103 protein-coding genes and 5 pseudogenes (2 of these 108 only partly in view) are annotated in these 112743 nt (G+C 72.4%); 59 read left to right on the top strand and 49 right to left on the bottom strand.

The features are described 5' to 3' along the window. The 3 genes from AQJ58_RS23160 to AQJ58_RS23150 all read right to left on the bottom strand — a co-directional run. A protein-coding gene (locus tag AQJ58_RS23160; RefSeq protein WP_067252988.1) for a hypothetical protein crosses the window boundary here: on the bottom strand, positions 1–110 show its 5' portion. Its footprint begins 391 nt before the window's first position; the window shows 110 of its 501 coding nt (coding positions 1–110); the start codon lies at positions 108–110; its stop codon lies beyond the left edge, outside the window. Between the two features lie 73 nt (positions 111–183). After that, entirely contained in the window at positions 184–897 is a 714-nt protein-coding gene (locus AQJ58_RS23155) for a response regulator (RefSeq protein ID WP_067252986.1), read from the bottom strand. A 2-nt stretch (positions 898–899) separates the two neighbouring features. Continuing rightward, positions 900–1958 carry a HAMP domain-containing sensor histidine kinase gene (locus AQJ58_RS23150; RefSeq protein WP_079079127.1) on the bottom strand — a complete coding sequence of 353 codons (1059 nt, stop codon included), beginning with the start codon at positions 1956–1958 and terminating at the stop codon, positions 900–902. A gap of 415 nt (positions 1959–2373) precedes the next feature. On the opposite strand from AQJ58_RS23150, the gene AQJ58_RS23145 reads away from it, so the two are divergent. The 5 genes from AQJ58_RS23145 to AQJ58_RS23125 all read left to right on the top strand — a co-directional run bounded on the left by AQJ58_RS23145 (position 2374) and on the right by AQJ58_RS23125 (position 5571). Continuing rightward, entirely contained in the window at positions 2374–2715 is a 342-nt protein-coding gene (locus tag AQJ58_RS23145) for a TraR/DksA family transcriptional regulator (protein WP_067252984.1), read from the top strand. Between the two features lie 104 nt (positions 2716–2819). Beyond that, positions 2820–3188: a TraR/DksA family transcriptional regulator gene (locus AQJ58_RS23140; RefSeq protein ID WP_067252982.1), complete on the top strand. Its 369-nt coding sequence runs from the start codon at positions 2820–2822 to the stop codon at positions 3186–3188. Further along, positions 3185–4018 (top strand): rod shape-determining protein, encoded by an 834-nt coding sequence (locus AQJ58_RS23135; protein WP_067252980.1) that lies wholly within the window; start codon positions 3185–3187, stop codon positions 4016–4018. Before AQJ58_RS23140 ends, AQJ58_RS23135 begins: the two co-directional genes overlap by 4 nt. A gap of 482 nt (positions 4019–4500) precedes the next feature. Further along, the gene (locus tag AQJ58_RS23130; RefSeq protein WP_067253436.1) at positions 4501–4941 is read left to right on the top strand and encodes a glutaredoxin domain-containing protein; all 441 of its coding nucleotides are present in this window, start codon (positions 4501–4503) and stop codon (positions 4939–4941) included. A gap of 45 nt (positions 4942–4986) precedes the next feature. Beyond that, the gene (locus tag AQJ58_RS23125; protein ID WP_067253431.1) at positions 4987–5571 is read left to right on the top strand and encodes a GNAT family N-acetyltransferase; all 585 of its coding nucleotides are present in this window, start codon (positions 4987–4989) and stop codon (positions 5569–5571) included. A 28-nt stretch (positions 5572–5599) separates the two neighbouring features. Here AQJ58_RS23125 and AQJ58_RS23120 read toward each other — a convergent pair whose 3' ends face one another. Then, a complete protein-coding gene (locus tag AQJ58_RS23120) occupies positions 5600–6979 on the bottom strand; it encodes a cytochrome P450 (RefSeq protein WP_234360244.1) in 1380 nt (459 codons plus the stop codon). Positions 6980–7063: 84 nt separating this feature from the next. Beyond that, entirely contained in the window at positions 7064–7435 is a 372-nt protein-coding gene (locus AQJ58_RS23115; protein ID WP_067252978.1) for an antibiotic biosynthesis monooxygenase family protein, read from the bottom strand. A gap of 284 nt (positions 7436–7719) precedes the next feature. On the opposite strand from AQJ58_RS23115, the gene uppS reads away from it, so the two are divergent. Both uppS and AQJ58_RS23105 read left to right on the top strand, forming a co-directional pair. After that, the gene (gene uppS / locus AQJ58_RS23110) at positions 7720–8409 is read left to right on the top strand and encodes a polyprenyl diphosphate synthase (protein ID WP_067253425.1); all 690 of its coding nucleotides are present in this window, start codon (positions 7720–7722) and stop codon (positions 8407–8409) included. Beyond that, the gene (locus AQJ58_RS23105; protein WP_067252976.1) at positions 8406–9842 is read left to right on the top strand and encodes an oxygenase MpaB family protein; all 1437 of its coding nucleotides are present in this window, start codon (positions 8406–8408) and stop codon (positions 9840–9842) included. Before uppS ends, AQJ58_RS23105 begins: the two co-directional genes overlap by 4 nt. Positions 9843–9914: 72 nt before the next feature. Here the strand turns inward: AQJ58_RS23105 and AQJ58_RS23100 are convergent, their stop codons facing one another. The 3 genes from AQJ58_RS23100 to AQJ58_RS43910 form a co-directional block, all read right to left on the bottom strand. After that, positions 9915–10607, bottom strand: a complete 693-nt coding sequence (locus tag AQJ58_RS23100) for a class F sortase (protein ID WP_067252974.1) — start codon at positions 10605–10607, stop codon at positions 9915–9917. Between the two features lie 103 nt (positions 10608–10710). Continuing rightward, entirely contained in the window at positions 10711–11193 is a 483-nt protein-coding gene (locus AQJ58_RS23095) for a sortase (protein ID WP_067252972.1), read from the bottom strand. 377 nt (positions 11194–11570) lie between these two features. After that, complete coding sequence (locus tag AQJ58_RS43910; protein WP_067252971.1) at positions 11571–13619, bottom strand: PA14 domain-containing protein; 2049 nt, start codon at positions 13617–13619, stop codon at positions 11571–11573. Between the two features lie 287 nt (positions 13620–13906). On the opposite strand from AQJ58_RS43910, the gene AQJ58_RS23085 reads away from it, so the two are divergent. Beyond that, the gene (locus AQJ58_RS23085) at positions 13907–15256 is read left to right on the top strand and encodes a DEAD/DEAH box helicase (protein WP_079079126.1); all 1350 of its coding nucleotides are present in this window, start codon (positions 13907–13909) and stop codon (positions 15254–15256) included. 81 nt (positions 15257–15337) lie between these two features. Here the strand turns inward: AQJ58_RS23085 and AQJ58_RS23080 are convergent, their stop codons facing one another. The 3 genes from AQJ58_RS23080 to AQJ58_RS23070 form a co-directional block, all read right to left on the bottom strand. Continuing rightward, on the bottom strand, positions 15338–16897 hold the full coding sequence (locus tag AQJ58_RS23080; protein ID WP_067252969.1) for a mucoidy inhibitor MuiA family protein: 1560 nt from the start codon (positions 16895–16897) through the stop codon (positions 15338–15340). A gap of 8 nt (positions 16898–16905) precedes the next feature. Beyond that, positions 16906–19134, bottom strand: coding sequence for a DUF4139 domain-containing protein (locus tag AQJ58_RS23075; RefSeq protein WP_067252967.1), 2229 nt, complete (start codon positions 19132–19134; stop codon positions 16906–16908). A 73-nt stretch (positions 19135–19207) separates the two neighbouring features. Then, positions 19208–20452, bottom strand: coding sequence for an MFS transporter (locus AQJ58_RS23070; RefSeq protein ID WP_067252965.1), 1245 nt, complete (start codon positions 20450–20452; stop codon positions 19208–19210). A 127-nt stretch (positions 20453–20579) separates the two neighbouring features. Here AQJ58_RS23070 and AQJ58_RS23065 point away from each other — a divergent pair, with 127 nt between their 5' ends. Continuing rightward, positions 20580–21512, top strand: a complete 933-nt coding sequence (locus AQJ58_RS23065; protein ID WP_067252963.1) for a LysR family transcriptional regulator — start codon at positions 20580–20582, stop codon at positions 21510–21512. A gap of 215 nt (positions 21513–21727) precedes the next feature. Beyond that, positions 21728–22579, top strand: a complete 852-nt coding sequence (locus AQJ58_RS23060; protein ID WP_067252962.1) for an RCC1 domain-containing protein — start codon at positions 21728–21730, stop codon at positions 22577–22579. Between the two features lie 58 nt (positions 22580–22637). Here AQJ58_RS23060 and AQJ58_RS23055 read toward each other — a convergent pair whose 3' ends face one another. From AQJ58_RS23055 to AQJ58_RS23040, 4 genes are read right to left on the bottom strand one after another with little or no spacing between them, the layout of a single operon-like run. Further along, positions 22638–24170: an ABC transporter ATP-binding protein gene (locus tag AQJ58_RS23055; protein ID WP_067252960.1), complete on the bottom strand. Its 1533-nt coding sequence runs from the start codon at positions 24168–24170 to the stop codon at positions 22638–22640. After that, complete coding sequence (locus AQJ58_RS23050) at positions 24167–25021, bottom strand: ABC transporter permease (protein ID WP_067252959.1); 855 nt, start codon at positions 25019–25021, stop codon at positions 24167–24169. The genes AQJ58_RS23055 and AQJ58_RS23050 overlap by 4 nt, the downstream gene beginning before the upstream one ends. After that, positions 25018–26031: an ABC transporter permease gene (locus AQJ58_RS23045; protein ID WP_067252957.1), complete on the bottom strand. Its 1014-nt coding sequence runs from the start codon at positions 26029–26031 to the stop codon at positions 25018–25020. The genes AQJ58_RS23050 and AQJ58_RS23045 overlap by 4 nt, the downstream gene beginning before the upstream one ends. Further along, on the bottom strand, positions 26016–27569 hold the full coding sequence (locus tag AQJ58_RS23040) for an ABC transporter substrate-binding protein (RefSeq protein ID WP_067252955.1): 1554 nt from the start codon (positions 27567–27569) through the stop codon (positions 26016–26018). Before AQJ58_RS23040 ends, AQJ58_RS23045 begins: the two co-directional genes overlap by 16 nt. 322 nt (positions 27570–27891) lie before the next feature. On the opposite strand from AQJ58_RS23040, the gene AQJ58_RS23035 reads away from it, so the two are divergent. The 5 genes from AQJ58_RS23035 to AQJ58_RS23015 all read left to right on the top strand — a co-directional run bounded on the left by AQJ58_RS23035 (position 27892) and on the right by AQJ58_RS23015 (position 33793). Beyond that, positions 27892–28881 carry a TauD/TfdA family dioxygenase gene (locus AQJ58_RS23035; RefSeq protein WP_067252953.1) on the top strand — a complete coding sequence of 330 codons (990 nt, stop codon included), beginning with the start codon at positions 27892–27894 and terminating at the stop codon, positions 28879–28881. 65 nt (positions 28882–28946) lie between these two features. Further along, positions 28947–29978, top strand: coding sequence for an ornithine cyclodeaminase (locus AQJ58_RS23030; protein ID WP_067252951.1), 1032 nt, complete (start codon positions 28947–28949; stop codon positions 29976–29978). After that, positions 29969–31318: a Y4yA family PLP-dependent enzyme gene (locus AQJ58_RS23025; protein WP_067252949.1), complete on the top strand. Its 1350-nt coding sequence runs from the start codon at positions 29969–29971 to the stop codon at positions 31316–31318. Before AQJ58_RS23030 ends, AQJ58_RS23025 begins: the two co-directional genes overlap by 10 nt. Before the next feature lie 28 nt (positions 31319–31346). Then, complete coding sequence (locus AQJ58_RS23020) at positions 31347–32375, top strand: cysteine synthase family protein (protein WP_067252947.1); 1029 nt, start codon at positions 31347–31349, stop codon at positions 32373–32375. 5 nt (positions 32376–32380) lie between these two features. Then, entirely contained in the window at positions 32381–33793 is a 1413-nt protein-coding gene (locus AQJ58_RS23015) for an MATE family efflux transporter (RefSeq protein ID WP_067252945.1), read from the top strand. Here the strand turns inward: AQJ58_RS23015 and AQJ58_RS44650 are convergent. Then, positions 33772–33897, bottom strand: a pseudogene (locus AQJ58_RS44650) (IS5/IS1182 family transposase); the annotation flags it as partial. The gene AQJ58_RS23015 and the pseudogene AQJ58_RS44650 overlap by 22 nt on opposite strands. A gap of 65 nt (positions 33898–33962) precedes the next feature. Here AQJ58_RS44650 and AQJ58_RS23010 point away from each other — a divergent pair. Then, complete coding sequence (locus AQJ58_RS23010) at positions 33963–34802, top strand: class I SAM-dependent methyltransferase (protein WP_067252943.1); 840 nt, start codon at positions 33963–33965, stop codon at positions 34800–34802. A 72-nt stretch (positions 34803–34874) separates the two neighbouring features. Here the strand turns inward: AQJ58_RS23010 and AQJ58_RS23005 are convergent, their stop codons facing one another. Next, positions 34875–35801, bottom strand: a complete 927-nt coding sequence (locus tag AQJ58_RS23005) for a M48 family metalloprotease (protein WP_067252941.1) — start codon at positions 35799–35801, stop codon at positions 34875–34877. Then, positions 35801–36169: a BlaI/MecI/CopY family transcriptional regulator gene (locus AQJ58_RS23000; RefSeq protein WP_067252939.1), complete on the bottom strand. Its 369-nt coding sequence runs from the start codon at positions 36167–36169 to the stop codon at positions 35801–35803. Before AQJ58_RS23000 ends, AQJ58_RS23005 begins: the two co-directional genes overlap by 1 nt. Before the next feature lie 211 nt (positions 36170–36380). Here AQJ58_RS23000 and AQJ58_RS22995 point away from each other — a divergent pair, with 211 nt between their 5' ends. The 3 genes from AQJ58_RS22995 (at position 36381) to AQJ58_RS22985 (ending at position 38061) form a co-directional block, all read left to right on the top strand. Beyond that, positions 36381–36650 carry a hypothetical protein gene (locus AQJ58_RS22995; protein ID WP_067252938.1) on the top strand — a complete coding sequence of 90 codons (270 nt, stop codon included), beginning with the start codon at positions 36381–36383 and terminating at the stop codon, positions 36648–36650. Between the two features lie 77 nt (positions 36651–36727). Further along, a complete protein-coding gene (locus AQJ58_RS22990) occupies positions 36728–37312 on the top strand; it encodes a sigma-70 family RNA polymerase sigma factor (protein WP_067252936.1) in 585 nt (194 codons plus the stop codon). Further along, positions 37309–38061 (top strand): anti-sigma factor, encoded by a 753-nt coding sequence (locus tag AQJ58_RS22985; RefSeq protein ID WP_067252934.1) that lies wholly within the window; start codon positions 37309–37311, stop codon positions 38059–38061. The genes AQJ58_RS22990 and AQJ58_RS22985 overlap by 4 nt, the downstream gene beginning before the upstream one ends. Positions 38062–38090: 29 nt before the next feature. Here AQJ58_RS22985 and AQJ58_RS22980 read toward each other — a convergent pair whose 3' ends face one another. The 6 genes from AQJ58_RS22980 to AQJ58_RS22955 are packed head-to-tail and all read right to left on the bottom strand — an operon-like array spanning position 38091 to position 44256. Continuing rightward, entirely contained in the window at positions 38091–38822 is a 732-nt protein-coding gene (locus tag AQJ58_RS22980; RefSeq protein WP_107122120.1) for an alpha/beta hydrolase, read from the bottom strand. Further along, a complete protein-coding gene (locus tag AQJ58_RS22975) occupies positions 38819–39646 on the bottom strand; it encodes a DUF1295 domain-containing protein (RefSeq protein ID WP_067252933.1) in 828 nt (275 codons plus the stop codon). Before AQJ58_RS22975 ends, AQJ58_RS22980 begins: the two co-directional genes overlap by 4 nt. After that, positions 39643–40956 (bottom strand): SAM-dependent methyltransferase, encoded by a 1314-nt coding sequence (locus tag AQJ58_RS22970; RefSeq protein WP_067252931.1) that lies wholly within the window; start codon positions 40954–40956, stop codon positions 39643–39645. The genes AQJ58_RS22975 and AQJ58_RS22970 overlap by 4 nt, the downstream gene beginning before the upstream one ends. Continuing rightward, a complete protein-coding gene (locus AQJ58_RS22965; RefSeq protein ID WP_067252929.1) occupies positions 40953–42224 on the bottom strand; it encodes a class I SAM-dependent methyltransferase in 1272 nt (423 codons plus the stop codon). The genes AQJ58_RS22970 and AQJ58_RS22965 overlap by 4 nt, the downstream gene beginning before the upstream one ends. Continuing rightward, on the bottom strand, positions 42221–42955 hold the full coding sequence (locus AQJ58_RS22960) for a DUF1365 domain-containing protein (RefSeq protein WP_199844655.1): 735 nt from the start codon (positions 42953–42955) through the stop codon (positions 42221–42223). The genes AQJ58_RS22965 and AQJ58_RS22960 overlap by 4 nt, the downstream gene beginning before the upstream one ends. Continuing rightward, on the bottom strand, positions 42952–44256 hold the full coding sequence (locus tag AQJ58_RS22955) for an NAD(P)/FAD-dependent oxidoreductase (protein WP_067252927.1): 1305 nt from the start codon (positions 44254–44256) through the stop codon (positions 42952–42954). Before AQJ58_RS22955 ends, AQJ58_RS22960 begins: the two co-directional genes overlap by 4 nt. A 1493-nt stretch (positions 44257–45749) precedes the next feature. Between AQJ58_RS22955 and AQJ58_RS44645 the strand changes: the two genes are divergently transcribed. Then, positions 45750–47534, top strand: coding sequence for a SpoIIE family protein phosphatase (locus AQJ58_RS44645; RefSeq protein WP_420712181.1), 1785 nt, complete (start codon positions 45750–45752; stop codon positions 47532–47534). A gap of 28 nt (positions 47535–47562) precedes the next feature. On the opposite strand, the gene AQJ58_RS22945 is transcribed toward AQJ58_RS44645, so the two are convergent. Further along, positions 47563–48507 carry an LLM class flavin-dependent oxidoreductase gene (locus tag AQJ58_RS22945; protein WP_067252925.1) on the bottom strand — a complete coding sequence of 315 codons (945 nt, stop codon included), beginning with the start codon at positions 48505–48507 and terminating at the stop codon, positions 47563–47565. A gap of 223 nt (positions 48508–48730) precedes the next feature. Between AQJ58_RS22945 and AQJ58_RS22940 the strand changes: the two genes are divergently transcribed. Together AQJ58_RS22940 and AQJ58_RS42720 are read left to right on the top strand one after the other, a co-directional pair. Beyond that, positions 48731–49144: a cytidine/deoxycytidylate deaminase family protein gene (locus AQJ58_RS22940; RefSeq protein WP_067252924.1), complete on the top strand. Its 414-nt coding sequence runs from the start codon at positions 48731–48733 to the stop codon at positions 49142–49144. 53 nt (positions 49145–49197) lie between these two features. Then, complete coding sequence (locus tag AQJ58_RS42720; RefSeq protein ID WP_159056297.1) at positions 49198–50022, top strand: hypothetical protein; 825 nt, start codon at positions 49198–49200, stop codon at positions 50020–50022. Here AQJ58_RS42720 and AQJ58_RS22930 read toward each other — a convergent pair. Next, the gene (locus AQJ58_RS22930) at positions 50019–50396 is read right to left on the bottom strand and encodes a hypothetical protein (RefSeq protein ID WP_067252920.1); all 378 of its coding nucleotides are present in this window, start codon (positions 50394–50396) and stop codon (positions 50019–50021) included. The genes AQJ58_RS42720 and AQJ58_RS22930 overlap by 4 nt on opposite strands. A 238-nt stretch (positions 50397–50634) precedes the next feature. On the opposite strand from AQJ58_RS22930, the gene AQJ58_RS22925 reads away from it, so the two are divergent. Further along, positions 50635–50988, top strand: coding sequence for a TetR family transcriptional regulator (locus tag AQJ58_RS22925; protein WP_234360241.1), 354 nt, complete (start codon positions 50635–50637; stop codon positions 50986–50988). A 134-nt stretch (positions 50989–51122) separates the two neighbouring features. Here AQJ58_RS22925 and AQJ58_RS22920 read toward each other — a convergent pair whose 3' ends face one another. Beyond that, positions 51123–51608 carry a hypothetical protein gene (locus AQJ58_RS22920; RefSeq protein WP_067253416.1) on the bottom strand — a complete coding sequence of 162 codons (486 nt, stop codon included), beginning with the start codon at positions 51606–51608 and terminating at the stop codon, positions 51123–51125. A 242-nt stretch (positions 51609–51850) separates the two neighbouring features. Between AQJ58_RS22920 and AQJ58_RS22915 the strand changes: the two genes are divergently transcribed. Then, complete coding sequence (locus tag AQJ58_RS22915) at positions 51851–52468, top strand: TOPRIM nucleotidyl transferase/hydrolase domain-containing protein (protein WP_067252918.1); 618 nt, start codon at positions 51851–51853, stop codon at positions 52466–52468. Positions 52469–52721: 253 nt separating this feature from the next. On the opposite strand, the gene AQJ58_RS22910 is transcribed toward AQJ58_RS22915, so the two are convergent. The 4 genes from AQJ58_RS22910 to AQJ58_RS44640 form a co-directional block, all read right to left on the bottom strand. Beyond that, on the bottom strand, positions 52722–54239 hold the full coding sequence (locus AQJ58_RS22910) for an NCS1 family nucleobase:cation symporter-1 (protein WP_067253413.1): 1518 nt from the start codon (positions 54237–54239) through the stop codon (positions 52722–52724). Positions 54240–54380: 141 nt separating this feature from the next. Beyond that, on the bottom strand, positions 54381–54563 hold the full coding sequence (locus AQJ58_RS22905; RefSeq protein ID WP_067252916.1) for a hypothetical protein: 183 nt from the start codon (positions 54561–54563) through the stop codon (positions 54381–54383). A gap of 249 nt (positions 54564–54812) precedes the next feature. After that, positions 54813–55484 (bottom strand): hypothetical protein, encoded by a 672-nt coding sequence (locus tag AQJ58_RS22900; protein ID WP_067252914.1) that lies wholly within the window; start codon positions 55482–55484, stop codon positions 54813–54815. Positions 55485–55686: 202 nt separating this feature from the next. Beyond that, positions 55687–55872 (bottom strand): hypothetical protein, encoded by a 186-nt coding sequence (locus tag AQJ58_RS44640; protein ID WP_234360240.1) that lies wholly within the window; start codon positions 55870–55872, stop codon positions 55687–55689. A 234-nt stretch (positions 55873–56106) separates the two neighbouring features. Between AQJ58_RS44640 and AQJ58_RS22895 the strand changes: the two genes are divergently transcribed. Then, positions 56107–56856 (top strand): class I SAM-dependent methyltransferase, encoded by a 750-nt coding sequence (locus AQJ58_RS22895; RefSeq protein ID WP_067253408.1) that lies wholly within the window; start codon positions 56107–56109, stop codon positions 56854–56856. A 24-nt stretch (positions 56857–56880) separates the two neighbouring features. Further along, positions 56881–57366, top strand: a complete 486-nt coding sequence (locus AQJ58_RS22890) for an amidohydrolase family protein (protein ID WP_067252912.1) — start codon at positions 56881–56883, stop codon at positions 57364–57366. A 36-nt stretch (positions 57367–57402) separates the two neighbouring features. On the opposite strand, the gene AQJ58_RS22885 is transcribed toward AQJ58_RS22890, so the two are convergent. Then, entirely contained in the window at positions 57403–57747 is a 345-nt protein-coding gene (locus AQJ58_RS22885) for a TetR/AcrR family transcriptional regulator (RefSeq protein ID WP_234360239.1), read from the bottom strand. Between the two features lie 145 nt (positions 57748–57892). Between AQJ58_RS22885 and AQJ58_RS22880 the strand changes: the two genes are divergently transcribed. Beyond that, complete coding sequence (locus AQJ58_RS22880) at positions 57893–58756, top strand: PhzF family phenazine biosynthesis protein (RefSeq protein ID WP_067252910.1); 864 nt, start codon at positions 57893–57895, stop codon at positions 58754–58756. A gap of 7 nt (positions 58757–58763) precedes the next feature. Here AQJ58_RS22880 and AQJ58_RS44630 read toward each other — a convergent pair whose 3' ends face one another. Beyond that, the gene (locus AQJ58_RS44630) at positions 58764–59204 is read right to left on the bottom strand and encodes a hypothetical protein (protein WP_234360238.1); all 441 of its coding nucleotides are present in this window, start codon (positions 59202–59204) and stop codon (positions 58764–58766) included. Between the two features lie 491 nt (positions 59205–59695). Between AQJ58_RS44630 and AQJ58_RS22870 the strand changes: the two genes are divergently transcribed. Continuing rightward, positions 59696–62701 carry a non-ribosomal peptide synthetase gene (locus AQJ58_RS22870; RefSeq protein ID WP_067252908.1) on the top strand — a complete coding sequence of 1002 codons (3006 nt, stop codon included), beginning with the start codon at positions 59696–59698 and terminating at the stop codon, positions 62699–62701. 410 nt (positions 62702–63111) lie between these two features. Here the strand turns inward: AQJ58_RS22870 and AQJ58_RS22865 are convergent, their stop codons facing one another. The 5 genes and pseudogenes from AQJ58_RS22865 to AQJ58_RS22845 all read right to left on the bottom strand — a co-directional run bounded on the left by AQJ58_RS22865 (position 63112) and on the right by AQJ58_RS22845 (position 69816). Then, a complete protein-coding gene (locus tag AQJ58_RS22865; protein WP_199844654.1) occupies positions 63112–63780 on the bottom strand; it encodes a potassium-transporting ATPase subunit C in 669 nt (222 codons plus the stop codon). Between the two features lie 25 nt (positions 63781–63805). Continuing rightward, positions 63806–65901: pseudogene (gene kdpB / locus AQJ58_RS22860) on the bottom strand (potassium-transporting ATPase subunit KdpB). Between the two features lie 29 nt (positions 65902–65930). Beyond that, entirely contained in the window at positions 65931–67595 is a 1665-nt protein-coding gene (gene kdpA / locus AQJ58_RS22855) for a potassium-transporting ATPase subunit KdpA (protein ID WP_067252904.1), read from the bottom strand. Between the two features lies 1 nt (position 67596). Next, positions 67597–67686 carry a K(+)-transporting ATPase subunit F gene (gene kdpF, locus AQJ58_RS22850; RefSeq protein WP_067252903.1) on the bottom strand — a complete coding sequence of 30 codons (90 nt, stop codon included), beginning with the start codon at positions 67684–67686 and terminating at the stop codon, positions 67597–67599. A gap of 855 nt (positions 67687–68541) precedes the next feature. Further along, positions 68542–69816, bottom strand: coding sequence for an ArgE/DapE family deacylase (locus AQJ58_RS22845; RefSeq protein WP_067252901.1), 1275 nt, complete (start codon positions 69814–69816; stop codon positions 68542–68544). Between the two features lie 169 nt (positions 69817–69985). On the opposite strand from AQJ58_RS22845, the gene AQJ58_RS22840 reads away from it, so the two are divergent. Then, on the top strand, positions 69986–70423 hold the full coding sequence (locus AQJ58_RS22840; protein ID WP_067252899.1) for an Lrp/AsnC family transcriptional regulator: 438 nt from the start codon (positions 69986–69988) through the stop codon (positions 70421–70423). A 37-nt stretch (positions 70424–70460) separates the two neighbouring features. On the opposite strand, the gene AQJ58_RS22835 is transcribed toward AQJ58_RS22840, so the two are convergent. Continuing rightward, on the bottom strand, positions 70461–70946 hold the full coding sequence (locus AQJ58_RS22835; protein ID WP_067252897.1) for a WapI family immunity protein: 486 nt from the start codon (positions 70944–70946) through the stop codon (positions 70461–70463). 414 nt (positions 70947–71360) lie between these two features. On the opposite strand from AQJ58_RS22835, the gene AQJ58_RS22830 reads away from it, so the two are divergent. Both AQJ58_RS22830 and AQJ58_RS22825 read left to right on the top strand, forming a co-directional pair. Beyond that, positions 71361–72788, top strand: coding sequence for an FG-GAP-like repeat-containing protein (locus tag AQJ58_RS22830; RefSeq protein ID WP_067252895.1), 1428 nt, complete (start codon positions 71361–71363; stop codon positions 72786–72788). Positions 72789–72975: 187 nt separating this feature from the next. Next, the gene (locus tag AQJ58_RS22825) at positions 72976–73770 is read left to right on the top strand and encodes a YqjF family protein (RefSeq protein WP_067252893.1); all 795 of its coding nucleotides are present in this window, start codon (positions 72976–72978) and stop codon (positions 73768–73770) included. 40 nt (positions 73771–73810) lie between these two features. On the opposite strand, the gene AQJ58_RS44620 is transcribed toward AQJ58_RS22825, so the two are convergent. Further along, the gene (locus AQJ58_RS44620; protein WP_067252891.1) at positions 73811–74026 is read right to left on the bottom strand and encodes a hypothetical protein; all 216 of its coding nucleotides are present in this window, start codon (positions 74024–74026) and stop codon (positions 73811–73813) included. Positions 74027–74454: 428 nt separating this feature from the next. Here AQJ58_RS44620 and AQJ58_RS45965 point away from each other — a divergent pair. Beyond that, positions 74455–74787 (top strand): annotated as a pseudogene (locus AQJ58_RS45965) (glycosyltransferase); the annotation flags it as partial. A 168-nt stretch (positions 74788–74955) separates the two neighbouring features. On the opposite strand, the gene AQJ58_RS43900 reads toward AQJ58_RS45965, so the two are convergent. Next, complete coding sequence (locus tag AQJ58_RS43900) at positions 74956–75486, bottom strand: DUF427 domain-containing protein (RefSeq protein WP_420712180.1); 531 nt, start codon at positions 75484–75486, stop codon at positions 74956–74958. Then, positions 75484–75768, bottom strand: a pseudogene (locus AQJ58_RS43895) (UBP-type zinc finger domain-containing protein); the annotation flags it as partial. The gene AQJ58_RS43900 and the pseudogene AQJ58_RS43895, both read right to left, overlap by 3 nt. 214 nt (positions 75769–75982) lie before the next feature. Here AQJ58_RS43895 and AQJ58_RS22810 point away from each other — a divergent pair. Next, positions 75983–76972, top strand: coding sequence for an aldo/keto reductase (locus AQJ58_RS22810; protein WP_067252889.1), 990 nt, complete (start codon positions 75983–75985; stop codon positions 76970–76972). Positions 76973–77531: 559 nt separating this feature from the next. On the opposite strand, the gene AQJ58_RS22800 is transcribed toward AQJ58_RS22810, so the two are convergent. From AQJ58_RS22800 to AQJ58_RS22785, 5 genes are all read right to left on the bottom strand, one after another. Further along, entirely contained in the window at positions 77532–78191 is a 660-nt protein-coding gene (locus AQJ58_RS22800) for a DUF5825 family protein (protein WP_067252885.1), read from the bottom strand. A gap of 57 nt (positions 78192–78248) precedes the next feature. Beyond that, positions 78249–80201, bottom strand: a complete 1953-nt coding sequence (locus AQJ58_RS22795) for a RiPP maturation radical SAM C-methyltransferase (RefSeq protein WP_067252883.1) — start codon at positions 80199–80201, stop codon at positions 78249–78251. Positions 80202–80294: 93 nt separating this feature from the next. Continuing rightward, positions 80295–80417, bottom strand: a complete 123-nt coding sequence (locus tag AQJ58_RS45430) for a hypothetical protein (protein ID WP_266720057.1) — start codon at positions 80415–80417, stop codon at positions 80295–80297. Positions 80418–80526: 109 nt separating this feature from the next. Beyond that, positions 80527–82395 (bottom strand): S9 family peptidase, encoded by a 1869-nt coding sequence (locus AQJ58_RS22790; protein WP_067252881.1) that lies wholly within the window; start codon positions 82393–82395, stop codon positions 80527–80529. Then, positions 82388–83812 (bottom strand): MFS transporter, encoded by a 1425-nt coding sequence (locus tag AQJ58_RS22785; protein ID WP_234360236.1) that lies wholly within the window; start codon positions 83810–83812, stop codon positions 82388–82390. The genes AQJ58_RS22790 and AQJ58_RS22785 overlap by 8 nt, the downstream gene beginning before the upstream one ends. Before the next feature lie 665 nt (positions 83813–84477). On the opposite strand from AQJ58_RS22785, the gene AQJ58_RS22780 reads away from it, so the two are divergent. Next, positions 84478–85059, top strand: a complete 582-nt coding sequence (locus AQJ58_RS22780; RefSeq protein ID WP_067253403.1) for a DUF4383 domain-containing protein — start codon at positions 84478–84480, stop codon at positions 85057–85059. 5 nt (positions 85060–85064) lie between these two features. On the opposite strand, the gene AQJ58_RS22775 is transcribed toward AQJ58_RS22780, so the two are convergent. Further along, positions 85065–86165 (bottom strand): MerR family transcriptional regulator, encoded by a 1101-nt coding sequence (locus AQJ58_RS22775; protein ID WP_067252878.1) that lies wholly within the window; start codon positions 86163–86165, stop codon positions 85065–85067. Between the two features lie 239 nt (positions 86166–86404). On the opposite strand from AQJ58_RS22775, the gene AQJ58_RS22770 reads away from it, so the two are divergent. The 16 genes from AQJ58_RS22770 to AQJ58_RS22695 all read left to right on the top strand — a co-directional run bounded on the left by AQJ58_RS22770 (position 86405) and on the right by AQJ58_RS22695 (position 103545). After that, positions 86405–87058, top strand: coding sequence for an RNA polymerase sigma factor (locus AQJ58_RS22770; RefSeq protein ID WP_079079122.1), 654 nt, complete (start codon positions 86405–86407; stop codon positions 87056–87058). Positions 87059–87271: 213 nt separating this feature from the next. Further along, a complete protein-coding gene (locus AQJ58_RS22765; protein ID WP_067252874.1) occupies positions 87272–87706 on the top strand; it encodes a hypothetical protein in 435 nt (144 codons plus the stop codon). A 662-nt stretch (positions 87707–88368) separates the two neighbouring features. Then, positions 88369–89193 carry a 2-amino-3,7-dideoxy-D-threo-hept-6-ulosonate synthase gene (locus AQJ58_RS22760; protein WP_079079121.1) on the top strand — a complete coding sequence of 275 codons (825 nt, stop codon included), beginning with the start codon at positions 88369–88371 and terminating at the stop codon, positions 89191–89193. Beyond that, positions 89190–90380, top strand: coding sequence for a 3-dehydroquinate synthase II family protein (locus tag AQJ58_RS22755; RefSeq protein ID WP_067252872.1), 1191 nt, complete (start codon positions 89190–89192; stop codon positions 90378–90380). Before AQJ58_RS22760 ends, AQJ58_RS22755 begins: the two co-directional genes overlap by 4 nt. Before the next feature lie 6 nt (positions 90381–90386). After that, positions 90387–91817: a class I adenylate-forming enzyme family protein gene (locus AQJ58_RS22750; RefSeq protein ID WP_067252870.1), complete on the top strand. Its 1431-nt coding sequence runs from the start codon at positions 90387–90389 to the stop codon at positions 91815–91817. A gap of 55 nt (positions 91818–91872) precedes the next feature. Then, positions 91873–92148 carry an acyl carrier protein gene (locus tag AQJ58_RS22745; RefSeq protein WP_199844653.1) on the top strand — a complete coding sequence of 92 codons (276 nt, stop codon included), beginning with the start codon at positions 91873–91875 and terminating at the stop codon, positions 92146–92148. Then, positions 92145–92474, top strand: a complete 330-nt coding sequence (locus AQJ58_RS22740) for a hypothetical protein (RefSeq protein WP_067252867.1) — start codon at positions 92145–92147, stop codon at positions 92472–92474. The genes AQJ58_RS22745 and AQJ58_RS22740 overlap by 4 nt, the downstream gene beginning before the upstream one ends. Beyond that, positions 92464–93639, top strand: a complete 1176-nt coding sequence (locus AQJ58_RS22735; RefSeq protein ID WP_067252864.1) for a beta-ketoacyl-[acyl-carrier-protein] synthase family protein — start codon at positions 92464–92466, stop codon at positions 93637–93639. The genes AQJ58_RS22740 and AQJ58_RS22735 overlap by 11 nt, the downstream gene beginning before the upstream one ends. Then, positions 93636–94532 carry a hypothetical protein gene (locus tag AQJ58_RS22730; protein ID WP_067252863.1) on the top strand — a complete coding sequence of 299 codons (897 nt, stop codon included), beginning with the start codon at positions 93636–93638 and terminating at the stop codon, positions 94530–94532. Before AQJ58_RS22735 ends, AQJ58_RS22730 begins: the two co-directional genes overlap by 4 nt. Beyond that, a complete protein-coding gene (locus tag AQJ58_RS22725; protein ID WP_067252862.1) occupies positions 94519–96186 on the top strand; it encodes a class I adenylate-forming enzyme family protein in 1668 nt (555 codons plus the stop codon). The genes AQJ58_RS22730 and AQJ58_RS22725 overlap by 14 nt, the downstream gene beginning before the upstream one ends. Next, positions 96183–96737, top strand: coding sequence for a hypothetical protein (locus tag AQJ58_RS22720; RefSeq protein WP_067252860.1), 555 nt, complete (start codon positions 96183–96185; stop codon positions 96735–96737). The genes AQJ58_RS22725 and AQJ58_RS22720 overlap by 4 nt, the downstream gene beginning before the upstream one ends. 3 nt (positions 96738–96740) lie before the next feature. Next, the gene (locus tag AQJ58_RS22715) at positions 96741–97655 is read left to right on the top strand and encodes an NAD-dependent epimerase/dehydratase family protein (protein ID WP_067252859.1); all 915 of its coding nucleotides are present in this window, start codon (positions 96741–96743) and stop codon (positions 97653–97655) included. Then, entirely contained in the window at positions 97652–99592 is a 1941-nt protein-coding gene (locus AQJ58_RS22710) for an FAD/NAD(P)-binding protein (RefSeq protein ID WP_067252857.1), read from the top strand. Before AQJ58_RS22715 ends, AQJ58_RS22710 begins: the two co-directional genes overlap by 4 nt. Continuing rightward, complete coding sequence (locus AQJ58_RS22705; RefSeq protein WP_067252856.1) at positions 99589–101004, top strand: nitrosuccinate lyase; 1416 nt, start codon at positions 99589–99591, stop codon at positions 101002–101004. Before AQJ58_RS22710 ends, AQJ58_RS22705 begins: the two co-directional genes overlap by 4 nt. 78 nt (positions 101005–101082) lie before the next feature. Further along, positions 101083–101841 (top strand): SDR family oxidoreductase, encoded by a 759-nt coding sequence (locus AQJ58_RS22700; RefSeq protein ID WP_067252854.1) that lies wholly within the window; start codon positions 101083–101085, stop codon positions 101839–101841. Positions 101842–101898: 57 nt separating this feature from the next. Continuing rightward, positions 101899–103545, top strand: coding sequence for an AMP-binding protein (locus tag AQJ58_RS22695; RefSeq protein ID WP_079079120.1), 1647 nt, complete (start codon positions 101899–101901; stop codon positions 103543–103545). Positions 103546–103615: 70 nt separating this feature from the next. Here the strand turns inward: AQJ58_RS22695 and AQJ58_RS22690 are convergent, their stop codons facing one another. Continuing rightward, positions 103616–104428: a methyltransferase domain-containing protein gene (locus AQJ58_RS22690; protein ID WP_067252851.1), complete on the bottom strand. Its 813-nt coding sequence runs from the start codon at positions 104426–104428 to the stop codon at positions 103616–103618. Between the two features lie 105 nt (positions 104429–104533). Between AQJ58_RS22690 and AQJ58_RS44615 the strand changes: the two are divergent. The 9 genes and pseudogenes from AQJ58_RS44615 to AQJ58_RS22650 form a co-directional block, all read left to right on the top strand. Then, positions 104534–104783 (top strand): annotated as a pseudogene (locus tag AQJ58_RS44615) (Asp23/Gls24 family envelope stress response protein); the annotation flags it as partial. A 759-nt stretch (positions 104784–105542) separates the two neighbouring features. Continuing rightward, entirely contained in the window at positions 105543–106022 is a 480-nt protein-coding gene (locus tag AQJ58_RS22685; RefSeq protein ID WP_067252849.1) for an SRPBCC family protein, read from the top strand. Positions 106023–106077: 55 nt separating this feature from the next. Then, positions 106078–107334 (top strand): aspartate aminotransferase family protein, encoded by a 1257-nt coding sequence (locus AQJ58_RS22680; RefSeq protein ID WP_067252848.1) that lies wholly within the window; start codon positions 106078–106080, stop codon positions 107332–107334. Positions 107335–107372: 38 nt separating this feature from the next. Beyond that, on the top strand, positions 107373–108413 hold the full coding sequence (locus AQJ58_RS22675) for an SDR family oxidoreductase (protein WP_067252845.1): 1041 nt from the start codon (positions 107373–107375) through the stop codon (positions 108411–108413). 24 nt (positions 108414–108437) lie between these two features. Further along, positions 108438–108893, top strand: coding sequence for a hypothetical protein (locus AQJ58_RS22670; RefSeq protein ID WP_067252844.1), 456 nt, complete (start codon positions 108438–108440; stop codon positions 108891–108893). Further along, positions 108890–109867, top strand: coding sequence for a bifunctional lysylphosphatidylglycerol flippase/synthetase MprF (locus AQJ58_RS22665; protein ID WP_067252842.1), 978 nt, complete (start codon positions 108890–108892; stop codon positions 109865–109867). The genes AQJ58_RS22670 and AQJ58_RS22665 overlap by 4 nt, the downstream gene beginning before the upstream one ends. A gap of 24 nt (positions 109868–109891) precedes the next feature. Then, the gene (locus AQJ58_RS22660) at positions 109892–110842 is read left to right on the top strand and encodes a ferritin family protein (RefSeq protein ID WP_067252841.1); all 951 of its coding nucleotides are present in this window, start codon (positions 109892–109894) and stop codon (positions 110840–110842) included. Then, the gene (locus AQJ58_RS22655; protein ID WP_067252839.1) at positions 110839–111753 is read left to right on the top strand and encodes an alpha/beta hydrolase family protein; all 915 of its coding nucleotides are present in this window, start codon (positions 110839–110841) and stop codon (positions 111751–111753) included. The genes AQJ58_RS22660 and AQJ58_RS22655 overlap by 4 nt, the downstream gene beginning before the upstream one ends. Then, positions 111740–112743: the 5' portion of an acyl-CoA dehydrogenase family protein gene (locus AQJ58_RS22650; protein ID WP_067252837.1), read on the top strand. It continues 127 nt past the right edge of the window; 1004 of the gene's 1131 nt are visible here — the first part of the coding sequence; it begins with the start codon at positions 111740–111742; its stop codon lies off the right edge, out of view. The genes AQJ58_RS22655 and AQJ58_RS22650 overlap by 14 nt, the downstream gene beginning before the upstream one ends.

Below are 112743 nucleotides of genomic sequence, written 5' to 3'. Positions count from 1 at the left end.
AGGGCGAGGAGTGCAGTGAACGCGGTGCGCGCCACGAACGCGGTGCCCGCCGTGCCCTCGGTGAGCCGGTGACGGGCGGCGGTCGGGACGGCGCGGTATGCCGGGCGCATGCACCGTCCCTTTCTCGATGTGCCGGAGAGCGATTCCTGCTGTGCGGAGCGCTGCCGCTCCCGATGGCGTGCGTCAGGCCTCGATGAGACCGGCGCGGATGGCGTAGCGGGTCAGCTCCAGCCGGTCGTGCAGGCCGAGCTTGTGCAGGAGGTTGGCCCGGTGGCGGTGCACGGTCTTGACACTGATGAACAGGATCTCGGCGATCTCCCGGGAGGAGTGCCCCTCCGCGACGAGCTTGAGGACCTCCTCCTCGCGCGGCGTGAGCAGGTGATCGGCGTTCTCCTCGCCGTTGCGGACCCGGTCCAGATAGGTGCGGATCAGTGCGGTGACCGCGCCGGGGTAGAGGAACGGCTCGTTGCGCATCGCGGACCGGCAGGCGGCGACCAGATCGCGGTCGGCCACCGACTTCAGCACATAGCCGCAGGCCCCGGCCTTGAGCGCCTGGAACAGGTACTGCTCGTTGTCGTGCATGGTCAGCATCAGGATCCGCAGGCCCGGCTTGAGCGCCGCCAGTTCACGGGTGGCCTGAAGACCGGTCAGCCGCGGCATCGCGATGTCCAGGACCGCCAGGTCCGGCTCCGCCGTCCGGGCCTGCTCGATGGCCTCGGCCCCGTCCCCGGCCTCCGCGACGACCCGCAGGTCCGGCTCGCGGTCGAGGATCAGGCGGACACCGCGGCGTACGAGGGCGTGGTCGTCGGCCAGCAGGATCCGGATCGGCTTCGACGCCGCCGAAGGCCCCGACGCCGCCGAAGCCGCGGTGCGTTCGGGAGGGATGTCGTCGGTCATGGTCAGAGCTGCTTCCTGGGGACGGGGGTGATCAGACGGATACGGGTTCCGGTGCAGGTTCCCGTGCCGGTACCGGAGGTGCCCGTGGTGCAGGAGACGGCGGCCGGGACGGCGTCGACGGCAGCGATGGCGGTGACGGCGGTGGCTGTGGCGGGCGTAGAGGAGATCTCCAGGGTGGCCCCGGCGAGCAGGGCACGCTCCCGCATGCCGCGGATCCCGGCGCCCTCGCACGCGGCCTCGATGCCGCGGCCGTCGTCGGCGACCTCCAGCACCACCGCCCCGTCGGCCCTGCGCAGGCTCACCTCCACCCGGCGCGCGTCCGCGTGACGGGCCGTGTTGGTCAGGCTCTCCTGAGCCACCCGGTACAGCACCAGCTCGCTCTCCTCGCCGAGCGCGGGCAGATCGGCGTCGAAGCGGCGCACGACGTGCAGTCCGGCGTGGGTCGCGAAGTCCTGGGTGAGCGAGGTCAGGGCGCTGACCAGGCCCAGGTCCTCCAGGACGCCCGGGCGCAGACGGCGCACCAGACGCCGGACCTCGTCCAGGCTCTCCCGGGTGATCTCCTGGGCCTGCCGCAGGTCCTCGCGCAGCGGCCCGGAAGCGTCGTCCGCGGCCCGCTTCAGCACCAGCAGGATCGCCGTCATGCTCTGCCCGACCTCGTCGTGCAGTTCCTGGGCGATACGACGCCGTTCCGCCTCCTGGGCCAGCAACGCCCGGGCGCTGGAGGTGGCGCGCTCGTGCTCCAGGCGGTCGAGCATCGCGTTGAAGGTCCGGATCAGCTCGGAGACCTCGTTGCCGCCCCCGGCGCCGGGAACGGGCAGGCGCTGCCCGGGCCGCAGCAGGTCGACGGTGGTCATCAGCCGGGTGAGCCGGCCCAGCGGGGCCAGGCCCCAGCGCAGCAGGGTGGCGGTGGCGACCAGCATGACGGCGAGACCGCCGACCAGGATGACCGCCTCGGTCAGCAGCACCGGCACCGACACGGTGACCGGTGCCCACAGCAGGAGAGCCGTGGCGGCGCCCAGCACCAGGGCGTTGAGCGCGAAGATCCGCCAGAACAGCGACACGGGAGAACTCCTCCTTCAGGGACCCGGCCCCGACCGGCCGTTTCCGCAACCCCTGACCCGGGCGCGGGCCGCGGGGCACGGACGGGACCGATCCTGCTCCAGCCTCCCCCGTACCGGTGGCGTCGGTCGATGGGGTCCCCCACCCATTTCCGCGGTCGCGGACCACCCATGCGCCGCCCGGTGCGGCCGGCGCATGGGTACCGCCGCACCGGAGGAATGGGGTCCGCGCCCGATGGGTTTCCGCCGAGCGGCCCGGCAGAGTCGAACCCGTCCGAGCCGTCCGGTACGGCCGGTGCCCCACGTCGTACGGACCGCGGGCCCGGCACACCGGTCGGCCACATCCGCGCCCACCGCGCCCACCGCGCCGGCCGCCCGCCCGTGCGGCGCACCCGTGGCGCCCGAGAAAGGAGCCGTCGTGTCGCTCGACACCTCCCAGGTCACCTCCCAGGCCGATGCCCGCCCGCTGCCGCCCGCCGCGCTCGACGCCCGTCGGCGTCTCGAACACGCCCACAGCAGCCGGATGGCCCAGCTGCGGGCCCTCGACGAGGCCGGCCGGATCGCGAAGGACCACGTGATGTCCGCCCAGGCCGAAGCGATCCAGCAGGTGCTCAGGGAGATCGACGCGGCGTTCGCCCGTATCGACGACGGTTCCTACGGCACCTGCCAGGGATGTTCCAAGCCCGTCCCCGCCGAACGCCTGGAGATCCTGCCGTACGCCCGGTACTGCGTCGCCTGCCAGCGCCGCGCAGCCGCCTGAACCGCCGGCCCCACACCCCCAGGCCCCACACCCCCAGCACCGTCCCCACGTCTCCCGTCCCGACGTCTCCACGTCTCCGTCCTGCACACAAAGGGGTGAAGTGAGTGGTGAACCACCAGACCGTCGGCGACCGCGCCGCACACCTGTCGCCCGAGGACCTCGCCGCGTTGCAGGAGAACCTGCACGAACAGCGCCTGTTCCGCCGGGAGCAGCTGCGGCAGATCGCGGCGGCGCCCCGCGCCGGGACCTCGCCCGGGCACCGCTCGGCCGCGCAGACCGAGGTACAGGTCAAACTCGCCGCGTCCGCGCGCATGGTCCTCCACGACGTCGAAGCGGCGCTGCGGCGCATCGAGGAGGGCTGTTACGGCACCTGCCATCTGTGTCGGCGGCCCGTCGACCGCGAACGCCTGCTGATCGTGCCGCAGGCCCGCTACTGCGCGCGCTGCCAGCAGGTGCGGGAGGCCGGAGGATGACCGCCGTACGCCGCCCGCGCACCGGCTCCCGCGGCCGGCACCGGCCCTGGCCGCTGTGCCGGCGGTGCAGTGGCCTCGCGCTCGACATGGGCAGCGACCGGACCCGCGCCTGGATCGCCGGCCGCCCCACGATCCTCGACGTCCCCTCGGTCACCTTCCCGGGTACGGGGGCGCTGCACCCGATCCGGCGCGGCGCGATCGTCGACGTCCCCGGCACGGCCCGGATGCTCGACCGGCTCCTCGGCCACCGCCTGCCCCGGCAACCGCGCCCGCTGGTGGTGGTCACCACGCCGGTCCTGGGCGGGCCCACCTACCGGGACCGGGCCCGTGCGGCCGTCCAGGTGCTGCGGCCGCGCGCCGTGCTGACCGTGCCCACGGCCCGCGCCGTCGCCCTGGGGGCGGACGCCGACCTCACCCGACCGCTGCTCGTGGTGGACATCGGCGCGCACCTCACCGAAGTGGTCCTCCTCGTCGACGGCGCGGTCTTCGACGCGCGCCGCACCGCGTGGGGCACCACCGACCTGACCTGCGCCGACGCACGGGCGGACCTCTGCGAGGCCGTCACCGCCATGATCACCTCGATGCTCCGGCAGGACCACACCGCCCGCACGGCCGACGCCCTCGGCCGGGGCCCGCTCCTGGCGGGCGGTGGCGCCCTGCGCCCCGACCTCGTCGCCCGCCTCGGCGCCGGACTGCACGCACCCCTGCGGGCCGTCGCCGCACCCCACACCGCCGCCCTCCGCGGCGCCGCCAAGATCCTGCGGGCCGCGCACGCCCACCCGTCGACCCGGGGCACCGCACCACCCGGGCCCGCCCCCTGTCCCCACTGAGCCGCACACCCACCCGTCGGCGCCCCCTGTTCCCTGTCCCCGTCCCCCCTCCCGCCCCACGACCGGTGCCGCTCAACCGGCCGTGGGGCACCCCTGTTCCCTCCCCCAACCGACGTCAGACGTCGAGGATCCGCCACCGCTCCTCGTCCGGCCTGGGCGCGTCGTCCTCGGCGGTGCGGGGGACGGCCCCGAAGTCGTCGCCCGAGCCCTGGTAGGCGTCGGCGATGGCCCCCAAGCGGCACGGCACCCGCCCCGGCGGTCGCGGTGGTCCGGCCCACCCGTCGCCCGCGGCCCGCTCCGGACACCCCTCGGCCGGCCGCGACTCCCCGCCCCCTCGCGGCGCCGTACATCCGGAAGCCCCGGCACTTCCCGTCCCTGGCCGTCGCGGCGAAGTCCTGGAAGCCACCGCCCGCCCGCCGAACCGGCGCTCCGGGCGGCCTGCCCGGACCGGCCCGGCCGCCCCACCGGTAGTCTGCGTGGTCATGATGCGCGCCTGGATCCTGCCGGTCCTGATGGTGGTCTGCGGCTCAGCCGGTGCGGCCGGGCTGCTCCGCGGCGGAAGTCCCGTCCCCGCGGCGGTCTTCCTGTTGGTGTGCGCGCTCTTCGCAGGCCTGAACTCGCCGTTGGTCTTCCCCCGGTCGCTCACGGCGGCGGAGGCGCGACGGCGCAGCGCGGTCGACCACCGCCCCGTCGTCTACTGGCGGCCGGGCTGCCCGTACTGCCTGCGCCTGCGCCTTCGACTGGGCCGCAAGGCGCGCCGGTTGCACTGGGTCGACATCTGGCGCGATCCGGCCGGAGCGGCGGAAGTGAGGGCGGCGAACGACGGGAACGAGACCGTGCCGACCGTGGTCGTCGCGGGCCGCCCCCACACCAACCCCGATCCCGCATGGGTACGCGAACAGCTCACCTCCACCGCGCGCTGAGGGGTGTCGGCCACCCACGCGCCCCACATCAGTAGGTTGGTCACCATGATCGGACTCGGAGCCGTCCCCTGGCCACCTGCCCCCCTGCGGACCGAACGGCTCCTGCTCCGCGCGTCCGAGGCCCGGGACCGCGCGGCCTTCGTCGAGTTGTTCGCCTCGCCGGAGGTGGGCACCTACATCGGTGGCCCCCGGCCCCGCGAGGAGCTCGACCGGGCGATGCCCGAGGTGCCCGGGCGGCGCCCTGGCTGCTTCGTGGTCGAACTCGACGGGGCGATGGCCGGCCTGGTCACGCTCGACCGACGCGACGCGGAGCGTCCGGGCCACGTCCGTCCACAGGGCGGGGAGGCCGAACTCGGTTACCTGTTCCTGCCGGAGGCATGGGGACGCGGGTACGCCGGTGAGGCGTGCGCACGGGTCCTCGACTGGTTCGCCGGCGTCCTCCCCGGCGAGCCGGTGGTGCTGTGCACCCAGTCCGCCAACGACCGCGCGCTGCGCCTCGCGGGGCGGCTGGGCTTCAGGGAGGTCGAGCGGTTCGAGGAGTACGGCGCCGAGCAGTGGTTCGGTCAGTGGCAGAAGCCGAGACGGGGGCGGGTGGGAGGCACCGCACGGCCGCCGGGGAGCGGGCGCTGAGCGCTGTCCCGCCCGGCATCCCCTCGGTTCATCGACGGACGGTGACGCGCAGGGGGGCCCGGAAGGAGAGCAGGCCGAGCATCGGTGGCTCGTCCCCGCCCGCCTCCCCGCGCCCTCCGTGCTCTCCGCGCCCCTCGTTCCGCCCCGCCTCGGGCAGTCGGCCGGCCGCCGCGCGCAGGGCGATCGCGGCCTCCGTACGGGCCAGGGATGCTCCCGGGCAGCGATGGCGGCCGGCCCCGAACGCGAGATGGTGACGGATGTTCGGCCGGTGCGGGCACATCCGGGCGGGGTCGGCGAAGACCTCCGGGTCGGATCCGCTGCCCAGCAGCATCAGCAGAAGCTGTGCTCCCGCGGGGAGGCTCACTCCGCCCAGGTCGACCGGTCGCGCGGTGACCCGGCGCCAGGTGGTGACGGGCGGTTCACGGCGCAGCACCTCCTCCGTCCACGCCTCGGCCAGCCCCCTCTCGTGCGGCAGCTGCCGCCACAGGCCCGGCTCGCTGAGCCCGCGCCGCAGTACAGTGGCGATGAGCTGGCCGGTCGTGGACTGGCCCGCGATGAACACGAAGAAGCACGCGGCGACGGCGGTACGGGCGTCCAGCGGACCCCCGTCGGGCAGGCGGTGGCGGGCCAGCGCCCCGACGAGCGAGTCCGCCGGGTGGCCGCCGTCGCGCACCGTGGCCGTCAGCCAGCGGTGGAACTCACCCGCGAGCTCGGCCAGTTCGCTCTGCCGCTCGGGGGTGGGGCGGCCCCAGAAGAGTTCCAGCGAGGCGTCGCTCCAGCGGATCAGCGTCGCCGGGTCGATCCCCTGGATGCCGAGGAGCTCCATGAGCACCCGGCAGGGCAGCACCTGGGCGAAGGTGGCGAACAGGTCGCAGCCACCGGTGGCGTCGAGCTCGGACCGCGCGGAGTCCAGCAGTTCGTCGGCGATGCGCTCGATGGCAGGGACGGCCGCGGCGACGCGTTCCGCGTGGAAGAACCGGGTCACCAGGCGTCGTAGTCCCGCATGGCTCGGACCGCCGTTGTTGGCGAGCGCGGGCGGGAGCGCGAAGCCGGCCCGGGCGAGTGCGCGCAGCGCCCCGACCGGCAGCGGGGTGACCGCGTGCAGGGCGTTGTCCGGGTGGAACCCGGCCGGATCGAGCAGCACCCGGCGGATGTCGTCGTACCGGCTGACCAGCCACAGCCCGGTGGCCGGGTCGTGGTGCACGGGGGAGTCGGCGCGCAGGGCGTCCAGCCAGGGGTACGGGTCCCGGACGAAGCCGGCGCCGAACAGATCGAGCAGACCGAGCCGGCCGAGCGGGTCGCCGGGCGCCGGGGGTCCACCGGGGCCGGGCGTCCCGCGGCGGCACTGCGCGGCGGCCCCGGCGATCGCGCCGCCCGCCGCGCTGCTGTCGGGAGCCGTCGCATGCACGGCCCGGACGCTAACACGCCGCAGCGCGGGGGCCGGCACGGCTGTGCGCAGGGTCACTCGCGGGGGAGCGCTCGTCGACGTGGGTCACGGGTTCCGCGGCGCCGTGGCGCGGGTGAAGCCGTGACTGCGCTCCACCTTCGCCACATGCAGGGTGTAGCTCTCGTACCACTCGGCCCGTCCGCGCTGCTGTGCCGCGCGGTGCTCGGCGTTGCTCCGCCACTTCTCGAGGGCGTCGGCGTCGCGGAAGTACCCGACGGTGATGCCGAGCCCGCCGGGCGTCTGGGCGTGCTCCATCGCGAGGAACCCGGGGACGTCCTTCACCAGGTCCTCCATGCGGGCGTTGGTCTCGGCGTAGCCGCTCTGCTCCTGGGTGCGCACCGTCGTGAAGACGGCCATGTAGTACGGGGGTTCGAAGGCCTCGACGGGCGTGACAGGTGCTTCGGGGTGATCGCTCATGGCGTCACTGTAGGGGGCGCGCGGACCGGTGCCCCGAACGGCAGCAGACCTCGGGCACCAGTTCCCTGGGTGAATACGCGGCTCGGGCCCCCGCACCGGGGTGGTGACCTGGCACGCTTCACCACGGCGCGGCTGCTCGGCGGGGGGCGCCGCGGGGCGGGGCGAAGGGGTGGGGCGTGACGACCGGGCACAGCGTGGACGATCTCGCGGAGGAGCCGCATCCCGTCGTACGGCCCACCGGTGGAGCCCCGCCGCGCACGGTGCCCCGGCACGTCGCCTGCGTGATGGACGGCAACGGCCGATGGGCGGCCCAGCGGTCGCTGCCGCGCACATCGGGCCACCGTGCCGCCGAGACGACCGTCATCGACGTCATCGAGGCGGCCCGGGGCGCGGGCGTCGAATGGCTGAGCCTGTACGCCTTCTCCACGGAGAACTGGGGGCGGCCCCGCACCGAGGTCGACTACCTGATGCACCTGGTCCGCCGGGTCGTCCGCAAACACGCGGCGCTGCTCCACGCACGCGGCATCCGCTGCCGCTTCCTGGGCGCGAGCGACTCCCGGATCCCTCCGGCGCTGGCGCGCGACGTCGCCGACCTGATGACGCTGACCGGCGACAACGAAGGCATGACGCTGACGGTCGCGTTCGACCACGGCGGACGCAGGGACATCGTCGAGGCCGCACGGTCACTGATCCGCGCGGGCGTCCCCGCCGAGGCCGTCACCGAGGAGAGCTTCGCCGCGCATCTGCCCTTTCCCGACACGCCCGAAGTGGACCTGGTCATCCGGACCTCCGGTGAGCAGCGCATCTCCAACTTCATGCTCTGGCAGGTCGCCTACGCCGAGTGGACCTTCCCGCCGGTGCTCTGGCCCGACTTCCGCGCCCCGCACTTCCTCGCGTGCCTGCGCGCCTACCAGCACCGCGACCGCCGCTTCGGCGGCGTCGTGCCGCAGCAGAACGGAGCCCCTCGACCATGACCGTCAACGAAGACACGCCGCCCCTGTTCGGCACGGGATCACAGTTCCGGGAGTTCCTCGACGACCCCCGATGGGCGCTGGCCATGATCCGGGCGACCGTCCTGGAGGCCGCGCACCCCCAGGTGGGTGCCGCCCTGATCGAGAACTCCACCTTCGTGGCCCACCCCTGGCGGCGCCTGCGCAACACCCTCCGCAGCCTCCGGCGCATGTTCGGCGACGACGACGAGGCACGGCACCGGGAGGCCGCGCGCCTGAACCGTCTGCACGCCCGGCTGAGCGGCACCGACCCGCAGGGACGGCCGTACGACGCGATGGACCCGGCCGTGCGCGCCTGGGTGGTGGCGACCCTGTTCGAGAGCACCGTCACGATGTGCCGGCTGGGCGGACAGCCCCTGGAACAGGAGGTGATGGAGCGGCTCTACACCGAATTCCGGGGGTATCTTGCCCTGATGCAGTCCGACGGTGGCCAACTCCCGGCCACTGTGCCCGAGTTCTGGGTCTACTACGACCGGGTCGTGGCGGAGGAGCTGGAGAACACGGAGGCGATGCGGATCATCCTGTACAGGCTCTTCGACCATCTGCCCGCGCCTCCCGTCCTGGGCGGCCTGCCCACCCTGTGGGCCGCCGGCCGCGCCCTCACCGGACCGGTCGTCGGCGCCATCACCGTGGCGTCGCTCCCGGAGCCCTTCCGCAGGCGGGCCGGCCTGCCGGAGATGCCCGGGGCCCAGACCGTCATGCAGGGCGCCTACCTGGCCGTCGGCCTGGCCCGCTTCCTGCCCGACGGCTGGATCCGCGCGGACGCCGTCGCCGACCTGCTGGACCTGACGCCGGACAGCGACGACCCGCGGGCGCGCACCCTCGCCGCCCTGCACCGACGGATGCAACGGGCCGGCGCCCTGATCCGGCTCCTCACCCCGCTGCCCACCGTGCCCGAGCCGACCTCGCCGCAGACCACCCCCCGCGGTGCCGAGGAGTTCTTCCGCGAGGTCCTGGACCAGACCGGTGACGGCTACCTCGACTGGCCCGACCTCGCCGCCATGGCACGCGAACTGGCCACCCGTCTCGACCTGGACGAGCCCGAGGAGACCAGGCTCTACCAGGCCCACGCCGAGTGGTGGCGCGAACTCCAGCAGGCACTCGACACGGACGGCGACGGCCGGGTCAGCGCCCAGGAGTACGCCGACGCCGTTCCCACGCTGGCGGGCCCGGCGCTCATCAGGGTCGCCGAAGTACTGTTCGACGTCGCCGACAAGGACGGCGATCAGCGCATCGACGCGGGCGAGTACCGGGCCCTGTTCCGGACCGGCTTCCACCGCGACACCCACCGCACCGACGGCGCGTACACCCGGAGCGCGTTCGTCAAGGACTTCCTCTCCTTCATGTCCGGCCGACTGCGCTCGACCCCGTACGACCCGGTGATCGCCCAGGCATGAGAGTGGCGTCGGTACGCAGGGTGCGCAGGCACCGGTCGCCGCCGGCGGGAAGACGGCTCTGCCGTGCCGTTGTCACGCTCGGCTGTTCGTCAGTGTCGCGTACACGACGACGTTGCCCCGGTAGCCCGTCCGCTTGCTGTAGGCGCCGCCGCAGGTGATCACCCGCAGGTCGGCCCGCCCGGAGCTGCCGTACACCATGCGGCTCGGGAAGTGCTGCTTGTCGTAGACCTCGATGGCCTCGACGGTGAAGACGGCGGTGCGCCGGTCCGCCCGGTCGACCTCGATCACGCTGCCCCTGGGCAGGGCGCCGAGTCCGAAGAAGACACCCGGCTTCCCGGTGCGCACGTCCACGTGCCCCGCCGTGACGGCTGTCCCGACCGATCCCGGAGCCGTGCCCTCGCTGTACCAGCCGGCGAGGTGGGGATCGTCGGCGGGCGGCGGCTCGAGCGCCCCCGCCGGGTCGAGGTGGAGCCTGGTGAGGGGGGCGTTCACGTTGAGGGCGGGAATCCTGAGCCGGAGGGGTTCCGCGGGTGGCAGCGAGGGGGCTTCGGTGATCGAGGGTGCGGCCGGGGGGACGCTGCGGTGGGCGGCGGGGCCGGGCAGCGGTGCGAAGCCCTGGCTCGCCGAAGGCTGCGGCGGCTGCTCGTAGTGCAGTGCGCCCGTCACCAGCACGGCACCTGCCACCAGGGTCCAGACGAGAAGTCCGGCTGACGGGACGAACGAGGGCGAGGGGGAACGGGAGGTGTGCGGGTGCCTTGAGGCCATCGAGGTCGGGTCTCTGCCTGAAGTGGGGGAGAGGGGGATCGGATTCCCCGACGGGTCCCGGAAAGGGGAAGGCGCGATCCGGGAGCCGTCGGGAAGGCCGCGGTCAGGTGCGACGGGCGCCGGAGCGGTGACGCATCCTCACCAGCCCCCCGGCCGCCGCCGCGGCGACCAGCGCGGCGCCGAGGGCGAGCTGCGGGGCCGTGTTCCCCGCCGGACCGAAACCGGCCTCGACGGCACCGTCGGGGTCGCGTACGGCGAGTTCGTACGAGTCCGTGAGCTTGATCCGCGGCGGGCACTTGACGGTGACGGTGTCGGTGCCGGCCGACGTTCCCTCCGGCAGGGTGAACTCGCCGGTGAGCACGCCCTTGCGCGGGCCCGCGAAGAGATGGAACGCCCCGGCCAGCTCCGACTCGCCCTTGCCGTAGGTCTCCGCGCCACAGGCGGTGGTGCTGACGGTGACGGTGGAGCCGTGGGCGCTCTGCCGGATGTCGAGCCCGGAGTCACCGGCAGCGGCGGCGCCCGGAATCTGTAGAGCCAGGGCACCGGCCGTCAGGCCGATACCGATACCAACGCGTGTGATGCCCACGAGAAGCCTCCAACTGCTCCGGTCTGTCTGTGCGGCGTCTGTGTGGACGCCACTGACGAGGCAACCGACGGTCCGTCAGATCCGCAACCGGACGCATCCGCCCGGGCATCGCCCGTACAGGCGAAAAGCACGGCCGTCGTACGGTCATCCGCCCAGGTCAGCCGGGTGCACGGGGCGGTGGGGGAGGAATCGCGGGAGAGGGCGGCGAACAGGTTAACGGCCGCGCGAAGGTGGTGGGGGTGGACCGGGCCCCCCTCCCCCGTCCGCGACGACCGCGTCCCGCGCACCGGCCGATCGCGGGCGCCCGTTCTCACCGGCCGGTCCCGGAGCGGCACTTCGCGCCCCGGGACCGCACGTCACCGGCCAGGACCGCGTGGCTAGACGCGGTCCTGGAAGACGCAGCTCCACGCGTGGGTGCCCGCGACGCCGCCATCGGCACGCACCGCCTGGAGCGTGTAGAAATACGTGGCCCCCCGCGCGGCGGTGGTGTCCGTGTAGGTACGGGTCGCGGCCGGCAAAAGCCCCGAGTGCAGCGGCTCGTACGCCTTCGTGGCCGCGTTCCACCGGCTGACCCGGTAGCCCGCGACACTCTCGCACACGGCGGCCTTGTCACATCGCCAGGTGATCGACGGCCCGTCCTCTTCGGGGCCGCCGATCACCGTGCCGTATCCCGTACCGCCGAGATCCCAGTCCCGGGTGACCGTCACCTCGGGCCGGACGTCCAGCTCGGTGGCCTCGACGAGCGTGACCTTCGGGTCGCCGGGGAGCAGCGCGTTGCCCCAGCGGTCCCTGGCGACGACCGCGTACACGTACGTCTCGCCGTCCGGCAGGTCGCCGCACAGCACGGCGAGCGGATCGCTCGTGCCCTCGCGGCAGAAGGCGGAGCCGAGCCACTTGACCGTGCCGTCGGCCTGGCGGACACCGGTCCACGCCGTGTAGCGCTCGACGTCGTCCTCGGGCGAGGCCGCCCAGCTCACCAGCACGCCGTCGGCGCGCGGGGTGGCCTTCACGCCGGTGACGGGGCCGGGCGCGACGCGGTCACCGGTGCGGACGACGAGCGGGGCGGACAGCGCCGACTCGTTGCCGGCCGGGTCCACCGCCGCGACCGCGTACGTCACGTACGCGCCCTCGGGCATGTCCAGGTCGTGGCAGATGCCGCCCGTGCTGGTCTCGTCGCTCTGCTCGGCGCAGCTGACGCGGGTGAGTGCGGCCGCATCGAGGACCGTGCCGGACGAGCGGTAGACGTGGTACGTCCCGCCGTTGTCGAAGTCCTCGTAGAAGCCGTCGGGCTGCTTCCAGTACACCCGGGTGGCGCCGACGTCGGCGATGGAGCCGAGCGAGGTCGGGGACTTCGGTGGTGTCCGGTCGACGCCGTCGCCGGTGACGGTGGCGTACGCCGAGGGGTTGCCGAGCGCGTCGAGGGCGCGGACCCGGTAGTAACGGGTGGTGTTCTCGGGGGCGTCGGTGCGGTACGACGTCGTGCTCGTCGTACCCAGCAGCGCGAACGGCCCGGCGGGCGCGGCGGAGGCGTACACCTCGTACGTCGTGGCGTCGGCGACCCGCTGCCACGCCACGGTGGCCCACCAGGCGTCGCCGACGACCGTGAGACCCGTCGGTGCCGCTGGGCCCGTGCGGTCCACGGTCACCGCCGTGGCGTCGAGGCTGCCGGCGGACTCGCGGCCCGCCTTGTCGACGGCACGGACCTCGTACAGGAAGGTCTGGCCCGTGGCCGGTGTCGCGTCCACGAACGAGCGGGACGTGAGCGGCGACGCGCCGCCGACCCTCGCCCACGAGGTGCTGCCCAGCCGCCGGTACACGCGGTAACCGGCGAGGTCCATCTCCTGGTTCGCGGTCCAGCGCACGGTGGTCTTCGTGGTGCCCGGGTCGTACGTGGCGGTCACCCCGGTCGGGGCCAGCGGCTTGACCGTGTCGACGGCGGCCTCGGTGCGCGGGGCGTACGTGAAGGCGGCCCGCGCGGCGCCGGTCCAGGCGACGTAGTCCACGCGGAGCGTGTGCCGGCCGGCCGGGACGGTCAGGTCGACGGTCTTGCGGGCGGTCGTGGAGACGTTCTTCCACAGGTCGATCTTCCGCACCCCGTCGAGGTACACACGCATGCCGTCCTGCGTGGCGGCCGAGAGCCGGAAGGGACCGCCGGAGCCGAAGTCCCGCGTGAGGGACCAGCGCACGGAGAAGTTGTCCTTGGGCAGGGTGACGCCGGCCGGGTCGCCGTACCCGTAGTCCTCGGCGATGGCGGAGTCGCACGCGGTCAGCTTCGGGGTGCCGCTGAAGGTGGAGTTGCCGAAGTACTGCGCCTTCCAGAGGGGCGAGGCGCAGGTGACGGCGGCGGCCGGGGTGGCGGTGAGCAGGCCGCCGGTGGCGGCGAGGGCGGCCGTCGCGGCGAGTGCGGTCAGCCGATGACGAGTCATCACAGAACGTGCGGACCCTTCCGGAGCAGGGGAGACAGGTGACGCGTGTGTGACTCATGGGACGGGGAGAAGGTTGCCCGACTCTTTACCTTCCCGTGAGACGGCCGCACCGAGCCGGCACCGCGCGGCTCATCGCCGGCAGCAGCCGACGCAGCCCAGCGTCCATGAGCGCACGGCCGGCCCGGTGCCCCCTGGTAAAATGGGCGCACGCTTCGACACCGCCGGGGCCCGTACCGAGGGGTACGGGCCCCGGCGCGTTCCGGAGACCCGACCCAGAAAGGCTCCCCATGGACGCGAAGCAGCCGGACACGAAGATGTCCCCGGACGTGCCCCCTACCCCGTCCTTCGACACCTTCGGGCTGCCCCCGGCACTGGTGGAGACGATGAAGGGCCTCGGCGTGACCGAGCCCTTCCCCGTCCAGGCGGCGACGCTGCCCCACGCGCTGGCGGGCGACGACGTCCTCGGGCGGGCGCGGACCGGCTCCGGCAAGACGCTGGCCTTCGGCCTGGCACTGCTCGTACGGACATCGGGACTGCGCGCGGAGTCGAAGCGGCCGCTCGCCCTGGTGCTGGTGCCCACCCGGGAGCTGGCCCAGCAGGTGAGCGACGCGCTGGCGCCGTACGCCCAGGCGCTGAACGTGCGTCTCACGACCGCGGTGGGCGGACTGTCCATCAACCGGCAGCAGGCGGCGCTGCGCACCGGGGCGGACGTCGTCGTCGCCACCCCCGGACGACTGACCGACCTGGTGTCCCGCCGCGACTGCCGACTGGACCACGTACGCATCACCGTGCTGGACGAGGCCGACCAGATGTGCGACCTCGGGTTCCTGCCCCAGGTCACGGACCTCCTGGACCAGGTCCCCGCCGACGGGCAGCGGCTCCTGTTCTCGGCCACCCTCGACCGCAACGTCGACCAGCTCGTGCGGGACTACCTGCATGAGCCGGTCACCGTGTCCGTCGACCGGGCGACGGGCTCGGTCGCCACGATGGAGCACCACGTGCTGAACATCCACGGCGCCGACAAGTACGCCACCGCCACCGAGATAGCGGCGCGGGACGGCCGGGTGCTGATGTTCCTGGACACCAAGGCCGGTGTGGACCAGTTCACCCGTCACCTGCGGGCCAGTGGCGTAGCCGCCGCCGCGCTGCACAGCGGAAAGTCCCAGCCCCAGCGCACCCACACGCTCGCCCAGTTCAAGGAGGGCCGGATCACCGTCCTGGTGGCCACCAACGTCGCCGCGCGGGGCATCCACATCGACGCGCTCGACCTGGTCGTCAACGTCGACCCGCCGACCGACGCCAAGGACTACCTGCACCGTGGCGGGCGCACCGCGCGCGCCGGGGAGTCCGGCAGGGTGGTCACCCTGGTCACGCCCCAGCAGCGGCGCGACGTGAACCGGATGATGTCCGAGGCCGGGATCCGGCCCACGGTCACCCAGGTGCGCTCCGGTGAGGAGCGGCTGACCGCCATCACCGGGGCGAAGCGTCCGCCGGCCGCGACCGGGTCCGGCGGCGGCAACGCCCCCTTCCGCGGCCTCGGCACCCGGCCGGGCCGCGCCAAGGAGTCCCGCAGGGCCGCCGAGGCCCGCAAGACCGCGGAGGCCCGGGCGGCGGCACGGGTGCGCAAGGGCCGCTGACGCCCGCCCGGCGGCTTCGCGCCGCCGCGCAGGGCCCGCTCGGTGGCGCAGCGCCCGGTGCCGACGTGCCCCGGCCCGCCGTCAGATCCCTGCCACCCGGCCGCTCGCCGACACCTCGTAGACCAGCGTGACCGTGCGCCGGCCGCCCGGTGCCAGCGTCAGCTTCCAGTGGGCGACACCGTCGGCGTCCAGCAGGCCGGGCGCGGGGGAGCAGGCCTCCTCACGCAGGCGCACCTGCACCGCCGAGACCTCCGAGACCGGGATCCGCTCCCGCAGCACGAGCACCCTGCCGTCCCCCTCGCCCGGCGCGGAGAACCGGGACACATGGAGCCGCACGGTTCGGGTCACCACCGTCCGCTGGGTGAGCGAGGCCGTGTCACGGGACTCCTCGGCCTCCCGGACGACCCGCAGGTCGTCACGGCTGCCGTAGGAGAGTTCGACCGGCGCGCCGGGCGCCGTGAAGTCCAGTGTGCCGCGGCCGGTGAACCCGCCGCCCCGCAGCAGGTCGACGGGGCCGGCGAGCAGGGCGTGGCCGGCCGCGTTGTCGAACCGCACCACCTGGGTGACCAGCGGGGACAGCTCGGGTGCGCACGCGTACTCGCTGCTCGCGCGGGTGGTGAACGCGGAGAGCGGTATGCGGTGGGCGCGCCCGTCCGCGGGTACCGAGACCGGCGCGGGGGAGCGCAGCACCCGTACCTCGCCACCGTCGTCCACTCCCGGCAGACCGGCCACCGGAGCCGGACCGAGGTCCGCGATCTCCTCCTCCCGCAGCTCCACGTCGATGGTGCGCCGCTCGGCGGCCGGCCGGTCCTGGAGGACCAGCCGGTCCTCGCCGAGCCGCGGCGGATCGGTGGCGAGCGCCGAGCGCGCCGTCGACAGCGTCAGACGTACGCCGGCCCAGTCCTCGCCGGTGCGCTGCCAGACGATCGCCTCGGTCTCCAGCGTGACGGTGTCCTCGTCCAGCACGGCGCGGTAGGCGGGCCGCCACAGCGCACAGGGCGTGAGGTGGGTCAGCCGCAGTCCGGCCGGTCCGGCGGCCGTGGCCTCGACCGTGAGCTCGATGTGCCCGGTCAGCTCGGCCGGTTCCTCCTCGGCGAGGTCCAACGCCCGTAGCGCGGCGTCGAGTTCCGCGGTGAGGGCGGCCAGCCGGGCTTCCGTCGCCCGCAACAGCTCGCCGCAGGAGTCGCGTGCGTCGTCCACGCGGTCCAGTTCGCCGCTCCAGCGGGGTCCTTCGTCCTCTCCTGCGCCGGCGCCCTCGCCGATCTCCCGCAGCAGGTCGGCCGCGAGCCGGCCGAGGGTGTCGAGCCGGGTCCGCAGCCGGTCGCGCCGCTGCTCCAGGGCCAGGCGCTCGTCCTCGAGCCGGGCCGTGTGCCGGCGCAGGGCGGAGTCGTCGTCGGTGGGGCGGGGCCCGCGTGGCTGCCAGGCGCGGACGATCCGCACGTCGAGCACGGTCGCCGGGTGGTCGGCGGTCAGCTCCGCCTGGAGGGTGCGGTCGACGGCCAGCGCGCCGACGGGCCCGAGACGCAGCCGCTGGACGCCGGCGGCCAGGTCCAGGACGGCCGTGCGCTCGATGTGGGCGCGGTCCTCCAGGCAGGTGACGGCGGTGACGGGGAGGGGGATCGGCTGCGGTGCCGTGGGCATGGGGTGGGTCAGCTCCTGCGGTTGCCGCCGGCCAGGGACTTGCCGGAGGGGATGCGGATCTCGTAGCCGCCTTCGAGGGCGGTGGTGCCGCCGGCGGGCAGTTCCACCCGCCACAGCCGGGTGCCGGGCGCGTGGTGATCGGGTCCGGTGCCGTCGTCGGGGGCCGTCCAGTCGGCCCGCTCCTCGACCCGGACATCCGTGTCCGAGGTGACCGGGACCCGCTCACGGACCTCGACGGTGACCGGCCCGGCGAGCCGGTTGGCGAGTTCGACGTGGACGCGGTGGTCGAGCACCGTGGTCTGGTTGCGCAGTCCCGCGGTCGACTCACTCAGGTGCGTACGACGGGTGACCCGGACGCCCTCGGCCGGACCGAGCCCCACCCGGCAGACCCCGCCGGGGGCGAGCGTGGGCAGCGCGGCGGTCACCAGGAAGTCGTCCCCGACGGTGACCTCGACCGGACCGGCCAGCAGGGCCTGGTCGGTGGCGTTCGACACGAGGAGCGTCGCGTAGACGGTCTGCTCCACGGACGGCACGCAGAGGTGTTCGACGCGCAGGCCGACCGGTATCTCACCGACGGTGACGGTGTGCCAGGCGCCGTCCGAGGGGATGTCGGCGCGGGCCACCGCGTCGAAGCGGTGGTCGAAGGAACCGGCCGACTCTCGGGGCCGCACCCCGTGGCCCGGCAGCGGCAGCGCGGCCACCGCGTCGGCGCGGCGGCGGTACTCGGCGGCCACCGGGTCGAAGGGCGCGTCGGGGAACAGGAGTCCCCGGCGGCCGTCCTGCTCGTCCGGCCCGCACAGGACGAGCGCGGTGTAGTCGAGCTCGGCCCCGGTGGGCCGCGGCGGACCCGCGGCCGCGGACGGCGGCGCTGCGGCCCTGCCCAGGGGCGCGGCGGGCCCCGCGGGCGCGGAAGGCGCCGCACCGCCCGGCGCCGGGGCGGCCAGGGCACGGGAGACCGGGGCGGCGAAGGCGGGGGAGGGCGGAGCCAGGGCGGCGGGGGCCGCACCCGGCCTGCCACCGGCGCGCGGCCGGCTTCGCGGAGCCGCCGGCACGACCGGCGCACCGACGTCGTGCACGGCACCGGCCACGACCTCCGGGTAGGCGCCGCCGACCGGGGCGCCGGGAGCAGGGACAGCGCCCGGAACGGAACCGGGGACGGGCACCCCGTACCCGGGCGGTGGCGTGGGAACGGGCGCGCCGTAGCTCTGCGGAGGCGGAGGCGGAGACAGCGGTGGCGGTGGCGAGAGGGGACCGGCGGCCGCGACACTCAGGGGCGCGCCGGTCGGCTCGGGGCGGCGCCCCGCCGCGTCGTACCCGGCGAACAGGTCGGCCAGCCCCGCCGGGGGCTCGCGCCAGCCGGAGGGTGCGGGGCCGGGCTGCCGACGCCCGATCCGGAGCGAGCGGAGCCGGGGCAGATCGGTGCGGCGGCGCAGATCGGCCGTGGCCAGCGCGATCCGTACGCCGGTCCAGTCCTCGCCGGTGCGCTGGGCGACCGAGGCGCGCAGCACCATACGGCCGCCGTTCTCGTCCTGACGGTGGGTGAGCCGGTAGGCAGGCACCCATACGGCGCCCGGCACCCCGTACTCCACTTCCACCTCCACCTCCGCCTCGACCTCGGCCGCCGCCGTCCCGCCGCCGTCGAGCGTCAGGACCGCGGCGACGGTGGTCTCCACGTGTGCCGCCGGTGCGTCGGTGGAGGCGCGCGCGAGCCGGTCCTCGGCGAGGGAGAGCTCGTGCTCGACGTGGCGCAGCGACTCTTCCCGTTCGGCCAACCGGGCCTGGGACGCGGTCAGCCGCGCGTCGACGAAGTCCGCCAGCCGGAGCCAGGCGTCGACCGGGGTACGGCGGTGCGGATCGTCCTTCCTGCGAGCCGGCGGAACCGGGCGCAACGCCCCGATCTCGGCGATCAGCCCGAGCTGACGGTCGCGGCGCCCCCGGGCCGCCGCGCACTCCTCCCGCAGGCGCTCCACCTCGCGCCGCAGGCCTTCCGGCGCCTCGGGGCCGAGCGGTTCGGCGCCGACCTCCACCCGGGCCTCGACGACGCGCACCGGGGAACCGCCCAGGACACGAGCCCGCAGGGAGCCCGCGTCCAGCGAGCGTGGCAGCCCCGTCACCCGCACCCGGCCGTCCCGCGGTACGGCACCCCGGGCCAGCCGACGGCACACGGCGCCCTGCGCGTACACCACGACCGAGTCGAGGCGCGACTCCCACCCCTGTGCCGTCTCCGACGTCGTCATCCGCTCCCCCCGGGCCGTGACCGTGATGTGCGCAGCCTACGCCGACCGGCCCGCCGTCCCCCGCCGAGCCCCGTCAAGACCCGCCGCGGGCCGGTTCCGGCTCGTGCCGGGGAGCGGGGTCGTGCCGTGGAAGCAGGAGCGGGGTGGTGAGGATGAGCAGGCCCGCGGCCGTGAGGGCGGTGCGCGGGCTGGTGAGGTCCGCGAGCAGGCCGCCGAGCGCGGTGAGGACGGCGATGGACGCCTGCTGGCCGATCGACCAGGCCGACAGCGTGCGGGCGACGAGGTGCTTCGGGGTGTGTGCGAGCCGGTAGGTGGCGAGCACCGGGGTGTACAGGCTCATGTTGACGATGATCGCCAGTTCGACGGCCATCACGGTGACGAGGCCGACGGTGCCGGGCCCGACGAAGGCCAGGCCGATGAGCCAGACGGCGCGCAGGGTGCCGACGGTCCGGAAGACCGCGTGCCGGCCGTGACGCGCCACGACACGGGGCGCCAGCCGGGAGCCGACGAGCCCGCCGAGGCAGGGGGCGGCGAAGGCGAGGCCGTACTGCCAGGGCGTGAAGCCGAGTTGCCGTAGCAGGAGCACGGCCAGCAGCGGCTCGGTGGCCATGATGAGCCCGGCGACGAGCAGGTTGTTGAGGTAGAGCGCCCGCAAGCCGGGGTGGCCCAGGATGTGCCGCCAGCCGTCGAGCAACGCGCCCGCCCGGACCCGGTTCCTCCCGGTCGCCGGCGGAGCCTCCTCCCGGCCGCGGACGGCGGTGATGGCCAGCGCCGAGAGCAGGTAGCTCACCGCGTCGGCCACCACCGTGGTGACCGGTCCGAACAGGCCGATCGCCGCACCGCCCAGCGGAGGCCCGATCGCGATGGAACTCCAGTTCGTGGACTCGAACCGGGCGTTGGCGACCAGGAGATCGTCCGGCCGGACGAGGGACTTGAGGTAGGCGCCACTGGCGGCGTTGAAGGCGATCTTCGCTGCGGCGACCACGGCCGAGATCACGAGCAGCTGGACGAAACCGAGCCGGCCGAGGGCGTAGGCGACAGGGATCGTGGCCATGGCCGCGCACCGGGTCAGGTCCATCATGATCATGACCGGGCGCTTGCGCCGGAACTCCACCCACGGCGCCAGCGGCACCGCGATCAGCGCGCCCACCGCGGGACCCACCGCGGACAGCGCGGCCACCTCGGCGGGACTGGCGTGCAGGGCCAGCACGGCGATCAGCGGCAGCGCGCCGAACCCCAGGCCGGACCCGTACGCGCTCACCGCGTACGCCGCCCACAGCCACCCGAACCGCCGGCCCAGGCGTCTCCTGCCCACCATGCTCAGCACTCCCACCCGAACAATCCGACGTTGACCGGAAAGAGCTAATCGAGCGGCACAGCAGCAGGTCAAACAACCATCCTGCCGACGACCCACAACCATGCGTTGTTCATTAAGGTGGATCGCTGTGGATCTCGAAGCCGTGCGTACCTTCGTCGCCGTCGCGGAAGCGGGCCGGTTCCAGAAGGCCGCCGCCGACCTGTCGATCACCCAGCAGGCCGTCTCCAAGCGCATCGCCGCGCTCGAGCGCAGCCTCGGCGTACGGTTGTTCACCCGCGCCGCCCGCGGCACCGAGCTCACCATCGACGGGCAGGCGTTCCTGCCGCACGCGCGCGAGCTGCTGCGGGTCACCGAGCGTGCGGTCGCGTCCGTACGCCCCGGCCGGCGGCCGTTGCGCGTCGACGTGATCGCCTCGCGCGGCGCGGCGGCGGGCCTGATGCGCGACTTCCACCGCGTGCACCCCGAGATCGACCTCGACGTGGTGATGCTCTTCGACATGGACGCGGCCGTCGCGGCCATCCGCTCCGGGGCCATCGACGCGTCCTTCCGCGCCGTCGCCGTACCCGGCCGCCCCCTCCCCGAGGACATCGTCTCCGTCCGGGTGCTCGACGAGCCGCTCCAGCTCCTCACCGGCCCCGCCCACGCGCTGGCGGGCGCGCCGTCGGTGACGCTCGCCCAGCTCGTCGGCCACAGGATCTGGATGCCCGGTATCGTCCCCGGCACCGAGTGGGGTGCCTACTACGACGACCTCGTCGCCGAGTTCGGCCTCACCATCGAGGCGACCGGCCCCAACTTCGGCTCGGACGCGCTCCTCGACACCATCGCCGACACCCCGGCCCTGGCCACCTTCATGGGCGAGCACACCCGCCTCATCTGGCCCGCCGGCCACGGCCTGCGCCGCATCCCGGTGACCGACCCGAACCCCGTCTACCCGCACTCGCTCCTCTGGCACCGCGACAACCCCCACCCGGCGCTGACCACCCTCCGCACCCACCTCGCCACCACGGCTACGGACCGTGCCGCCGGGTCCTGGACACCAGGCTGGGTGCTGCCACGCTGACGTCAGCGGGTGAGGGCTTCGGAGGGGAGAGGTCCGCAGTGCTGTGCGCCTGCATGTGCCCCGGGTGCGGGAAGAGGTCGTCTCGCCCGGATCGTCTCGCCCGGACGGATGACCAACACATCCGCTGGGAGATCCGCCACGCCACTCACCGGTTCCGGGCCAACGTAAGGTGGCATCCAGTTGTCGCGGACCCGCGCCGAGCACAAGGAGGCGCCATGCTCGCCAACTCGTCGGCCCTGGCGGCCGGAAGGCGGCATTCGGTCGGACGGCGTCACGACGGAACCGTTGTCGCCGTGGGCAATTCCGCAGCCGCTGAATGCCGTGTCGAGCCATGGGAAGACGTCGTCGCGGTGGCAGCCGGCAACGTCCATGTCGCGACGAACACCGGCAGGTCTCATACGGTGGGACTCCGGTCGGACGGCACCGTGCTGGCCACGGGGTGGAACGGCGACGGGCAATGCGATGTCGCCGGGTGGCGCGGCGTCACGGCCGTGGCCGCGGGCTGGCGCCGCACGCTCGGACTACTCGCCCATGGCCGCGTGCTGGCAGTCGGCCGAAGTGCGGAAGGACAGTGCGCGGTGCGGTCCTGGCGCGAGATGGTCGTCCTCGCCTGCGGCGACTGGCACTCGGTCGGCGTCCGGTCGGACGGTTCCGCCCTGGCCGCGGGGAACAACCGACGGGGCCAGTGTGCCGTAGAGGCGTGGAGTGACCTGGCCGCCATTTCGGCCGGGTACCTCCATACCGTCGGCCTCAGAGCCGACGGGCGGGCAGTGGCCACCGGAGAGCGGGCGACCGGGGCGTGCGCGGTCGACGCGTGGGAAGACGTCGTGGCACTCGACGCGGGCAGCTACCACACCGTCGGGGTCACGGCGTCCGGCCGGGTCCTCGCAGTGGGAGACAACAGCCACGGACAGTGCCACGTCGGCGATTGGCGCGACATCGTCGCCGTGGCGGCCGGTGCGACGCACACCCTCGACCTGCGTACCGATGGCACGGTCCTGTCGGCCGGGAACAACGCCGACAGACAGTGCGACGTCGAAGCCTGGTCCGGAGTCTCGGGACGATAGAGGAGCAGTCGTTGCCTCATGACCCACGCCCGACATCCACCGCGATTCACACGCATGGTCAGCCGCCGAGCGGGGTTCCCGTGGCCAGTGCTGCGGTCACGGGGTGGGACGGTGAGGTGAGCAGCTGTGCGGTGGGTCCCGATTCGATGGCATGTCCCTCGGACACCACGAGCAGGGTGTCGGTGTGGTCGGCGACGAGGCGCAGGTCGTGGCTGACCAGGACGAGGGACAGGCCGCGCCGGGCGCGGAGGTCCGTCAGCAGGTCCATGATGGCGTCGGTGGTGCCGGCGTCGAGGGCCGAGGTGACCTCGTCGCAGATCAGTACGTCGGGGTCGGCCGCCAGGGCACGGGCTATCGCGACGCGTTGGCGCTGTCCGCCGGAGAGTTCGTGCGGGTAGCGGTCGGCGAAGGCGGCGGGCAGGCCGACCTGGCTCAGGAGTTCCAGGACGCGGTCGGGGACCTGGGCACGCCCGGCCCGGCGGTGCAGCAGGAGCGGGCGGCGCAGGGTGGCCTCGACGGTGCGGCTGGGGTTGAGAGTGCCGAGGGGGTTCTGCGGTACGAGTTGGAGGCGGCGGCGCTGGTCGCGGGAGCGGCGGTGTGCGGTGGGGGCGAGGTGGGTGCCGTCGAGGCTGACGGAGCCGGCGGTGGCACGGTGCAGGCCGACCAGGGTGCGCAGCAGGGTGGTCTTGCCGGAGCCGGAGGCGCCCACGATGCCGAGGCTGCTTCCGGCGGGGAGGGTGAGGTCGATGCCGTGCAGCACGGGGACGCGGCGGCCGCGGTGGAGGTGGGCGGCGTGCAGGCCGGACGCGGTGAGCGTGTGCGGGCCCTCGTGCGGCGCCTGCTCGCGCGGGGCGGGTGCGGTGCGTGCGGGTTCCGGCAGGCGTGGGCCGGTCAGGTCCATGACGTCGTCGGCGAGCCGGGTGACCAGGTCGGGGTCGTGGCAGGACAGGCCGATCGCTATGCGGTGGCTTTCCGCGAGGTGGCGCAGGAGGTCGGCGATCTCGTCGCGCAGGGCCGGGTCGAGTCCGGCCGTGGGTTCGTCGAGGAGGAGGACGGCGGGGCGGCGGGCCAGGGCGCGGGCGAGGGCGACCCGGCGCTGCTGGCCGCCCGACAGGCTGCCGATGCGGCGGTCGGGCAGGCCGTCGTCGGTGGGCAGCCGGACCTCGGCGAGCTGGGCGCGGATCGCCTCGGGGCTCTTGTCGACGGCGACTTCGGCGAGGAGCCGGCGCACCTTCATGCGCGGGTTGAGGGCGGAGCCGGGATCCTGGCCGACGTAGGCGAGGCGGTGCCGGCGCAGGGTGCGCAAGGCGCGTGCCGGGAGGGCCAGGGGGTCCTGGCCGAGGACGGTGACGGTGCCCGTGGTGCGTTCGGCGCCCGGGGGAAGGGTGCCCGTCACGGCTCGCAGCAGGGTGGTCTTGCCGCAGCCGGAGGGGCCGACGACGGCGGTGATGCGGCCGGGGGCCAGTTCGAGGTCGGCCCGGTCGAGCAGGAGGCGGTCGTCCGGGGCGGTGACGGTCAGGTCGCGGACCCTTACGGTGCTCTCCCCGTCGGCCGCTTGACTGTCGGAGTACCAGTGGGGCATGTGGTTCACAGTGCGGTGACCGCCTTCCGGCCGGTTGCGGGGACGAGGGCGGCGGCCGCGAGGTTCACGCTCATGGCGAGCAGGCCGATGGCGAGGCTGGGGACGAGAACGGCCCAGGGGTTGAGGACGATGCCGGCGGAGTTCTCGCGAATCATCAACGCCCAGTCGGCGGCCGGTGGTTGCGGCCCGACCTGAAGGAACCCGGCGGTGGCGACGAGGTAGACGGCGGCGACGAAGCGCAGCCCGAACAGGGCCAGCAGGGTGGCCCGCAGGTTGGGCAGCACCTCCCGGACCACGAGGTACCCCAGCCGCTCCCCGCCGACGGCCGCCGCCTCCACGTATCCGGAGGCCGCCACGGGCGCGGCGGCCCCGGCCACCAGGCGCACCGCGTAGGGGACGCCGAGGACGACGGACGCGGTGACGACGGCGAGGCGTCCGCCGTCCGGCCACGACAGGGTGACCAGCAGGATGCCGAGCACAGCGGGAAGCAGCATCAGCACGTCGGCGGCGCGTTCGACGATCCGTCCGACGGCCGGGCGCAGTGCGCTGACCGCCCCGAGCGCGGCGGCCACCGCGGTGACCAGGACGGCGACGAGGAGGGACGTGATGACGAGTTCGCGGCCTCCGGCGAGTACGCGGCTGAGGATGTCGCGGCCCAGCTGGTCGCCGCCGAGCGGGGCGTCGCCGCCGGGTTGCGCGTACGGCGCGGTGACCGGGGTGTCGACGGCGTGCGGCGCGAGCCAGGGCCCGGTCAGGGCGAGGGCGGCGAGCAGCAGGGCCGGGAGCACCCGGAGGACGACCCGGAGCCGGGCACGGCGCACGGGCCGGGTCGTCTTCGCGGCGGTGGTGGTCGCGGTCATGTGCGGTCTCCCGAGGCCCAGGCGCGGACGAGGTCGGCGAGCAGCAGTACGCCGGTGATGACGGCTCCGGTGACGGCGACGACCCCGGCGATGAGCGGGCTGTCGCGGTCGGCGACGGCTCCGGCGAGGACGGAGCCGATGCCGGGGTAGTTGAAGATGGTCTCCACGACGACCGCGCCGCCCAGCAGCATGCCGGTGGAGGTGGCGATGCCGGCCGTGATGGTGGGCAGTGCGCCGGGCAGCAGGTGGTGGGTGAGGATCCGGTGGCGGGGGAGTCCGTCGAGGACGGCGGTGTCGATGTGAGGGGCCTTGGCCTCGTCGGCGAGTGCGGCCCGCACGATGCGGGTGTTCCAGCCGAGCTGCGGGATGGCCAGGGCGAGGACGGGCAGGACGAGCATCCGCCAGGAGGCGGGGGAGCCGTCGGCGTCGGTGAGGGTGACGGCGGGCAGCCAGTCGGTCCACAGGGCGAAGACGAGGACGAGGGCGACCGCGATGACGAACTCGGGCAGCGCGAGCACACCGGTGGCGCTCGCGGACACGGCCCGGTCGGCCTCTCCGCCGGGCCGGACCGCAGCCCAGCAGCCGAGCGCGACGGAGGCGAGGAGGGTGACCAGCAGCGCGAGCCCGCCGAGCAGCAGGGTGTTGGGGAACGGGTGGGCGAGCAGGTCCGCGACCGATTCCCCGCGTGCGGAGGTTCCGAGGTCACCGGTGGGCAGGCCGGTCATCCACTCCCGGAAGCGTTCCAGGACCGGCCGGTCCAGGCCCAGCAGATGACGCCGTTCGGCGAGGTCTGCCGCGCTTTCCCCGCGCTCTGATGTGGCGGTGGCCGCGTCACCCGGCAGCAGTTCCACGGCCGTGAAGACGAACGCGAGCAGGACAGTCAGCAGTACGGCCCGGCGCGCGAACACCCCGGCCACGCGCAGCACAAGCCGTGTGACGGCCGGGGCCGGCCGGGGCTCAGCGCCCCTGACCGGCCGGCGTCGCACCGCCTGGATCAGCGAGCCAGCCATGCCGTCTCAAGCTGGACGCGCCCATAGCCGGGCAGGTTCGGCAGGTTGCGCACGGCCGAGCCGGCGAGGTCGATGCCGTCGGCCATGCCCCACAGCAGATAACCGGACTCGTCGTACTCGATCTGCTGGAGATCGTGCAGGACCTTGGCGCGGTCCGTCGCGTCCTTGGTCGCCATCGCCTTCTTGTACGCGGCGTCGAACTCCGTGTTCTTCCAGCCCGCCTCGTTCTGGCCGGAGTCGGACACCATGGTCTTGCTGGCGAAGAACACCACCGAGTCGTTGGTGCCCCAGTACGTGGTGTACAGGTCGCCCTTGAGCCAGGTCTTGTCCCAGAACGTGGCCGACTCCTGCTTGACCACCTCGACCCTGACCCCGGCCTCGCGGACCTGGGAGGCGAACAGGGTGGCGGACTCGGCGAGGCCCGCGATGTCCTCGGTGGTGACCAGTTCGTAGGTCTTCGACGTGTCGAAGCCGGCTTCCTTCAGCAGTTGCCTGGCCTTGGCCAGGTCGCGCCCCCGCTGCGGGATGTCCTTGGCGTAGGCGGGGTCGCCCGTGCCGAGGACGTCGTTGGCGACGGTGCCGTACCCGGACAGCACCTGCTTGACCATGGCCTCGCGGTCCACGGCCAGGCGCAGCGCCTCGCGCACCTTCGCGTCCGCGAAGGGTCCGCCGGCGGTGCGCATGACGATCGGCATCGCCATGTCGTTGGGGCGGCGCACGATCTGGATGTCGTCGCGCTTCTCGGCCGTACGGGCCGCGACCGCGCCGACGTTGGAGGCCACGTCGATCTGCCCGGCGAGCAGCGCGTTGGCCATCGCCTGCGGGCTTTCGAAGATCTTGACCTCTACGGCGTCGAGGTACACGTCGCCGCCGTACCAGTCGTCGTTGCGGACCAGGCGGGCGTTGCCGGAGCGGAACCAGTCCAGCTTGAAGGGGCCGGTGCCGGGCGCCTTGGCGAGGTCCTTGTCGGCGGTGTCCTTCTTCAGCACGAAGGTCGTCAGGCGCGTGAGCTGCGGCAGTTCCGCGTTGGCGTAGTCGGACACCAGGACGACGGTGTTCTCGCCCTCGGCCCTGATGTTCTCCGGCTTGATGCCGGGCAGACGGGAGGCGCCCGAGGGGGTGTTGCGCAGCCGCTTCAGCGACCACACGACGTCCTCGGCGGTGACGGGCGTGCCGTCGTGGAACTTCGCACCCTTGGCGAGAGTGAAGCGCCAGGTCTTCAGGTCGTCCGAGGCCTGCCAGGTCGCGGCGAGGCGGGGAACCGTGTTCGGCTTGGTGCCGGGAACGGTGAGGGTGTCGTAGACGAGCGAGATGATCAGGTAGTCGCTCTCGTTGGCCTGGGTGCCGTGCGGGTCACGGGTGATGGCCGACGCGCGGCCCAGCGCACCCACCCGGAGGGTGCCGCCCGGCCGGGGCTTCCCGCTCGCCTCGGCCGGTGACTTCGACGAGGTCTCGTCACCGCCGCCACAGGCGGCCAGGAGCGCGGCCGCGCCTATTCCGCTGCCGGCCCACAGCACCTGGCGTCTGTTCAGATTCACGTCGTACGACCTCGTTCCACTCACACAGGGCACATTGCTTAGGTGTGCCTACCCTAAGAAGACCCTGGGCTGCAAGCCTCACTGATGCCTTTACCGATCTCTGGCGGGGCGTCAAGTCGGCGCATGGAAGCACGCAACGGCGCACGTGAGGCGGGTAGTTCACCGCCAGGGCAGGGTGATCGGTAAGGCTTGCCTAACCTAAGGGCGGCTGATACGTTTCGCAGCGATCACCGAGCCGACCCACAGCACATCCACAGGTCGGACCCCTCCAAGCCCCACCGCCCCCCACCCCGCACCCACGCCCGAAAGGGATGTCTGCGCCATGCCCACGGGAGCCGCACCCGTACGACAGCTCGCCCCGCACGACATAGACGAGCTGACCGAAACCGCCCACAAGATCCTCGCCGACTTAGGCAGTTCGGCCGCCCGGCCGGAACTGCTCCGTCGGGTCGCGACCTCCGCCACCCGCCTTGGGGAAACGATGCGCCAGGCGTGTCGCCCGGTCGACACCGACGACGGCCTGTACGTCCTGCGCGGCCTGGCCGTCGACGACGGCGGAATCGGGCCCACGCCCAGCAGTTGGGCCACCGCCGGTGACCGCGCCGCCGCCTGGGACGTGATCCTGCTGCTGCTCGCCGCCGCCATGGGCCACCCGATCGCCTGGGACGGACAGCAGGAGGGCCGCTTCGTGCACAACATCGTGCCCGCGCCGGGCCACGAACAGGAGCAGACCGGCGCGAGCAGCGCAGTGCTGCTCAGCCCGCACACCGAGGACGCCTTCCACCCCGGCCGCGCCCACCTGCTGCTGCTCGCCTGCATGCGCAACCACGACGCCGTCGCCACCACCGCCGCCAGCATCCGCAAGGTCCGCCTCTCCGACGAGGATGTGGCGCGGCTGTCCCGCCCGGTGCTGCCGATCCTTCCCGACGACGCCTACGCCGAGGCACAGGGCTTCGCGGGCGAGCCGCCGAAGGTCCCCGTCCTGTGGCAGACCGAGGCCGGCCCGACCCTGCGCTACGACCCCGCTTACACCCCGCTCGACGAGGCGCCCGCCGACTACCGCGCCGCCTACGACCGGCTGACCGCCGAACTGGAACGCGTCTCGGTCGCCGTCGCCCTGGAGCCCGGCGACGTCCTCGTCGTCGACAACGACCAAGTCGTGCACGGCCGGGTGCCGTTCAAGGCCCGCTACGACGGCACCGACCGCTGGCTCAAGCGCGCCTCGGTACGTGTCCCCGGCCGCCGCAGCCGCCCGTTCGCCGAGGCGGACGAGCACGGCTACGGGCAGTCCGCGACCGTGGCCCTCGTCTGATCTCCCGCCAACGCCCCCAGCTCCGAACTCTCTGGTCCGAATCCCCTGGCATGAAGGGAACAGCCGTGACCGGCACCTCCGCACGCACGGACACCACCCCGGCCGACACCTCCGCGGACGACAAGAGCCTGCGCATCCTGAGCACCAGCGACCTCGCCGGCATCGACATCTCCCTGACCGACGTCGTCGACGTGGTCGAGCAGGCGTACCGCGCGCTCGCCGACGGCAAGTCCGCCAACCCGCGCAAGCTCACCGTCAAGCCCGAGGACGGCCACTCCGTCTCGTACGCCATGCTCGGCCGTGACGGTGTCCGTGAGGTCGTCGCGATCAAGACGTCGTACAAGCACGGTCTCGACACGTCCCGTGACCAGCAGCACTACTACACGACCCTCACCGTCTACGACGACATCACCGGCCTGCCCGTCGCGATGATGGACTGCGGCCGCATAGGCTCCCTGCGCACCCCCGCCGTCTCCGCGCTGCTCGCCCGCGAGTGCGCGCCGCCCGGCAGCCGCAGCGCCCTCGTCATCGGCACCGGCACCCAAGGCCGCCTCGCGCTGCCGTTCCTGCTCACCACGCTGCCGGACCTGGACCGGCTCATGGTCTACGGCACCCACCCCGACGGACTCGCCGCCGTCCGCGAACGGCTGCACCACTACTTCCCGGACCGGGAGGTGGAGGTCGTCGACGACGTACGGGTCGCCGCCGCGGACGCCGACGTCGTGGTCGCCACCGCGGGCCAGCACACCCCCGCCGCAGTGGAGTGCGACGACCTGAAGCCGGGCTCCCTGTCCATCCTGGTGGGCCACGGCATCGCGCCCTCCACGCTCCAGCGGGCGGACCGGGTCATAGCGACCAGCGAGGCGCAGATGAAGGTCACCGGCACGGACATGGCCGACGCGGACGGCGCCTTCCCCGCCGTGGACGCCGAGTTCCCCGAGGTCGTGGCGGGACGCGCGCGTGGCCGGCAGCGGCCGGACGAGCGGATCTTCGCCTACAACAGCGGCCTGGTCGTCACCGACATCGCACTCGGGCACCGCTTCGCGCAGCTGGCCATCGAGCAGGACCTGGGAACACGGGTGTCGCTGTGGCGGTGAGCGAGACGACGGCGGCCCCGCCCCTGCCGGCCCACCCGGACCCGCAGCTCGACGCGATCCTGACCGGCCCGCTTCCGCACGAGCTGTCGTACGCGATCGGAGGCCCGTTCCACCTGCTGCTGCCCGACCGGTTCGACGCCAACGCCGCCGCTTTCCCAGCGGTGCTCGACGAGTTCGGTGTCGAGGGGCGCGTGTACTACGCGAAGAAGGCGAACAAGGCCGCCGTATGGATCGAACAGTGCGCCCTCTCCGGTACGGGCGTGGACGTGGCCAGCGCCGGTGAGCTGCGTGACGCGCTCGGACACGGCGTGCGCGGCGAGAACGTCGTCATCACCGGGCCCGCCAAAGCCGAGAGTCTCCTGCGGGTCGCCGTCCTGCAGGACTGCCTCATCGCCGTCGACGCGCTCGACGAACTGGAGCGCGTCATCGCACAGGCGCAGACCGCCGCACGTGCGGCGCGCGTGCTGTTGCGGCGACTGCCACCGGCCCAGCCGCACAGCCGCTTCGGGCTCGACGAGAAGGAGCTGGCCTGCGCCCTCTCCCGGTGCGCCGAGGCCGGCGAAGCCGTCGTGATGGAGGGCTTCTCCTTCCACCTGTCCGGCTACGACACACAGGCGCGCGCCGAGCTGGCGGGCGAGCTGGTCGACCTCTGCCTCAAGGCACGGGCCCTCGGGCTGCGCGCGGACCGGATCAGCATCGGCGGCGGCTTCGCCGTCGACTACACCGCCGCGGAACACTGGGAACACTTCCTCGAAGAGCAGCGGCCCGACCACTACCATGCCGGCAAGTCCTTCACCGCGTCCGACTTCTACCCGTACCACTCACCGGTGGCAGGCCCCGACGCCCTGCGCGCGATCCTCACCACCAACGCCCTGGCCGGGCGACTGCGCGAGGCGGGCGTGATGCTGCTCCTCGAACCCGGCCGGGCGCTCCTCGACCGGGCCGGCTGCACGGTGTTCCGCGTGCAGGGCGTCAAGGACCGGCCCGGGTACGGCGTCGTCACCGTGAACGGCAGCAGTCTGAGCCTGTCCGAGCAGTGGTTCAACAGCGAGTACCTGCCGGATCCGGTCCTGCTGCCCGCCCACGAGCCGCAAGGTGAGCCGTACGCCGCCTGCGTCGGCGGTGCCACCTGCCTGGAGTCCGACATGGTCACCTGGCGCAAGGTGCGGTTCCCCACCCGCCCGGCCGCAGGGGACCTGCTCGTCTACCCCAACACCGCCGGCTACCAGATGGATTCCAACGAGTCCCCCTTCCACGAGCTTCCGCTCCCCCCGAAGGTCGTCCTCGACACCGCCGGCGGCACGACCCGCTGGCGGTTCGACCGCCATCCACTCGCCTGACTCTCTCCCCGAAAACTGGAGCCATCCGATGGACAAGGCGCTCTCGCGTCCCGCCGTGGTCAGCCGTGTCTCCGATCTCATAGGCCACACCCCGCTCTTCGAGGTGTGCCGCACCGACACCGGCAGCCGACTCCTGCTCAAACTCGAACAGTTCAACCCGACCGGCACCGCGAAGATCCGTATGGCCCGGCAGATGGTCCTCGACGCCGAGGACCGCGGACTGCTGCGCCCCGGCGGCCGGATCGTCGAGTCCACCTCCGGCAACACCGGCCTCGGCCTCGCCGTGATCGCGGCCGAGCGCGGCTACACCTTCACCGCGGTCGTCGACCATCACGCCGCCGCCGACAAGCTGCGCGGCATGAAGGCCCTCGGTGCCGAACTCGTCTATGTCGCCGACGAGGGCGACGAGGAGCTGGCCACGGCCGCCCGCGAGGAGTTCGCCGCGAAACTCGCGGCCGAGAGCGACAACGCCTACTTCACCGAGCAGCACAACAACATGGCCAACGGGGATGGTTACCGGCCGGTGGCCCATGAACTCGACGCCGCGCTGGACGGCCGTATCGACATCCTCATGGGCGCCGTCGGCACCGGCGGAGGACTCTTCGGAACCGGCGGCGAGCTGCGCAGGACCGTGCCCGGGGTGCGGATCGTCGGGGTCGAGCCGAAGGGGTCGATCGCCTTCGGGCCGCCCGCCCACGACTACTACCAGTCCGGCACGGGCACCCCCGAGGGCGCCACCATCGGTGCCATGGTCGACTACGGCCTGCTGGACGAGGGCGTCAAGGTCGGCGACGTCGAGGCGTTCGCCACCGCACGCGTGCTGGCCCGCCGGATCGGCCTTCTCATCGGCGGCTCCGCGGGCGGTGTCGTGTACGAGGCGCTGACCCGGATGTCCTCCCTCGAGCCGGGCACGACTATGGTCGCGCTGGTCAACGACGGAGGCGAGAAGTACATGGACACCGTCTTCAACGACGACTGGATGAACGCCCGCAATCTCATCGACCCGGCCGTCGAGCGCGACATCGACGAGCTGCTGACCGAACTCCGTGAGAACTGACACCGATGCCGACACCGCTCAGCACCCTGCTCCGTGACAGCCGCGCCCTGGCGACCCTGGCCGTCCCCCTCGCCCTGACCCAGCTCGCCCAGGTGGCCCTCACCACCACCGACACGGTGATGATGGGCCTGATGGGCGCCGAGGCACTGGCCGGCGGCGGCCTGGCGCTGGTCATCTTCAACCAGCTGCGCACCATGGGCGTCGGCCTGGTCACCGCGGTCGGCAACCAGGTGTCAGCCGCCTCCGCTCGCGCCGACGAGGACGAGGGTCTCACCGAGGAGGCGCAGGAGGGGGTCCGGGACGTGGTCCGTGCCGCGCTGGCGCTGGCGACCCTGGCCGGCATCGTCGGTGCCCTCGTCATCCTGCTGATCGGCCGTGCGGTGGCCTACCTGGGCCAGGACCCCGAGGTCGTGGACACCGCCTGGCCGGTGCTGCTGGCCCTGGCCCCCGGCCTGATCCCCTGCCTGTGGTTCCAGGCGATCCGCCAGTTCACCGTCGGCATGCGCCGCCCGCAGGCCCTGCTGCGGATCACCATCGCCTCCGTCGCCGTCAACGCGGGCCTCAACTGGGCTCTCATACACGGAACCTGGGTGTTCCCCCAGTGGGGCCTGCCCGGCATCGGCATCTCCACCTCGCTGGTCTACCTGCTCACCTGCATCGCCCTGTACGCCTCCGCCCGCCGCGACCCCCGGCTCGCCCCGCTGCTGGACGTCCGGATCTGGAAGGCCCGCCCGGCCACCCTGCGCCGGCTGACCGGCCTGGGCGTGCCCATCGCCGCCACCTACGGCTCCGAAGCGGGCTTCTTCTCCGTCGTCGCCCTGCTGATCGGCACCTTCGGCAGCGCCGCGCTGGCCGCGCACACCGCCGTCAATCAGCTGATCTACATCGTCTTCCAGATCGCCGTCGGCCTGTCCCACGCCGCGTCCCTCAACGTCAGCCGCGAACTCGCCCTGGACCGGACCGATGCCGCCCGGCGCATCAAGAACACGGCGCTGGCGTGCGCGGCGGCCGTGATGGCCGTGGTCGGCGTCGTCTACCTCACCGCCCCCGGCCTGGTGCTGCGCCCGTTCCTCGACCCGTCGTCCGCCGACGGCCACAGCGCGACCGACATCGCCACCCACCTGCTGCTGATCGCCGCCGTCCTGCAATTCTTCGACTGCGCCCAGAACATCGGCGTCGGCCTGCTGCGCGGCCTGGACGACACCAAGAGCGGCTTCCGCATCACCCTGGTCGGCTACTGGCTGATCGGCCTGCCCGTCGCCTGGCTCCTCGGAAGCCTCACCGGCCTGGAGACGGAAGGCGTCTGGCTCGGCCTGCTCACCGGCCTCGCCGCCACCGCCCTGCTCCTCCTGCGCCGCTACCACCAGGCTCTGTCCCTGCGCGCGACCGAACAGCAGCGAGGGCTCAGTCTGCGGTAGCCCGACAGCCACGACATCGTGCGCTCGGGCACCCACCTGCGGCGGCCCCAGCGCTCGCCGGACTCGATGCCTCTGCGCGCGATCCGCACCGCGATGCGCTCGCCACGTCACCCTGGCTCATTAGGCTGGCGCGGTGACTGAGGAGCCGGAGCGGGTGCAGCCGTCGGGAGTGTGGGCCACCGCGGTGGGGGTGGCCAGGGTGCGGGCGGTGGAGACCGCGCGGGAGAACCCCCTGTTCCGCGACCCGCTGGCCCGGGCCTTCGCCGCTGCCGGCGGTCTCGGGCCCTCCCCGGGGCCGCTGCCCGGTGACGAGGCCGCGCGACGCCGCCGGCAGGGCGTGGCGTTCTCCATCGTCATCAGGACGAGATTCCTCGACGACCTGTTGCGGCAGGCTTCCGCGTCCGGGGTCCGGCAGGTCGTGCTGCTCGGTGCCGGCATGGACAGCCGGGCCTTCCGGATGGACTGGCCCGAGGGCACCCGGCTGTTCGAGGTCGACACCGCCGCGCCGCTGGACTTCAAGGCTTCGGTGCTGCGCCAGGAGGGGGCCGTCGCCCGCTGTGAGCGGATCACCGTCGCGGTGGACCTGCGGGAGGACTGGCCGGGCGCGCTGGCCGCCGCCGGGCACGATCCGGCGGTGCCGACCGTGTGGATCGCCGAAGGACTGCTGATCTATCTGCCCGAGGACGCGGTGGACCTGCTGCTGGCCCGGATCGGCGCGCAGTCCGCGCAGGGCAGTCGGATGGGGCTGACCTGGGGCTCGCGCGGCGTGATCGAGCGCTTCGGTGCGGACGCCGTACCGGGATCGGCGGCGTCCCTGTGGGTCTCGGAGATGCCCGACGACCCGGTGGGCTGGCTGGCCGGGCACGGCTGGGAGGCCGAGAGCCACACCGTGCGCGAGCGCGCTGCCGCCTACGACCGCCCCGTCAGCACGCCACCGCGGCCCGAGGAACGGCCCGGCGGACTGATCTCGGCGATCCGCCGGCAGAGCGCCTCCCGGTCTTCCGGGTGATCGGTTGAGGGTGCGCCCTGCCGTGCTGGGCACCCTGTCGCGTCCCGCCCGCACCACCGACGCGCCGGTGGCTCACCCCGTCGTCTCGCCCTGGGCGATCTCGATGTCCTCGTGGACGCGGAACGCGCCGGTCGCCGCCGTGGCGCAGGACAGCACGGCGCACGTCGCGAGGAGCGCGGCGATGAGCGGCACGGCGCGCGCGTGCCGGGCGGGCGCCAGGAGTGCGGCCACGCGCCGGGGGACCGGGCCCGTCGTCGCCGCGGGGGTGACCGTCGGGCGTACGGTGTCCCGCCCGGTCGTCGCCAGCGCCGCCCGGGCGATGGCGCGCGCGGTCAGGTGCCTGTCGCCGACGGCGGTGGCCGCGGCTTCGTCGGCCGCCCGCTCGGCGGCGAGCCGGATGGCCTCCCGGACCGGACGCAGGGCCGGGTGGCAGTGCGCGGCGAGTTCGGCCGTGGCCAGGAAGTAGTGGTGGCCGCCGCTGTTGTGGGCGCGCTCATGCGCGAAGAGCGCCTCGCGCTCGGGCGGGTCGAGGCTGCGCAGCATGGCGGTGGTGACGACGATGCGGTGCGGGCGGCCGGGCAGGGCGTAGGCGTCCGGGCGGGGGGAGTCGACGACGCACAGGTCGCCCGCGGCCGGGCGGCGGGCGGCCTGGGCGCGGGCGGTGCGCAGCCCCGCCGCCTGCCGTACGAGGGACAGCCCGAGTGTGAGGGCGGCCAGGACGAGGAGGCCGGCCGCGAGCGCGGCGATCGGCAGGACCAGCCGCTCGGAGGGGGTGCGCAGCGGGTGGACCAGCTCACCCAGCGCGGCGAGGGCCGGGATCCTCAGCAGGCCGGTCAGCGCGAGCGTGCCCAGCGCGGCGACGCTGCCGCCCGCGAGGAGGAGCGCCGAGAAGGTGAGGGTCCACAGGGCGGCGACCGGAGGGCAGCGGTCGAGGACCCGGCGGGCCAGCGCGGGGGCCGCCCACGGCACGAGCAGCGGGATCAGGAGCAGCGCGATCATCACGGCCCCTCCTCCAGCAGGTGGCGCAGCACCTGCTCGTCGTCCGGGCTGAGCCGGTCGACGAAGCGGGCCAGCACGGTCGCCCGGTCGCTGTCGCGGTCGAGTTCACCGTGCATGCGCAGGGCGGTCAGGCCGTGCGGGTCCTCTATGGGGCGGTAGGCGAAGCCACGGCCCTGCCGCTCCCGCTCCAGTGTCCCCTTCTCGTGCAGCCGGGACAGGATCGTGGTCACGGTCGTGCGGGCGAGGTCGGAGGCGAGGTGGGTCTGTACCTGGGCGGGGGTGAGCGGTGTGCCCGCGGCCCACAGGGCGGCCAGCACGGCGGCCTCCAGCTCACCCGCCGGCCGGCGTTCGTCCTTCGCCTCGGGCATGGGAACCCTCCTCGCGCCTCGATCGTCCACAGTGTCGTAGACCGTCTACATAATTGTAGTCGGTCGGGTTGTCGCGCCGGAGCCCGGCGGGCCGCGGGCACCGTCCGGCCGGCCTCGGCGAAGGGCCCCGTCCGATGACTGCCACCGTAGCCCTCTCGACGCCCGTGACCACGCGCACCACCCGCCGACGGTCCCCGGCATCACGCACGTCGTGCCCGTGCCGCACCGCCCGACCGACGGCCTCGACGCACCCCACCCGGTGCCGGCGAGGCTCGACGCCGGGCACGCCGAACTGCCGGCGGCCGTCACCGCCACCCTCCTCGAACGGATCGTCAGCCCCCTGCCGGCCAACGCCGCCCGGTATGCCGGCCACGCGGCGACCGTAAGACCGTCGCGCGCCACCGGCCGCCCGCCTCCGCCCAGGGGAGCGGCATGGCCGCCGTGGACACCGACGCGCTCCCGCACCGCACAGCGGCAGTGACGCATCCGCCGCAACCGAACCGGGGTCCCGACCGGAACGGATTACGCCCGGACATGTCCCGACGGTGGAGGCCCTCGGTGAAGGAAGCAGTACACATCGGAAGAAACCCCTCGACGGAACCCGACCTGCAAGGCCTGCTCGGGCAGGTGGCGCTGGGGGACGAAGAGGCGTTCGCCGGCGTCTACGACGCCGTGGCGGGGTCGGTGCTGGGAGTCGTCCGCGCCGTGCTGCGCGATCACGCCCAGTCCGAGGAGGTGGCCCAGGAGGTCCTGGTCGAGGTGTGGCGGACCGCTCCCCGCTACCGCCCCGACCGCGGTACGGCGATCAACTGGATCCTCACCCTCGCCCACCGCCGCGCGGTCGACCGGGTGCGGTCGGTGGACGCGGCGGCCGCCCGCGACCACCGGGCCGCGCTGCTGGACCGGGTGCCCGAGTACGACGAGGTGGCCGAGCACGTCGAGGCGCGGCTGGAGCGCGAACAGGTGCGGCGCTGCCTGCGCACCCTGACCGAGGTCCAGCGCCAGGCCCTCACACTGGCGTACTACCGCGGGTTGACCTACCGCGAGGTGGCGGAGGCGCTGCACCTGCCGTTGGGGACCGTCAAGACCCGCCTGCGCGACGGGCTCATCCGGCTGCGCGACTGCCTGGGAGTGACCGCGTGAGCACCCTCGACCTGCACCGGCTGACGGGCGCCCACGCCCTGCACGCGCTGCCCGACGACGAGAACGTCACCTTCGAACGCCACCTCTCCCGGTGCGAACCGTGCCGGGAGGAGGCCGCCGAACTGCGCGCGACCGCGGCGCGCCTCGGCCTCGCCGCGGCCACCACGCCCTCCCCGGCCCTGCGCGAGCACGTCCTGCGCCGGATCACCACCGTCCGCCAGGAGGTGCCCGGGACGACGGACGGGGCCCTCCCCGTCCACGCCGGCCGCCGGGCCCGGCTGCTGTCCCGCTGGGTGCTCGCCGCCTGCCTCGCCGCCACCGCCGCGCTCGGCGGGACCGCGGTGTGGGAGCACCAGCGGGCCGAGGACGCCGGCGAACGGGCCCGCCGCGCGGCCGGCACGGCGGACGAGATCGCCGCCGTACTCGCCGCACCGGACGCCCGGACCCGGGCCGCGCGACTCGGCGGCGGCGCCACCGGTGCCGTCGTCGTCTCCCGCGAACTGGACCGGGCCGTGTTCGTCGTGTCGGGGATGACCCGCCCGCCCGGCGGCCGGGTCTACCAGCTCTGGTTCGACGACTTTGGACGCATGCGGCCGGCAGGGCTGATGGACCCCGGCCGCAACGACCAGGTCGTCCTGCTGCGCGGCGCCGTGGACGGTGCCTCGGGGATGGGCATCACGGTCGAACCCGAGGGCGGCTCGCGTGCCCCGACCACCGGCCCGGTCGCCCTGATGACACTGCCCGCCTGAGCGGCGCCGCCCCCGCGGGGGCGGCGCGGTCAGAGCTCCGGGAAGGCACCCGTGCCGTAGCACTCCTCGGGCAGGGGGTCCGGCACCCCGTCGGGGTCGAGCAGATGGGCCACGACGGCCGTGGTGGTGAGGTGCCAGAAGCGGTGGCGGCGCAGCAACGCGTGGTCGCCGCCGGCCACGAGGGCCATCCCGGCGCGTGCCGCCGTGCGCTGCGCGCGGTGCACGCAGTCGGCCGTCGCGGCGGGGGAGGTGATGCGGTCCCGCGCCCCGTGCAGGGCGACGATCCGCCGCCCCGCGACCTGCTCGACCGGCTCGCCCGCGGGCCACCACGGAGCGAGGGCGAGCACAGCGCGGACCTGCGGGTGATCCGCGGCGCGCAGGGCGGCCCGGGCGCCCATGGAGTGGCCCAGCAGAACCGTCGGGACGGGGCCTGCGAGACGGGCGAGATCCTCCAGCGCGCGCCGCGCGTCCCGCACCGGATCCGCCCGGGTGCCGTTCCAGCCGCGGACGCGGTAGCGGACCTGCCCCACCAGGACGTCCCGGTGGGGCAGCGCGGCGGTCACCGCCCGCACGATCGGTTCCATGCGCAGGGCGGCGAGCTGCCCACGCCGGCTGGGCCGCTCACTGTCCGCCTGCCCGCCGTGCAGCACCAGCACGGCTGCCCGCGGGCGCGGCGGGGACCCGCGCAGGACCAGCGCCGAGACCGACGGGGCGGCCGGCCCCGGCCCGTGCGGCCCCTGTCCGTCCGGCCTCCGCGTCATGGTTCGCTCCGCGCGCAGGACGGCTCCCGCCTCGGCGGGCGCGGGAAGAAGCCGCTGGTGCGGGCCGCGTAGGCGGCGAAACCCGGCCGGTCGGCCATGTGCCGCTCCAGGAGCCGCTTCCCGCTGCCCCGGATCAGCAGCAGACTCATCACCACCGGCGACACGACGGACACGGCGGCCGCCGCCGGGGAGTCGCAGGTGAGCAGGAACAGTCCCCACCACACACAGAAGTCCCCGAAGTAGTTGGGATGCCGGGTCCACGACCACAGGCCCCGGTCCATGATCCGGCCCCGGTTGGCGGGATCGGCCTTGAACCGGGCCAGCTGGGCGTCCCCGACCGCCTCGAAGCCGAGGCCCACCGCCCACAGCGCGCCACCGGCCCAGACCACGGGAGACGGCGTGTCCGGCACGTACTGCGCCGCCTGCACGGGCAGCGACACCAGCCACACCAGCGCTGCCTGGAGCAGGTACACCATCCGCAGCGCGTACGCGTTCCGGTTGCCGGGGGCCTTGGCCAGCATCGCCTCGTAGCGCGGGTCCTCGCCGTGGCCGCGGCCACGGCGGGCGATGTGCGCGGCGAGCCGCAGCCCCCACACCGCGGTCAGGACGGTGACGAGGACCCGCCGGCCGAGGTCCCCGTGCCCGGCGGAGGCCGCGAACGTGACGGCCGCGACCGCAGTGAAGCCGATACCCCAGGCGACGTCCACGATCCGGTGTACTCCCGCGCGCACCGCCACGGCGAAGGTGACCAGCATGACGGCCAGGGCCGCGGCGGCCGCCCAGGCGAGGTTGAGCGCGAACGCGCCCCACGGGAAACCGCTCACGGCCTCTCCAGCCCCTCGTACCAGTGACGCGCGACCGCCGGCATGCCGCTGCCGCCGCCCGCGACGGGCCGTACGCCCAGGATCTGGTCGACGCCCATGCGCCCCTCCTCGAAGGCCAGCGCCCCGCCCACCAGGTAGAGCCGCCACACCCGCGCGGTCTCCTCGCCCACCAGAGCGGTGAACGACCCCCAGCGCTCCTCCAGGGTGCGGTGCCAGGCGGTGACGGTGCGGACGTAGTGCTCGCGCAGGGACTCGCAGTGCCGCACCTCCAGGCCGGCCGCCTCCAGCAGGCCCACCGTCTCGCCGAGCGGCCGCATGTGCATGTCGGGCGCGATGTACGCCTCGATGAAGGGCCCGCCGCCGGGGGCACCGCGCCCACGCGACATCTGCTGCACCAGCACCCTGCCGCCGGGGCGCAGCAGCCGGTGCAGGGCGGCCGCGAACGCCGGGTACTCGGCGTCGCCGACGTGCTCGCCCATCTCGATCGTGGTGACGGCGTCGAAACCGCCGCCCCGGATGTCCCGGTAGTCCTGGCACACCACCTCCACCCGGTCGGCCAGGCCGCGTGCGGCCACCTGTTCCCGGACGTACGCCGCCTGCTCCCGGGCCAGCGTGACGGCGGTCACCCGGGCTCCGTGCCGCTCGGCGGCGTGCAGGGTGAGGGCACCCCAGCCGCAGCCGATGTCCAGCAGCCGGGCGCCCGGCGCCAGGGCGACCTTGCGGCAGATCAGCTCCAGCTTGGCCCGCTGCGCGTCCGCGGACGTGAATCCGGGGCCCTCGCCCGCCCAGTAGCCGCAGGAGTAGGCCATGGTCTCGTCGAGGAGCAGGCCGTAGAACGCGTTGGACAGGTCGTAGTGGTGGCTGATGGCGGCCCGGTCGCGGGCCCGGCTGTGCAGCCCGCCGCGCAGCCGGGCCTGGGAGACGGGGGCGGGCGGCGGAGGGCCCACGACGCCGAGCCGTACGGCGGTGGTGAGCGCCCTGGCCCGCTCGGCGGGGGTGAGCCGGGGCGGGCGCAGCCGGCGCTCCCGGGCGGCTGCCCAGACGGCCCTGAGTCCCTCGCCGAGATCGCCCTCGACGTCGAGTTCACCGGTGACGTACGCCTGTGCCAGACCGAGTTCGCCGGGCTGCCACAGCAGCCGGCGCAGAGCGCGGCGGGACCGCAGCACGACCACGGGCGCCCCGGCGGGGCCCGTCTCGCTGCCGTCCCAGGCCCGCAGCCGTAGGGGCGGCGGGCCGCCGAGCGCCTCCTCGGCGAGGGCGGCCAGGCGGTGGGCGGCGCCGGTCCGGGTGACGGGCTGGAGGCTGGTCATCGGGCGGTGCCCTCCTTGGTGAACAGGTACTGCTGGACGTCGAGGTAGCCGGCCCGGAAACCGGCCTCGGAATAGGCGAGGTAGAAGGTCCACAGACGGCGGAAGGTCTCGTCGAAGCCGAGCCTTTCGACGTCCTCGGCGCGCGCGGTGAAGCCCTCCCGCCACAGACGCAGGGTCTCGGCGTAGTGGGCGCCGAAGGCGTCCCGGCGCGCCGGCCGCAGCCGGGTGTGGTCGCGGACGGTCTCCTCGATCGCCCGCGTGGAGGGAATGAGGCCGCCGGGGAAGACGTACTTGTGGATCCAGGTGAAGGTGTCGCGGGCGGCGAGCATCCGCTCGTGCGGCATGGTGATCGCCTGGAGCGCCGCCCGGCCGCCGGGGGCCAGCCGCGCGTCGAGGGTGCGGAAGTACACCGGCCAGAACTCCGCGCCGACCGCCTCGATCATCTCCACGCTCACGACGGCGTCGTACTCCCCGCCCGCCTCGCGGTAGTCGCACAGCTCGATCGAGACCCGGTCCGCGAGGCCCGCCGCGCGCACCCGCTCCCGGGCCAGCGCCTGCTGCTCGCGCGAGAGGGTGAGCGAGGTGACCCGTGCGCCGCGGGCGGCGGCCCGCAGGGCGAGCTCCCCCCAGCCGGTGCCGATCTCCAGCATCCGGGTGCCCTCGCCCACCTCGGCCAGGTCCAGCAGCCGGTCGATCTTGCGGTGCTGGGCCGCCGTGAGCAGGTCCCGGCTCGCGGGGAAGCCCCGGTAGACGGCCGAGGAGTAGGTGAGGCTGTCGTCGAGGAAGAGGGCGAACAGGTCGTTGGACAGGTCGTAGTGCCGGCTGATGTTGGAGCGTGAGCCGTCCGGCGTGTTGCGCTCGTCGTGCGGGTGCCGCGGCGCCCACAGCCCGCGCAGCCGCTGCAACGGCGCCGGGACGAGATCGGCGACGTGTCCCGCCAGCACCGTCAGCAGGGCGACCAGGTCGGGGGCGTCCCACTCCCCGGCCATGTAGGACTCGCCGAAGCCGACCAGTCCGCCGGTGCCGACCCGGGCGTGGAAGGCACGCGGGTCGTGGACCTCCAGCAGCGGCCCGCCCGCGCCGAGGGTGCCGGAACCCGCGAACCGGGCCCGCAGGGGCAGCCCGCGCAGGGCCCGGCGCACCACGGCCCCGGTCACGGCGGCACGGGCACGCGAGGCGGGCGGTACGACGGCGACGTCCGGCCAGCGGACCGGATCGACGCCCGCGGCTCGGTTCTGGGGGCCGGTGAGGGGCTCTGCTGTCCTCATGTCACGTTCTCCGGGGTGGGGTGGGCGTCGGTGCGGGGCTGGACGGGCAGCCCCCGCAGGTACAGGCGTATGCCGTGGGTCCGGATCGCGGCCGACACGACGAGGGTGGACCAGGGGTGGCGCAGCGCCAGCCGCAGCAGGGCGGCGCCGCCCGCCTCCCGCCGGGTACCCCGCACCGTCGCGGTCAGGGCCCGGCCGCCCGCGCGGTCCAGGTGCACGGCGAGGTCGAGGCGCTGTCCCGGCACGGGCAGCCGCATGCGGTAGCGGCCGTCGACCGGGAAGAAGGGCGAGACGTAGAACTCCTTGCCGGTGGACGCGGTCCCGTCGGCGTCCGGACGCAGCAGGTAGCAGTGGCGCCCGCCGTAGGTGTTGTGCACCTCGGCGACCACACAGCGCAGGTCGCCGTCGGGGCCGTGGCACCAGTACAGGGTCAGCGGGTTGAAGACGTACCCGAGCACCCGGGCGTGCGTGAGCATCTCCACGCGCCCGCCGTCCAGCTGTACGCCGTGCGCGGCCAGGAAGGCGTCCAGACCGGCCCGGACCGAGGGCTGGTCGCCGGTGAAGTGGTCACGCGGGTCGAACCGGGCGAGGGGCCGCAGGGCGCGCGGCAGGCGTGGCGGGCGGTCGGGGTCGATGAGCCACAGGTAGGTGCGGTGGCGCAGGACGTACCGGCGGGGAGCGGTCCGCACATGCGTGATCGTGCACGGGTAGAGGGCGGGTACGGCGTTCACCAGCGCACTCCCAGCGCGGCCGCGGCCGCGACGCCGGAACGGCAGCCGTCCTCGTGGAACCCCCAGCCGTGGTACGCCCCCGCGAACGCGCAGACGGCGCTGTCGAGTTCGGGCAGACGCTGTTGCGCGGCCACCGACTCGGGCGTGTACACCGGGTGTTCGTACACCATGCGGGCCAGCACCCGGTCCGGGTCGACCCGGTCGTCCGCGCCCAGGGTGACCACGAAGTTCTCCGCGGAGTCCAGGCGTTGCAGCCGGTTCATGTCGTAGCTGACCCGCACCCGGTCGGCGCCGGCCGCGCAGGACGGCATCAGATAGTTCCACGAGGAACGGGCCGCGCGGGAGCGGGGGAGCAGCCGGGTGTCGGTGTGCAGGAGGGTGCTGTTGCGCGAGTACCGGAACGCGCCGAGCACCTGCCGTTCCCGCTCGGTGGGATCGGCGAGCAGCCGCAGCGCCTGGTCCGGGTGGACGGCTATCACCACCGCGTCGTACGACTCGGTGGAACCGTCCTCGGCCGTCACGTCGGCGCCGTCGGCACGGCGGCGCACCGCCCGCACCGGGGTGGAGGTGCGGACCTCGCCGATGTGCTTGGCGACCCGGTCGACGTACGCGCCGGACCCGCCGGTGACCGTGCGCCACACGGGTGAGCCGCCCACCGAGAGCATGCCGTGGTGCTCCAGGAAGCGGAACAGGTAGGCGGCCGGGTAGTGCTGGGCGGTGGCGGCGTCGCAGGACCAGACCGCGGACACCACCGGTGTCATGAAGTGGGAGCGGAAGTAGGCCGAAAAGCCCTCGCGGTCCAGGAACGCCCCCAGGGTGAGGTTCGGCGGGCCCCCTTGGGCGAGCAGCCGCCTCGCCGCCCGGTGAAAGGCGGGCACCTCGGCCAGCAGGCGCAGATAGGGCACGCGCAACAGGTTGCGGGGCAGCGCGAAGAGGCCCGCGGGGCCGCGGGCTCCGGCGTACTCCAGGCCGCATCCCTCGCACCGCACCGACATGCTCATCTCCGACTCCTGCGTCGCCACGCCGAGTTCGTCGAACAGCCGCAGCAGGGTCGGATAGGTGCGGCGGTTGTGCACGATGAACCCGGAGTCCACACGGTGCACCCGCCCGTCGTGGGCCGACGTCAGCTCATGCGTGTGCGCGTGTCCGCCGAGCCGTTCGTCGGCCTCGTACAGGGTGACGTGACCGTCGCGGGCCAGAACGTACGCGGCGGTCAGTCCCGCCACCCCGGATCCCACCACCGCCGTCCGCCGTCCGTACCGCACCGTCCGCTCCGGAACGTCCCGTGACGTCCGCTCCATCGCCTCTCCTCCCGCTCTCCGCGATCAGGTCTCCGAGTAATCCGGAGCAGCGCGGGCGACGGATTGGCCGCATCTTCGTCCGGTGCCGGACGGGGGCGGGCGTGAGCGCGGTGGCACGTGCGCGCGGGCCGGCCGCCCTGCCGCCCGGCACAGCCCGCCCGTGCCACCGCATTGAGATTCCCCTCACGGACGGTCTACCGTGAGACCACTTGGAGGGCTCCCCTTCCCCGGGGGCGAGCCGAGCAGCGGTGCGCGTCGAACCGTCTCCGGGTGAAGGAAGTGGTGCCGATGACCGTCGCCTGGGACCGGATCGGGGGTCTGGCCGAGGCCCACGAGCGTTTCCTGACCGGCGCCCGGGTCGACTCGGACGTACGCGGCTCGGTGCTCGACTCCTGGAAACGGTGCCGGTCCGCCGGGCTGGAGCCGCACCAGCTGCTGGTTCCCTACCGCTCCGACCTGGAGCTGGACGACCGGTTCCGGCGCGCGGCCGACCCGGTGCTCAAGGACCTGGCCGCGTCGCTCGCCGACGTGAGCATGACGATCGTGCTCTGTGACGGACACGCCCGCATGGTCCAGCGCTACGGCGGCGACCGGACGCTGCGCCGACGCCTGGACGAGATACGGTTCGCCCCCGGCTTCGACGCCTCCGAGCAGGTCGTGGGCACCAACGGCGTCGGCACCGCCCTGGCCGAGCGCTCCCCCTTCTACGTCGTCGGGCGCGAGCACTTCGCCGACTGCCTGCAGCCCTTCACCTGCGCGGGCGCGCCGATCCGCAATCCGCTGAGCGGACACGTCGAGGCGGTCCTCGACCTCACCTGCCTGCGCGCCGACGGCGACCCCGCCATGCTGCGGCTGGTCCGGGAGGCCGTCCACGGCATAGAGGAGCGGCTGCTGGAACAGGCCACGCAGCGCGAGCGGGCGCTGCTCGCCGCCTACCGGCAGGCCGGGCGGGACACCCACGGCACGCGAGCCCGGCCGCTCCGGCCCGAAACGGCCCTCCCCGGACACCGCACCACGCACGACGACGGCGCCCTCGGGCGGATCGACCTGGCGGTGCTGCGCGAGAAGGCCGAGGAACTCATCGCCTCACCGCACCGGACCTTCGACGAGGTGACCCTGTCCGACGGCCGGATCGCGACCCTGCTGCGCCGCCCGGTCATCGGCGCGGCGGGCGAGACGGGCGTGGTCATCGAGGCCCGCGTCCTCGGCGGCCCCCGCCTGCGTCACGTCGGACTCACCCTGCCGGGGGTGCCGACCGGCACCGCGGCGACACCCATGACCGTGTCCCCCGCCCGGACCGCCCCGGCACCGGGTCCCCCGGCGACGCCGGCCGCCGACACGTACACCGTCGTGCCTTCGCCGTCGTCTCCGCCGCCCGGCGCACCGGCGTGGCCCACGCTCCGCACGGCCCCGCCCGTGACCGGGACCGAAGCGCGGGGGACGGGGCCGGGTCCGCCGGGGAGAGCGCCGGGTCCGAGGACGACGGCTGGTTGCTGCTGGTCGGCGAACCCGGCGTCGGACGACTGGCCGTCCTCGCCCGCCGGCGTCTGGAACTGCTGTACGACGCCGGAGTCCGCATCGGCACCACGCTGGACGTCACCCGCACCGCGGAGGAACTGGCCGACGTCGCCGTTCCCCGGTTCGCCGACTTCGCCGCCGTGGACCTGGCCGACCCGGTGCTGCACGGAGAGGAACCTGGGCCCACGGGCGCGGACACCCTGCTGCGCCGGGTCGCGCTGGGCGCCGTACACCAGGAGCCGGCCCTGTACGGCGTCGGTGACCGGGTCGGCTATGTCCCGTCCACGCCGCAGGCCCGCAGCCTGGAGAGCGGCCAGTCGGTGCTCGAACCCGTGCTGGCCGAGGCCCGAGGCTGGATCGCCAACGATCCGGCACGGGGCGGACGGGTGATCGACGCGGGCGTCCACTCCCTGATCACGGTGCCGCTGCGGGCCCGCGGCGTGACCCTCGGGGTGGTCAGCTTCTACCGCTCCCAGCAGCCCGACCCCTTCGAGGAGGACGATTTGTCGCTGGCCCAGGAACTGGTCGGCCGGGCGGCGATCTCCTTCGACAACGCCCGCCGCTACACCCGCGAGCACCACACCGCCCTCGCCCTCCAGCGCAGCCTTCTGCCGCGCGGCAGGCCCGAGCAGAACGCCGTTGAGGTCGCCTACCGCTATCTGCCGGCGCGGGCCGGGGTGGGCGGCGACTGGTTCGACGTCATCCCGCTGTCCGGCGCCCGGGTCGCGCTGGTCGTCGGCGACGTGGTCGGCCACGGTCTGCACGCCGCCGCCACGATGGGCCGGCTGCGCACCGCCGTGCACAACTTCTGCGCACTGGACCTGGCACCCGACGAACTCCTCACCCACCTCGACGACCTGGTCGGCCGCCTCGACCGCGGTGAGGGCTGGGCGGTGGAGAACACCCACGCGGACACCGGAATCATCGGCGCCACCTGCCTGTACGCCGTCTACGACCCCGTGCTCCGGCGCTGCACCCTCGCCCGTGCCGGGCACCCCCTCCCGGCGGTCGTCCGCCCCGACGGCCGCGTGGACTTCGTGGATCTGCCGGCCGGGCCGCCGCTCGGGCTCGGCGGGATGCCCTTCGAGACGGCCGAGCTGGAACTCGCCGAGGGCAGCCAGCTGGTGCTCTACACCGACGGGCTGATCGAGGACCGGCTCCAGGACATCGACGTCGGCCTGGACCGCCTCCGTACCGTCCTGGCCCGTGCCGACCGGGCGCCGGAGGACACCTGCGAGGCCGTCCTCGACGCCCTGCTCCCGGCCCGGCCGACCGACGACGTCGCCCTGCTCGTCGCCCGCACCCACGCGCTGGGGCCGGAGCACGTCGCCCAGTGGGACCTGCCCAGCGACCCGGCGGTCGTCGCCCGCGCCCGCGCGGCGGTCACCGCCCAACTGGCCGCGTGGGACCTGGACGAACTGGCCTTCACGACGGAACTCGTCGCCAGCGAGCTGGTCACCAACGCCATCCGGCACGCGACCGGCCCGGTGCAGTTGCGCCTGCTCCGCGACCGCACCCTGATCTGCGAGGTCTCCGACGGCAGCGGCACCTCACCCCGACTGCGGCGCGCCCGAACCGAGGACGAGGGCGGCCGCGGCCTGTTCCTGGTCGCCCGGCTCACCGAGCGCTGGGGAACCCGGTACACCTCCACCGGAAAGATCATCTGGACGGAACAGCCCCTGCCGCGCTCGCGGTCGGACGCGAAGTCGGAGTCGCAGGCGAAGTCGGAGCCGGAGGCGGACCCGGCTTCGATCCCGTAGGCCATTCCGGGCGAGGGCCGCCGCTCAGCTATGCGGTCCGTGCCTCGACCCGTCGTATGACGTCGCGGCAGAAGGCACCGATGCCGCTGGGGTCGTCGATGAACTGGTTCGGCTTGACACAGAAGGTCGTGAAACCCTGCTCCATCTGCTCGGGTACGGACGCCAGAGCCGCGCCGAGGTCCGCCGGTGAGTGGTGGTCGGGGAAGACGGCCTGGGTGCCGCCGATCAGCTCCAGTTCGGCGATGTCCCGGCCCGCGGCGGCCATGGCCGTCTTCAGCGCCTGCATGTCCTGCGGTGTGGGACGGCCGAGCGGGTGGAAGCCGTGGCCGTGTTCCACCAGCCGGCGCAGGAGCGGCCCGTGCAGGCGCTGGCCGCCGAACCACAGCCGCGGCCCGTCGGGCCGGTACGCGCCCGGCTCGAAGTAGACGTCCTGGAACGGGTAGTGCTCGCCGTCGTGCGAGATCGGGGACGGGCCCCACGCCTTCGCCCAGACCTGCAGGTGTTCGTCGAGCAGCCGTCCCCGCCGGTGGAAGGGCACGCCCAGGGCGTCGTACTCGTCCTTGCTCCAGCTGACCGTCGGCTGGACGAGGAGCCGGCCTTCGCTGAGGAGGTCGAGGGTGCCGAGTTCCCGCGCCAGCAGCAGGGGGTGGCGCAGCGGTGCGAGGACGGCGGCGGCGGCCAGTCGAAGGCGTTCGGTGACGGAGGCGATCGAGGCGAGCAGGAGCAGGGAGCTGGGCCAGGGGGTGAAGGGGTCCTGGTTGCCCGGCAGGGCGTAGTCGCGGGGGTTGCCCATGATGCCGTCGGCCGCGGCGTCGGGGCCGAGCACGATGTGTTCGCTCACCATGACGGAGTCGAACCCGGCGTCCTCCGCTTCCCGTGCCCACCGCACGGCGGCGGGCAGGTCGGCCCGTCCGCCGGTCAGGGTCCAGTTCTCGCTGAGGACGAGCAGCATGCGGGGCGGGGTGGTCGTCATCGGCGTCCTCGCTCTTTTCTCGGTGTCCTGGGGTGTGCCGTGGCGGGCATATTGTTTGGACCCAAACTTATTGCCTGGCCCGGTACGCTGCAATCCCCCGCGGGGCGAACCTTCAGGTGGCGGCACTGCCTGCGGACGAGCGGAGCACCGATATCCGCTTGCGCACCGTCAGCCCATGCGCCAACGTCGCCTGACACCTCACGAAGGCAGAGAAGCAGAGAAGATGCCCCAGCAGACCCGCCCCGTCGACCACGAACTCATCGAGGCCGCAGCGCACGTCGCCCGCACCCGCTGCCGCGGCGACAACCACACCATGGCCGCCGCGGCACGCGCCCGGGACGGCCGGATCATCACCGCGGTGAACGCCTACCACTTCACCGGAGGCCCCTGCGCCGAGCTGGTGCTCATCGGCACGGCCGCCGCCCAGGGCGCCTACGAGCTGGACACGATCGTCGCCGTGGGCGACCGCGACCGTGGGGTCGTACCCCCGTGCGGCCGCTGCCGTCAGGTGCTCCTCGACTACTTCCCCGCCCTCGACGTCATCGTCGGCGAAGGTGACGGCATCCGCAGCGTGCACATCAGCGACCTGCTGCCCGAGACCTATGTGTGGGCCGACCACCAACTCGAAGCCGGGTGAACCGCGGCCCCTTACTGATCACTACCGGCTGTCGACCTGACATGCTGGGGCGCATGAGCAAGATGTGGCAAGGGGAAGTCGTCAACGGCTCGCGCTTCGTGGTCCCCAGGTCGGGTGTGATGCCGAGGCACGTGCTGTGCGCGATCGGAGTCGGCCTGGATCTCGACGTACTCGAGCGGGCGGTTGGTGAGGCAGGCGGAGGGGAGTTCATCGTCGAGGAGCTGCAGCGGGGTCCGGACCCTCGGATGCGCAGTGCGTTCGACGCCGCGCTGGGGGCCCGCCAGTTCACCCATGACGACCGGTTCGGCGATGAGGACTGGGCCGCGGTGGACGCGCATGACTCGGTTGCCTATGTACTGTCACCGCCGATATCCCAGTCCACCGCCTTCGACGTCTCCCGGCGAGCGCTGGCCGTCACTGCCGCGTTGCTGGCCAACGGGGCCACCGCGGTGAAGAACGATTCCAGCGGGGTGGCCTGCGGGCGCGAGCGGTGGCTGGCCCTCGCGGACAGGGCGGAGGCCGCCGAGGATGCGTACGACCTCGCAGCCGCCCTTGTCCAGGCATGGGTAGTGTCCAGTGTCGCCGACGAGGACGTGTATTACAGCTGTGGCATGCATCTCCTCGGCGAAGCCGACGTGGAGCTGGCACCTGGACCCGAGGAGGATCAGGAGCTGTTGCACGAGGGCGTGACCACCATGAGCGTCGCGGCGTACTACCTGCTGACCGAGCAGCCCGCACACGGAGTCGAGAACGGCGAAGGATTCCGGGCCTCCCCGGACGGACGCAGATGGGTCATGAACCGGGTCGAGTGTGAACGCTTCGAGGAAGACGACTTCTTCCACAACCCCTACGGGTACTGGCGCCTCACCCCCGGCTAGGCGTCGAGGTAACGGTAGTCCCCGCCCGGGAGGCCGATCTCCAGGACGCCGCCGCGGACCCTCCACTCGCTCATGCCGTCGACGTCGTGGCTGACCAGGAACAGCCCCCGGGGCCGCTCGTCGTACGCGTCATCCGGGCGGGAGGCAGGGATCAGGGCGATCTGACGCAACCTCTCCTCGAACCAGTCGAGGGACACCGCGCGGATGTGACCCCCGTAGAAGGCCCACCTGACGGCGTTGTACTGCCGAGGGGGGAAAGCCCAGCCCCCGCTGTAGGTGCGCTCGGGATGGTCTGCTGCCACGATCTCCTTGATCCGGGCCAGCTGTCCGTCATCACACTCCAGCCAGCCCCTGACCGAGACCATGACACCCATGGCGGTTCCTCCTGATCCGTGCGGGGCGCTGCCCTCGCGCCCGGCCCTGTGTGCCTGCACGCTAGGGGCGACCTGCGTGGCCGGGCAAAGGAATTGACCGGTGTCCTAGGACGGAGCGAGGGATGACCGGGCTTTCGGACGTCTCCCGGGGCAGCGTGCCGACGCCGTCCGCAACCGTGCCCGACTGTTGGAGGCGGCCGCCTGGCCGGTGGCCGAGCGGGGCGCCGAGCATGTGACGATGCACGAGGTCGCGCGGGCGGCCGGGGTCGGCAAGGGCACGTTGTTCCACCGGTTCGGCGACCGCAACGGCCTTCCGACACCACGGACCTCGGACCGGCCCTGGGCCGCCAGGTGCCGACCGATCGCCGCCGGTCCTCCCCCCCACGGCCGGGCCTTCCGCCACCACGTCACCGCACTCCTGCGGGAGGCGGGCGTCGTGGGCGACCACACCATGATCGCCCACGCCCTGCTCGCCTTCGTCGACCTGGAGACCCTCGACCACCTGCGCTCCGACGCACAGGTCACCACCGGGCGCCTCCAGACCGCGTGGGCGGATCTGGTACGGCGGGTCACCAGCGCCGAGGAACGGTGAACCTCCGCGCCCCTGGCCCGTCGTCTGCGTCTCCTCGAGGTCCGCGACATGTCTGGCCGTTCCTTCGACGACGGCATTCACCTCGGAGCGATGAGGCGTCCTGACGCGACGGACAGCCCGAGGGCGAGGGACCGCTAACGTCCGGACGGGCCGTAGCCCCACTGCCGGGCGAGTGCGGCAGCGGTCTCGCGGGACTCCGCGAGCACGTCGAGGAACCCGGTCCGGCCCCACACGGCCAGTCCCATGACGGTGACGCCCACGGCGGTGACGTGCACGGCCGCGGCGAGGTCCCGGCACGAGGCCGCACGCATCGCCGACTCGTCTCCACGGGCCCAGGCCCGCGTCGCCTCGGCCACGGCGAACTCGTAGTGCGGCGGGGCCGAGACGGCGATCTCGTCGGCCCGCCGCACCAGGTCGTCCAGCCGCCACGACCTGCCGGTCAGCCGCATGATGCTCAGGGTCGAACGCAGCAGGCCGTTCAGAATCGCGTACACCTCCGAGGCGCCCCCCGCGTCCGGACCGTCCAGCGCCTCGTGGACCGCGACGGCGTCGTGGTCCACATAGCCCCGGATGACGTCCAGGGCCCGGTCGTGGGGTGTCTTGTCGGGTGCGTGGCTCATGTGGATCACGCTAGGCACGGCCGGACCGGAGCGGATCGGTCTCTCGACGCAATGCACCTCGGAACAAAGGACGAGGACCGACGTCGGGTCACGTCCCGGCCGCCGCTGCACGTACGTGCCGTCGGAGGGTTGCTCGGTCGAGGCCACCGGCGTCGACCCCGGGGCGCGCGATGCGGGGCTATGGCTCCGAGGCGGTCGCATAATTCCGTGCCAGGCCACCGCAGGACGTGCAGACTCACCCCATGGCGGACATGAGGGCGTTGCAGGATGCGGTCACCAAGTGGGCGGCGGGCGGCCCCGACGGGCCGGCGCGCGACATGGCGGTAAGCCTCGGCGCTCGCACCGCCGTGCTCCTGGAAGGGCTGAGCGATCTCGCTGCCGTCGAAGCGCTGGCCGACCGGCGTGGCCGGGACCTGGCCGCCGAGGGGGTGTGCGTCGTCCCCATGGGCGGGGCGATGAGCGTCGGCCGCTACGCCGGGCTCCTCGGGCCGACCGGCCTCGGTCTGCGTCTGACCGGACTGTGCGACGACCGCGAGAGAGGCTTCTACGAGCGCGGCCTGGCGCGGGCACAGGCGCCGCTCCAGGACATCTACGTGTGCACCGACGATCTGGAGGACGAACTCATCCGCGCGCTCGGCACGGCGGAAGTCGAGGAGATCTTCCGCGCCGAGGGCGACTTCCGAGCCTGGCAGTCCTTCCAGCGCCAGCCCGCACAGCACGGTCGGCCCCGGCATCGGCAGATGCGGCGCTTCCTCGGCACCAAGCGGGGCCGCAAGATCCGTTACGGCCGCCTCCTGGTCGAGGCTCTCGCCCCGGACCGGACACCGCCCCCGCTCGACGGCCTCTTCGCGAGCCTGTGAAGGCGCGGACGCGGCCGACGGGTCGGGAGTGCGGGCCGGCGGACTGTGGGCGGGCGTCGACCCGCTGACCGGGCTGCTTCGCCGAGCGTCGCCGTGCGACGGCGGACTCGTCCGTGGCCGACCTCGCCCGGTCAGCGGGGTGACAGTCCGATGTGCGCTCCGGCGCAGGACGGCTTATGCATCCGGCGCCGCGGCACGGGTCGCCCGCGCAGCCGGCGGGACCGGATGCGCGGGCGACAAGGCCTACTTCGTCCTACGCCTGCACCTCGGGCGCTTCTGCCGTCGCCGTCTCCGTGGTGAGCGGGCTCGTTCCCCTGCTGAGGGCGAGGTAGAGCACCCCGGCCACGGCGACGCCGATGAACCAGGAGTACGGTCCCAGCTTCTCCCCGTATGCGGACGGGCCGTAGACGGGAAGGACGCTGGAGAAGACGGAGCCCACCGCGGCTGCCACGAACGCCCGGATGTTCCAGCCGCCCTGGAAGCGGAACTCCCCGTCCTCCTGGTACAGGGCGGGCACGTTCAACACGGTCTTCCTGATGAGGTAGTAGTCGACCATGAGTACGCCGAACAGCGGGCCCATCGTCGAGCCGATGGCGTTGACGAAGCTGGGGGCGTTGTCCCACGGGTGCAGCGGGTAGAGCAGCAGCGCGATGACGGCGGCGATGAGGCCGCCCCGCCGGAAGGTCACGTACTTCGGGGCCACATTGGCGAAGTCGAAGGCGGGACTGACGAAGTTGGCGACGACGTTGATGCCCAGGGTTGCCACGGCGAAGGTCAGGGCGGCGAGCAGGACGAGGAACGCACTGTCGAACTTGGCGGAGATGTTGGCCGGTTCGAGGATGACCTCGCCGTATACCTTGCTGCCGGCGGCCGTGGTGACGGCCGCGACGAGGGAGAACAGGATCAGGTTGACGGGCAGGCCCCAGATATTGCCCTTCTTCAGGGTCTTCTGGTCAGGAGTGAAGCGGGCGAAGTCGCCGAAGTTGAGGAACAGGGCCGCGAAGTAGGTCACCCAGGTGGCGGCTATCGCGGCGATCGCGGCGAACGAGCCGGGGCTGACGTCGAGTCCGGTGGCGTTCTTCGCGAGCGCGGCCAGGTCCTTGGCCGGCATGTCGACGCTGAAGGACAGCGCCCCGGCCTTCACGGACAGCGCGACCGCGAGGATCAGCATCATCAGCCACACCGCGGGGCCGGCGAAGTCCTGGAAGCGGCGGACCGTTTCCATGCCCTTGCTGATGATGAGCAGCTGGGCGGCCCAGACGCCGACGTAGCACAGCACTTCGAGGCCGCTGTGGTCGAAGAGGTGAGTGGTCTCGTGCAGGTGCTTGGGGCCGTCGTAGCGGATCAGGAAGGCGACGAGGGCACCGGCCGCAGCGCTGGTCTGGGCGCCGTACCAGAAGGTGGCGACCACGGCCCGTACGAGAGCGGGGACGTTGGCGCCGAAGGTGCCGAACGAGGCGCGGACCAGAACCGGGTAGGGGACGCCGGTCTTGACGCCCGCCCTGCCGACGAGCGTCATCAGCCAGTAGATGACCAGGGAACCCACACCGATGCCCACGAGGAATTTGAGGGTGTTCCCGGCGACGAGGAACAGGCTGGCGGCCAGGAAGTAGCCGTACAGACTGTGCACGTCCGAGGTCCAGACGTTGAAGATGCTGAAGGCGCCCCACTTGCGCTCGGTGGCGGGAGCGAGGTCCTCGTTGTAGAGGCGCGGGGAGTAGCTCGGTGGGACGGTGGTTCTGTCCACGTCCGCGTTCTCGGTGGTCGTCATGTCCTGTTCCTCCTTGCAGGCCGACATCACCGTTCCGGCTCCCTGCCGCGTCGTTGATGTCGCAGGTCAGGGAACGGCTCGGATGTTGTCACCGAATGTCCCCTTCGTTACCGCTCTGTCAACGGAAAAAGTTTTCCACTGTCAGGAGGTGAGGCGGTCGAAGCCGTCGCCGACGGCCGGTGACTCCGTGCTCGTCGTGTCGTCGCGCAGCTCGCACTGTCGGGAGACGTGCCGACGGCCGATCGGCTCGTTGCGTTCCGGGGCCGGGGGCTGCACGTCGAAGGGGTGAGCGGTGCAGTCCGGCGTCCGGTCACTGTCGAGCATCGGCCGAACGGGGTCGGTCGAAGTCCGCTGGGAGGAAGCCGACTTGGGGCCGGGTCGCCGGCCGAGCGCCCACCGCGGGCGGCAGCGCGGGAGGCGGGCGCGCCACGGCGGGGGCGCTGCCGGCCGGCCCGGGACCGCAACGGACCGGCTCAGCGGAGACCTTCCGTGCGCCGGCTGCGCCGGGTTGCTGGACGAGTGAAGCGGTCCGCGCGGCCCGGACCCGGCGCGCCGGCGGACGCCTCGTCGCGATCAGGCCTGGGAGGCAGGCTCCTCCGTCGGGTCGCCGTTCGTGGGCGCGGCCGGCTCCGGGGCCGTGTAGAAGACCGAGGTGCCCTGCTTGGAACGCTGGGCCTGGTTCCTGGCCACGAGCCCTTCCAGCGTCGAACGCACCACGGTGGTCTTCACCGCGCGCTCGGGATGCAGCCGTCCCAGCTCGACGGTGATCTCGGCAGCCGAGCGGGGCTCCGCCTGACCGGCGAGGTGTTCCCTCACGAGATCCACCAGCTTGGGCGCAGTCGACGCGGAGCCCGGCGCCTCGGCGGCGGTCTTCTCGGCGGTGCCCTTCTTCGCGGGCGCGGCCTTCTTGGCCTTGGTCTGCTTGGTCTGCTTGGTCTGCTTGGGCTGGCTGGGCCGGCTGGTCCGCTTGGCCGCACCGGATGCCGGCGCTGCCTTCTTACGGGGAGCGGGCACCGCCGCGACGGGCTCGGTGGCCGGCGCGGCGGGTGCCGCCGGGACACCGAGGGCCTGCTGGAGGTTCACCAGGACGGTGTGATCGTGCCGCACGGCGGCCAGCTTCTCCTGGAGTGCTTCGATCTCGCCGCTGAGCCGCTCCTGCTCCTTGAGATTGCGTTCCAGGTCGCCGGCCACCTGCGCGCTGTACTGAGAGGTCAACTCGGTGTTGGGGAGGGTGTTTTCGGACATGGCGCTCACAGCCTTCCTGTGTGCCGCAGCCGATGAGCGGCGAGCCCATGGCGTACGCGAAGTCGAAGGTTCATGCTGTCCCGCCTGCTGCCGCACGGGAAGCGGCAGTTGCCGGAGCGCATGTGTGTCGTAGCGATAGTACGGAAGACACCTGTGGTGTTGACCGGATATCGCCAGGATGCGGGCACACGCGGAGCAGGGATCAGGCCAGCGCCTCAGCGGGACGAGTGGCTCCGGGCCAGGTGTGTCGAGACATCACGAGGCGGACGGCAGTGAGTCGAAAAACGGCCGCGAGGCCGTGCGGGTCGCGGCGGGCGATGTGGTGGCCGACGGGGAGGTCGTGGACCCGGCAGTTCGGATCGTTGCGCAGATGTTCGGTCAGGGACACGAACGGGCTGTCCGGCCACGGGCCACCGCTGATGAATGCGGTCGCGCGCGTGGGTCGAGCCCCCCGGGTACCGCGACCCACCGACCGTCCGCGCGGGCGCCGGCAAACCCATCCACCCTGCCAGCCGCCCGCACCATGACGAACGCGAGTCCCAGCAATACCAGGGGACTTGAGGGGCGACTCGGCCTCGATATTGGAGTGCACGCACGGAGGGGCGTGCTTAGGGTGACGGGCGTGGACCCAGCTGACTTCTACACCGGTATCGTCGCAGAGATCTATGGGCCCCTGAAGGCCTTCTCACCGGACCCCGCACCTTACGCGGCCTTCGTCGAGGAAGCCGGGGTCCCGGCGCTGGAGCTGGGGTGCGGGGACGGTGATCCGCTGCTCGAGCTGCGGCGGCGCGGCCTGGCGGTCGAGGGCGTCGACTCCTCCGCCGACATGCTGGAGCGCCTCCGGCGGCGGGCGGACGAGCAAGGCATCGCCGCCACCGTGTTCCACCAGCGCATGGAGGCCCTCGGCCTGCCTCGCCGCTACCGGGCGATCTTCCTGGCCGGACCGACCTTCACCCTGCTCCCCGACGACGCCACCGCCCTGGCCGCCCTGCGCGGCATCCGCGCCCACCTCACCGACGACGGCACCGCGCTGGTGCCCCTGTTCACGCCCGTACCGACCCCGGCCGCACAGATCGGACGCGTGCGCACGGCCACCGCGCCCGACGGCGCCGAACTCCGGGTGTCCGCCGTCGCCGAGCAACGCGACGAACAGGCCCGGACGCAGACGACGCTCCTGCGCTACGAACGCCACCATGGCTCTGACAGCAGCGTGGTGGAGCGTCCGTGGGTCCTGCACTGGTATCCCCGCGACACCTTCGAGGAACTCGCCACGGCCGCCGGACTGACCGTGACCGCGGTCACCGACCACGACGGCGACCCCGCGCCCGTAGGCGCCACCGACCTGCACATCCGGCTCCGGGTCGCCGCCTGATCGGCGCCTCCTGGAGCGGCCGGCATGCCGTCACCGTCGGTGGCCCCGTATCAGTTGGAGCCGACCGTGGCCCGCGTGGCCGACGCGGCGACGGTGCGCGATGCCCTGGACGCGGGGGCCGACGCGTTCACCCACGTCCCGTTGGACGCGCCGCTGTCGCGGGAGCTGGTCGAGCGGGCCGCGGCGGAGGGCCGGGTGGTCACCCCCACCCTGGCGATGATGGAGGTGTCCAGCGGCGCCGACGTGGGACGCGCCCTCGCCGACGACGACCGCATCGCCGCCTGGCTGCACCGGGCCGGGGCGCGGTTGCCGGCGGGCACCGACGCCAACAACGCCCTGGGGGAGTGCCTGCCGAACTGCTGGTGGCGGCCGGCGTCACCCCGACCGAGGCGCTCACCGCCGCCACAGCGGATCCCGCCCTGCACTTCGGGCCGCACGATCGCGGCGGGATCGCCCCCGGCCTGCGGGCCGACCTGGTCCTCGCCGAGGGCGGCCCCACGCAGGACATGACCGCCAGCCGCGCCATCCGGCGGTGGGGGAGCGGCCCTACTCGGGGTCCAGGACGGCCTGGACGGCCGGGGCGAGGCCGTCCTCGATCTCGTCCGGCGTCAGGGCGGTCACCGCCGGGAGGCGCAGCAGATAGCGGGTGAGTCCGAGGCCGAGGAGCTGCGCGGAGACCAGGCCCGCGCGCTGCGCGGCGCGCTCCGGGCCGAGGACCGCGGCCAGTGTCGGGGCGACCTGCGCCGCGAAGATCTCGTGCATCCGTGCCGCGGCCTGTTCGTTGGTGACCGCCGAGGGCATCAGGACCAGCAGCGCGTCGTCGGCCGGGTCCCCCTCCCAGCGTTCGAGGAAGTGCCGCACCAGGGTCCGGGCGAGCGTGTTTGCCGGCACGTCCGTGAGGTCCGGCAGGCGCAGGCGCAGGCGCCGACGCCGGTGGTCTGACGTCGTGACCGCTCGACAGAGACTTCGCGCTCGGCTCCTGTCGCGCCCACGACCGGCGGCCCCCACGAGGGAGAGAGACCGTACTGTCCGAGACATGCGCTACCTCCACGTCGACGTCTTCAGCAGCCGGCCCTACAGCGGCAACAGCCTGGCCGTGTTCCCGGACTCCGCACAGCTCAGTGGGGCGCAGATGGCCCGCATCACCCAGGAGATGCGCCACTTCGAGTCGGTCTTCCTGGCCCGGGACCACACCGGTGGGCGGAGCTGGCGTGCGCGCGTCTTCGACCTCGCCGAGGAGCTCGACTTCGCCGGCCATCCCCTCATCGGGGCGGCCTGCGTCCTGCACGCCCTGCACGGCGCCGACGACACCGAGACCTGGTGCCTGAAGCTGCCGGCCCGGACGGTCGACGTCACCACCCGACGCCGCGCGGCGGGCCGCTACACCGCCGTACTCGACCAGGGCCCCGCCACCTTCCTGGGCCGTCCCGCCATCCCCGAGCTGGCCTCCTGGTTCTCCTTGGAGGCCCACGACCTCGACCCCGACCTGCCTCCCGAGGTGCTCTCCACAGGACTTCGGTACCTCATGGTTCCCGTGCGGGGCGACGCGCTGGAACGCGCCCGGATCGCCCAGGACCTCGAAGCCCCCCTCGCCGCGCATGGCGCACAGTTCGCCTACCTGCTCGACGCCGGCGCCCTCGAAGGACGCCACTGGAACAACGACGGCGTCCTGGAGGACGTGGCCACCGGCTCCGGCGCCGGTTGTGCCGCCGCCTACCTGCGCCGGCACCACCGGATCGGTGACGGGGAGACCGTCACCCTGCACCAGGGACGTCACACCGGCCGCGCCGCCCGGATGGCGATCAGCGCCCACGGCGAAGGGCAGGACATCCGCTCCGTCGAGGTGGGCGGCGAGGTGGCGTTCGTCGCTGAAGGGCGGCTGCGCGAGCTGCCCGCCTGAGGGCCCGTCAGGGGGCCGGCGTCCGGATCACCGCGGCGCGTTGGTCGTGCGGGGCTTCCGGGCTCTCAGCCACCGGTGGGCTGCCACCGGTCCGCCGCTGCGGGTCGACGCTGCGGGCGACGACCCAGCGGTGGGGCGAGATCGGCCGGATGCGGGAGAAGCCGTGGTTCTCGAAGACGGCCATCGGGCCGGTGTGCAGGAAGGAGCCCGACACCGAGCGGTCATCGGTCTCCTCGGGATAGCCCTCCACGGTGCCGCCGCCGTGGTGGGCGATGCCGGCCAGCGCGGCGCCGAGCGCGGCGTGGGCGACCCCGCGCCCGCGCCAGCCCTTTCCGGTGAAGAAGCAGGTGATGCGCCAGTCCGGCAGTGTCACCAGTTCCTTCTCGTACTTCCGCCTGCTCTTGATCTCCGGCAGTTCGGCGGGGGTGCCGAACTGGCACCAGCCCACGCAGTCGTCGCCGGCGAGGACGAGCGCGGCGTGCGCGCGGGGGCCTCACGCACGCGTTGCTCCTTCGCGGCACGGTTCTGCCGGGCGGTACACCCCGTGCCGAGCCTGACGTGGAAGCCCATGCACCAGCAGCCGCCCCACACGCCGTTGTGCGCCTCGACCAGTCGAGCGAACGCGGGCCACGTCTCCGTGTCCAGCAGCCCGGTGCGCAGGCCCGCGGACCCGTCGCCCGCCGTCGTGTTACCCACGGTTCCCTCCGTGTGCCGGTGTGCCGGTGTGCCACGCCGGCGCTCAGGGAGGTGAGCACGGTAGCGGATGCGCGTCCGAGCCCGGCACCGATATGAGCAGATGACTTGTCCATACCGGTTCATGGCCGACGCCATACCACTTCTTGACCCGTTTCGGGTGGTGCTGGAGATTCCCCTAGCAAACGGCGCCGCAGGATGGGACCGCTTGCCGGTGTGGCATGCGCACGCCCGCCTGGAGACCGAATGAAGAACACAGCAGTCGGCCACAGATACCACCGCGCCATCACTCCTGCCGAGTGGACCTACCTCGGGCTGCCCCTGCCGCAGGACATCCAGTACGTGATCGAGGGCGAGGGTGACCTGTCGTCGGCTGACGTCATCAAGGCCGTCGATCTCGCCTCGGAGGCGTCGCCCGGCACCCGGCTGGTCCGGCGGGGCAAACTGTGGGTGGACAGCGGCGTCAGCCCGGCCGTGCGGGTCATGGACCGCCCCCTGGACCGCCGACGCCTGGACTGCCAGGCCCTCCACACCCGGGGCAGCCGCCCCGGCACGGCTTTGGAAGTGCTGCTGTACCCCGGCGCCCCGGCCTCCGTCGTGCTCAGGGGCCGACACGAGGTGACCGACGCCCGGGGCCTGGCCCTGTGGGCCGCGGACGTCTTCCGCGTCCTGCGCGGACAGGAGCCCGTGGGCGCGCCGTCGACCCTCAACAGCACGGAGTTCCTCGAGGCGCTGTACCCACAGGGTCTGCCCCCGATCCCGCGCGGCGCGGGCGCCCTCGCGTGGCCGTCCCCGCTGGGCCCCCTGCCCGGGGGCAGCCGGAAGGTGATGTGGCGCAACCGGTCCGTCGACGGCACCCACCCGGCCGCCACCGCCAAGGTCGCCGCCGCGCTCGCGGCCGCGTACGGGCCGGAGGGCAGAGGCGGCTTCTTCGTCCCGGTGGACCTTCGCCGTCATGACCCGGACCTCCGGTCCACGGCGTGGCTGTCGCAGGCCCTGGTCCTCGACGTCGAGAGCGGCGAGGACTGGGAGCAGGTCCACCAAAAGCTGCTCGCGGCGCTCGCCGAGGGCCAAGAGGTCGCTCTGCGCACCGACCCGAGCATGATGCGCATACCGAGGGCGGCCATGCGGCTGCTCTCGAAGGCGGTCGCGCGTACGGCCGCCCGCTCGGACCGCTACTCGGGGCTGGCCTTCGTCACCCACCTCGGCACCTTCGACCTGGCCGACTTCTCCACCGACGACTTCCGGGCCACCGCGATGTACACCCTGGGCGGCACCGGACCCGGCGCTCCTCCCGCCGTCGACCTCATGGATTCCGGCGACCGCACCGAGGTCACGGTCTCCTGGCTGGACGGACCCGGCGTGGCGGAACGCGCGGAGGCGCTGCTCGACACGGTCGAGGAGGCACTGTCACCGTCCCGGAACCGCCACTGGGAGGGCAACCTGACCGCACGCGCGGTGCGGGGTGAGAGCCTGATGGAGCTGATCCGCGCCCAGGTGCGGCGGGTGCCGGACCAGGTGGCGCTCACCGGCCCCGAGGGCGACGTCACCTACCGCGAGATCAGCCGCCGCGCCGACGCCGTGGCCCACGAACTGCGCAGCCTCGGCGTGGGCCGGGGCTCCGTCGTGGCGCTGCTCGCCGACCGCACGGTGGCGGCCATCGCGGGTATCTGGGGGGTCCTCCGGGCCGGGGCCGCCTTCCTTCCCCTGGACCCGCTGCACCCGGACCACCGGCTTGCCGACGTCCTGGCCGATGCGGGCGTGCGCCACTGCCTGGTGCAGCAGGACCACGAGGGACGGGACCTCTTCTCGTCCGGCTGCGCACCGCTGCCGCTCGACGACCTGTCACGAGCGAAGCCCGGCCAGGCCGAGTTCGACGATGTCCGGCCACGGCCGGACGATCTGGCCTACGTGATCTACACCTCCGGCTCGACCGGCCGGCCCAAGGGCGTGCTGATCGAGCACGGGAACCTGCTGAACTATCTGCACTGGGCGCTGGACATGTTCCAGATCGGCCCGGAGACCCGGCTCTCCCTGATGACCTCGCTGTCCTTCGACGTCTCCATGACCTCGGTCTTCGGGCCGGGCATGGTGGGCGGGGCGATCGTGCTGGTGCCCGACCGCATCAACCACATGACCCTGCGCCGGCTCCTGGAACGATCCGGCGCCACCATGCTCAACCTCACCCCCTCCCACCTCGATCTGATCGGCCAACTGGACCTCCACCCCACCGGCTACACCGGGGTGATCATCACCGGCGAGCAGCTGAGGGTGGAGGTCGCCGCCCGGGCCCAGCGGATGTTCGGGGAGCAGTGCCGGATCATCAACCAGTACGGCCCCACCGAGGTCACCGTCGGCTGTACCGCGCACGTCTTCGACGAGGCGAGCGACGGCGGCGCGAACGCGGTGCCGATCGGGCTCCCCGGCTACAACTCCGCGGTGTACCTGCTGGACGAGCGGCACCGCTTCGTCGCGCCGGGGGAGACGGGGGAGATGTATCTGGGGGGCGTGCAGCTGGCACGCGGCTACCTGGGCCGCCCCGACCTGGACGCCGAGCGGTTCGTCCGGCTGGCCGACGGCACCCGGGTGTACCGGACCGGGGACCTCGCCACCGTCCTGCCCTCGGGCACCCTCGCGTACGTCGGCCGCAACGACGACCAGGTCAAGGTGCGCGGCAACCGCGTGGAGCCCGCCGAGGTGGCGCAGGCACTGGAACGCCATCCTTCGGTGCAGCGCGCCGTGGTGGTGGCCAGGACCCGGCCCGGCGGTACGGGCAAGACGCTCTGCGCGTACGTCGTCCCCAGGGCCCCGGTCACCCCGAAGGAGTTGGAGGAGCACACGGCAGGGCTGCTGCCGTCCTACATGGTTCCCGCGGCGTTCGTCACCGTCTCCGAGCTGGCCTACACCGTCAGCGGCAAGGTGGACGCCCGTGCGCTGCCCGATCCGTTCGCCACCGACGGCGGCGGGGCGGCGGGCACGGAAGCCGCGCCCACCGACCCGGTCACCCGGGCAGTGGCCGAGGTCTGGTCCCGGGTCCTCGCCATCCCCGCGGAGCGACTGGACGAGCAGGCCGACTTCCACCGTCTCGGTGGGGATTCCCTGGCGCTGCTCTCCATGCTCGCCGGAGTCAGCCGTGATCTGCTCGCCCAGGGCGGAGAGGAGGCCTTCATGGCGAACCTCCTCACGATCATCGACAAGCCGACCCTGTCCCACGTGGCCGAGCTCGCCCGCACGGCAGGCGCGGGCGGCTGAGGGTGCGGTAGCCGTGACGAGGACGCCCCCATGACGGCCGTACGACCCGATCGCGGCGGTGCCGGGCGGCGATCGCCTCGCCCCGGTCCGGGCCGGCGGCCGGGCCCCCACGCCCGGCCCTCGGCCCCTACGAGGTGACCGTCGCGGACAGATCCCGTTCCGGCGTGGCCGGCAGGTCGATGGTGAAGTCGGCCGTCTCCACCAGGGCGCGCCCCAGACGCGTGAAGGGTCTCCCCGGTACGGCGGACCGCGGCGCGCAGCCGGGTCAGCCGCCGGACCGCGGTGGCGCCGTCGGGGGCCGCGTCCACCCGTAGGGTCGTACGTCGGGCCCTACCGGCCGCGTGACGGAGGGAGCCGGCGGTCCCGGACCGTTGCCGGGCGCCGACTCCCCAGCCGGTCGGATCACGCCATCAGCTCTTCGCCACGAGGTTCTTGAGCGCGATGTTGAGTTCGAGGACGTTCACGCGGGGCTCGCCGATGAAGCCGAGTGTGCGGCCCTCGGTGTGCTCGTCGACCAGTTTCTCCACCTGGGCGACGGGCAGGCCGTTCCTCTCGGCGACCCGGTGGACCTGGAGCCGCGCGTACTGCGGGGAGATGTCCGGGTCCAGTCCGGAGCCGGAGGAGGTGACGGCGTCGGCGGGGACCTCGGACGGACTGACCCTGTGGTCGGCGGTCGAGTTGTCCTTGATCACGGCGGCCTTGGCGGCGGTCACCCAGTCGATCAGGTCCTTGTCGTCGGCGGCCCGGTTGGTGGCGCCGGACAGGATGAGCTTGTACCGGGTGTTGACGCTGTTGGTGCCGAGGCCGTTCTGCGGGCGGCCCTGGAACCACTTGAGGTCGGGCTCTGGTGTCGCCTGGCCCTGTTTCAGCGGCAGGTGGTACGCCTGCCCGATGAGCGAGGAACCGACGACCTTGCCGTCCGCCTTGATCTCGGACCCGTTCGCCTCGCTGCTGAACAGGCCCTGGGCGACGCCCGTGACGAGGAGCGGGTAGAGGACGCCGGTCACCAGGGTCAGTACCAGCAGGGCCCTGAGGCCCGCCCCGAGCAACCGGACCGTGTTGGATACGGAGTTGTTCATCGCGGTCAGCACGCTTTCACAGGAATTACAGCCCGGGGATGAGGGAGAGGAGCAGGTCGATGAGCTTGATGCCGATGAACGGGGCGACCAGTCCGCCGATGCCGTAGACGGTCAGGTTGCGCCGCAGCATTCTGTCGGCGCTCACCGGCCGGTACCGCACGCCCTTCAGGGACAGCGGCACCAGGGCGACGATGATCAGCGCGTTGAAGACGACGGCCGAGAGGATCGCCGAGTCGGGCGAGGACAGGCCCATGATGTTGAGCTTGTCGAGGCCCGGGTAGACGGCCGCGAACAGCGCGGGGATGATCGCGAAGTACTTGGCGACGTCGTTGGCGATCGAGAAGGTCGTCAGGGCGCCCCGGGTGATGAGGAGTTGCTTGCCGATCTCGACGATCTCGATGAGCTTGGTCGGGTTGGAGTCGAGGTCGACCATGTTGCCGGCCTCCTTGGCGGCCGACGTGCCCGTGTTCATCGCCACGCCGACGTCCGCCTGGGCCAGCGCGGGCGCGTCGTTGGTGCCGTCGCCGGTCATCGCCACGAGCTTGCCGCCCGCCTGCTCCCGCTTGATGAGGGCCATCTTGTCCTCGGGGGTGGCCTCGGCGAGGAAGTCGTCGACGCCGGCCTCCTCGGCGATCGCCCTGGCCGTCAGCGGGTTGTCACCGGTGATCATGATCGTCCTGATGCCCATGCGGCGCAGTTCGTCGAACCGTTCGCGCATGCCGTCCTTGACGACGTCCTTGAGGTGGATGACGCCCAGGACGCGAGCACCGCCGGCGTCCTCGATCGCGACGAGCAGCGGTGTGCCCCCCGCCTCCGCGATACGGTCCGTCAACTCCATGGCGCCCCGGGCGACTTCACCGCCCTGCTCCGTCACCCACGCGGCGACCGATCCCGCGGCGCCCTTGCGGATCCTCCGTCCGTCGACGTCCACGCCCGACATGCGGGTCTGGGCGGTGAAGGCGATCCACTCGGCTCCGGCGAGTTCTCCCCGGTGACGTTCGCGCAGGCCGTACTTCTCCTTCGCGAGGACGACGACGGAGCGGCCCTCGGGGGTCTCGTCGGCCAGCGACGACAGCTGGGCGGCGTCGGCCACCTCGGCCTCGGTCGTCCCGCTCACCGGGACGAACTCGGACGCCTGCCGGTTGCCGAGCGTGATGGTGCCGGTCTTGTCCAGGAGCAGCGTGGACACGTCGCCCGCCGCCTCGACCGCCCGCCCCGACATCGCCAGTACGTTGCGCTGAACGAGCCGGTCCATGCCCGCGATGCCGATGGCCGACAGCAGCGCGCCGATCGTCGTCGGGATCAGACAGACCAGCAGGGCCACGAGCACGACCATCGTCAGGTGGGTGCCGGCGTAGTCGGCGAACGGCGGCAGGGTGGCGCAGGCGAGCAGGAACACGATCGTCAGCGAGGCGAGCAGGATGTTCAGCGCGATCTCGTTGGGCGTCTTCTGCGGGCCGCGCCCTCGACCAGGTTGATCATCCGGTCGATGAAGGTCTCGCCCGGCTTCGTCGTGATCCTGATGACGATCCGGTCGGAGAGCACCTTCGTCCCGCCGGTGACGGCCGACCGGTCACCGCCGGACTCACGGATCACCGGCGCAGATTCACCCGTGATCGCCGACTCGTCGACCGAGGCGACGCCTTCGACGACGTCACCGTCGCCGGGGATGACGTCCCCGGCCTCGCAGACGACGAGGTCGCCGATTGTCAGGTCGGTGCCCGGGACCCGCGCCTCGACGTCCCCGGCCAGGCGCCGGGCGACGGTGTCGGTCTTGGCCTTGCGCAGGGTGTCGGCCTGGGCCTTGCCGCGGCCCTCGGCGACAGCCTCCGCCAGGTTGGCGAAGACGACCGTCAGCCAGAGCCAGGCGCTGATGGTCCAGCCGAACCAGTCACCGGGGTCCTTGAAGGAGAACACCGTGGTCAGGACGGACCCGATCCACACCACGAACATCACGGGCGACTTGACCATCACCCGCGGGTCGAGCTTGCGGAAGGCGTCCGGCAGGGACCTCAGAAGCTGCCGGGGGTCGAAGAGGCCCGCGCCCACGCGGCCTTCGGCGGGCTGGTGCCCGGAGGGTACGTCGCTGTGCGGCGCCCGGGTCGGGGTGGCTGTGGACATCGAGGTCCCTCGCTCGGTCGTGTCGGTGGTCATGTCGCCAGCCCCTCGGCGAGCGGGCCCAGCGCGAGGGCCGGGAAGTACGTCAGTCCCGTGATGATCAGGATCGCGCCCACCAGCAGGCCGGTGAACAGCGGTTTCTCGGTGCGCAGGGTGCCGGCGGTCACCGGGACCGGGCGCTGCTGGGCGAGCGAGCCGGCCAGCGCCAGCACGAAGATCATCGGCAGGAAGCGGCCCAGGATCATCGCCAGTCCGATCGTGGTGTTGAACCACTGCGTGTCCGCGTTCAGACCGGCGAAGGCCGAACCGTTGTTGTTGGCGCCGGACGTGTAGGCGTACAGGATCTCGGAGAAGCCGTGCGCGCCGGAGTTGGTCATCGAGTGCGGCGGGGTGGGCAGGGCCATCGCCGCGGCGGTGAAGACGAGCACCAGGGCCGGGGTGACGAGGATGTAGCAGGCGGCGAGCTTGATCTCGCGGGTGCCGATCTTCTTGCCCAGGTACTCGGGGGTGCGGCCGACCATCAGCCCGGCGATGAACACCGCGATGACCGCCATGATCAGCATGCCGTAGAGGCCGGAGCCGGTGCCGCCGGGGGCGATCTCGCCCAGCATCATGCCGAGCAGGGCGATGCCGCCGCCGAGGCCGGTGAAGGAGGAGTGGAAGGAGTCCACGGCGCCGGTCGAGGTCAGCGTGGTCGACACCGCGAAGATCGACGACGAACCGACGCCGAAGCGGACCTCCTTGCCCTCCATCGCCGCACCGGCGAGCTGGAGCGCCGGACCGTGATGGGCGAACTCGGTCCACATCATCAGGGCGACGAAGCCCACCCAGATCGTCGCCATCGTCGCGAGGATCGCGTACCCCTGCTTGACCGAGCCGACCATGACACCGAAGGTGCGGGTCAGCGCGAAGGGGATCACCAGCAGCAGGAAGATCTCGAAGAGGTTGGTGAACGGGGTGGGGTTCTCGAAGGGGTGCGCGGAGTTGGCGTTGAAGTAGCCGCCGCCGTTGGTCCCCAGCTCCTTGACGGCCTCCTGGGAGGCCACCGCCCCGCCGTTCCACTGCTGCTGCCCACCCATGAACTGCCCGACCTCGTGGATGCCGGAGAAGTTCTGGATCGCGCCGCAGGCCACCAGCACGATCGCCGCGACGAAGGCACCCGGCAGCAGGATGCGGGTGACACCGCGCACCATGTCGGCCCAGAAGTTGCCCAGTTCACCGGTGCGCGAGCGGGCGAACCCGCGTACCAGCGCGACCGCCACCGCGATCCCGACGGCCGCCGAGACGAAGTTCTGCACCGCCAGCCCGGCCGTCTGCACCAGGTGCCCCATGGCCTGCTCGCCGTAGTACGACTGCCAGTTGGTGTTCGTCACGAACGACGCGGCGGTGTTGAACGCCTGGTCGGGGTCGATGGCCTTGAAGCCCAGCGATCCGGGCAGGACGCCCTGGAGCCGCTGGAGCAGATACAGGAAGACGACGCTGACGGCCGAGAAGGCCAGCACCCCGCGCAGATACGCCGGCCAGCGCATCTGGGTGTCCGGGTCGGCGCCGATGCCCCGGTAGATCCACTTCTCGACCCGCCAGTGCCGGTCGGAGGAGTAGACCCTGGCCATGTAAGTGCCGAGCGGGACGTAGGCGAGCGCCAGGGCCGCTATGAGCGCCAGCAGCTGGAGCACGCCGGCGAGGACGGGACCCATCTCAGAACCTCTCCGGGAAGAGCAGGGCGAGGACCAGATAGCCCAGCAGGGCGACGGCCACGACCAGGCCGACGATGCTCTCGGCGGTCACAGCTTGGTCACCCCCTTGGCGACGAGGGCCACCAGCGCGAACACCGCGAGCGTGGTGAGGACGAAGGCCAGATCGGCCATCGCGAACTCCTGGGGTGAGGTGCGAAAGAAGTACGGACGGTTCGAGGAAAACGCCTGTACGGCCCGATCCGAACGGCCTTGACGGCTCCCATACGGCGACGACCGCGCCCTTGACGGGACTCTTACGGCACCTGGTCGGCGCCGCGGGGCGGGCCGCCCACGACGGTGCGGGATGTCGTGCGGGACGTCACGCACAGCGGCCGGAAGCGGAGCCGGCAGAGGACCGCGTCGGACCGGGGTGGCCGGCTCCGACGCCGTGACCTCACGGACGTAGGAGTCGATGGGACGGCCCGGGGTCCGGCGCTCGGAGACCAGCAGGACCAGCGGCACACCGGGGACCCACGCGGCCGATTCGCCCTCCCGGGAGAGTATCCGCGCACGGTCCCGGGGTCGGTCCGGGGAGCGGACGGTGACCGCGCGCACCGCGGCCCCGCAGGAGGCACTCCACCGCGTGGCGCAGACCCGTATGTCCTCGGCCTCCCGTGGCCGCCGGGCCATGGGAGGCATGACTCCGCCGTGCCGGAAGTAGTCAGCCTTGTGGGGATGTCCAGCTTGTGGGGATGTCCAGACGCCCTCGGGCGGTGAACCCCTGGCCGCCGGACAGCCCACGGACCGTGGCCGGGACGTGGCCGGTGTCCAGGGTGCGAGGTCTACCCCGTGGAGTCGGCGGCGAAGGCGTGGGAGCGCACGCCGGAGGTCCAGCGAAAGCCCCTGGGCTGACGCCCCCGGGACGGACGTCGTCGGCTGCCGGCGCCGGTTGTGCCGGGCCGTCGGATCACTTGGTGCCGACGGTCCGCAACACCGCGAGGACGAGGGTGCGGGCCACGGTGACGATCTCGCTGATCCGGACCTGCTCGCGGGGGCCGTGTGCCAGCCGTACGTCACCCGGCCCGAAGTGCAGCGTCGGTATGCCCGCGGCGGAGTACAGACGGAGGTCACTGCCGTACGGGGCACCACGCTCCGGCATCCGGGGTCCGCCCACGGCGTCGGCGTACGCGTCGTGCACCACGTCCCGCAGCACACTGTCGGCCGGGAGGCGGCCGCTGGCGAACTGGCCGCCGGGCCATGTGACCGTCGCCGGGTGTCCGCTCAGCCACGGATCGCGCTCGCACGCCCGGGCCACACACTCCTCCAGTTCCGCGCGCGCCTGCTCCGGGTCCTCACCGAGGCGGACCCCGAGCCTGCCCTCGGCCACCAGCAGGTCGGGAACGCTGCTCGCCCAGTCACCGGCGCGTACGGTGCCCACGGACAGGGGGTAGGGGACGGGATACTCGGCCATGAGCGGGTCGGGCCCGACGTTGCGGCGCGCTTCGAGACGGGCCAGGGCCTCGTGAAGGCGCAGATAGGCGTCCACCGAACTGACCCCCGCGTACCGGGTGCTGCCGTGGGTGGCCTTGCCGGGCACCTCGATGCGGAAGGTCAGGGCGCCCGCGTTCGCGGTCACCAAGGTGCCTCCGGTGGGCTCGGTGATGATGCAGGCGTCGCCGGTGTAGCCGCGGTGGAGGGTGCCGAACGCACCCAGGCCGCCGTCCTCCTCGCTCACCACGAAGTGTGCCGCCACCCGCCCGCGCAACCGGGCACCGCAGGCCCGTATCGCCGCCAGGGCGGCCAGATTGGCGACCACTCCGGCTTTCATGTCGCAGGCGCCACGGCCGTGCACCACGTCACCGGCCGTCCTCGGTGTGAACGGGTCGCCGTGCCACTGGGCCGGGTCGCCCGGCGGGACGACGTCGACGTGCCCCTGAAGGATCACGGTGGGGCCGTCGTCCCCGGCCGGAGTGTGTCCGACCAGGCCCCACGCCTCGCTGCGCGGAGCCTCTGTCCCAGGAAACCCTGAGGCGGCGCGGAGTTCGGGCAGGTCCATCGACCACAGATCGGTGTCGAGTCCGAGCCGCCGCAGATGGTCCGCCAGGAGGTGCTGGAGCTCGGATTCGGCGGCGCTGCCGGTCACGCTGGGTACGGCGAGCAGGTCGAGCAGCATCCGGCCGATGGCCGTTTCATCGACCGCGGCGAGGGCGGCGGCTTCCAGGGAACTCAGCGGCGCGGGCATGCGGGACCACTTTCACGAAGATCTGCGGGAGGTGGACCGATGCTAGAAGTCGGGGGAGTCCGCAAACAATCGCCATCAGTTGTGATGTTGTGGCAATTTCTTGCGTATTCCGGGGCTCATGGGCGATCCTTTGCGTGCTTTTCCGGGCCGAGGCAGGGGTGGGGCGCACATGGACGCCATCGACGAACGCATCCTCCACTGCGTGCTGCGCAACGCACGCAGCACGTACGCCGAGATCGGTGAGGCGGCCGGTCTGTCCCCGTCGGCGGCCAAGCGCCGCCTCGACCGGCTCGTCGCGACGGGAGCCGTCAGGGGGTTCACCGCGCTCATCGACCCGCAGGCCCTGGGCTGGCGCACAGAGGCGTTCGTCGAGGTCTACTGCAAGGGCGACGCGACACCGGACCATCTCAGGCGCGAGCTGGAACTGATACCCGAGGTCGTCGAGGCGTGCACCGTCTCCGGCGCCGCGGACGCCATGGTGCACATGCTGGCCAGGGACATCCCGCACCTGGAGCGTGCCGTGCAGCGGGTCCGCGAGGCCCGGCACGTGGACCGCACCGAGAGCGTCATCGTGCTCTCCCGGCTGCTCAACCGCCCCAGAGTGTGATGACTTCGGCCTGGTGCGCTGCTGAGCGGAGGTGAGATCAGCGGGGCGGGAAGGACGCCAGGGAAAGGTCCCACTCGTCAGCCGCGTGACGCAGCGCCGCGGCGTCCATCGTGATCTCCACGAAGTACTGGTGGATGTCGGCCCCACCGTCACCCTGTTGCCACGGGGGTGCCGCCTCCAGGGACAGGTGAACACGAATCACCGCGCTCCCGCCCTCGCTGCGACCGGCGAGGCTGAAAGCGACGACCGGCTCGATGAACCACGTGTCCGGCGACAACCCACCCTCGGCATCGGGTTCGGTGACGGTCACCGACCCCGCGGCCACCGCGCGCAGCCACGCGGACACCTGGTGGGCCTCACCGGTGAGCAAACACGGATCGACGAAGGACCAGCTTCCCTCGGGAGCCATCACCTGGCCGTCAATGACCAGCCAGTTGTCGTCGTACGAGTCGCCCCCGACCGTGGCGAACTGATAGCGCACCGGTCGGAGGTCGACACTGCTGGTGAGGTCGTTCAGGAGCACTGGGGCAGGATGTCATGCGCTGGCCAGCAGGACGGACCGCGTTTCGGAGTGGTCAGTCCGCTCCCCGAGTACGCGGTTGCGGCCTGTGTCGGCGTCGCATGAAGGAACAGGCGCGAAGAAGACGTGCTGGTCTGGTCCTGAGGCAGGGGACGACGGCGTGGTAGGCCTGCCGGGTACGGCTCATCGAGGACGGCCACACCGAAGCCCGCGCGGCGAGCGCGACGCCATGGTCCGGGCCGCCCTGCTCCTCGCCGACGCGAAGTCCACTCGGGCCTACGACGCTCCGTATTCGGTCCAGATCCCAGGGCGCGACGGCGACCTGCCAGGCCCCTGGGAGCCGTCAGGGGGCGCCCTTTACGATGCCCTGGACTGTGGCGCACGCCAGGTGCGTCGAGGGGGAGGGGGATCCAGCTCATGCTGAACGGACGTGGTGCGCAACGAGGTTGGCGGACGGCGGCACTCCTGATCGCCGTCGTCGTAGGTGCTCCGCTGCTGTCGGCGGCGCCTGCCGCGGCCGTACACGGAGCGGTGCCCGGTGACTTCAACGGTGACGGTTACCGCGATGCCGTGCTGCCCGCGCCGGGTGCCAGGATCGCCGGCAAGGCCGGAGCCGGTGCCGTGGTCGTTCTCTACGGAGGGCGGGCCGGGCTGTCCGTGTCCCGGCGGGCGACCATCACGCAGAACACCGCGGGTGTGCCGGACACGGCCGAAGCGCACGACGGGTTCGGTTCCGCCACCGCGACGGCCGACCTGAACCGGGACGGTTACGCGGATTTGGTGGTCTCCGCGCCGTACGAGGACACCACGCGGGGCCAGGACGTCGGCACGGTGACGGTCCTGTGGGGCAGCAGGTCCGGCCTGACGTCCGGGACCGATCTGCCGGCGATCACGGCCGGCAAGTACTACGGTCTGGACGTGGCAGCGCTCAGCACCGGTGCCGGTGTGCGGACCGAGGTGCTCGTGGCCGGGTATGAGGGGGCGACGCGGTTCCGGGGGCCGTTCAGCCGCAGCGGCAGCTACGGCTCGGCCGATGAAAACCGTGACACCGCTTCCGTCGGAAGTGTCGCGCTGGGCGACTTCGCCCACAGCGGGGTCCCGGACGAGGTGGCCGTCACCGTCCGCCTCAGCGACATCAGCGGCGGGGAGGTGTACGTCAACCCGGTGTACGGCGGCGCGCAGCAGACGGGCAACGGCCTGATCGCGGCCACCGGGGACGTCAACGGCGACGGATACGCCGATCTCGTGGTGGGAGACCCGGACGAGCCGGACCACGCCACCACCGACGGTGCGCTCGGCGGCCGGGTACTCCTCTGGTACGGCTCGGCCCAGGGCATCGCGCGGGACGCGAAACCGGTGCAGCTCACCCAGAACACCCCCGGTGTCCCCGACACGAGCGAGAAGTGGGACGACTTCGGGGGCGCCCTCGCGGTGGCCGACCTGAACCGTGACGGGCTGGCGGACATCGTGGTCGGCTCGCCGATGGAGGACACGGGCAAGCCGAACGCCGGGCAGGTGACGGTCATTCCCGGCCGCCGCACCGGAACCCTGGGGACCGGCGCCTACGCCTTCACCCAGAACACCGCCGGAATTCCCGGAACCAGCTCGACCGGCGACATGTTCGGTACCACCGTGGCGGTCGGCGACATCAACAAGGACGGCAAACCGGAACTCTTCGTCAGCGCCGCGGAGAAGAACAACTCCACCGGCGCCGTCTGGGTCCTCCCGGGCGGCACCGACGGCCCTACCGCCCAGGGCAGCAGCATGATCACCGCCCCGTCCGTCGGCTTCCCGCAGACGGACGGCACCCTCCTCGGCGGCAACGGACTGCTCGGAGTCATCTGAACGGGAGTCGAACGTCCCCGGCCACCTCTTCCCCCAGGCGGCAAGACTGCCGTTATGGGGGGACCGACACAGTGAACGCTCCCGGTGGGCCACCGCCTGCATCCGGTCGGCGGCCCACCGGCGAACCAGAACGTAGTCCCGGGTCGTCAGCGGAAACGGGAGGCGGCGCATGGACCCACGAGGGGGCATGCCGAGAAGACGTCTCGCGTACCGCCCTCCGGCCCACGGCGCCCGGCCCCCGGAGGCGCTGACACCGCTGGCTCCCCGTGCGGTGCGGCGCGTGCTGGTGCGGATGCGCTGGCAGGACCTGGTGTTCCTGCACTGGCCCGCCGACCCGTTCGAGGTGGCCCGGCTGCTGCCGGCCGGTACCGTGCCGGACCTGTACCAGGGCCGGGCGTACGTCGGCCTGGTCTTCTTCCGCATGGACGATTTCGCCTTCGGCCGGACGCCGGCCCTCCCGTACCTGGGGAGCTTCGGCGAGGTCAACGTCCGGCTGTACAGCCGCGACGCGTCGGGCCGGCGCGGGGTGGTGTTCCGTTCGCTCGACTGCGGCAGACTGCTGCCCGCACTGACGGCGCGAGGCGCTTTCGGCCTGCCCTACCGGTGGTCCCGCATCAGCAGCCAGTGGTTCGACAAACGTCTGCTGTACGGCATCCGTCGGCGCCGCGGGGTGCGCGCGGGGGCGCGTGTGTGGCTGGACGTGGAGGACGAGCCGGTGGCGGCCGGGCCACTGGAGGAGTTCCTCACCCGGCGGTGGGGATTGCACGAGCGGTTCCTCGGGCGTACGTACTACCTTCCCCACGCACACCCGGCCTGGTCCTTCCGGAGGTGCGCCCTGCTGGGGTGGGAGGACGACCTGGTCGCGCGGGCGGGTCTGTCGAGGCCGCAGGGCGAGCCCGTGAGTGTTCTGTACGCCCCCGGCGTTCCGGTGGACTTCGGCCCGCCGGTGTCCCTGACCGCACCCGGTATGCCGCTCGGCTGACGCGTCCCCGGGCGCCGCTCGTTCTCGGCGGCGACCGGGATCAGTCCCGCCGGCCGGACTCGCGGCCGCCTGCCGGGAGCACGGCGCCGGGCTCCGCCGACGTCCGCGACGATGTCTGCCGGTCCATGGCGGCCAGCAGCTCGGCGGCCGCCCACCGGGGCCCCCGCCGCCGTACCGACGCGGCCAGGTCGGGCATGCGCGGGCCGACGGTCCGCCACAGCGTCTCCAGCGCCGCGGGGACGTCGGCAGGAGACATCCCGTCGGGTCGAGCACCACACCGGCATCCGCGCGCTCCGCGTCCCGGGCCACCTCGTCGAGCACGCGGACACGGGCGTCGGCATCCCCGGACGCGGCGGTACACGGGAACTCGTCCGCCACTTCCCCGGCCTCGCCCGCCTCAACGAAGGACGCGGACCCGCCGCGCCGCCCGAAGGCATCGCCCCCACCGGCCCGCACCCGACGAGGACGACCGGCGGCGGCAGGCGCTGGAACGGCTCTACCGGGACGGGACCCGCCCCGACGCGCTGCACCCCCGCGACCGCGACCTGCCCGCGCTGCTGTGCGTGGGCCGACTGCACCCGGTCAAGCAGCAGGACCTCCTGGTCCCGGGCCTGGCTGGCGACGGGCGCCCACCGCACCACGACCCTCGTCCTCATCGGCGGCAGCCCCGGCACCGGCACGGCCGTGGAGGGCGACAGCCGCCGCCGTATCGACGCCCTGCTCGCCGCGTGCCCGCAGGCCGCGGGACGCCTGGCGCGGCTGCCCGCCCTGCCGAACGCCGAGGTACGCCGCCTCCAGCGGGCCCTGACGCAGCGCACGGCCGACGCCTGCTGCCGGTACGTCTGCCCGAGGGCGAAGGAGGAGTCCGGGATCGCGGTACTGGAGGCCATGGACGCGGGCCTTCCGGTCGCTGGCCCCCTCCGCGGGGGCGTCGCGCACTCTCTCCGCGACCAGGTCGACGGCATCCTGATGGACACCTCCGGCCAGGAGGGGCTGATGCGGGGCCTGCGGCGTATGTTTCGGTCTCCGACGACGACCGACGGCGCTACGCGGACGCGGGCAGGAAGCTGGTCGCCGAGCGCTTCTCCGTGGCACGCATGGCGGACGAACTCGCCGCCGAGTACGACGCCCTGCGCACGCGCTGACAAGCGGTCGCGCAAGGCCGACGAAGACAAGACCCCCGCTTCACCACAGCCGCGTGCCGGGCCCGCCCTTGAACGGCCCCCGCACCTCCGAGGTGATCCAGCCGCCGTAGAAGTCGCCCTCCTGCGCTGTGACCTCCTCTCCGGCGACCGTGCAGCGGTCCACGCGGCTCGGATAGAAGGCGAGGAAGTCGGTGAGAACCGTGTAGCCGGGCTCGGGACGGGGATAGCTCCAAGCGGCGCGAGCGCGTACGTCGTCTCCCACGACGACGTCCCAGTAGCGGGCCGACCCCTTCCACTCACACCAGGTCCGACCGGAGAGCGCCGGGAACAGAAGGTCCATGCGGACGTCCGCCGGAGGGACGTAGAACACCGGGGGATGACTGGTCTCCAGCACCCGGACGGCCCGCCGGGTCTCCGCCACCACCTGGCCGGCGCACTCGACCCGCACGAGGCGGTCGTCCTCCCGTACGGCGGGCGGCCGCGGGTAGTCCCAGACGGACTCGGGCGGCCGCGGGGCGGGCTGCGGGGCGGGTCGCGGCAGGGGGTCTTGCGGCAGCGGGTCCAAGTACACCTCGTCCGCGTAGCACCAGGCCCACTCCCGGCCGCCGGCCAGGGAGCGGGCCACGGGGTGGCCGCTGGAGTCGCCGTGCGCCGTCGCGTGAGCACCGGGAGAGCTGTCGCTGCACCCCACGTGCCCGCAGGTCAGGCAGAGCAGCAGAGCCGCCGGCGCACGTCCGCGCGCCGCGCACGCCGGGCAGGTCTCGGTCAGCGGCGCCGGGTCGGCCGTCCAGGTGTGGGAGCAAGGATTCCCCGCGGGCCGACCACCGTCGTACCGGGGTACCCAGCGCGTCATCGGTGACCACCCGCCGGTGAAGTGCTGTTCACGATCTCTCTCCTCCGCCGTCCCTGTCCTCGTCCCTTGCTTCACCCGCACCCCGCACGGGGGATGCAGGTCATGAGCAGGTGTGCGGCTGGTCGAGCACGTGGGACTTGTCATGGAGTGCGCTCCAAGTCATAGCGTCGAGGACGTAACGGCGCACAAGGACCAGGAAAGGCTGGGACAGGACATGCAGAAGCGTGGTCTGCGGGATTTGCAGGTGTCGGCCATCGGCCTGGGGTGCATGGGCATGTCGGCCTTCTACGGGTCCGCCGACGAGGCGGAGGCCGTCGCGACCATCCGGCACGCCCTCGACCTCGGAGTGGACTTCCTCGACACGGCGCAGATGTACGGGCCGCTCACCAACGAGTCCCTCGTCGGCGAGGCGATCCGGGGACATCGTGACGAGTACGTGATCGCAACGAAGTTCAACTACCGGATGGACGACGCCGTGCCGGGCGACATCAGCACGGTCGGTCCGCAGGACGGGTCGGCGGAGCACGTCCGCAGCTCCGTCCACGGTTCCCTCAAGCGGCTGGGGACCGACCACATCGACCTGTACTACCAGCACCGGGTCGACCCCGACGTGCCCATCGAGGAGACGGTCGGCGCGCTGGCCGAACTGGTCGCCGAGGGCAAGGTGCGCCACATCGGGCTGAGCGAGGCGAGCGCGCGGACCATCCGGCGTGCTCACGCCGTGCACCCGGTCACCGCCGTGCAGAGCGAGTACTCGCTGTGGTCGCGGGACGTGGAGGCCGAGGTGCTGCCCGCCTGCCGTGAGCTGGGCATCGGCTTCGTACCGTACTCGCCGCTCGGCCGCGGCTTCCTCGCCGGGCGGTTCAGCTCGCCGGACGAGCTGGACGCGGACGACTGGCGCCGCCAGAACCCGCGCTTCCAGGACTCCAACCTGGGGGCCAACCTGCGGCTGGCGGCGAAGGTGAAGGAGATCGCCGCCGAGAAGGACGTGACACCGGCCCAGCTGGCCATCGCGTGGGTGCTGGCGCAGGGCGAGAACCTGGTGCCGATCCCGGGCACCCGGCGCCGCACCTACCTGGAGCAGAACGCCGCCGCGGCCGACGTCACGCTGACCGAGGACGATCTGGCCCGCATCGACGCGGAGCTGCCCGAGGCGGCCGGTGAGCGCTACGACGAGGCGGGCATGCGGTCCGTCAACCGGTAGCGGCGGCTGAGGCGTCCAGAAGCCGCGGGCGCCGGGCGAGCCCTGTGGGGCGGGAGAGGCGGCCGCCGAGGTCCTGGCGGCCGTCCCCGGTCGGGCGGCACGGCGTCGGGGCGCAGCGGAACCGGGTCCCGTGAGTCTGCTGCGCGGGCTGCTCGGGGCGGACCTGTCCCCGCCAGTGCGCCGGCTCGCCGCCGTACGGGGGCCGGCCCACCGGCACCGCCCGCCCACCCACCCCGGAGACGACGAGGGCCGTGTCCGCCCGCGACACCTGGGAACCGGCTCGCGGCGTCCGGGCGGCCCGTCGCCGTATGCCGACGGGCCGCCAAGAGCCACACCCTCGCCGGCGCGCCGCGAGGAGTCACCCCTTGCTGGCGGGCCGCCATGAGCCACCCCTTCGTCGGCCTCGCGGACCTCGACCGATGCGATGCCGCATCCGACGCCGGTACGGATGCCGCGTCCCGGCCGTCGACCGTACCGCCGTCGACCGCACCGCCGCCGTCCGCACCGGCATCCCCTGGCCCACCCTCGCGTCCCGAGGCCGTGTGGCCGGGGCCCCGGCTCATACCGCCATGGCCTCCTGAAGCCAGCGGGAGACCCGGTAGGGCAGCCACCACGCCAGGTCGCCGACGCGCAGGACGAGGTGCTCGGCGGTGAACTCCTCCAGAACCTCGGCCGGTACGTCCGCGTGGTGCGCGCCCGGGTCGAGGAGGGCGATGGACTCCCGGTACTGGGGCTCGTCGGCGGTGAAGCGGCGCAGGTCCCCCCAGCGGCGGTCCCGGATCTGGATGAAACCCGGGCCCTGGCGCCAGACGAGCTTGCACAGGTAGTGCCGGGTCCGCCAGGCGTGCAGGGCCTCGGCGGCGTCCTCCAGACCGGTGATCGTGCGCGGCGGGTGCAGGTGGGACAGCACCTTCCACTGGTGCGCGGACTCGCGCGGTGACAGGCGAAGGTCCCAGTCGACCGAGACGGCTCGCGCGGTCAGGTCGCGGACCAGACACAGCCGGTCGACGGCGCCGCGCTGGGCCGCGGGGGCACCGGCGGACAGGTCGACGGCCGTGTCGAGTTCGGCGTGGCGCACGCCCAGGGCCCAGAGACGGCCGACGTCCTGGGTCTGCGGTGTCACCGGGAGGGAGCCCAGCGACATGCCCGGCAGGTCACGGGCCCGCGGATCGAGGTCGCGCCAGGCACGTATCCGGAGGTCCGGTGCGGTGATGGTCATGAGCGGTCCTTCGTCCAGGGAGGCGAGCCGGGCGGCCGGGGGGTGAGGGGCCGACGCTCAGGACAGGGCGGGCGCGGGCTCGGCACCGGCCTCGGTCGACGCCGTGCTCTCACTGCGGGTGTGGGCGTGGCGCATGTAGTCCAGGCGCAACAGATCCTGGTTCACGGCGGCCGGGGCGAGATGCACGTACTGGCCCGCGTCGGTGAACACCACCCCCTGGGCGACCCACTCGCTCAGCAGGGCCTCGAGATCCTGTGGGGTGCATCGCGCGCCCGCGTCGGTGTCGGCGCCCGCCCGCAGCTTGCGGAGCAGCGCGGAGACGGTGTGCGGCTGGTCCAGCAGCCGGAAGAGCGCGGTCTCCAACGGATCGGTGAGCTGCATGGTCCGCCAGGCGAACGACGGCCTCCTGCTGACCAGCACGATCCGGTCGCCCAGGTCGGTATGGGTGAGACGGGCGTCGGCGTGGTGCTTCTTCCAGGCGGCGATCGCGTCGTTGAGGAGGGTGACCGTCGGCTCGGTGATACCGCGCTCGGGGGCCTGGAAGACGTAGGCCAGGTCGTGCAGTTCCGCCTCGGGCAGGTCGTAGGTGAACAGGTAGTGCTCCTCGGGCCGCAGCCCGGTGAAGCCCAGTTCGGGGCGCTTGAAGTAGGGGCTGAACCGCTCGATGGCGATGCGTGCGGACAGGTCGACCGGTGGGTTGAGGTGCTCCAGGGCGGGGAGCTGCCGGACGACCGGTTCGTAGTCCTCGGCGGTCTCGCCGGGGAAACCGTGCAGGTAGTTCCACGACACCGACAGCCCGGTCTCCGCCGCGTCACGGAGCATGCGTACGTTCTGGCAGCCGCTCACTCCTTTGTCCATGAGGTCGAGGACGCGGCTGTTGAGGCTTTCGATGCCGGGCTGGACGTAGATGAGTCCCGCGTCCGCCAGAACCTGCAGCTGCGGGCGCCGCATGTTGGCCTTGATCTCGATGTGCATGCGCAGGTCGTAGCCGCTGTCGATGATGCGGGGCAGGACGGTGGACAGGTAGCGCATGTCCAGGATGTTGTCGACCACGTACATGTCGAGCACCTGGTGACGCTCGGCCAGGTCCATGATCTCCCGGAAGAAGGTGTCGGGGCTCTTGCTGCGGAACTCCATGAACGAGCCGTTCAGGCCGCAGAAGGTGCAGTGGTGCTTCTCCCCCCACCAGCAGCCGCGCGCGCCCTCGACGACCAGTTTGGGCTCCACCCAGTTACGGGCCACGGACGCGGCGAGACGCTCGAAGTAGCCGCTGTAGTCGGGAGCCAGGATCGCCGTCGGCGGCAACGGCCCGGTCGGCATCGGGTTGACGATGTGGCCCGACTCCTGCGTACGGTGGCACAGTCCCGGGATCGAGGCCGTCGCGGCGGGAGCACCGTCCCGCAGCGCGGTGAGCAGCCGGGGGAAGGCGACCTCGCCCTCGCCTCGCACCACGTAGTCCACGAAGGGGAAGTTCCGGTGGACGGCGGCGCCCTGCTCGGCGTCGCAGTTGGCGCCGCCCATCACGGTCACGATGTGGGGGGCGAGACGTTTGATCTGCCGGGCCGCCGCCAGCGCCGCCGTGTTCTGCTGGAAGGTCGAGGTGAAGCCGACCACGTCGGGCTCCAGGGCCACGACCCGGCGGGCCACCTCGGCGACGAACTCGGGGACGAGACGGTGCAGTTCGCGCGTCATGCGCATCCGGGAGCGGCGCAGCTTCGACGTCATCGCCTCGACGAACTCCGACTCCCGCCACTCCGGGTCGTCGTAGAGCGCCGAGGAGAACACCCAGTCACCGCAGCCGAGGAAGTAGGAGGACAGGGCGTAGTAGTCGTAGTCCTCGGCGGTGAACTCCAGACGGTTCGTCATCCAGTCGGTGAACTCCAGATTGGCGTGCATCACCTCGCACGTGGCGCCCTCGACGTGTTCGTCGACGCTGCGTTTCAGGATGCCGAGCGCCAGTGAGGGCAGATCGATCGGTGACCAGGGCATGTTGACGAGAAGAACGCGCACGGTGGGCTCCTTGCGCACGGGCGGGCGGCGGGACGGGAGGGGCGGGGGAGAGCCCGGCCGGCCCCAGTCGGGTCGGACCGGCCGGGCCGTGACTCACTCCTCGTCGTCGCTCTCGGCGGCGTTGCGGAACGGGATGGTGATGGTGATGCCGATGCCCGGCTTGCGGTTCTCCTCGTCGCCGGCCAGCGGATCGTTGTGGATGATGTCCTTCTGCATGGTCCTCCTCCTTCTTCTTCTTCTTCTCGGGTTCGGGTGCGTGTACGTGTCCTTCGAGCGGGTGGTGCTGTGCGGGTGGTGCTGTGCACGACCCGGCCCCGCTGTGTCCTCAGCGGGACCGGGGTCCTCCCGGACGTGCCGGGGGACGCGAGGGGGTGGTGGGCGCCGGCGCGGGCAGGTGGGTACGGAGGAAGGTCAGGGAGCGGCGCAGGACCGCCACGTGCGCCGCACCGTCGTATCCGTCGTGTCCGGTGTCGAGCCACATCTGCTCGTGGGCCACGCCGGCCGCGGCCAGCGCGCGCAGGTAGGTACGGATCTGCTCGGGCGGGCACTTGACGTCCTTGTCGGCGCCGACCACGAGCAGGGGTGCCGTCACCCTCGCCGCGAAGGTGAGCGGCGAGCTGCGGGCGTATCGTTCCGGCACCTCGTCCGGAGTGCCGCCGAACCAGCGGACGTCCAGGGCACGCAGGGCCGGCGTGGTCGTCCGGTGGGCGGTCACCCAGTCGGCCACCGGCTTGACCGCGACGCCGGCCTGCCACAGCCCCGGGCGGGTACCGAGGGCGAGCAGGACCAGATAGGCCCCCCAGGACACCCCCCACAGTGCTGTGGCCCCGTTGTCGACGAGTCCGCGACGGACCAGATCGGCCCGGACGGCGGCCAGGTCGTCCACTTGCGGGTGGCCGACGCCGGCCCCGACGGCGCGCCGCCAGCGGGGACCGTAGCCGGTCGAGCCGCGGTAGTTCACCCGCGCGACGGCGTAGCCGGAGGCCACCAGCGAGTGCACCGTGGCGTCGTAGGCGTCGCGGTCGTGGTCGGCGGGTCCGCCGTGCACCAGGAACACGGCCGGCGGAGGAACGGCGCCCGCGCCCGCGGCCGCGCCGTCGGGCCGGCCGCCGGCCCTCGGCAGACTGAGCAAGGTGTGGATCGCGCCCTCCGGCGTGGGGGTCCACAACTCCGTGTGCCGCCCGGGCACCTGCGGCGAAGGGCCGGGCGTCGGCAGGGCGACCTCGTCGGTCGCCCGCAGGACGGGCGGGTGGGCGGTGTCGGTCCACAGGTAGTGCAGCCCCCCGCCCGGACGGGCGGCGGCGTCGAGGAGGCTGCCGGCCGGAGTGGCCACGACACGGCGGGTACGGGCGCGCAGCGACACCTGATGCAGCAGTGACCGGCCGTGGCGCTCCTGGCGCACCAGCACCTCGTCGGTGTCGGGGTACCAGCGCGCGGTGATCTCCGTGTCGAAGCCGCACCACGCGTGGGTGACCAGGCCGCGGCGCGGTGTCCAGGTCGCCAGCTGGTAGCGGTCCGCGCGTTCGTGCACCAACAGCAGCTCGGACCGGCCCGGCCGCGGCGAGAAACCCCGGCACCACCATCTGCCGCCGGGGCGAGCCCCAGCGGCCCGCCACGGAGAGCCGGCCGGCGCCGGCCCGTCCGGCGGGGGCAGAACGGCGACGACCCGGCCCGTCGGGGTGACGACCGTGACGGTCGCGTCCCCGTCGGACACCGTGGCGAGAGCCACCAGATCGCCCTCCGGCGTGATGCCGCCCAGCCTGCCCTCCCCGAAGACGCTGAGGACCTGGTGCGGGACGCGCCCTCGGCGTCCCATCAGCAGGCGCGTCATCCCGTCGGGGGTGGCGAGTGCCGCGGCGACCGTCCCGTCGGCCGTCACCGCCAGACCGCGCGCCAGCCCCGCCGGCGCTCCCGGCAGCCCGGGCAGCCGGCAGCCTCCGCCGAACGGCTGGAACCACCAGTGCCCCCGGCCGTCGGCGTCCTCGTCGAACCACCACACGTACGCGTCGGCGTCGACGGCGCAGTGCACCGTGCCCCCGGGCCGGTCGGTGACCTGCCGGGTGGTGCGGGTGGCCGCGTCCCACGTGAACACCTCGCAGCGGCCGTCGGCGTCGGCCGTCAGCACCATGCGTCGCGCGTCGCGCGGGCACACCTCCGGCAGCGCGCCGAGGAAGACCCTGAAGGCGTCACTCATGGCCTTCCGCCGTCCCGGCGCCGGTCGCGCCGCTCCCGCCCACCACTGCCGGGGCTTTCAGTTGCGTGTACAAAGCCAGCACGCCGAGCACCGCGGTGCACAGCAGCGCGGGCGTACGGGGGCTCCAGGCGCTGACCAGCGCCGCGGCGAGCGCCGGCGCTCCGGCCGTGGCCAGCGCGGACACGGAGGCGAGCACACTCGCGGTCCGCGACTGCAGGCCGACCGGGGTGGCGGCGATGGCGACACCGGCCAGGACCACGGTGATCAGCGGCAGCAGCAGGGACAGCCCGGCGAGCGCCACCGCCCATCCGACCGCGCCGTCCGCCCACAGCAGTGAGCCGCACGGCACGGGCAGCAGCCAGGCGGCCAGGGTCAGGAGCCGGACCGCACCGAGCCGTCGTACCCCGGGCGCTGCGACCAGTGCGCCCAGCAGCCCGGCGGCGCCGGATGCGGCGAGGACCAGCCCGGCGGCCGCGCTCCGCGCGTCGGCGCCGAGCTGGAAGAGCGCGGTGTAGAACAGCAGCGTCAGGGCCGCCCCCGCCGTCGACGTCCAGACCAGGACGAGCCGCAGGACCGGCGATCCGGCGACCGTCAGCAGGCCTGCCCGCGCCGCCCGCAGCCGTTCGGCCCACTTCTCCCGGTGACGCCGACGGCCGTCGGGGCCGGTCGGCGCGCCCGGAACGGCGGGCGGTGTGTCGAGAGGGGCCCGGATGGCCCGCACCCCGAGCGCGGCCGCGCCGTAGGAGAGGGCGTCGGCCAGGAACGGCAGAGGCCGGGCGAGCTGGAAGAGGACACCGCCGAGGGCCGGGCCCAGGACGAGGGCGACCTGGTCGCCCACCTGGAGCCCGGCGGCCGCCCGGGGCAGTTCGTCGGTGGCGGCCAGGTGGACGAGGGCTCCACGTGAGGCGGCCTCGTAGGCCACGGCGCACAGCCGCTCCGACAGGGCCAGCGTCACCACGATCCATAACGCCGGGCGGCCCAGACAGGTCAGGGCCAGTGCCCCCGTGCCCAGGGCCGCGCAGGCCGCCGAGCCCGTCATCAGGCGCCGCCGCCGTCCCCGGTCCGCCGGTATCGCCACGAGAGGCCCGAGGACGACTCCGGTCAGCGCGGCGGCACTGGCCAGCGACCCCGCGGTGCCGGGGCTGTGACCGAGTTCCAGGAGCAGCAGGGGGAGGACCAGCCCGGAGGCCTGGCTGCCCAGCCCGTCGATCGCGTTGACCCACCACAGGATCCTGAGATCCCGGTCTCCCCGCCCGGGCGGAGGCGTCGGCCGGGCCGCTCGCCGGAGGCGATGTCGCCCCTCGGTGGGCGGAGTCTCCTCGGGTGCCGGTGCCGGTGCCGGTGCCGGTGTGGGTGCGGGTGCCGGTGCGGGACGGCCGGAAGGCCGGCGGATCGGTGACGCGTCGACGTTCCCCACCCCCGTAGGCCCGGGAGCACGTGCCGAAGGGCCGGCCCCGATGTGTGGAAACTGTGCGTGAAGCGTGAAAGTGAGCGGGAGCCTAGCCATGGGGTGACGTCGGCGACAAGGGCCGCACGGTGCCGAATCATCACCTGATACGACGACAAATGGCCGAGGATCGACTGGTCACGGACGTACACCCGTCAGCGCGGAGGCAGTGCGCCGGCCGGTGCGGCACCGCCTGGGCGGGAAGGGCCCGGCTGCACATCCCGCTTCACATCCGCATATCGACGGCGGCACAGGTACCGGTTCACCTCGCGCGGTGCGTGAGCCGGTGTCCGCGACCGTGGCGCGAGCAACGGTTGCGCGGCTGAACGCGGCGGTTGCGGACGGCGGGAGCGGGGCGCGACGCGGGCCGGGCAGTCGCCCCTGGGGCCCGGTCCTTGGCCTCCCGCGCTTTCGGGGCGCGTGGGCAGTATTGGCCGACAATCCCCTCTGCCGGCTGGTGGAGCACGGCCAAGGGGGGCGAGCCCGGTGCAACCGGTGCACCGTTTTGTGCCGAATGGTGCTGCGAGTGGCCGACATCAGGTGCCGCTCTACCGGACGCGGCCACGCGTTCGCGGACTGGGAAAGGAGCCACCATGACGGGCAAGGGAACAGCCGTGAGGGGGAAGGGAATCGCCGTGAGACTGAGGGAGGCACTCCCCGTCGACCACAAGCCGGCCGCGGTCCACCGGTACGGTGCCGCTGTCTGCGGACTGACCCTGCTGGTCTTCGGCGTGCTCGGATTCGCCGATGAGCTGAGCCCGTTCGACACGGACGGGAAGACCATCGCGGGTATGTCGACCAACGGCGTGTTGAGCCTCGTCTCCGTCGTCGTCGGCCTGGCCCTCGTCGGGGGCGCCGTCATCGGAGGCGACTTCGCGTCCACGCTCACCATGGGCGTCGGGGTGCTGTTCCTGTTGAGCGGCTTCGTGCACCTCTTCACCCTCGACCGGCCCGCCAACTTCCTCGACTTCGGCATGACCAACGTGGTGTTCAGCTTCGTGATGGGGCTGATCGTCCTGACCTTCGGCATGTACGGGCGGGTCTCGAGCAGGCTGCCGTACGACAATCCGTACTGGCGTCGCCGGCATGCCCGCGAGGTGGCCCGCGCATCCCTCTCCGCCCGCCGCAGGGCCGCCGCCGGACCCCTTCCCCTGACGACGGGCGGCTCGGCCCGGGAGCGGACGCCGGCGGCGAAGCGCGATCCGAGCGAGGCGTAGAGGGTTCAGACGTCGTCAGGACCCCGAGTCGCGAGTGCCTGGAGCATGTCCAGGGCTTCGCCCAGGCCGCGGGGACGCAGCAGTCCGGGCGGCCGGCTGCGTCCCCAGCCCGGACCGCTGATGAGCACGTGGCTCTGCGTCCGGGCACCGCGGATGCCCCAGCGGGTCGCGGCGATGTGCTGGGCCAGCGGCATGCTCACCGTGGAGGGCGACTGCGACCAGAGGACCACCGCGCCCGGCCCGACGCGCCGCACGGCGGCGATGAGTGCCTCCCCCGGAACGGCGCTGCCGAGCATGAGCGTCGGCTCGCCGCGCTCCGCCAGGGCGGCGTTCAACGCCTCCAGCGGCAGGGTGTGCTGCTCACCCGGCAGACACGCCAGCAGCACCGGTGAGGACCGCGTACCCCGCAGAAAGGACGCGGCCTCCGCGTAGACATGGCGCAGCGTCGCCGAGACGTGCCACGAAAGAAGGTGCTCCACTTCGACGTACCGTTCGTCCGCAGACTGCCACTTGCGCCCGACCGCCTGCAGGGCCGGAGCCATGATCTCCTCCCAGGCGACGACGAGGCCGTGGGCGCGGATCGCCGAGACGAGTCGCTCCTGGACAGCGAGCGCGTCCATGCGGACGGCCGCGCGGGCGAGGCCCCTGCATTCCTGGCGCACGTCGCCGAGCGGCAGTCCGCTGCCGGACCGTGAGGCGTAGGGCGAGGCGGGAACGGCCGCCGGCGGGGTGGTGACGTCCCGGGAGCGGGCGCGGTGGCGCGCGGGCCGGTCCCCGTCACCGGCGTGCTCCTTCGCCGCCTTCGCCGCCTTCGCCGTCTTGTGTGCCTGCTGTGCCTGCTGTGCCTTTGCCGCCTTCGCGGCCTCCGCCGGCGGGAGACCTTCCGCCGTCAGACGGCACATCTCGAGGACCATGTCGACATCGCCGGGCGTCCATCTGCGGTGGCGTCCCGTCGTCCGGGTGGCGGGCCCCAGCCCGTACCTGCGGTCCCAGGACCTCAGCGTCGTGGGGGAGACCCCGAGGCGCCTGGCCAGCGAGCCGGTGGTCACCCCCGTCTGCGGGGGGACGTCCTCGCGGGACGCCGCACCGCCGGGTGCGTCGGTCATGATCGTCGGTCACCCCCTCCGGCCACCCGCCGCTCGTTCCGTCGCGGCGACGAAAGTCTTTGACGCGCTTCTTCCGCCGAAAGGCGCCCCGCGGATGCACCGGGACGGGCGGAGAACCGTGCCGCGCACAGCAGGCATTCGATGCAAAGACGATGCGAGTTGTCCGGAGTGCATCGATTCCGCACGGTGGGGGAGTCGGAGTCGCTCCGGGCGACCAAGGGCTCAGCGGAGGAGAAACCATGACGACCGCACTGCACAGCTGCTCGGCGCCCGGTGACCACCCCGCGCCCGGCGCGCCGCCCCGGACACCGCCGGCCGACGCGGGTATCGCGGATATCGACGGCGCAGACCTGGTGGACGGGTTCCTCGCAGGTGACGAGGGGTGTCTGGAGATCGTCCACCGCCGCTGGAGCCCCCTCGTCCACACCCTCGCCCGGCGCTCGCTGGGGGATGCGCGAGAGGCGGAGGACGTGACCCAGGTGGTGTTCCTCGCCGCATGGCGCGGCCGGGCCGGGTTCGCGCCCGACCGCGGCACCCTGCCCGGATGGCTCGTCGGTATCGCCCGCCGGAAGATCGCCGACGCGCTGTCGGCCCGTACCCGGCGGACCGAACTGGTGGCCGCCGCCGGGGCCGCGCTGCTGCTGACGGCCGACGACGCGGTCGTACACCCGGAGGCGGCCGTCGAGCGGGCGCTGCTCGCGGACGAGCTGGCACGGCTTCCGGTGTCGCAGCGCAGGGTGCTCAACCTCGCCTTCTACGACGACCTGACCCAGAGCCAGATCGCCGAACTCACCGGCTGGCCCCTGGGAACCGTGAAGAGCCACGCGCGCCGCGGCCTGCACAGGCTGGCCGGCCGGCTCGGGAAGGACGAGGACACCGTGGACGCTGACTGACAGGCAGTGGTCTCGTCTGGGTGACGTGATTTAACTTCAAGCTGACGATATGAGGGTGGTGTGCCTTGCCCGTCCGGGTTACGCCGCTTCAACTGCCGTACGGGAGAACCCGGTGACCACCATGCTCCGCCTCATCCCGCAGGACCCTCAGTGGCTGCACGACTTCTACACGACTGAGGAACGCCTCCTGGCGCCCTACCATGGTGGAGCAACGTGCACCACGCGTTCCCCGGCGTCCTGCGTACCCGCCGGTCGCTGCGCGATCCCGCGCACGGCAGCAGACTCCGTGCCCCGGACGGCAGACGCCTCGTCCCGCTCCACCCCGTCACCGTGGACGAGGAGGACCTGCGCGGCCTGAGGCGAGTACGACGGGCCCTGCGAGCCGGTGCGAAGGCCAACCCGTCGTTCCTGGTCACCCACCACCCCGACGGATCCGCGGACATCGAGAGAGTGGCCAGTCCCGGTGACTACACCGGCACGGTCGACCGGACGGTGGCGGTCCTGAACCTGACCCCCGACGAAGACGTCGACCTTAAGGGGGACGGAGCGAGCGCGGCGGCCAGTAACGAGCGCTTCGTGGGCCGGCTGGCGACGGCCGCCACCGCAGGGGACTTCCGGGAGCGCGCGATATACCAGCTCCGGTACTGAGGCCGGTCCCTTCCTTGTGCGCTCCAACAGCACTCCGACAGCATTCCGACAGCCCTGTACCAGGTTGTGGTTAAGGCGTTAATCACTCAACCTACGGGGTCACGGCCGCTGGCTCCGGAGTGGTCACCCGCTCGGCGCCTTCCACGGCATCGCGAAGGAAAGCATTGCAGCCGATGCCGTAAGGCGTGGCTTCGCGATCCGGACCATCGACAAGCTCCCCCAGAGAAAGGTGCGCAATGAGCGTTCGTCGAGTGAAGGACCTTCCCGACGGATTTTCACTGAACCAGTCAACCGCGCCGAATGACAGTGCGGATTGAGCCTATCCAGCCACGGGGTGAGGTGTGAACGGCGGTGCCCCCGTCGGCCACCCGCTTGCCGCGCGGAGAGGATCGGATCACCCTAGGACGCCCGACCTGTGACAACGCAGTCAAGGCGGAAGGATGTCACCCAAAAGAGGCCGAGCGAAATGCCGTCGCATAGCCATGTGAAACCCTGCATGAATATTTGGAGTGATCACGGCTTGCCAACGCCTGATCACTCGCGGAATGCTGAGGGCGGGAAGCTTGAAAGTTTTACAGTCTTTCGGGCGCAGCGGCCGCTTCTGCCTGTTTCCGCCCGGCTTTCCAGAATGCAGCCCCCGTACCGGGAAGGCCTATTTTTCTATGCTTAAATCCGGCAAACTCTTGCGCTTGAGAAGACTTTCTTTGGCGCGGGACGGACGGCATCTGCTCATCCCTCTCGACCACAGTGTTTCGGACGGCCCGATCGTCCCCGCCGACAAGTGGGACAGCCTGCTCCGCGAACTCGTGGACGGCGGCGCCGACGGGATAATCGTCCACAAGGGACGCGCCCGCGCCCTCGCGCCGGACATCCTCAAGAAGTGCGCGCTGGTCGTGCACCTGAGCGCAAGCACCGCCTGCGCGGACGACGTGAACGCCAAGGTCCTGGTCGCCGATGTCGAGGAAGCGCTGCAGCTCGGCGCGGACGCGGTGAGCGTCCATGTGAACATCGGTTCGGAGACCGAGAGCCGGCAACTGGCGGACCTGGGGGCGGTAGCCCGTTCCTGCGAGGCGTGGGGGATGCCGCTCATCGCCATGATCTACCCCCGCGGCCCTCGTATCGAGAACCCGCGTGACCCCGCCCTCCTCGCCCATCTGACCAATGTCGCCGCCGATCTCGGCGCCGACATGGTGAAGACCTCGGTGGCCCTGCCGCTGGAACGGATGGCCGAAGTGGTGGCCAACAGCCCCATCCCCGTCCTCGCGGCCGGCGGTCCGCCGGACGGCTCCGACCTCGTCGAGTACGGCGCGGCCGTGATGGCCGCGGGCTGCCGAGGGCTGGCCTTCGGCCGACGGGTCTTCACCTCCCCCTCCCCCTACACGACGGTGTCCCGGCTGGCCGCGGTCGTGCACGGCGGCCATGGAGGTGCCGAGGGCATGGATCTGAGAACAACCGACTACTCGACGATCGTGGCAGGTGTCGCATGAGGTTCGCATGGATCGATCTCCGTGAGGTCCCCCGGCCGCAGCTCCACGCGGTGGTGGACGCGGCCGTTCACGCACGGATGGCCGGAGTGGTCTCCAGCGACGCGGAACTGCTCGCGACCCTGCCGCCGACGGTCACCAGGGTCCTCGTCGCCGACGCCCCGGTTCCCCCCACGCCGACGGCGGGGAACGCGAAGAAGTCCGGGGAGAAGGAAGCCAAGGACGGCGCCGTCCCGAAGGAGGCCGGGGACGCGAAGCCCGCGGGATTCGACGTCCTGCTGCGGAGGTTCGGCACCCAGGAGGAGCTGGACAACCTCTCCGTCCGGGACCGCTCCTCCGGCGCTCCCGTCGCCGGCTTCATCGACGTACGGGACGACCGCACCCTGCGGCTGTCGTGCTCCGGCGCCCTGACGCTCCCCTACACCGTCATCCACTTCGCCGACCCGACCAAGATCCCGCTGGAGATCGTGCTCGCCGCCGCAGAGTCGGCCGAGGGCAAACTGGTGACCGTGGTCGACGGCCTGGAGGAGGCCGCGATCGTCTTCGACGTCCTTGAACGCGGCTCGGACGGCATCCTGTTCACCCCCCGCGGTGCGGACGAGGTGTTCGCGCTGGCCCGCCTGCTGGAGGCCGGCACTCCCCAACTGGAGCTGTCCACGCTGACCGTGGAGAACATCCGGCACGTCGGGCTCGGCGACCGGGTCTGCGTCGACACCTGCTCGCACTTCGAGGAGGACGAGGGAATCCTCGTCGGCTCGTACTCCTCCGGGTTCGTGCTGTGCTGCAGCGAGACCCACCCGTTGCCGTACATGCCGACCAGGCCGTTCCGGGTGAACGCCGGTGCCCTGCACTCGTACACTCTCGGTCCCGACAACCGCACCAACTACCTCAGCGAGGTGGGTTCCGGCAGCACCCTGCTGGCGGTCGGCGCGGACGGACGCACCCGGCGGGTGGTGGTCGGCAGGGCCAAGCTGGAGTCCCGGCCGCTGCTGGAGATCCGCACCCATGCCGAGGACGGCCGTCTGGTCAGCCTGACCGTGCAGGACGACTGGCACGTGCGGGTACTCGGCCCCGGCGGCAAGGTACTCAACGTCACCGAACTGCAGAGGGGCGACGAGCTGCTCGGCTACCTGGCCGCCGACAAGCGGCATGTCGGCCTGCCCATCGGTGAGTTCTGCAAGGAGGCCTGACGCCCCATGGAGATACGTGCGGCGGACCTGGGGGCGGGCGACGGCAACGACGGCATGGCGTCCCTGGTCCGAAGTCTCCTCGACGCGCAGGACGACCGGCTGCCCTACCTGATGCACCGCCAGGAGACGCTGACCCGGGGAGAATTACGGGAGAGGGTGGCCAAACAGGCCGCGACCTTCTCCGTGTACGGCATCGGCCCGGGCAGCACCGTGGGTCTGCGGACCCCGCCCAGCTTCACCCAGGTCGAGGTGCTCCTGGCACTGTGGTCGCTCGGCGCCCAGGTGCTGCTCTTCGACTTCCGGCTCAAACTGGCGGAGGTCGAGCACCTCTGCGAGTCCTGTCGCCCGCAGTTCATGGTCAGCGCCGGAACCAACGTCCAGGCCACGTTCGGGTTCCGGTCCGAGTACGAGGTGGTCACCGAGCGTCGTGGCACCGGTCGGCCGGCCACCACCGAGCACCGGCTGGTGCAGTTCAGTTCGGGCTCCACCGGACGACCGAAGGTGGTCGGCAGAACCGCCCGCTCGCTGGCGGCCGAGGTGGAGCGGTTCACCCGGATTCCCGGTATGCCGCAACAGGGCGACCGACTGCTGCTGCTCAGCTCGACGGCACACAGCTTCGGTCTGGTCGCCGGGCTGTTGCACTCCCTCGTGACCGGTGTTCATGTGGTCTTCGCTTCCCGGGTATCCGCGCGGGACATCCTGCGGACGGCGGTGGACCACCGGATCACCGCCCTGTTCGGGGTGCCGATGCACTACGAACTGCTCGCCTCCGCCCTCGATCCCCCACCGCTGCCCGAGCTGCGGATCGCGGTGTCCGGCGGTGAACTGATGCCCGTGCAGGTCGCGGCCCGGTTCGCCGAGCGCTACGGGATCCCGGTCGGCGAGTCCTACGGGACCACGGAGACCGGTGTGGTCGCCATGGACGTCGGCGGCACGCTGCGACCGGCGGTCGGCCGCCCTGCTCCGGGCGTGGTGGTGCGGGTGCACCGGGGTGAGCTGGACGTCGCCCTCGACGAGTCGCCGTACCTCCACGACTCCGGCGGCACCCAGTACGGGGACGGCTGGCTCCACACCCGGGACCGGGCCACGGTGGACGCCACCGGTGCGGTGCTGGTGCAGGGCCGCGCCGACTCCCTGGTGGTGATCGGCGGCCTCAAGGTGGACCTCGTCGAGGTCGAGAACGTGCTGCGCGAACATCCGGCGGTGGAACAGGCCGTCGTGGTGCACGAGAGCGTGACCGAGGCGTACGTGGTGATGGCCGCCGGGTCCGGCCGGCCGTCCGCGGAGGAGCTGTTGCGCTGGTGCCGGCAGCGCATGGCCGACTACAAACTGCCGCGGGTGATCCGGCAGTTGGAGTCCCTTCCCCGTACCTCCAACGGGAAGCTGCTGCGCCAGAGTGCGGCCTTGCAGGCGACAGCGACCTCAGGCGGCGCGTAGCTGGCTCCAGCCCCCCTTTTTTCGAGTTCTCACCCTTCATGTGGAGATTCTGATCATGAGCACGTCGACGCTGGAAGACGAGATCCGCGAGTTCGTCCTGAACGCGGTCATCGACGACATGAACATCCTGATGAGCCGCGACGGCATCACGGACGACAGCCCGGTGACCGTCGGCGGGCTGGAGGTCGACTCACTGAGTCTCATCGAGCTCACGCTGCGGCTCGAGGCGCGGTTCGGAGTGGAGATACCGGACACCGACATCGAGCCTCTGGCCTCCCTGACCCTCGGCGGACTGGTCGCCGAGGTCGTCCGCCGCGGTGCGAAGGCATGAGCGCCGAGGCCACCGCGTCCCGCGCGGACTCCACGCTCTCCGTGTTCACCCTCGACACCGTCCGGGAACTGCTGTCGGACCGAAACGTCTTCCCGGGGTTGCCGGACGACCTCGACGAGGACGCCGAACTGGTGCTGGACTCGCTCGGGCTGGTGTGGCTCCTCCACGTGGTGGAAGAACGCCACGGCCTGGTCGTGGAGCCCACCGACGAGGACATCGCCGGGATGACGTCGCTGCGTCGGCTGACCGACTACCTGCGCGCCGCGGAGCGGGGCGGAGCCGCGGAAGCGGCTGAGGACGAGGGGTGCGACCGCGATGAGCCATGACGTCACGGTGACCGGATTCGGGGTGCGCACCGCGTTCGGCACCGGCGCCGAGGCCCTGCGCCGCGGGGTCTTCGCGGGAGTCCCGGCGTTCGCGCCGACCACGCGATTCGACACCGGCCCGTACCGTACGCCGATGGCGGCCGCCGCGTCGGACGGCCCCGACGCGGTCGAGGACTGGGCGCTGCGTCACGCGCTCGCCGAGTGCGGTGCCGAGGCCCTCGACATGGCGGGCCTGCACCCGGGCGCTCGGGCCGCGGTCCTGCTGGGCGTCGCCGGAGACCACACGACCGTCACGCGGTACTGGCGGAGCAGTGACGGGGCACCGGCCGCCAACGGGGTGCCGGTCTCCGACGCCGTGCCCGCACGGCTCGCCGAGTCACTGGCCGACGGCCTCCGACTGAGCGGCCCGCGGCTGACGTTCACCAACGCGTGCGTCGCCTCCGCCGCCGCGATCCTGCACGCCTGCCGGCTGATCTCCTCCGGGCGGACCGATGTCGCGGTCTGCGCGGGCGGTTACCTGGTGGAGGAGGAGACCTTCGGGAAGTTCGACTCCGGGCGGGCGCTGTCGCGGGACGGCACGGTGCGCCCGTTCAGCGCCGACCGCAGTGGGCTGCTGCTGGGCGACGGCGTGGCGGTCGTCGTGCTGGAGTCCGCCGAGCACGCCCGGCGCCGCGGTGCCCGGCCGCTCGCCTCCGTGGTGGGCTGGGGAGCGGCCACCGACGCCCACCACATCGCCCAGCCGCACCCCGACGGAGCGGGTCTGGCGCGTGCGGCGCGGCAGGCGGCGCGGCGGGCCGGCGACCCGTACGGAGCCGCCCTCGACTACATCAACGCCCATGGGACGGGGACCCGGTACAACGACGGGGCCGAGACGCGGGGCCTGCGGGCCGCCTTCCCCGACCGGGCGGAGTCGATCCCGGTCTCCTCCACCAAGAGCACGACCGGTCACCTTCTGGAGGCTGCGGGCGTCGTGGAATTCGTGATCACCCTGCTGGCCCTGACGGACGGGGTACTGCCGCCGACCGCCGGCTTCACCTCGCCGGACCCGGAGTGCGACCTCGACTACGTGCCGAACCGGCCGCGCCAGGCCGAGGTGCGCCGGGCCCTCACCGTCAACGCCGCGTTCGGAGGCGCCAACACCGCACTCGTCCTGGAGCGGCCATGACCACCAAGCCCGTGCTTCGCTCCGCCCTCGGCGTCCTCGCCGTCGCCACCGCCACCCACGGCACCGGCCGGGACGACGACATCCCGCTGCCGAGGCTGCCCGGCTTCGTGGAGTCCGCCTTCAGCCCGCTGGCGTACGAGGTGAGCCGACGGTGTCTGACCGAGCGGCCCGATGATGCCGGCTCCCGTTCGAGTGAGGCCGGCAGTGGGACGGGGGAGCGCACCGCGGTGGCGCTGGCCAGCCTGACGGGTGACACCACCACCGCCGACCTGGCCAGCCGGCGCATGGTCTCCGGAAAGGTGCACAACCCGCTGCTGTTCATGCAGGCCACCCCCAACTCCGTGCTGGGACACATCAGCCGCGAGTTCGGGATCACCGGGCAGATGTTCAGCGTGTCGACCCTCGCCGACCCGGTGACCGAGTTGCTCACCCTGGCGGACCTGCTGCTCGAGGAGCCGGAGCTGGACCGCGTCCTGGTACTGGGTGTCGAACTGGGCGGCGGCGAGCGGCTGGCCGCCGTGCACCGGGAACTGGCCGCCGACAGCGGCCGTCCGGTCCCGGAGCTCCCGGCGTCCGCCGGCTACGCGGCCGCGGTGCTGCTCGGCCGTCCGGGCGCCGGCGCACCGGTGACGGTCCGATCGGCCGAGACGGCCCACGGCCCCGGCCACGACCCGCTCGACAGCGGTGCGCTCCGGCACCGGGGGAGCCTGCAGAGCCTGTTCGAGCTGGCCGAGGCACACCGGCGGCTGCTGCGGGAGGGCGGCAGCCACCTCCTGGTGACGGAGCCCGCCGAGGGCAGCAGCGCGGACGCATTCACGCTCACCGCCTGCGCGGACGCGTCCGCGCAGGCCGCCACCGGAAGGAACGAGAAGAGGACCCATGCTCATCAGTAGGCAGGAGCGGGCCCTGATCTGCTCCGACACCGAACTGGGCGCCGGCAACGTCCTCGCGCGCCTCAGCGCGTACGGCCGTCCGCTCGACGAGGTCGTGCTGCGCACCGACGGAGGCTGGCGGGCGCCGGACGGCAGCCGTCCCGAGGAGCTGACGCTCGGCCGGCTGTGCGAGGCGGTCGAGACGTACGCGGGCTGGTACGCCGCCCAAGGGGTAAGGCCCCGCGACCCGGTCGCCGTGCATTCCTTCTCCAGCGCCGAGTACGCGGTGAACTTCCTGGCGCTGACGTCCCTCGGCGCGATCCCGTCGTTCGTCAACGGGAACCTGGGCCCGGAGATCGCCCGGGAGTACATCCGCAGGCAGGGTGCCGTCGGCGTCTTCACGGACGAGGCGCACCGCGAGGTCGTCGCCGGCGCCGGGCTGGGCTTCCAGGTCACGGCCCGCGACATCCGCCCCGCGGACCGCGCCTCGTTGCCGCCGGGGTACCCGTACCGGCACGACCCGACCGACCCGGTGCTCATCTCGCACTCCTCCGGTACGACCGGGATGCCCAAGGGGGTCCCGCACACCCACCGGACGCTGATGTACGCACAGCTGCACCGGCTGCGCTACTCCACGGGCACCGACATGGAGCGCACGCTGGTGGGGCTGCCCGGTGCGCACAACGCCATGGTGGCGACCCTGCTCTACTGTCTGCTGCTGCGCACCGACATCAGGCTGCTCTCGAGCCAGCGCGGTGCCGATGTGCTCGACGCCGTCGAGGAGTTCCGGCCGACCGTCGTGCTGGCCTTCGCGGGCACCTTCGGGGAGATGGCCGCCGAGGACCTGACGAAGCGTGACCTGTCCAGCGTGCAGGTGTGGTTCAACACCGGGGACGCGGCGCACGAGGCACACATCCGGGCGCTCGTCCAGCACGGCGGTCACCTCGAGGTCCGCCGGGACCTGGGCCGGGTGCAGGTCGACGGCTCGGTGTTCGTGGACGGGCTCGGCTCCTCGGAAGCCGGCTACTCCGTCTTCCACAACCGCCACACCAAGGACACCTCGGCCTACTCGCGCTGCGTCGGCAGACCGATCAGCTTCGCCGAGGCCGCCGTTCTCGCCGAGGACGGCACCCCGCTGCCACCGGGGCAGGTCGGCCGGCTGGGCCTCAAGTCCCCGACCCTCACTCCGGGTTACTGGAACGACTCGCTGACCTGGAACCGGATGCGCCTCGGGGGCTACTGGCTCACCGGAGACCTCGCCCAGCGAGACGAGGACGGCAACTTCTACCACCTCGACCGGGTGCCGGACGCCATCCGCACCCGCGCCGGGATCGTCTTCAGCACCCGCACCGAGGAGGTCCTGCTGGCCGAACTGCCCGCACTGACCGACTGCACGGTCGTCGGGATCGCCCCGGACGGGGTCCGCGCGGACTGGGACGGCGACGGTGTGGCCGAGGCGTACGCACTGCTCCAACTGGCCGACGACAGCGGCGAGTCGGAGGAGGCATGGACGGCGCGGGTCAACTCCGTACTGACGCGGGCCGGGTTCCCGCCGATGGCACGGGCCCTGCCGATGAAACCGGAGGACGTGCCGAAGGGCGCCACCGGAAAGGTTCTCAAACGAGTGATGCGCGACCGGTTCGCCGCCGTCGCCGCCGAGGAGTTGCACGCATGAGCACGGAAACGTCCGGCGACGCGGTCAATCACCGCGCCCGGGCCTCAGAGGCGTACCGGTTGTGGTGGCAGCACGACGCCCACTGGTACCAGGGAGTGGCCGCGCGGTTCGGGCAGGAGACCGCGAACGAGATCAACGCCGAGGCGCTGCGCAAGGTGGCCGTGCACGTCGGGCAGCGTGTGGCCCGTCTGTCCGGAGCGCTCCCCGACACCGGGGACACCGCGAAGGACCTGGAGGAGCTGCGCCGGCGCTACGACAGGTGCGGTGACCGGATGTTCCCGCCGGAACTGCGCAACGCCTCCACCGAGGTCGAGGACGGCGACACCATCGTCCTCACCCTGAGGCAGAACTTCGCCGTCACCATGGTGCGGATGGCCGGTTCCCTGGAGGGCTACCGCTGCCCGTGCACCGACATCCACGCCGGCTGGTCCGAAGGGCTCGGCGTGACTCTCACCGAGAACCGCGCGGCCAGCTGTCTGCGCGAGGGCGACAAGGCGTGCCGGCTCCTGATGCGCGTCGCCACCCCCGTCTCGTCCCCCGAGGAGGACTGATCCATGCGCGTACTCGTCGCCGGTGCCACCGGAGTGGTCGGACGTCCGCTGGTGGGCGCGCTACGGGCGCGGGGTCACGAGGTGACCGCGCTCGTGCGGGAGGAGTCGCGGGCGCCGGAGGCGGACCAGGTGGTCGTCGCCGATGCCCTCGACCGTGAGGCCGTGCTGTCGGCGGTGTCGGCCGCCCGGCCCGAGGTGGTCGTCCACCAGCTGACGGCCCTGCGCCTGCTGGGCGTGGACCCGGCGGAGGCGTTCACGCAGACCGCGCGGCTGCGTACCGAGGGCACCGCCCATCTGATCGAGGCGGCCCGAGCGGCCGGTGCCCGCAGACTGGTCGCGCAGTCGATCGCCTTCGCCGCCGCCCCGGAAGGGCCCGCGGTCCTCGACGAGGACGCGCCGCTGCACGTGGACTCCGAGGATCCCGGCTGGTCCGCCACCGTGCGGGCCGTCGCCGAACTGGAGCGGCTGGTCCTGAACAGCGGTCTGGCGGGCGTCGCGCTGCGGTACGGCACCCTGTACGGACCCGGGACCGCGTACGCCCGTGATGGCGGGATCGGGCAGTGGGTGCTGTCCGGACAGTGCCCCTTGCCGGAAGGTGGTGCGGGAATCACCTCGTTCCTGCATGTGGAGGACGCTGTGGGGGCGGCCGTCGCGGCGGTCGAGTCGGAGGCCACCGGTGTCCTCCACGTGACGGACGACGAGCCGGCCCCGGCCGCCCAGTGGCTGCCGCACTACGCTCGCACGCTCGGCGCGCCACCGCCGCGCACGATTCCGGTCGACCTCGCACCGCGGCTGCTGGGCTGGTTCGTGGCCCATCAGCTCACGGCCGCGCGCGGCGCGGCGAACGACCGGGCCCGTGCGCAGTTGGGTTTCAAGCCGCTGCGGCCGAGCTGGCGCGACGGGCTCGGCCAGGAATGACCGGCCCTGCTTCGCCCGGCGCCCTCGCCGTCCTCGTGGTCGGTGCCGGTCCGCGTGGGCTGTCCGTCCTGGAACGGATCTGCGCCAACGCCGCGGGCACCGGCCGGCCGGTCGCGGTGCACCTCGTCGATCCGTATCCGCCCGGTCCGGGCGCGGTGTGGCGCACCGGCCAGCCGGGCGAACTGCTGATGAACACGGTTGCCTCCCAGGTGACCGTGTTCACCGACGACAGCGTGGACTGCGCGGGACCGGCGGTGCCGGGGCCCAGCCTGTACGAGTGGGCGCGGACGCTCGCCGGCGCCGGGGCCTACCCGCAGCAGATCCTGGCCGAGGCACGGCGGCTCGGCCCGGACACCTATCCGACCCGGGCGTTCCACGGCCACTACCTGGAGTGGGTGTTCCGGCAGCTGTTACGCACCGCGCCCGAGGAGGTGACGGTCCACGCCCACCGGTCGACCGCGGTAGCGGTGGACGACACCCCCGACGGGAGACAGACGGTGACCATGGACGACGGCAGCCTGCTGGCCGGGATGGACGCGGTGGTGCTGGCCCTCGGCCACGGGGAGCGCGTCCCCGGGCAGGAGGAACGTGCGCTGGCCGGCTTCGCGCGTCGGCACGGTCTGGCGTACGTGGGCGCGGGCAACCCCGCCGACGCCGGCCTGGACGGGATCCTGCCGGGCAGGCCGGTCGCCCTGCGCGGCCTCGGGCTCAACTTCTTCGACCACCTGGCGCTGCTCACCGAGGGCCGCGGCGGCACCTTCAAGGAGAGCGGGACGGGTCTCGTGTACCTCCCGAGCGGCAACGAGCCGGTGCTGTACGCCGGTTCGCGACGCGGGGTGCCCTACCACGCCCGGGGCGACAACCAGAAGGGCGCGCTGGGCCGCCACCACCCGCGGTTCCTGACCCCCGAGGTCATCGCCCGGCTGCGCCGACGGGCGGACGGCGGTCAGCCCGTCGGCTTCCGCGAGGAACTGTGGCCGCTGATCGACCGCGAGGTGCGCACGGTCTACCACGAGGCGTGGATCCGGGCCGCCCACGGGGACGGGGCGGCCGAGGAGTTCGTACGGTCCACGCTCGCCGGGCGTGCCGAGCCGGGCCTCCTCGACCGCTGGGAAGTGCCGCTCGACGAGCGGTGGGACTGGCGGCGGATCGAGCGTCCGTACGGCGATCGGCGCTTCGCCGCCCGCGAGGACTTCCGGCACTGGGTGCTGGAGTACCTGCGGCAGGATGTCGTCGAGGCCCGGCGGGGCAATGTGAGCGGGCCGCTGAAGGCGGCGCTGGACGCGCTGCGGGATCTGCGCAACGAGATCCGGCTGGTGGTGGACCACGGTGGCCTATCCGGTGCGTCCTACCAGGCCGAACTGGACGGCTGGTACACGCCGTTGAACGCCTTCACCTCGATCGGGCCGCCCGCCTTCCGGATCGAGCAGCTGATCGCCCTGATCGAGGCCGGCGTGCTGCACCTGGTGGGTCCGGGGATGCGCGTACGGCCGTCGGAGCGTGACGGCGGGTACCTGGTGGACGCGGACGGGGTGTCCGAGCCGCCGGTGCTCGTCGGCGCACTGGTCGAGGCACGGCTGCCAGGACCGGATCTGCGGCGCAGCGCCAACCCGCTGCTGCGCGCCCTTTACACGGCCGGCGACTGCGTCCCTTACCGGTTGGACGGATATGAGACGGGCGGACTGGCGGTGACCGACGGCCCGCCCCGGCTGCTGGACGCGGCGGGCCGGGCGCACCCGCGCCGGTTCGCGTACGGCGTGCCGGCGGAGGGGGTGCGCTGGGTGACGGCGGTCGGCGTACGACCCGGCGTGGGTTCGGTGACGCTGGAGGACTCGGACGCGATAGCGCGGGCGGCTCTGGGGCTCCCCGAGTCCGGAAAGCTCTCGCCCGGCGCGTCTTTGCGGGCACATCAGGTTTCAGGCACAGGGAGTGGATGAGTGTGAACGCGCTGTCCGTGGGCACCGACGCGGGCCTGCTCGCCCCCACCTGGGCGGACACGCCGGTCGCGGCCGAGGTGACCGACGAGGCCTGGCTGCAGGCCATGCTGGATGCCGAGGTGGCCCTGGTACGGGCCCAGTACGCCGTCGGGCTGGTCCCGAAGAGCGCGGTGCGGGTGATCGCCTCGGCGGCTCGCGTGGACCGGCTCGACCTGGTGGCCCTGGCCCGTGCGGCCCGGGCGGCGGCCAATCCGGTGGTCGCGTTGGTCACCGCCTTCACCGAGACGGTCGCCGCCCGGGATCCGGCCGCGGCCGAGTACGTGCACCGCGGGTCGACCAGCCAGGACATCCTCGACTCGGCGGCCATGCTGATCGCCCGCCGGGCCCTCGGCCTGATCGCCGCCGACCTGGACCGGGTCCGCGCCGCCCTCGCCGCCCTGGCCCGCGACCACCGCCACACCGTGCTGGCCGGGCGCACCCTGGGCCAGCACGCCGTGCCCACCACCCTCGGGCTCAAGGCAGCGGGCTGGCTCCAGTTGGTCGCCGAGGCCCGGACCCGGGTGCAGCAGGTCGCGTCCGTCCTCCCGGCCCAGCTCGGCGGTGCGGCGGGCACGCTCGCCGCATACCGCGAGTTCGCGGCGCTGGACGGAGGGAAGGGCGAAGGCGGGGTGGAGCTGCTCCAGCCGTTCGCGCAGGCCCTGGGGCTGGCCGAGCCGGTGCTCCCGTGGCACACCGCGCGGACCCCGATCGCCGACCTCGGTGCGGTGCTTCAGCTGGTCGTCGGGGCACTCGGGAAGTTCGCGCTCGATGTGCAGACGCTGTCCCGCACCGAGATCGGCGAGGTGTCCGAGCCCGCGGCGGCCGGGCGCGGAGCCTCCTCGGCGATGCCGCAGAAGCGCAACCCCGCACTCGCCACCCTGATCGTGTCGGCCGCCCGGCAGGTCCCTGCGCACGCCCTCGTCCTGGCGCAGTGCATGCTCGCCGAGGACGAGCGCCCCGCCGGGGCGTGGCACGCCGAGTGGCAGCCGCTGAGGGAGGCGCTGCGTCTGACGGGCGGAGCCGCGCACACCGCCGTGGAGCTCGCAGAGGGTCTGGTCGTCCATCCGGAGAAGATGCTCGCCAACCTCGAACTGACCGGCGGCGCCGTCGTCACCGAACGGCTGATGGTGACGCTGGCCCCGACGCTCGGCAAGGCCCGCGCCAAGCAGTTGCTGACGGCCGCGACGGCCCAGGCGGCCGACGACGGGCGTTCCCTTGCCGAGCTGCTGTCGGACCACCCCGACGTGGCAGCCGAGTTCGACACGGACCGGCTGGCGGAACTGCTCGATCCGGCCCGGTACACGGGCGCGGCGGACGCACTGGTGGAGCGGGCGTTGCGCAGATACGGCGACACCGTCGGGTCACGGCGGTGATGACCTTCGCCGGGTGCGCGGTGGCCTCCGTCTGATGGGTGTACGCGCAACGTCTACAACGCAGAAGGAAGGGTTGAGGTGACGGACACCGAAGCGGCGCCGGGCGGAGCACCCGGGAAGGCAGACCGGGCCGGTCCCCGGTCGGTCCTCGTCACCGGCGGGAACAGAGGGATCGGGCTGGCCGTGGCCCGCCGTTTCGTTACGGCGGGCGACCGGGTCGCGGTGACCTATCGTGGCGAAAGGCCGCCCGTCGGCGAGAACCTCCTCGCCGTACGATGTGACGTGACGGACAGTCAGCAGGTCGACCAGGCCTTCAAGGAGGCGGAAGCCGCGCACGGCCCCGTCACCGTCCTGGTCGCCAACGCGGGCGTCACCAACGACCGGCTGTTGCTGACCATGAGCGAAGCGGACTTCACCTCCGTCGTCGACACCAACCTCACCGGCGCCTTCCGCGTCACCCGGCGGGCCCTGCGCGGAATGCTCGCCCAGCGCCACGGCCGAATCGTGCTGATCTCCTCGACGGCGGCACTGAGCGGTGCCGCAGGACAGAGCAACTACGCGGCCTCGAAAGCAGGGCTCGTCGGTCTGGCCCGGTCCTTGACCCACGAACTCCGCGCCCGGGACATCACCTGCAATGTCGTGGCCCCCGGCCTGACCGAGACCGACATGGGCCAGGCGCTCACCGATGAGCAGCGCCGGAAGCTGCTCGACATGACCCCGGCCGGCCGGCCGGCCCGCCCCGACGAGGTCGCCGACGCGGTGGCGTTCCTGGCCGGTGCCGGTTATGTACGCGGCGCCGTGATCCCGGTCGACGGAGGCGCCGGCCTTGGGCACTGAGGGCTGCCCGGACCGAACACCGAGCAATACGACGACGACGAGTTCATCCTACGGGAAGTGGACATTGTGAACCCGATCACCACGTTGCGCCCATCCGACACCATCGCGGAGAAGTACCGCAAGGAGGAGCTCTGGCGCGCCGGCACCATCCTGGACGACCTGGCGCGGTGGCGCGCCGAGACCCCCGACGCCCCCGCCCTTCTGGTGTCGGAGGCCGGCCGGGGCCTCATACAGCTGAGCTACTCGCAGTACGCCGATCATGTGGACCGCTTCGCCGCCGCGCTGCACGCGCTGGGGGTGCGCAGCGGTCAGGTCGTCGCGATGCAGTTGCCGAACCGCTGGCAGGTCGGACCGCTGGTACTGGCCTGCGCCCGGCTCGGGGCCGTAGCCGCACCGATCATGTGCGCGTTCCGCCCCCGTGAGCTGGAGCGGATGCTCCGCCGCCTGGATGCCGTCGTCTGCGTGACCATCGACCGGTGGGACGACTTCGAGCACGCCGCGGCACTGGCCGAGATGGCGCCCCGGCTGCCCGAACTGCGCCACCGTGTGGTGCTCGGCGAGCGGACCTCGGAGGGGGAACTCGACTTCCGCGACTACTTCGAGGACACGGAGCACAGCACCCTGCCGGATCCGTCCGTCGTGGACCCGGACCGGGTCTCCCTGGTGCTGTTCACCTCCGGTACCTCCGGCGAGCCGAAGGCCGTGCTGCACACCCTCAACACCTCGTACGCCTGGTACGCCCCGGTCGCGGCCGCCGACGGCATCGGCCCCGGCAGCCGCGTCTACTCACCGAACGCGGCGACGCACATCGTCGGCCTCAGCATGGGGATCTTCATGCCGCTGCACCGCGGTGCCTGCGCGGTCATGACCGACATCTGGGAGCCGGAGGCCGTCATCCCCTTCCTGGCCGAGGCCGGCGTCAGCTGGATGGTCATCGTCCCCGTCTTCCTGTCCTCCCTGATCGACGCGATGGAACGCACGTCGCTGCGACTGCCCACCGTGCGGCTCATCCGCGCAGGAGGCACCACGGTTCCGCAGCCACTGTTCAGGAGGGTGACCGAGACCTTCGGAATCCCGCTGGACGTGGGCTGGGGCATGACGGAGGGCGCCAACACCTTCACCCGCTCCGGAGAACACCCGGACCTGGCCGGACGTACCGTCGGGCGCTGCGCCCCCGGCCACGAGATCGACCTGCGGGCCGACCACCCGATCAGCGACGACCAACCAGGGCGTCTCTTCGTCCGCAGCCCTTCGCTGTGTCTGGCCACCTGGGGCCGGGACGACGGTCGGTTGACGGTGCTCGCCGAGCACGACGACGGCTGGTACGACACCGGTGACCTCGCGGCACCGGACGGCCACGGCGGCATCCGGCTGCACGGCCGGGCCGAAGACCGGATCGGCGTCATCATGATCCCGGTCAGTGACGTCGAGTCGGCCCTGCTGGACCACCCCGACGTCCGGGACGTCGCCCTGGTCGGCTACCCGGACGGCCACGGCGGCGAGCTCGCCTGCGCGGTCGTCGTCGCGGGGGAGCGAACGCCCACCCTCGAAGGCCTGCGCGACTGGCTCGGCGGGCTCGGCATGAGCGAATGGTGCCTGCCGTCCCGCCTGGAAATCCTGCCCGCACTGCCACGCAACGAGATCGGCAAGGTACGGAAGAACCAGCTCCGGGTACAGCTTCAGCTCCGCTCGGCTGACCACTGAGGCCGGCCTGCGGCAGGTAGTGGACGGCTATGCCGGTCCCGGGCTGCCCCCGACGCAGCCCGGGACCACCCTACGACGCCAGGCGGGCGGTGGTGACGAAGAAGGTCGCCGTCGCGGTGAAGGCGTTCCGGCGAGAGAGATCGCTCAGGTCGTCCTTCCACCGCGCCGCCTCCTCCTCGCTGACGACGCCTTGTGCGAGAGCCGCCGTCAGGGCCGGCTCCAGTACCACGTCGAACGCGGACGCGTGGTCGCTCAGGGCCGCCATGACGGGAACGACCTCGATGTCGGTGAATCCGGCGTCGGCGAGGTGACCGGCGCTTCGGGTGCCGGCGTGGGGATTGGGGACGGCCGAGCAGAACGCCTTCTTGACCGCGTCGGTGGTCTCCGTGATCCGCGAACTCACCGCCATCGACCCGAGATCGGGGTCCGCGAGAACGATGGTCCCGCCCGGCTTCAGCACCCTGCGGGCTTCGGACAGTGCCTCGGCGGGATCGCCGAAGTGGAGGAACGTCCGCTCGGAGCGGTACCAGGACAGTTCACCGTCCTCGAAGGGCAGCTCGAAGGCGCTCCCCCTGACGACGCGACAGTGCGGGAACCTGGCCAGGGCCGCGTCGACCATGGCCTGGCTGCTGTCGACCCCGACGGCGTCCTTACCGAGCCGTGCGAGATCCGCGACGGCGCGGCCGGCGCCGCACCCTACGTCCGTTCCCCTGCCCTCGGCGGCCTCCAGGGCGCGGTAGGTGATCTCCCGCACCGCGCGGCCGCTCTCGCTCTCCTCCATCTTCTGCAGATAGGAGATGAAGTCCTCGGGGACGCCGGACGAGTCGACGTCGTGGAAGCGTGCGGCAATGCTCTCGGCCGTGCGCGGTGCGGTGGTGTCCACGTGCTGCTGTCTCCCGTCAGGGGTACCAGATGTTGCCGTGCGGTGGCGCTTGTCGATCAGTCAAGTCAGAGTAACAGTAGGGTAGTTGACGGTTGGCGGCCCAGTCTGGCCGGCCGGCGGGCCAGGCCGGAGCACACCCGCCGCCGGTCTCTTACGGGCACCACGGCCGTCTCCACCGGCGCCACCCGAGCCGACCAGCCGGCCGCGGACCTCGGCCGGACTCGATCGCCGAGCTCGTCCTCGTGAAGGTGGCGCGTACCGCCGCCCGTAGATCCCGGGTGTGTACGACATGGGCGGCGGGCTGTCCCGCACCATCGGCGCCGTCCGTGACCGGGTCCGCGGAGGCCGGCCCAACCCAGGCCTCGTGCGGGAGAACGTGATCTCCGCGGTCGAGCGCGTCACCGGCGCTGGGCGACCCTCATACGTGGTCCGGATGCGACCTCCCGTACTTCTTCGCGGGCGCCGCCCAGGACGAAGAAGGCCGTCGCCGCGATCGAGGCGGACATCGTCTGCATCGCGCAGCCGTCCACGAGACCTTTCGAGGGTCGGCCTTTCCTGACGAGCAAGGGCGCATTGCGCCGCGCCTCTTTGAGCTCCGGCACTTTGAACTCCTGGCGAATGGCAGAGAAGCGCGAGGAGGCCGACACGTGTCACCGACAATGCGTTTCAGCCATTCAGGCCGCCGGCGCGACGGTGTATTTATTCCCATTGGGGACATTGGTGAGGGGGTGTGACGTCCGGATTGAGCCCCGAAGTCGGTTCACCTGCGGTTTCCTGTAGCGCGCCGACCGGAGGCCGTGATGGTCGCGGCGTGGCTGAATTTTGATGTTTCCCGGGCGTACGCCACTGTTTTGGAAGGGTTTGAGGGTTCCCCTAGCCCGACATACCGCTACTTGACTCTTCAATGGGGTTCACTAGAGTTGCCAGCGTGATCTCCCCGCAGGGAACCTGCCCATCTATCGGATTCCAGTTCTCGATACACACACCTCACACGTAGCTCCTTGCGTGACCGTCTCTGTAGTCCAGGCATTCCATGAGCAAATCCTCGCGCGCAGAGCCGGTTGATCCTGATCTCGTCCGCCAATGACACCTCACGCAGGCCTTTGGAGCGTCGATGAAACACCCAGCGAGAGTCGAGGAGACGATTCTCGTCACGGCTTCCGCAGAATCCGTCTACCGCGCGGTGAGTGATCTCCGGCGCATGGGTGAGTGGAGTCCCGAGTGTGTGGGTGTCTGGTCCCGAAGCCGGCACTTCGAGGCGGGCACACGGTTCATCGGATGGAATCGCAGGCGACTGTGGTTCTGGTTCACCTCATGCACCGTCATACGCGCCGAGAAGGCACGTGACTTCGCCTTCTCGGTGAGTACGTTCGGCATGCCGGTCGCCCTGTGGGGCTACCGCTTCGAGGACCACGACTCCGGCTGCCTGGTGACGGAGTACTGGGTGGACCTGAGAACAGGCCGCAGCGCCCCGGCCGCCAAGCTCCTCGGCCTGGTCTTCACGGGCACCCCGCCCAAGCGCCGCTCCGCCGCCAACCGGGAGGGCATGCGCGCCACACTCGCCAGGCTCAAGGCGGTGGTGGAGCGAGTGTGAGGCCCCGTCCGCGGACGGCGAACGACGAACCACCTCCCTGGAGAAAAACGCCAGAATGAATGCATCCGTGAAGGCCGGCGATATTTCCACCGGCGAAGCGATCGCCCTGCACCGTGCACACCTGAGCAAAGGACGCAGCCAACTCGCCGCGATGTTCGGCAGTCTCGTCGAGCACTCCGCTTCCGGCGCCCGCGTCACCACCACCGATGGCCAGGAATTCCTCAACTGCGGCGGCTACGGTGTCTTCTTCACCGGAGCCGGGCACCCGCACATCGTCACAGCCGTACAGCGGCAGGCGGAAAAGCAGGCCCTTTCCACCCGTCTTTTCCTCGACCCCGTGGTCGGCCTCGCCGCCCAGGCGCTGACCTCGGTCGCACCGGCAGGGCTGGACAGGGTCCATTTCTCCGGATCCGGTACCGAAGCCACGGAGACGGCCATCAAGCTTGCCAGGGCGCACGGGAAGCGCCGGCTGATCTCGATGGAGAACGGCTATCACGGCAAGACCGTCGGAGCCCTGTCGCTGACGGCGAAGTCCTTCTACCAGGATCCGTTCCGGCCTCTCCTGCCCGACGTGGAGCACGTACCCTTCGGCGACACGGCGGCGCTGGCCGCAGCCCTGGCCGAGGGCGACGACGCCTGCGTCGTGCTCGAACCGGTACAGAGCGAGGCCGGCGTGATCATGCCGCCGCCCGGCTACCTCAAGGAAGTGGCAGCCCTGTGCCGCGAGCACAACGCCTTCCTGGTGGTCGATGAGGTGATGACCGGACTGGGACGGCTCGGCGCCTGGTGGGGCTGCGACCTCGAGGAGGTGCGGCCGGACGTCCTGCTGATCGGGAAGGCCCTGTCCGGGGGCGTGGTCCCGGTATCGGCCGCGCTGGCCACCCCGGAGGCGTTCGCGCCCTTCGACTCCGACCCCTTCCTGCACACGTCCACCTACTCCGGGGCCCCCATCGCGATGGCCGCGGCCCGTGCCACCATCGAAGTGATCCGCGACGAGCACCTGGTCGACCGGGCCGCCGAGACGGGCGCCCGGCTGCTGGACGGCCTGCGCGCCATCGCCGCCGACCGGGCCCCCCACCTGGTCCGCGAAGTGCGCGGTGCCGGTCTGCTCATCGGAATCGAACTCGTCGACGCCAGCCAGGCCGGTGAACTGCTCCTGGAGCTGGTGGACCGTCACGTGGTGGTCAACCACTCGCTCAACGCGCACCCGGTCGTGCGCGTCACCCCGCCCGCCGTGCTCTCCCCGGACGAGGAGACCCAGCTGCTGGAAGCGATGGACGACGCGCTGACCGCCATGGCGAAGAGATTCTGAGACTCCCCCCGACCCCACAGCTCCGAAAGAGCCCCCACATGTCAGACAAGACTGTCCTGCTCACCGGCGGTTCCGGAGTGCTCGGTACCGCGCTCGTACCGCAGCTGAAGCACCACCGCGTCATCGCCCTCGCCCACCGAAAACCCCCCGCCGACTGCGCCGAGGTGGTGTACGGCGACGTCTCCCAGCCCCTGCTGGGCCTCGACGAAGCCGAGTACAGCAAGCTCTGCTCCGAGGTGGACGTCGTGATCCACGCCGCGGGCATGGTGAAGTTCAGCAGCACCGCTGAGGAGATGGAAACCCTCAACGTGCAGGGCGCCCGCCGGATGTCACAGTTCGCCCTCGACGCCGACGCACCGCTCGTCCACGTCAGCACCGCCTACGTCTCGCGCGCCGAGGAGATCCGGGCGGCAGGCGGCGAGCAGGCCGGCCGCGCCAACAGCAGCCCCTCGCTGTACGTGAGTTCCAAGGTCGCCGGCGAGAAGATCGTCCGGGACAGCGGCGCACAGGCCGTGATCGTACGCCCGTCGATCATCATCGGGGACTCCGTCACCGGCGAGATCTCCGAAACGCAGGGGCTGCACACCTTCGCACACAACGTGCTGCGCAACCGGCTGCCCTTCGTACCCAGCCACCCCACGGGCTACGTCGACTTCGTCCCCCAGGACGTGGTGGCCCAGGCCATCGTGACACTGCTCGACCAGGACGTCCGGGACGGAGAGTACTGGATCAGCAGCGGCTCCCACGCCCTCACCTCCGCCCGGCTGACCGAAGTGATCATCGAAGAGGCGGCCGCCCTCGGCATCACGGTCAACCCCCTGCGGGTCCTCGCCCCCGACATCGTCGAACGCCTGGTGCGACCCGCGTTCTTCGACGTGGTACCCGACTGGGCGAAGACACGGCTCGACCGGCTGCTGGACATGACCGCCGTGCTCTTCCACGAGCACCCCATCCCCAGCTCGCTGGCCGAGATCCCCGGCTGCGAGTCCGCGGCGGACGTCAAGGCCAGCGAGAACGCATGGCGGGCCTCCATCCGCCACATGATCCAGAACCGGTACCAGCTCTACGCCACGGCCTGACCGCCCGGGTGTTGGAAGGAAACCATGAGCGCGGAACAAGCCTTCGGGCACCGGCAGAACTACCGCACCACACGGGCGGAATACCTCGGCGCCTTCGCCGTGGCCGCCGTCGCCTTTCTGTGGCACATCGACGAGGTGCGCTGGGGGCCGGCGATCCTGCTGTTCGCCTACATCGACATCATCGGCTACATCCCGGGCCTGATCGCCTACACCCTGTCCAGGGACGGGAAGATCCACCCGGTGTTCCACATCCTGTACAACGTCATGCACACCTGGCTGTCCGCGGGCGCCGTGATCCTGCTGTGGGCATGGCTGGTCGGCCCGGAGTGGGCCCTGCTGGTCGTCCCGCTGCACCTGTTCGGCGACCGAGGCCTCCTGGGCAACTACGCCAAGCCGATACCGGAGCCGTTCGAGCACTTCGAGACCGGCCGCCAGAAGGCCTTCCACGCCGCGCAGAAGGGCGAGGTGCAGCCCGTATGACGGCCGCGCCGCCGGACGCGCTGGAGAGCATCGCCGCCTACGCCGACCACCCCAGCGGGTACCTTGCCTACAACGACGGCGTCGAGCACTTCACCTCCGCATCCGTGCCCGGTGTCATCCCCTACCGGCGCCGCGGCGGGACGGTGTTCGTCTTCGGCGGGCCGTTCGCGCCCGCCGAGCACCGCGCCGCGCTCCTGGCCGACTTCCAGAAGCGGGTGGTCACCGGCCGGCAGCGGCTGGTGGCCGTCCAGGTCCGGGCCGCGGACCTGGACCTGTTCGCCGGAGCGGACTGGACGGTCAACCAGCTGGGCAGTTCGTACAGCGTCGACCTGACCCGCTTCTCGCTGAAGGGCAAGGCTCTGGCGAAGATCCGGCAGAACATGGCCCGCGCGAGACGTGAGGGCGTGTCGGTCCGTGAGGTACCGGCGGCCGATCCGCCGCCCGCACTGGACGAGATCGACCGCAGATGGCTGCGCGACAAGGGCTGGCACGTCAAACGGATGACCTTCCTGGTCGGCGAACGCACCGGCCGGGGCACCCCTCACCGGCGGCTGTTCGTGGCCGAGCGGGACGGGGCCGTGATCGGCTACGTCTCCTACTCGCCGTCGTACGGCAGCCGTCCCGGCTGGCTGTACGACCTGACCCGACGCACCCCCGAGGCATCGGTCGGCACGATCGAGCTGATCAACTTCGCCGCGCTCCAGGCCTTCACCGAGGAAGGAGCCGAATGGCTCCACCTGGGCCTGACCCCGTTCGCCGGACTCGGCACCGAGCCGGCCAACGCCAGCGCGGTCCTCGGCCGCATGGTGCGGCTGATCGCCGAGCGGGGCACCTTCGTCTACCCGGCCCGGTCCCAGCAGGCGTTCAAGCTCAAATGGGCGCCGCACGTGATCGAACCCGAGTACGTGGCCTTCAGAGGCGGCCCCCGGCCCTCCCCCCTCTGGCAACTGTTCCGCATTACCAACGCAATCTGAACCGACGATCTCAAGGACCACAGGATGACGACGAACATCGCACCCGAGGCGGACTGGGACCTGGCCCCCAACGTGCTGGAGGGGGCCCGTGAGCTCAGGCTCAGCCCGGAGCAGTGCGACCTGGACTACTGGATCGCCAACGTCGCCCAGGGCACGCTCAAGGGGCTCGTCAACGGCCACCACCCGGACGCCGTCACGCCGGAGTACATGCTGAAGCCCGGCCCGCTGCGCGACGCGCTCCTCTTCGAGTTCTCCTTCCGCTCCATCGCCGAGGACAAGGCCGCACGAGCCATCACCTCCCTGGTGCAGAACGCTCCCGACGTGAAGTCCATGGAGTTCTACGCCACCCAGCTCATCGACGAGGCCCGGCACGCTCAGGCGTTCCGTGCGCACATGCTGGAGATCGGCGTTGCGGAGGCGGAACTCGACGACGTCATCGAGGAGTACGCCGGCGAGCACCAGCGAGGCGTCCTCGACCCGCTGGAGGAGTTCGGTCTGGAGGTGATGAACGGGCCGCACGCCTTCGTCTCCGGGGTCGCCGTTCTCACCATCCTGGTCGAGGGGGTGCTGGCGCCCACCGGTGAACTCAGCGAGCACAAGTGGAAGATCGTCGATCCCGCGGCGGCGAGCGTGGAGCGCGGAGCCGGCATCGACGAGATCCGGCATCTGACCGTCGGCAGTGAGATCGTCAAGCGGCACCTGGAGCGTGACCCGTCGCTCAAGCCGCACCTGGCGGACGTGGTCCGGCGCGGCAACGAGCTGTGGGGCAAGCTGCCGGTGCTCGCCGTGCTGCAGCGCCGGGAGGAGCTGTTCCAGGCCGGCATCGAGCAGATCGCCGACGTCATCGGCGACCACGAGATCTGGCCGGGCCGCCGGCTGCTGGACAGCACCCCGGACGAGCGGATCGCCACGGCCCTGCAATGGTCCGCCGAGACCCAGACCACCCGCCTGGCCTACATGGGGATGGGCGAGTGACCGACCGGGCCGAACGTCCTTCGGCGGGCGACGAGCCGGATCGGCTGGTCGTGCAACTGCCGGCCGGAGCCGAGCTGGCGGTGCTGCACTGGCCGGGTCCGGCCGGGGCCCCGCTGGTGGTGGTATGGCCGGCGCTCGGTGTACGGGCGCGGTTCTACCGGCGCTTCGCCGCCGCGCTGTCGGCGCACGGCCTGGGCGTGGCGGTGGCTGATCTTCGTGGCTACGGAGACAGCCGGCCCCGCCCGGACGCTTCGGCCCGGTACGGCTATCACGAGCTGGCCACCGTGGACTACCCGGCGGTGTTCGGCGCCCTGCGCGAACGGGCGCCGGACAGCGCGGTGTTCCTGTTGGGGCACAGCCTCGGTGGGCAGATCGGCCTGATGTACGCGGCCAGGCAGCCGGCCGAACTCGACGGCATGCTGCTGGTCGCGGCGGGTACGCCGCACTTTCGCACCTATCCGGGACTGACCGGGCTGATTCCGCTCCTGGGCACCAACACCGTCGCGGGTGTCGCCCGACTGCGCGGCTACTGGCCCGGTGACGTCCTGGGCTTCGCCGGCCGTCAGTCCCGGGTCCTGGTCGGCGACTGGGCGCGGATGGCCCGTACCGGCCGCTACCGCCCGACCGGCGCCGACGTCGACTACGAACAGCTGATCGCGGACCTGCGGCTGCCGGTGCTGGCGGTGTCGGTCGGCAACGACCTGCTGGCCCCGCCAGGAGCGGTGGACGCCCTGTGCGGACTGCTGCGGAGCGCTGAAGTGTCCCGCTGGCACCACGCCGAACGACTCAGCCACACCGCCTGGGCCAACCGGCCCGAGCCGATCGCCAGGGAGATCGGCCGATGGATCGACAGTACGCTCGCGGGCAAGCCCTGGCACGGACCCGCAGGAGACAGTGATGCGGTTTCTTGAGCCAGAGCGCTCGACTCTGGAGACGTTCCTGCCCGGCCTGGACGACCGGCTGGCCGCTCTCCCGCTGAACGAACGGGAACGGCCGCAGGGCCCCGCGCTGACCCTCTTCAAGGAAGCGGGAGGCCCCGGGCTGGTGGTGCCGGAGGAGCACCGGGGCCTGGGGGCGAGCGCGGTACAGGCCGTACGGCTGCAGCGGGCCCTGGCCTCGCGCAGCCCGTCCCTGGCGGTGGCCACCACCATGCACCACTTCTCCGTCGCCGGCCTCATCCAGGCGTACGAGGCCACCAAGGGACTGGAGTGGATGCTGCTGGAGGCCGTGGCCGACCAGAAGCTGCTGATGGCTTCCGGATTCGCCGAGGGCAGGTCGGGGCAGTCGATCCTGGCGTCCTCCATCACAGCCCGACAGGACGGCGAGGACATCGTCCTCAACGGGGTCAAGAAGCCCTGCAGCCTGTCCGCCTCGATGGATCTGCTGACGGCGTCCGTGACCCTCGACACCGACAACGGTCCGCAGCTCGCCGTGGCACTGATCTCCGCCACCACCCCCGGCATCTCCGTGCACCCCTTCTGGGGTACCGCCGCGCTGGCGGGCGCCGAGAGCGACGAAGTGCGGCTCCAGGACGTCAGGGTGCCCTCGGACATGGTGGTCCGCACCGAGCTGGGTGAGGACGGCAGCCTGGACGGAATCCAGAACGTCGGCTTCATCTGGTTCGAACTGATGATGGCGGCCTCCTACCTGGGCATGGCCAGCGCACTCGCGGAGCGGGTCCTCGAACGGGACCGGACGGACGTCGCCGAGCGGGCCCGGATCCTGGTGGAACTGGAGGCCGCGATGGGAGCCATCGTCGGCGCCGCGTCCCCCCTGGACGGCGACGGTCCCGTGGGACAGGCCGAACTGCTCCAGTCGCTGGTGGTCCGGTTCTCGGTCCAGGACACGATCGACCGCGTCGTGCCGCGCTGCCTGGAGGCGCTCGGCGGCATGTCGTACGT

It is taken from the genome of Streptomyces sp. DSM 15324, assembly GCF_001514285.1.
Classification (GTDB): domain Bacteria; phylum Actinomycetota; class Actinomycetes; order Streptomycetales; family Streptomycetaceae; genus Streptomyces.
Note: the sequence above shows the minus strand (reverse complement) of the source record. Positions and strands in the feature narration are given on the sequence as shown.

Excerpts from the sequence above, each read along its gene's own strand:
- AQJ58_RS22825 (WP_067252893.1), top strand. The coding sequence starts at position 72,976 with ATGCCGAGAAGACGTCTCGCGTACCGCCCTCCGGCCCACGGCGCCCGG.
- AQJ58_RS22775 (WP_067252878.1), bottom strand. The coding sequence starts at position 86,165 with ATGACCGACGCACCCGGCGGTGCGGCGTCCCGCGAGGACGTCCCCCCG.
- AQJ58_RS23135 (WP_067252980.1), top strand. The coding sequence starts at position 3,185 with ATGACCGCCGTACGCCGCCCGCGCACCGGCTCCCGCGGCCGGCACCGG.
- AQJ58_RS23155 (WP_067252986.1), bottom strand. The coding sequence starts at position 897 with ATGACCGACGACATCCCTCCCGAACGCACCGCGGCTTCGGCGGCGTCG.
- AQJ58_RS23105 (WP_067252976.1), top strand. The coding sequence starts at position 8,406 with ATGACCGTCAACGAAGACACGCCGCCCCTGTTCGGCACGGGATCACAG.
- AQJ58_RS23125 (WP_067253431.1), top strand. The coding sequence starts at position 4,987 with ATGATCGGACTCGGAGCCGTCCCCTGGCCACCTGCCCCCCTGCGGACC.
- AQJ58_RS44620 (WP_067252891.1), bottom strand. The coding sequence starts at position 74,026 with ATGTCTCCTGCCGACGTCCCCGCGGCGCTGGAGACGCTGTGGCGGACC.
- AQJ58_RS22725 (WP_067252862.1), top strand. The coding sequence starts at position 94,519 with ATGCTCATCAGTAGGCAGGAGCGGGCCCTGATCTGCTCCGACACCGAA.
- AQJ58_RS23035 (WP_067252953.1), top strand. The coding sequence starts at position 27,892 with ATGCCCACGGGAGCCGCACCCGTACGACAGCTCGCCCCGCACGACATA.
- AQJ58_RS22970 (WP_067252931.1), bottom strand. The coding sequence starts at position 40,956 with ATGACCAGCCTCCAGCCCGTCACCCGGACCGGCGCCGCCCACCGCCTG.
- AQJ58_RS22800 (WP_067252885.1), bottom strand. The coding sequence starts at position 78,191 with ATGACCATCACCGCACCGGACCTCCGGATACGTGCCTGGCGCGACCTC.
- AQJ58_RS22720 (WP_067252860.1), top strand. The coding sequence starts at position 96,183 with ATGAGCACGGAAACGTCCGGCGACGCGGTCAATCACCGCGCCCGGGCC.
- AQJ58_RS23100 (WP_067252974.1), bottom strand. The coding sequence starts at position 10,607 with ATGGCCTCAAGGCACCCGCACACCTCCCGTTCCCCCTCGCCCTCGTTC.
- kdpA (WP_067252904.1), bottom strand. The coding sequence starts at position 67,595 with ATGGGTCCCGTCCTCGCCGGCGTGCTCCAGCTGCTGGCGCTCATAGCG.
- AQJ58_RS22810 (WP_067252889.1), top strand. The coding sequence starts at position 75,983 with ATGCAGAAGCGTGGTCTGCGGGATTTGCAGGTGTCGGCCATCGGCCTG.
- AQJ58_RS22925 (WP_234360241.1), top strand. The coding sequence starts at position 50,635 with ATGCACGAGGTCGCGCGGGCGGCCGGGGTCGGCAAGGGCACGTTGTTC.
- AQJ58_RS23050 (WP_067252959.1), bottom strand. The coding sequence starts at position 25,021 with ATGACCGCGACCACCACCGCCGCGAAGACGACCCGGCCCGTGCGCCGT.
- AQJ58_RS22880 (WP_067252910.1), top strand. The coding sequence starts at position 57,893 with ATGCGCTACCTCCACGTCGACGTCTTCAGCAGCCGGCCCTACAGCGGC.
- AQJ58_RS22730 (WP_067252863.1), top strand. The coding sequence starts at position 93,636 with ATGACCACCAAGCCCGTGCTTCGCTCCGCCCTCGGCGTCCTCGCCGTC.
- AQJ58_RS23080 (WP_067252969.1), bottom strand. The coding sequence starts at position 16,897 with ATGCCCACGGCACCGCAGCCGATCCCCCTCCCCGTCACCGCCGTCACC.
- AQJ58_RS23075 (WP_067252967.1), bottom strand. The coding sequence starts at position 19,134 with ATGACGACGTCGGAGACGGCACAGGGGTGGGAGTCGCGCCTCGACTCG.
- AQJ58_RS23060 (WP_067252962.1), top strand. The coding sequence starts at position 21,728 with ATGCTCGCCAACTCGTCGGCCCTGGCGGCCGGAAGGCGGCATTCGGTC.
- AQJ58_RS22745 (WP_199844653.1), top strand. The coding sequence starts at position 91,873 with ATGAGCACGTCGACGCTGGAAGACGAGATCCGCGAGTTCGTCCTGAAC.
- AQJ58_RS23000 (WP_067252939.1), bottom strand. The coding sequence starts at position 36,169 with ATGCCCGAGGCGAAGGACGAACGCCGGCCGGCGGGTGAGCTGGAGGCC.
- AQJ58_RS22675 (WP_067252845.1), top strand. The coding sequence starts at position 107,373 with ATGTCAGACAAGACTGTCCTGCTCACCGGCGGTTCCGGAGTGCTCGGT.
- AQJ58_RS22680 (WP_067252848.1), top strand. The coding sequence starts at position 106,078 with ATGAATGCATCCGTGAAGGCCGGCGATATTTCCACCGGCGAAGCGATC.
- AQJ58_RS22740 (WP_067252867.1), top strand. The coding sequence starts at position 92,145 with ATGAGCGCCGAGGCCACCGCGTCCCGCGCGGACTCCACGCTCTCCGTG.
- AQJ58_RS22685 (WP_067252849.1), top strand. The coding sequence starts at position 105,543 with ATGAAACACCCAGCGAGAGTCGAGGAGACGATTCTCGTCACGGCTTCC.
- AQJ58_RS22980 (WP_107122120.1), bottom strand. The coding sequence starts at position 38,822 with ATGACGCGGAGGCCGGACGGACAGGGGCCGCACGGGCCGGGGCCGGCC.
- AQJ58_RS22665 (WP_067252842.1), top strand. The coding sequence starts at position 108,890 with ATGACGGCCGCGCCGCCGGACGCGCTGGAGAGCATCGCCGCCTACGCC.
- AQJ58_RS22750 (WP_067252870.1), top strand. The coding sequence starts at position 90,387 with ATGGAGATACGTGCGGCGGACCTGGGGGCGGGCGACGGCAACGACGGC.
- AQJ58_RS22735 (WP_067252864.1), top strand. The coding sequence starts at position 92,464 with ATGAGCCATGACGTCACGGTGACCGGATTCGGGGTGCGCACCGCGTTC.
- AQJ58_RS42720 (WP_159056297.1), top strand. The coding sequence starts at position 49,198 with ATGAGCAAGATGTGGCAAGGGGAAGTCGTCAACGGCTCGCGCTTCGTG.
- AQJ58_RS22920 (WP_067253416.1), bottom strand. The coding sequence starts at position 51,608 with ATGAGCCACGCACCCGACAAGACACCCCACGACCGGGCCCTGGACGTC.
- uppS (WP_067253425.1), top strand. The coding sequence starts at position 7,720 with ATGGACGGCAACGGCCGATGGGCGGCCCAGCGGTCGCTGCCGCGCACA.
- AQJ58_RS22900 (WP_067252914.1), bottom strand. The coding sequence starts at position 55,484 with ATGTCCGAAAACACCCTCCCCAACACCGAGTTGACCTCTCAGTACAGC.
- AQJ58_RS23045 (WP_067252957.1), bottom strand. The coding sequence starts at position 26,031 with ATGGCTGGCTCGCTGATCCAGGCGGTGCGACGCCGGCCGGTCAGGGGC.
- AQJ58_RS22915 (WP_067252918.1), top strand. The coding sequence starts at position 51,851 with ATGGCGGACATGAGGGCGTTGCAGGATGCGGTCACCAAGTGGGCGGCG.
- AQJ58_RS23130 (WP_067253436.1), top strand. The coding sequence starts at position 4,501 with ATGATGCGCGCCTGGATCCTGCCGGTCCTGATGGTGGTCTGCGGCTCA.
- AQJ58_RS22840 (WP_067252899.1), top strand. The coding sequence starts at position 69,986 with ATGGACGCCATCGACGAACGCATCCTCCACTGCGTGCTGCGCAACGCA.
- AQJ58_RS22670 (WP_067252844.1), top strand. The coding sequence starts at position 108,438 with ATGAGCGCGGAACAAGCCTTCGGGCACCGGCAGAACTACCGCACCACA.
- AQJ58_RS22890 (WP_067252912.1), top strand. The coding sequence starts at position 56,881 with ATGCCGTCACCGTCGGTGGCCCCGTATCAGTTGGAGCCGACCGTGGCC.
- AQJ58_RS23015 (WP_067252945.1), top strand. The coding sequence starts at position 32,381 with ATGCCGACACCGCTCAGCACCCTGCTCCGTGACAGCCGCGCCCTGGCG.
- AQJ58_RS23070 (WP_067252965.1), bottom strand. The coding sequence starts at position 20,452 with ATGGTGGGCAGGAGACGCCTGGGCCGGCGGTTCGGGTGGCTGTGGGCG.
- AQJ58_RS22845 (WP_067252901.1), bottom strand. The coding sequence starts at position 69,816 with ATGCCCGCGCCGCTGAGTTCCCTGGAAGCCGCCGCCCTCGCCGCGGTC.
- AQJ58_RS22955 (WP_067252927.1), bottom strand. The coding sequence starts at position 44,256 with ATGGAGCGGACGTCACGGGACGTTCCGGAGCGGACGGTGCGGTACGGA.
- AQJ58_RS23005 (WP_067252941.1), bottom strand. The coding sequence starts at position 35,801 with ATGATCGCGCTGCTCCTGATCCCGCTGCTCGTGCCGTGGGCGGCCCCC.
- AQJ58_RS22715 (WP_067252859.1), top strand. The coding sequence starts at position 96,741 with ATGCGCGTACTCGTCGCCGGTGCCACCGGAGTGGTCGGACGTCCGCTG.
- AQJ58_RS45430 (WP_266720057.1), bottom strand. The coding sequence starts at position 80,417 with ATGCAGAAGGACATCATCCACAACGATCCGCTGGCCGGCGACGAGGAG.
- AQJ58_RS22710 (WP_067252857.1), top strand. The coding sequence starts at position 97,652 with ATGACCGGCCCTGCTTCGCCCGGCGCCCTCGCCGTCCTCGTGGTCGGT.
- AQJ58_RS22930 (WP_067252920.1), bottom strand. The coding sequence starts at position 50,396 with ATGGGTGTCATGGTCTCGGTCAGGGGCTGGCTGGAGTGTGATGACGGA.
- AQJ58_RS23020 (WP_067252947.1), top strand. The coding sequence starts at position 31,347 with ATGGACAAGGCGCTCTCGCGTCCCGCCGTGGTCAGCCGTGTCTCCGAT.
- AQJ58_RS43910 (WP_067252971.1), bottom strand. The coding sequence starts at position 13,619 with ATGACTCGTCATCGGCTGACCGCACTCGCCGCGACGGCCGCCCTCGCC.
- AQJ58_RS22865 (WP_199844654.1), bottom strand. The coding sequence starts at position 63,780 with ATGAACAACTCCGTATCCAACACGGTCCGGTTGCTCGGGGCGGGCCTC.
- AQJ58_RS22770 (WP_079079122.1), top strand. The coding sequence starts at position 86,405 with ATGACGACCGCACTGCACAGCTGCTCGGCGCCCGGTGACCACCCCGCG.
- AQJ58_RS22870 (WP_067252908.1), top strand. The coding sequence starts at position 59,696 with ATGAAGAACACAGCAGTCGGCCACAGATACCACCGCGCCATCACTCCT.
- AQJ58_RS22705 (WP_067252856.1), top strand. The coding sequence starts at position 99,589 with ATGAGTGTGAACGCGCTGTCCGTGGGCACCGACGCGGGCCTGCTCGCC.
- AQJ58_RS22905 (WP_067252916.1), bottom strand. The coding sequence starts at position 54,563 with ATGCTCGACAGTGACCGGACGCCGGACTGCACCGCTCACCCCTTCGAC.
- AQJ58_RS22660 (WP_067252841.1), top strand. The coding sequence starts at position 109,892 with ATGACGACGAACATCGCACCCGAGGCGGACTGGGACCTGGCCCCCAAC.
- AQJ58_RS22965 (WP_067252929.1), bottom strand. The coding sequence starts at position 42,224 with ATGAGGACAGCAGAGCCCCTCACCGGCCCCCAGAACCGAGCCGCGGGC.
- AQJ58_RS23115 (WP_067252978.1), bottom strand. The coding sequence starts at position 7,435 with ATGAGCGATCACCCCGAAGCACCTGTCACGCCCGTCGAGGCCTTCGAA.
- AQJ58_RS22755 (WP_067252872.1), top strand. The coding sequence starts at position 89,190 with ATGAGGTTCGCATGGATCGATCTCCGTGAGGTCCCCCGGCCGCAGCTC.
- AQJ58_RS22760 (WP_079079121.1), top strand. The coding sequence starts at position 88,369 with ATGCTTAAATCCGGCAAACTCTTGCGCTTGAGAAGACTTTCTTTGGCG.
- AQJ58_RS22910 (WP_067253413.1), bottom strand. The coding sequence starts at position 54,239 with ATGACGACCACCGAGAACGCGGACGTGGACAGAACCACCGTCCCACCG.
- AQJ58_RS22945 (WP_067252925.1), bottom strand. The coding sequence starts at position 48,507 with ATGACGACCACCCCGCCCCGCATGCTGCTCGTCCTCAGCGAGAACTGG.
- AQJ58_RS22790 (WP_067252881.1), bottom strand. The coding sequence starts at position 82,395 with ATGAGTGACGCCTTCAGGGTCTTCCTCGGCGCGCTGCCGGAGGTGTGC.
- AQJ58_RS23085 (WP_079079126.1), top strand. The coding sequence starts at position 13,907 with ATGGACGCGAAGCAGCCGGACACGAAGATGTCCCCGGACGTGCCCCCT.
- AQJ58_RS22940 (WP_067252924.1), top strand. The coding sequence starts at position 48,731 with ATGCCCCAGCAGACCCGCCCCGTCGACCACGAACTCATCGAGGCCGCA.
- AQJ58_RS22830 (WP_067252895.1), top strand. The coding sequence starts at position 71,361 with ATGCTGAACGGACGTGGTGCGCAACGAGGTTGGCGGACGGCGGCACTC.